This is a genomic window from Chryseobacterium carnipullorum, from assembly GCF_003815695.1.
Classification (GTDB): domain Bacteria; phylum Bacteroidota; class Bacteroidia; order Flavobacteriales; family Weeksellaceae; genus Chryseobacterium; species Chryseobacterium carnipullorum.
The window spans coordinates 3485568-3599797 of sequence record NZ_CP033920.1 but is presented as its reverse complement, the minus strand read 5'-3'; the positions used below and the strand labels follow the sequence as shown (position 1 = coordinate 3599797).

The window sequence follows — 114230 nt, the reverse complement described above, 5'->3', positions numbered from 1 at the left end:
TCCTATTTCTTCCATGTCGTCATCATCTTCAGTGCCGGGAATATCCAGGCCCTTATCTATTTTGTCATCGTCTTCTTCATTGAGGATGGGATTTCCGTCACCGTCGAGCGGAATATGTTTTTCCTTGTTGAATATATCTTCATTAGGATTATAATCCATCTCTTCAAGCTTTCTGTTTTGTTCGTTGGTATTGTTTTCTGGTGTCATAATATTAAGTGTTTAAGGTTTATCAATAAGAACAAAAATAATTCCAAGATGCTAAGAACTCACCGAATATACCTCAGGATTGGCACAATAAGGTATTTTATCCCCTTTAGAGAAAGCGATAATATTTTCAGCAGCGATTCTGGCCATTCCTGTTCTTGCTTCCATGGTCGCAGAACCAATGTGGGGCAATACACATACATTTGAAAGCTCTAACAAAGTACTTTCTTTAGACATTGGTTCAGGGTTGGTAACATCCAAACCGGCTCCCCAAATCTGTTTTGAAACCAATGCTTCATAGAGGTCTTTTTCATTTTGGAAACCCCCTCTTGCCGTATTGATGAAAATAGCATTCTCCTTCATTTTTTCGAAAACAGGACCATTGAAAAGATCTTTCTGATCAGGAGTAAAACTGGCATGAATACTTAATACATCAGATTGCGCAATTAATTCGTCAAAAGAAACATAGGTAGCATTCAATTCTTTTTCTGCTTCGTCATTTGGATGACGGTTATGGTAAATGATGTTCATATCAAAAGCTTTTTGGGACTTTTTAGCCATTTCAAAACCTATTCTTCCCAATCCCAATACTCCCAATGTTTTGCCATATAATTCCTGTCCTAAAGCGTGCAAAGGATCAAAGTCTCCCCAGTTCCCGTCTTTTACTTTCTGAAAGTTATAACTAGCTCTTCTGGCCACCGACTGCATTAAAAGAAAAGCGACATCAGAAGTGGCTTTACTGAGTACATCAGGTGTATTTCCTACGGGAATATTTCTACGGTTGGCTTCGTGAATATCTACATGATCAAAACCAACGGAATATAAGGCAATGGTCTTTATATTGGGACACTGAACAAAAAAATCTTTGTCATATTTAAATTCTCCGCCCACGCTTAAAATAGCATCGTGATTCTGACAATAGATCAGCCATTCTTCGTGAGAAAGGTTTTCATGTTCGGGAATAAAAACTTCCAGCCCCGCATCTTTCAGCATATTGATTCCAGTTTCAAGAATTCTTCTGTTTACAAATACTTTCATGTTTTATTTTGATTTAATTTCGTGTTTTTAAAATTTCAAATAAAAAACCCCACCAGGTTAAAAGTGAGGTTCTTTAACTTTAGTATTAAAATTACTGAGGTTTATCTTTGTTTTTGTCTCAGGCATCTGAAGCCATCTCCGAGTTACTTCCCAAACATCTTTTTCTGATTTTTCCGCATGCGACATCAATCGGTTTTAGATTGCATTCAATTACTATTCCGAACCCGTCTTAACGTTTATTAAAATAGAGAAAATTCAATTTTTAACCATAAAAGTGATAAGCTTTTTCGACACTTAAGTTACTTTTAAGTTGAATATATTGCATATAAAAGAAGTACACCTAAGTTTCGACGAAAATATTTGATTTTCTTCTTAGGTGTTCTTGCTATTTTCAGAATGGTAAAACTTTTAAAACTAAAATGCTCTAAAGTGTTAAATACGCAAAGGCTTTTGTCTTTTTTGCGGTGAGATAAGCATCCACAAGCAAAAGCAAAAGCAAAAACAACAACAAAATCTCTTAAACCAATTTCAATTCCCAAGGAAATCTTAAAATTCCCCTCCTCCGGAGGGGTGGCGAAAATTCAAAGAATTTTTGACGGGGTGGTTTAAAAAAGTTAAACATCAACCATAAAAGCTTTTCAACACATTTTCTGGTCAAAACCTTATCACCTCTAATGGTTCGTATCCCCCAACATCGGAACAAATTTATAAGCCCCGAATTCCTCTTTTTCGAATTGGGTAGGAGCCGTTTTGGTAAACCGGTATAAAATCTGCTCATCGGTTGGTCCTAATGGAATAACCATTTTTCCTCCAATATTCAGTTGTTTCAATAATTCTGTTGGCAAAACGGAAGCGCCACAGGTGACAATAATCTTATCAAAAGGCGCAAACGTGGGAAGCCCGGCAAAACCGTCTCCAAAGCTCTGAAATTTTGGACTTAAATGCAATTCACGGAATTTCTTCTTTGAAAAATCAAACAGATCTTTTTGTCTTTCCACCGTATATACCAAAGCCTTCATCGCAATCAATACAGCCGTCTGATAGCCGCATCCGGTTCCTATTTCAAGTACTTTTTCACCAGGTCTTATCTGAAGCAGCTCAGACTGTTCGGCCACCGTTGACGGATGGGAAATGGTCTGGTGTGATAAAATAGGAAATGCCCGGTCTTCGTAGGCTAAATCCTCAAAAATGCTTTCGATGAAAAGGTGTCTCGGAACTTCACTCATTGCTGAAAGTACATTTTCATCTGAGATCCCGATCTTATGTCTTAAATATTCAACCAGGATTTTTCTTTTTCCTTTATGTACAAACGAATCATGCATCATTAGTAAGATAGTAGTTATTAGGTTACGGGTAGTAGTTTCTACAAAAGTAAAAAAACTATCAATACTTATCAACCAAAAAGCAACAACGTCTTTCCTAATACCTAAAATTCTTATCTTTACCAAAATTAAAAAATCTATGTTAAAAGCAGGTTTGGTAGGTGCCGGACATCTGGGAAAGATCCACTTAAGACTTCTTAACCAGTCAGATAAGTACGAGCTGGTAGGTTTCCACGATAAAGATATTGAAAACGGAAAAAAAATAGAAGCTGAATTCGGATATCAATATTTTGAAAATTTTGATGAACTTCTTGAGCAGATCGATATGCTGGATATTGTGACGCCTACAGTATATCACTATGATTATGCTTTAAAAGCGATTGAAAAAAAGCTTCATTTTTTCATAGAAAAGCCAGTGACCCAAACCCTTGAACAGGCAGAAGAGATTCTTCAAAAATGTCAGGAAAACGGTATCAAAGCGCAGGTAGGACATGTGGAAAGATATAATCCAGCTTTTATTGCGACGAAGGAATACATTCAAAATCCAATGTTCATAGAGATTCACAGACTGGCAGAATTCAACCCAAGAGGGACTGATGTTTCTGTAGTTCTTGATCTTATGATCCATGATCTGGATATTTTATTGAGCATGGCTAAATCTAAGGTTAAAAATATTCATGCAAGCGGTGTTTGTGTGGTGAGTAAAACTCCGGATATCGCGAATGCAAGAATAGAGTTTGAAAACGGTTGTGTAGCCAATCTTACGACTTCCAGAATTTCTATGAAAGCCATGAGAAAAAGTCGTTTTTTCCAGAAAGATGCGTATATCTCAGTAGATTTTCTAGAGAAAAAAGCAGAAGTAATCCGAATGAAGGATGCTCCTGAAAACCCTACTCCATTCGACATGATCATTGAAAATGCTGACGGAGAAAAAAACCAGATTTTATTTGAATATCCGGACATTCAGCCTAATAATGCCATCCTTGACGAATTGAATTCTTTTGCAGACGCCATCACTGACGGCAAAAATGTAGAAGTTTCTCTTGCAGACGGGACTGAAGCTTTAAAGGTAGCTCTGGAAATTGTAAAACTCATTTCTTAATTATTCTCAACCTCAGTTTTCTTTTTAATGGATAAAAGGGATCTGTTTTAATGGCCATCTTATGAAAAAAATAGGACTTTTCTTTTTTCTGGTTTCATCATTCACATTCGCTCAGAAATCAGCTTTGGAGCAAAAAATAAACGCTATTACTGAGGGTAAAAAAGCGACCGTTGGCGTTTCCGTTCTGGGCTTTGAAAATAATTTTAAATACCATAAAAACGGCGATAAGCCACTTCCTACGTTAAGTGTATTCAAGTTTCATATTGCCTGTGCAGTTTTGGATCTTGTGGATAAAGGGAAACTTTCGCTGGACCAGAATATTTTCTTTAAAAAGGAGGATATGCTGCCAAATACGTGGTCACCCATCGGCAAAAAGTATCCGGAAGGAAATGTTTCAATTCCTCTGGGGGAAGTGCTGGATTATACTGTTGCCCAAAGCGATAACAATGGTTGTGATATGCTGCTGAAACTTATCGGAGGAACGAAGACAGTTCAGAATTTCATGGATTCTAAAGGGGTAAAAGGCTTCCAGATCAAACGCAATGAAGATGATATGCACAAAAACTGGAAAACTCAATATGACAATTACAGTACACCCAACTCTGCAGTTCTGGTCCTGAAAAAATTCTATGACGGGAAATTACTTTCCAAAAAATCTACGGATTATCTGATGAAGATCATGATCGGAACCACTACGGGTACCAATAAAATTGTTGAACAACTTCCTAAAAACACACCAGTAGCTCATAAAACCGGGTCTTCAGGAAAGTATAACAACGGTCTTACGGTAGCTGAAAATGATATGGGAATCATTACTCTTCCCAATGGAAAACATTACGCAATTGCCGTATTTGTAAGCAATTCCACCGAGACAGATGCCGTGAACTGCAAAGTGGTTTCTGATATTTCAAAGGCCGTATGGGACGATTTTAATAAGTAAAATATTAAGCTTATTTTTAAAGCAGAGAAATTGATACAATATCATTTCTCAGACCCATAAATCATTGATATGAAAAAGGCATTAGTAACGATAAGTCTGTTCTGCTCTGTATTCTTTTTTTCCCAGAAGAATATGAGCTACCTACAAATCAGCTATGGAAGCATCTGTTGTGGAACCCCCTCAACAAAACCTGTAACGGATTATCTGAAAAAGTTTGAGAAAAGGAATCGGATTAAATCTTTTGAAGTTTTAAGACAGGGCGGACTTGGAAGAGAGGGCGAATTTAATTTATACATCGGAACAGACAGACTGGGCAAAAAACAGAAGATGGCTTTTGTAAAAGGTCTTGAATCTGCTGTAGCTTTACAAAATAAAAACAGAAAGAAAGACAGCGACGGCACTGTAAGTTTTGATTCTGCAGTGATTGTCGGTCAATCTGATCTTACGAACATCAAAAATTTAACTATCTATAAATAAAAGAAAAAAATGATCAAAAACATTGTAGTGATTGGAGCTGGGACCATGGGGAACGGTATTGCACATACTTTTGCACAAAGCGGATTCAAAGTAAATCTGGTAGACGTATCTCAAGACGCACTGGACCGAGGCCTGAAAACGATTACAACTAACCTTGACAGAATCATTGCAAAGGGAAACCTTACTGAAGAGCAGAAAGCTGAAACATTAGGAAATATCAGCACTTTTACAGAGCTTAAGGAGGCCGCAGGATCTGCAGACCTTATTGTAGAAGCCGCTACTGAAAATCAGGATCTGAAGCTGAAAATCTTCGGACAGATGGATGAACTGGCACCTGCCAACTGTATTCTGGCAACCAATACTTCTTCTATCTCTATTACAAAGATCGCAGCGGCTACAAAACGTGCTGACAAAGTGATCGGAATGCATTTTATGAACCCGGTTCCTATCATGAAACTGGTAGAGATCATCAAAGGCTATTCTACTTCTAAGGAAACTTTCGATGCCATTTATGACATGAGTAAGACTTTAGGTAAAGTTCCTGTGGAAGTGAATGACTATCCTGGTTTTGTGGCCAACAGAATTCTTATGCCGATGATCAATGAGTCTATCGAAACACTTTATAACGGAGTGGCTGGTGTAGAAGAAATTGATACGGTGATGAAGCTTGGTATGGCACATCCGATGGGGCCGCTTCAACTGGCAGATTTTATCGGTCTGGATATCTGTCTCGCCATTCTTAATGTAATGTATGACGGCTTCAAAAATCCTAAATATGCTCCCAACCCACTTCTTGTGAACATGGTAATGGCTGGAAAACTGGGTGTAAAGTCAGGGGAAGGTTTTTATGATTATTCAGAAAGTAAAAAAGCTGAAAAAGTTTCAAAAATGTTTTTGAAATAATTTTAAGTCAATAATTTTATTTATCTTTGATCAAAGTTAAAATATTTAAAAAAATGAAATTACCAAAGTTTTTATTAGCAGACAATTCGGAATTTCCTGAAGATTTATTCGTAGTTCACACAGAATATCCAAGATTCATCTTAAACGTTGAAGAAGAAGAAGTTGAGTGGTTAGATGATTTAGAAGGTGACGATGAAGAAACTATGGCAGACGAAGCTACAAAAGTGGTAGAGGCTGCGTTCAAATGGTGTGATGAAGAGTTGGCTAAGTACGACGAAGAAGAGGAAGAATAATAACGACCTAAACATAAAAAAAGGAACTCAAATTGAGTTCCTTTTTTATTTTATTCCGCTTTGTTGAATTTCAACAGCAGAAGATTGTCTTTATACAATTCTAAGGTAGTTCCGGAAATTACATATTTATTGGCTTTCCCTACCATATCCATAAAGTTTTGCTCAACACTCATATTGTTGCACATCATTTTGGTAGATCCCATCTGTCCTGCAGAGAAATCACCTGTAGAAGGATCTATTTTAGCAGTTCCGAAATAGTTGTTGCACCCTCCGTTTCCATTGATCTTTTCGCCCTCAATATTCAGGGTTGGAACTTTGCCTTTCACATTGTCTGCCAACGTCCATTTTGTATTCGCCAGTGATGGCTGTGCTTTTCCTACTTTAGAGGCAGAAGCGCTGGACATTGTACCGCACGACGCCAGAATAGCCGCCGCACCTATACTTAAAAAAAGATTTTTCATTTTTTTCTTTTTGAATTACTCAAATTTAAGGAAATTATATTATTTAAACGGGCTGCAGAGGATTTTATTACTTTTTAAGAATTCTATTTTCCAATTATTTTTAATCATAAATCTTTTATATTCTGTAAATCATATTCTTTATTTTAAGAATAAAACTAAATTGATTTCAGATCATAAAATCATGGAGTGAACACCGGATCATTGAATATTTTGGATAAAATAAACTCTTCTGATGACTGATGACTGAACATTTTTACCCGAATCATTGAAAATCATTATCTGAGAAACCTCTCCATAATCTGTGGTGAAAAAACAAAAAAAACGGGCTTTATAGCCCGTTTCAATATTATATCTGTTCTCTATTAAGATCTTAACTCTGCGTTGTATTCTTTTTGGAATGCTTTGATCAGAGAATCCATTACTTCAGAAATTTCTTTCTCTTCCAATGTTTTTTCTTCATTCAGAAGTTCAAAACTCATAGCATAAGACTTCTTCCCTTCCGGAAGGTTTTTGCCTTCGTACACATCGAATAAATTGATGTCTTTGATGAAAGGAGATTTATTCTTCTTAGCGGTCTGATAAAGATCCTGATAGTTAATATTTTTATCGATCAATAAAGCAAGGTCTCTCCGGATCTTGTTGAATTTTGGAATATCCTTAAATTTCAGTGCATTTCCAGAACGTAACTGCTGCGCCAATTCAAGTTCGATCTCTGCATAGAAACATTCCTGATCGATATCAAAATCTTTCAGTAATACCGGAGATACTTTACCAATTCTCACTAAAGTTTTCCCATCTGCTTCATACGCTAAAGAATCAGAGAATCTATCGTCTGCTAAAGCCACTTCTTTATAATCTACCCCAAGTCTTTCCAATAAAAACTTTACGTAGGCCTTAAGATTGTAGAAACTTACCGCAGATTTAGGCTGTAACCAGTTTTCAGCAACATCTCTACCTGTTACCAGAATCGCCAATTGCTTTCTTTCTTCGTATTTATCTTTTTTATGGTAGATTTTTCCAAATTCAAAGAACTTGATATCCTGGTTCTTTCTGTTGATGTTGTAGACCGCATTTTGAAGAAGTCCTTCCAATAAAGACTTTCTCATGAATGCAAGATCTCCACTTAAAGGGTTCAGTAATTTCACTGCATCGGTTTCGTCTTTTACAGAAGTCAGTGAGTTGTTCATCACTTCATTGAATCCAATACTCTGTAAGGTTCTTGCCCAGTTGTTTTCCAGTTCATCCTGATCGTTAGCGCTCAGTTTTACAGGGGTAAATGAAATTTTCTGCGGAGCATCGATCTTGTTGTATCCGTAGATTCTTAAGATTTCTTCAATAACATCAATTTCTCTTGTTACATCAGCTCTGTAAGCCGGAACAGAGATTTCAAGCCCGTTCTGGATCTCGTTTAAAACCTGGATTTCAAGAGCTTTCAAGATCTCTTTTACTTTTTCTCTGTGGATCTTTGTTCCTAAAATCTGCTCAATTTTTGAGAATCTGATGATCACATAATTGTCTTCGATTTTCTTAGGATATTCTTCCAAAAGATCTCCCACCAATTTTCCTCCTGCAATTTCCTGGATCAGTTTAATCGCACGCGTGATGGCTGTTCTGGTAATATTAGGATCCACTCCTCTTTCGAATCTGAAAGAAGCGTCTGTATTTAAATTATGAAGTTTAGCCCCTTTTCTTACCGCTACCGGATTAAAATAAGCACTTTCTAAAAAGATGGTTTTTGTTTCATTGGACACTCCTGACTGCGCCCCTCCGAAAACACCGGCAATACATAGCGGATGATCCTTTCCGTCTTTGATCATGACTTCAGAACCGTTTAAAGTTCTTTCAACACCATCCAACGTTGTGAATTTTGTTCCTTTTTTTACAGTTCCCACTTTCACTTTACTGTCAGCAATCTTATCTGCATCAAATGCATGAAGCGGCTGCCCGTAACCGTGAAGAATATAATTTGTAATATCGACAATATTATTGATAGGACTTAAGCCTATCGCCTTTAATCTGTCTTTTAACCAAGAAGGAGATTCTGCTACCTTCACCTCTTCAATTACCGCTCCGATATATCTTGGACATAACTCAGCATTTTCAACTTCCAAAGTGAAATTGTGTGAACCTTCACTATTTAAAGCTTCTGAAGACACTTTTTCAAATGTTGATTTCTGTTGATTGGTTGAAAGGAATGCATGAAGATCTCTTGCCACTCCATAATGAGACATTGCGTCTGTTCTGTTGGGCGTAAGACCGATTTCCAACACTTCATCGTTGGTGAGCTCAAAATAATCAGCAAAGTTTTTTCCTACTTCATATTTGGTTTCATCCAAAACCATGATTCCGCCGTGATCGTCACTAAGGCCAAGTTCATCTTCTGCACAGATCATTCCCTGCGAAACCTCACTTCTGATTTTAGCTTCTTTGATTTCAAAAAAGTTTCCGGTTTTGTCATAGATTTTAGTTCCGACTACAGCTACAGGAACAGTTTGCCCTGCTTCTACGTTGGGAGCTCCGCAAACAATATTCAATATTTTTCCGTTACCTACGTCAACTGTTGTTTTCTTTAATTTGTCTGCATTCGGATGTTTTTCGCAGGTCAGTACTTTTCCTACTACAATACCTTCCAGGCTGCCTTTTACACTTTCAAATTTTTCTATCCCTTCAACTTCAAGACCTATATCTGTAAGGAATTCCCCGATTCTCTCCGTTTTCAGTTCCGTTTTGATAAAGTCTTTCAGCCAGTTGTTTGATATTTTCATTTGCTATATTTTGAAAAATTTATTGAATTTCCGTACCCAATTTCCTGTACGGTTTTTCCCGTACAAATGTCGTGTTTTTTTGAGAAACAGCGAAATTTAGGAATGACTTTAAAACAAATAGTTTTATTATTTTACGACAGTTCTCAGAATCTATCGTATTACAGAAAACAGATAAAATGAAACATTAGATTTTAAATCTGCTATGAATAGACCTGTAAGAAGCTCATTTGATTATTTAAAATAAAAAAGAGGTCTTGAAAAATCAAAACCTCTTTTATGTATTTGTCAAATATTACAATCCGATAACCGGCATTGATAACATCAGTATATTTTCGCTGTCTTCAAGACCGTCAAGAGGTTCAATGATCCCCGGTCTGTTGGGTTGTGACATTTTCATAGTGATATCGTCAGACCCTAAAATCGTAAGCATTTCGGTTAAAAATTTAGAGCTGAAACCGATATTGATATCTTCGCCGTTATAGTCGCAAGGAATCTGCATATCTGCTTTATTTGCATATTCTGTATCTTCTGCATGAAGGTGAAGAATATTGGCAGACAATTTAAATCTTACCTGGTTGGTCGATTTATTAGACATGATCGACGCTCTTTTGATGGCTCCTAACAGAAGGTTTCTGTTGATCGTCAGTACATTTGGATTTTCTTTCGGGATTACTGCCGTGTAGTTAGGATATTTTCCGTCAATCAGTCTGCAGATCCAGATATGTTTTCCAAAAGTAAATTTAGCCATGTTCTCGTTGAAGTCGATTCTAACGTCTTCATTGGAACTTGCCAGTATATTTTTGAAAATGTTCAAAGGTTTTTTAGGCATGATGAACTCCATGGGCTCGGCATTCATCAGGTCTGTTCTTTTGTAAACCACCAGTCTGTGGGAGTCTGTAGAAACAAAATTCGTTTCATTTTCTCCAAACTGGAAGAGCACTCCTGTCATTACGGGACGAAGAGAGTCATTGCTGGTTGCAAAAAGAGTGTTGGTCAATGCTTCAGATAAAACTCCGGCAGGCATTGTTACGCTTTGGGAAGCATCGAATTCCGGAAGTTCAGGATAGTCATCAGCATTATCCAGCGCTACAGCGAAATTATCTTTTTCATCTAAAATCTCCAGCTGGCTTCCGGTTCCTTCCGCATTATCCTTCACAACGAACGTAAGAGGCTGTTCACCATAAGTCTTGATAAAATCTTGAAAAATTTTAGCAGGAACGGCAAATTTACCAGAATCGTCAGACTTTACCTCCAGAGAAGTAACGAGCGTAGTCTCGCCATCAGAAGCTGTAATGGTAACGTTATTTCCGTCTAATTCAAAAAGATAGTTTTCTAAAATCGGTCTCGACTGAGAGCTTGATATTACGCCACTTACAGTTTGCAATGCTTTCTGCAGTTCACCACTTGAAATAATAAATTTCATAGATTTAAAAATAAGTTTCTACAAATATAATAAATAGAAACTATAATGAAAAAAATAATCCTAAGGAGTTTTGAACAAATATCATTAACCTGTTTTCGGACTTGACATTATGTTCAGATTTTATCATGATTAATTTTCACATCAAAGATCCGGAATTTGGGTACCATCAAAATACAAATCCTATATTTGCGAAAAAGACTCATGAAAAAACCACTTATCCATAAAAGTTTTCTGCATGCTTTCCGGGGTATTTTCCTGATGGTACTCACGGAAAGAAATTTTCAGATTGAACTTGCGGCTTTTTTCATTAACCTTTTCTTCATTTTCTATTTTAACCTTTCCGGAACAGATACCGCACTCGTTCTCATGGCTTCTGTTGCTGTTTTAAGTGCTGAAATTTTCAATACTGCTATAGAAAGGATATGTGACATCATCCAACCTGATTTTGACAAGAGAATCGGCTTTATTAAAGATATTTCCGCGGGGGCTGTTTTACTCATGGCTGCCGGAGCTGTTGTTGTGGGAATTATTGTGTACTGGAAATATCTCTTTTAGCATCTACAGAATATTTTTGTACCGACATTTATATGCTTTATAAAAGGAATTATTTTCCAATATAAATACATCCTTTCTTTCCGGATTTGAAAACAGTTTCTACTCTTTTATAATCATCCACTTCATATTCATCTGCCTGAAGAATTTCCTCTTCTGTCACTTCAAAAAGCATTCCCTCAACCTCATCTTCGCTGTTTCCGGAAAATACTAATATCGGATGGTATTTCTGGCCGCTTTTGCGCAAAACTTCAGGATCTGTAATTTCGACCTTACTCAGTTTATAGCCGGTAAGAATATCTTTTTCACCTTCTAAAAGTCGTCCGAATGTTTCAAGTTGTACCTGCTCTTTCTGCAGGGTTCCGTATGAAAATAAATGCGTCATTATAAATATTTTTCTATGATGGGTATTACCGTTTCAGCCATTATTCCGTAGCCTTTTTCATTAGGATGAACTCCGTCTGCGGAAAGCAGAATCTCTTTATCCGGGACAATTGCAGCGTAGAAATCAATGTAATGCAAAGAATGTTCAGCTGCTATATTGGTAAGGATTTGGTTATACATCAAAACGTCTCCGTTTACTCGTAATTTCCCTGTGGCCGATTCTACTCCATCCACGTTTCTGGAAAATGGGAGGATGCTTACAAGATAAATATCATTGGAATATTGCTTTGCATACTGAACCGCTGTTTTTATATTTTCTTCAAACTGTTCAGGTGCTACGAGGTAACTTCCGTTCTTCTTTGCCAGATCATTGGCTCCGTAACCGATAAAAATAATATTTCCTTCCTCCGAATTCCTGGCCGCCATTTCATAAGGCATCCTTTTCAGTAGTCCTTCTGTGGTTTCACCTCCTATTCCCAGATTAAAAAGGATGACTTCATTACTTCCTTCATGAAACTTTTGCAGTGTATATCTTTTGAGGATGTCTACCCATCCTCCGAAAACTCCGTCATATTCTCCATAGGTAATGCTGTCGCCAAAGAACAGCCCGTAAATCATTTTTTTCATTTTTAAATAAGATGTTAGATATTAGATGTCAGATGCTAGATGCTAGATGTTAGATGTTAGAAATTAGTAATGTTGGGATATAAGTAATACTGTTGACCATCGCTCGTAATTTATAACTCATCATCCGTCTAATATCAATCCAAAATTAGGGTAATATTTTTATGCGATTCTATAATTTCTATTAAAATTTCGAATAAGGTCTGACCATTTCCGGAAATCAATTCATTCATTTTTTGCTGAATCAGTTCTACGTTAAAAGGTTTTCCCTGTCTGATCTTGTTTTCATAAAAATGACGGGTATCTTCCAGTCCAAGATCTTCTTTTGATTTTTGGGAATCTTTCCAGGTGATTTGAATTTCATCGCCGCTATCAAATACTCCAAACCCTCCGTAAAGGATATCATCAAAGCCATCCAGTGTTCCCACTTTCCAGTCTGTATTTTTCATCAATACCAAAGAAACTTCGTCGTAGAAACCTGACAGATCCGAAAAATGACTGCCATTGATTGTAATTAATTTATTTTTATCTGAATTCAACATTATTCTGAATATATTGCCGAAAGCCCGTTGGGTTATCCTTAAAATTTAATCCCTGTAAATATAAAAAAATGACCGCCATTCAGTGGCGGTCATTGGTCTGTTTATTTGAAGTATTCTACTCCGTTTTTGAATATATTGTGGTAATTCGCGGTCGGTATGTTTTTCATGAGGCCTTCTGCAAAACGCTCAGGATGTCCCATTCTTCCATAAATCTTTCCGCAAGGGCTGGTAACTCCTTCAATTCCGAATAATGAATTATTTGGATTGAATGGCATTCCATGGGCAATGTTTCCATCAAGATCAATGTATTGAGTCGCGATCTGTCCGTTTTCGTAAAGCTTTTTGATTTCCTCTTCGGAAGCCATAAAACGACCTTCACCGTGAGAAATCGGAATGGTGAATACCTGATCTTTCATTCCTTTTAACCAAGGACTTTCGTCATTGATTACTTTCACGTTGACCATCTGGGAAATATGTCTTCTGATGGCATTATGAGCCAATGTCGGAGAGTTTTCATCCAGATCTTTGATTCTTCCGTAAGGTAACAGACCTGATTTAACCAAAGCCTGAAAACCGTTACAGATTCCGATGATCATGCCGTCTCTGTCCAGTAATTCGTGAACAGCGTTTCTCATCTTTTCGTTTTTCAACACATTAACGATGAATTTTGCAGAACCATCCGGCTCATCACCTGCTGAGAAACCTCCTGAGAAGGCCAGAATCTGAGATGTTCTGATCTCTTCTACCCATGCATCAATGCTTTCGTCCAGCAACTGGTGGCTGATATTTTTCAATGGAAGACTGCTGGTGACAGCGCCTTCTTTCTGGAATGCATTCAAGGTGTCGTACTCACAGTTGGTTCCCGGGAATACAGGAGCAAATACTTTCGGACTGGCAATTCCATGCTTTTTGATGATGATATTTCGTGGGTTGATCGAGTTTGATTTTTCATCGATTTCAACCGTAATTTTTTCTTTTTCCTGCGTTGGGAAAAGGTTTTCAAATGTTCCGGTATTAGCAGCTACAAGATCTAAGATTGAAGATTCAAGACCGTTTATCGCCAAGATACCCGAATCTTTTACTTCACCGATCTGCTGTAAAGAAGTATGACTCAACTCTTCTTTTGATTCGATGATTAAGCTTCCGATCTTTTTAGCTAACAAAACATGTTCGTCAACCGTGATCTCTGCTCCCAACCTGTTTCCAAAGCTCATTTTGGCTAAAGCTACTGCTACCCCACCTTCTTTAATGGTTTTTACAGAAACGATTTTTCCGGCTTTGATGTTTTCAAAAATAAATTCGAAAATTCCTTTTAAGCTTGCGTAGTCCGGAAGACCATTTTCCTGCGGAGTATGGTTGAAGAAGTATACTTTATTTCCAGCCTGTTTGAATTCAGGGGAAATTACATTTTTCTTTTCTCCGTTGGCACATGCAAATGAGATCAAGGTAGGCGGAACATTCAGATCCTGATAAGTGCCACTCATGGAGTCTTTTCCTCCAATAGCTGCAAGACCAAGATTGATCTGAGCATCATAAGCTCCTAAAAGAGAAGCTAAAGGTTTGCCCCACTTTTCAGCATTCTGACCCAGTTTTTCAAAATATTCCTGGAAGGTTAATCTGATATTTCTGTAATCGCCACCCATCGCAACGATCTTAGCGACACTTTCTACAACTGCATAAGAAGCTCCCAACAGTGAATTCTGCTTTGAAATTCCGGTATTAAATCCCCAGCTCGCAAAGGAAACCGTTTCAATATCTTTTGCTCCTAAAATGGGTAATGTCTGAGCACTTCCTTCCATTAGTGTCTGCTGGTATTTTCCTCCAAGAGGCATCGCAACCGTAGTGGCACCTACAGAAGAGTCAAACATTTCCAACAGTCCTTTTTGTGAAGCTACATTTTTGTCGCTTAATATTTTAATGAAGTTCTCTTTTGTAAAAGATAATGTTTCTTCTTTCACTTCTTCAAGGTGGGTAATTTTCACCTCCTGAGTTTTGGAGCATCCGTTGGTATCTAAGAATTCTCTTGAAAGGTCAACGATTTTATCGCCTTTCCAGAACATCTGCATTCTTCCTGAATCCGTTACTTTTGCCACTTCTACAGCGACAATATTTTCATCCTGACAGAATTTAATAAACTGTTCTTTATCTTTCGGATCAACTACTACAGCCATTCTTTCCTGAGATTCAGAAATAGCCAGCTCGGTTCCGTTTAATCCTTCATATTTTAAAGGTAAAACATCCAGGTTTACTTCTAAAGAATCTGCAATTTCACCAATCGCTACAGAAACACCTCCCGCTCCGAAGTCATTTGATTTCTTGATCAGTTTTGTTACTTCAGGATTTCTGAAGAGTCTCTGGATTTTACGTTCTTCAACGGCATTTCCTTTCTGAACTTCAGTAGACATGGTATGGATACTGTTTTCATCCTGTACCTTTGAACTTCCACTTGCTCCACCAACACCGTCACGACCTGTTGCACCCCCTAAAATAATGATAGAGTCACCGTTCTCAGGTTTGTCACGTCTCACCCACTCTACAGGAACGGCTCCTGTAACGAATCCTACTTCCATTCTCTTGGCTTTGTAGCCTTCGTCATAGATTTCAGAAACCATGGTAGTTGCTAAACCGATCTGGTTTCCGTAAGATGAATATCCGTTGGCAGCCTGTTTTGTAATGGTTTTCTGAGGTAATTTTCCCGGTAAAGTTTTGTCAACCGGTTCTAAAACATCAGCAGCCCCTGTTAATCTCATCGCCTGGAATACAAAGGATCTTCCGGACAAAGGATCTCTGATCGCTCCTCCCAAACAGGTGGAGGCCCCTCCGAAAGGTTCAATTTCCGTTGGGTGATTATGGGTTTCATTTTTAAATAATAAATACCACGGTTCTTTTTTACCATCGTATTCAGCTTCGATCTGGATGGTACATGCATTGATCTCGTCTGAAATCACAAGGTTCTCCAGATTCCCTGTTTTATGGAAATATTTACCACAAACTGTCGCAAGATCCATTAGTGAGATTGGCTTCAATTCACGGCCTAAGAATTTTCTTTTTTCGATATAGTCACTGAAAATAGTTTCCAATGTCTGTTTGAATGCTCCTTCAAACCGGATATCTGACAATTCTGTTTCAAAAGTGGTGTGACGGCAGTGGTCACTCCAATAGGTGTCTAAAACTTTCAGTTCCGTTTCGGTAGGATTTCTCTTTTCAGTTTTAAAGTATTCCTGAATGAATTTAAGGTCATCCAATCCCAGCGCAAAACCGTGATCATTATAGAAATTTTCAAGTTCGGCATCACCGAAACTGATGAAATTTTCGTGGATCAAAACTTTTGTAGGAATTTCATCGGCAGGAATGTTTAAGATGGAAAGATCTTTTTCCTGAGATTCCACTTTATTGATCAGAAGGTCTTTGATTTTTACAAGGTCTCTTTCAGAAATGCCTTCAAACTGAATCAGTTTTCCGCTTCTTACTTTGGACTTTTCATTTTCCGTGAGTAAAGCAATGCACTGCTGTGCAGAATCTGCCCGCTGATCATACTGGCCGGGAAGAAATTCCATGGCAAACCAGATCTCCTCTCCAGGATTTTCTGTGTGTAAAATATCAGTCACAGGATCTACGAAAGTGCTGTTGACCACTTTTTCGAACTCTCCATCATTCAGTCCGAAAATATCATACACATTATACACTTTCACATTTTTGACCGCCGGAACGACTGCTTTTACTTCATCAAAAATTTTTGGACTTTCAACATCGAAAATACCTCTTTTTTCTACGAAAATTCTTTTGTTATTAGACATTAGATGTCAGATTTTAAATATTAGATTTATTACTTTCTTTTTACTTTTTCAGAACCTATAACGGTCCTTTATCTTTTAAAGCTTCAAGGTCAGATTATTATCATCTGTTCCGTCTGTATTGGAAGCATTTCCTGATGCATTGATCCAGTCTTCTCCGTTTAAAACCAATTTAAAGGAATAGGTTTTCCCTTTTTCAAAACGGGATTTCGGAATTTCCAACTCGAAGCGGTTATCTTCTTTCTTCGTTAACTGATAATTCTTATTGTCGGTCTTCCAGTCATTGAAAGATCCTGCAACAGAAGCGCTATTGATCAGTTTTGAGTTTAAATTTTTTGGATGGGTATAGGTAAACACTACATTCTCTCCTTTCAGATAATATCCTTCTGTATGCTTTTTGCCTGGTGTTATAGTCAGATCATTCGCTAATCTTGCAGCTGAATTATAAAGAGCTGGAAACGTATCTGGTCCGCTGATATTGACGATTAAGCAAATCCCCATATTCAGTTCTGGCTAGATCGTAAACCAGGTCTGATCTCCAAATGCTCCACCATGCTTATATCCCATTTTACCATGCTCGCTAAGACCAAAGCCGTCCCAGAAATAGCCGTACCAATCTCCTTTGCTATTATTGATATTTCTTTGAGATTCCTGAACAACTGAATTTTTTGAATCCAGTTCGTACTTTAAAAACTTCACCATATCTCCCATGGTCGATTTGGTTTTTGACCCGCCTGCACCCCATAAATAGCTTATGGATTTTGGCATCAGACGTCCGCTTGAATAATACCCATTCGCTAAGACTTCACCCTTACCCAACTCCAGTTTGGTGTGATCCATTCCTGCTTTTGACAGGATGTTTTCATTAAGCAGCGTTTCATAGCTTTTCCCATATATATTTTCCAGCATAAGACCTGTCAACTCAAGACTTAAGTTGCTGTAAGCATATTTGGTTCCGGGTATCGTATCCAGTTTTACTTTCTGAAGATCCTGCTTAAAATGATCTTTTGTATAATTTTCTCCTAATGTATTGTATTGAAAAGGAGTTTCGTCTGACATTGTTTTCCTAATTTCGGTGTCATCAGGCAGATTGCGCGGCAATGCGGTTTTGTAGGAAATCAAATCTTTAATTTTAATAGAAGTTCCATTGTATTCTAAGTTAGGATAGGATTCTTTCAGATACTTACGGATATCATCTTCAAGATTAATTTTATTTTCCAAAACAGCCTGAGCCAACAATTGTCCGGTAAAAAGCTTGGTCACCGATGCTATTTCAAAATAGGTATTGTCATCTGCTTTATTTCCCTTTCCTTTATCTATTTCTCCGTAATGTTTTGTATACACTTTACCATCTTTCACTATTCCGACCGATACGGAATAAGCGCCCGATTTTTCTTTTAATTTTTGTGCAGTTTTTTCCATGATGGAATACATCTCTTTCTGACTTTGCGAGAAGCTTTTTGCAGACACAAGCATCAATAAAAAAATCGAAAGGTTCTTCATGGGCTATTGTTATTTTACAAATTTATTAGGATTGTCAGGACGTTCTTTCTGAAACTGTTCCGCTTCTTTTATTTCATTCTTCAGCCATTCTTCGTAAGGAACTTTTTCACCATAATCCATGGTATACTTTTCTTTACCCTCTTCTGAAACCAGAAATTTAAACCGATCACACATCGTAAGATCCATCCCTACAGCATAGGTGTTAATCTGATAATAAGGAAAATTCTCTTTAGGCCTTTCTACAATTTCAAAAATTAATTTCTTCTCAGCCTCAGACATTTCAGGATAAACATTGATATAATACAATCCTGAAAGTGTTTTATTCTGCTTTTCAAAAAACTGAAGAATGTTCTTCTCTTTTTCATTGTAGTGAAAAGGATTCGGATAGTATTTCCCCTGAATTTCTTTGTCTTTATCAGATGATTTTACAATGGGCTTCACCGTCTCGCCTTTGGTATTCATTACTCCCCATGTTCCACCAACAATTCCTTTATGTTCATCTTCTGTTTTCTCCCAGTCACAGCCATCACAAAACAATGCATAACCGTATTCGAAATATGAAACAAAATCATGTTTTGGTTCTATGGCGATTTTCCCATTCCGGTCAGCAAAACCTACTTTCCCATTCTTAACGAATCTTCTGAGTCCTTCTTTGAAATAATCTGCTCCATTGTCATAAAAAAACGGTCTGTAAAGAAAGTTTCCTTTTCTATCATACACATAGCCCCATGCATTTTTCTCTTTGGTTTCTCCTTTTTTAGAACCGTCGAAATAGATGGTTTCTTCTTTCACCAAATCGCCGTCCTGAAGATCCGAATAGATCTTAAACTGGGCGGGAACAATAATTTTTCCGTCCTGATCTTTTACGCCTGCCAAGGTATCTTTTGAGATAAAATACTTTAAAACCTCTTTCTTCTGGGAAAAAGAAAGGATGGGGATCATGGCAATGAGTAAAAGAGTTTTTTTCATACTGGCTAAAATAAAAAATGCAGCCCAAAAAGGCTGCATAAGCTTTATACTTTAAGATCAGCCTCCAATCCTATCAGGTCTTTATTCTGATCCAGAATCGGCTGGACTTCATTCGCAATGAACTCCTCTGTCTGAATAGGGGCAAAACCGATAAAGTTTTTAGGATCTAAAACTTCTTTTAATTTTGATTTATCTAGTTTTAAAGAATCATCATTTAAGATTCTTTCAATCAGGTCATTTTCTTTTCCTTCTTCTTTCACTTTCTTGGAAGCTTCCATAGAGTGAACTCTGATCACTTCATGAATTTCCTGGCGGTCACCACCAGCTTTCACTTCTTCCATGATGATGTATTCTGTTGCCATGAAAGGAAGCTCTTCTTCGATATGTTTGTTGATTCTGTTCGGATATACAACGATTCCGTTCATGATGTTGTTCCAGATTAAAAGAATCGCATCAACGGCAAGGAATGCCTGAGGAATCGTCAGTCTCTTGTTCGCAGAGTCATCCAGTGTTCTTTCAAACCACTGGGTAGACGCTACCATAGCAGAACTTGTGGTCAGAGACATTACATATTTTGCCAAAGCTCCGATTCTTTCACTTCTCATTGGATTACGCTTGTACGCCATAGCAGATGAACCGATCTGGTTTTTCTCGAATGGCTCTTCAATTTCCTTAAGATTTTGAAGAAGACGTAAATCGTTGGTGAATTTATGAGCAGACTGAGCAATATTTCCTAATAAAGCAACGACTTTAGCGTCGATTTTTCTATCATACGTCTGACCTGAAACGCCAAATACTTTCTCGAAACCGAATCTTTTTGAAAGTTCTTTATCCAAGTGTTTTACTTTTGAATAATCACCGTTGAAAAGCTCAAGGAAACTTGCCGCAGTACCAGTAGTTCCTTTTACACCTCTGAAACGAAGGGTTTCTAAGAAGAAATCCAGTTCTTCGATATCAAGAACCAAACTCTGTAGCCAAAGGGTCGCTCTTTTTCCTACAGTTGTCAGCTGAGCCGGCTGGAAATGAGTAAATCCTAAGGTTGGAAGATCTTTATACTGAATGGAGAAATCTGCTAAACTTTTCATGACGTTCACCAGCTTTTTCTTCAAGATTAAAAGCCCGTCACGGATCTGAATAAGGTCGGTATTGTCTCCTACAAAAGCCGAAGTAGCTCCCAAGTGGATAATTCCTTTTGCTGAAGGCGCCACATCACCGTATGTGTGAACGTGGGCCATTACATCATGACGGAATTTTTTTTCATACTCAGCCGCTTTATCGTAATCGATGTTTTCGGCATTGGCTTTCAGCTCGGCAATTTGCTCTTCTGTAATATCAAGACCAAGATCTTTTTCAATTTCAGCTAAAGCTATCCAAAGCTTTCTCCAGGTACGGAATTTGTTATTATGTGAGAAATTAAACAACATTTCTTCACTGGAATAGCGCTCTTCCAATGGATTTTTGTAGGAATTCATTCTTTCTTTTACTTTTAGATGTACAAAAATAAGGATTTTCGGTGAGAGATGAAAATTGTAACGGGTGTTTTAAGCATAGGTTTAAGGCAATTTTATTTTCTGCATCGGTAAACGTGTAAAAGCCTTTTTCCAATGATTGTATTTCTCTCGTCAATTGTGTTGATAAACACGGATCTTCTTTGGTGTCATTGAGATTTCCTGAAAAGGACTAATTTTGCTGATTCATTTTTAAACTCTACTAATTCATCAATCCCATGGGCTTACAGAAACTGGAAATAAAGAAAAACATCCAAAAAGAAGAGGATAAGAATTTGTCTTTCCGCATTTTTGATCTGGACAGAGAAAGGCTTGGGGAATACCTGCAGCCCCACAAAAAAGATCACTTCTGTATTATTGTCATGGAAACCGGCCATCTTGAGGTTCATATTGAAGAAAAGACACATCATCTTAAGCCGGGAAAGATCTCTGTGATTTTCCCTGAACAGGTTCAGTTTATCTCAAATCCGGGTGAGGATTTAAAAGGGAAAATTATTTTGTTTGAAGAAATACTTTTCTGCTCTGATATTCTGAAAAATGAACTGAGTACTTATAATGTGAATCTTTCGACGCAGCTTAACTGCACGATCCTTTCTCCGAAAGATTTTGAGAGAAGTAAGAATCTTTTGGAAATCATCCAGGATATTTACATGAACCCGAGTCTTATCAAAAAGGAACAGGCCCGTTTTTATATTAAAATTTTCCTTTTGGGTCTCATTGAGTCTATTCACGGGCTGCATCCGGTACTGTACAAAGAAACTACGGATAAGCCTTTGTATGTACGCTTTAAAAAATATCTTAATCAACATTATAAAGAGCAGCGAACGGTTCAGTATTATGCTGAAAAATTAGCCATTACACCTAAAAAACTCAATTCCATCACCAAGAAACATTGCGGAGAAACGGCCATTCATGCGATTCATAACCGTATTCTGATGGAGATCAAAAGACAGCTTTTATTCTCAGACCTTACGCATAAAGAGATTGCATTTGATCTTGGTTTCAATTCTCCTTCTGCCCTCAATAAGTTTGTAAAATCAAAATTAAAAGAGACTCCGACGGAACTTCAGCAGGAGTTGGCGCAAATGTATAACGGATAGTCTCATTTGTATAGCATCATGCGTTCCGGCTTCTCTAATTTTGCATCATTATAAGAAAAAGAAAAATGAGTAAATTATTTATTGCAGGAGAAGTTTTCCATGGTCCTGGAAGTCTTGAAGAATTAAAAAATATTAAAGGTAAAAAAGCGGTTATCGTAACCGGAGGGGGTTCTATGAGAAAAAGCGGAACGCTTGACAGGGCGATTGCTTTTTTAACTGAGGCAGGAATAGAAACTAAAGTTTTTGACGGTGTGGAAGAGGACCCTTCATCTGCAACAAGCCTTAAAGGCGCTGAAGTCATGAGTACTTTTGAACCGGACTGGATCATCGGGCTGGGAGGATGTTCTGCGATCGATGCCGCAAAAATCATGTGGGTATTCTATGAATTCCCTGATACGGATTTTGATTCATTAATCAAGCCTTTCTCTGTCCCTGTATTGAGAAATAAAGCTAAATTTATCGCAATCCCTTCTACCAGCGGAACGGGAACTGAAACTACAGGATTAGCCGTGATTACAGACCGTGAAAAGGGAGTAAAATATCCTATCGTTTCTTATGAACTGACTCCGGATATTGCTATTGTAGATGGTGAAATATGTGCTTCAATGCCAGCTCATATTACTTCTAATACAGGTTTAGATGCATTGACCCATTGTGTGGAAGCTTATGTTTCGAATATCGAAAATAACTATGCAGATGCATTGGCTAAAGGGGGTCTAGAAATTGTGTTTGACAATCTGAAAGAAGCTGTGAATAATCCAACTAATATTAAAGCGCGTCAGAATATGCATGATGCCTCTTTTATGGCAGGTTTAGCGTTTAATAATGCATGGTTGGGAATTGTTCATTCCCTATCTCATCAGGTAGGTGCATTGTATGGTGTTCCTCATGGAGCTTCCAATGCTATTTTCTTGCCTAATGTGATCCGTTTCAACGCACAGGCTACCGACCGTTTCCCTGATCTGGCCAAAATAATTGGCAAGGAAACCGCAGAAGATCTGGCTCAGGCTATTGAAGCATTGCGATCTGAAGTGAATAACCTTTCATCGCTGAAGGAGTTTGGAATTTCAAGAGAAGATTGGGATAAAAACCTGGATTACATTGCGAACAATGCATTAATTGATCCTTGTACAGGTTTCAATCCGCGTGTACCGACACTTGAGGATCTGAAAATTATTTACAATGCCTGTTATGAAGGCCTTGTATATGCTGAAGAAACCATTCTTGGCTAATATTCTGTTTTTAACAGCAACTATTTGTCATTGGATAGAGATAAAAGACCATTCACAAGAGTGGTCTTTTGTATATCGTTATTAATTTTTCAACGAAAGGTGATTTTATTTGAATTTATTTTTTAATTTAGTAAAAACATGAAGCCTGAAAAGCTTACGAATTAAAACAACAAATCAAAACCAAACGTACTATGAAAAATTTAAAAAAATTAACTCCATCTGATTTAAAAATAATTTCAGGAGGCTGGGTTCCGCCACAGGGAGGGAGATGTCCGGATGGAACTTGCCAGTACACTGAAAACGGACCGTGCAGAATTTATAATGCTGATAAGTGTTATTAATGCTGATTTGAATCTTATTCAGATTATCGAAAATCACAAAGATAAAGCCGCTCTTCCGAACGGCTTTATTTTTTTTCAGTGAATAACTTAAAGCATCAGAAAATGATCTTTACGTTATCCGGATCAAAAGCTACCGGCTACAACTCAAGTCCGCAGCTAGATCCTACAGGAATACATTTTTTTACAAATGAACACCAGAAATATCCGGCTAAACACATAGGAATATCACCCTGAACTGTTTTCAATTCTTGTTTTGAAAGTTTTTTTAGATTTTTCATATCGTCTTTTTTTGATCTTTCCTACTCTATAAGCTTTTCGGATTCTGCTATGATTTGGTGATACTAATATACATTTTTTAATTTAATCCTAATTTTATTTATGATTAAGAAAAATCAACACAGGATCATTAAATTGCTATTAAAGCCCAAAAAAGCCGCTCTTACGAAACAACTTTTTATACCAGGAACCGGGATTTACTGATAAATCACAACATCATCTTTTTTAATCTGATACCCTGTTTTTTTGTACGGAACTAAAACATACGTTTCTCTAATATGGCTACCACTTTTCCAGATTTTGCTTTTTCCTTCTCTGTCAAGGATAATGCTTTTTGCATTGTCATAAGGAATGAAAATTTCAGCCTTTTTCATGTTTTTACTAAAAATAACAGCGGTCATAGATGTGGAACTTTTATCTGAACCTACTTCTTTTAATTTGATTTTTTGTGCGAAGACCTTCACGCAAACATTCCTGATCTGTGAATAGGTATAACCTGCCGAGCCTATACAGCCGTGAACATCTCTATCACCTCCCAGAACAGGAGTTTTCTGTTGGGTAAAGGCTAAACAACTGAAGAACATTGCGCCTAATAAAATAGTTTTTCTCATAGTAAAATAGTAATGGTTTGAGTTGTATAAAAATATAACAGCAACAAGGGTATTAGCTGACCTAAGATACAAAAAAACAAGCTTATTTTAATCGGCTTATCTGCATATTATTTTAACCCTTTCTGATTTTTGAGGTGGCCTTTTCAAGACGTAATTCTAAAAACAAAGAGACCACCTTAACAGGCAGTCTCTATGGTATGTATAAAATTTGTAATTATTGATAAATGACAATATTGTCTTTTTTAAGCTGATATCCGTCTTTCTTAAAAGGAACTAATAGATAGCCATCCTTTTTCCATGCTTTACCTTTTCCCAATCTTGTAAGAATCAAGCTTTCCCCATCTGTATCCGGCACGAAAACTTCAGCTTTTTTCTTGTCTTTGCTGAAAATTACGGCAGCCATTGAAGTGGAACTTCCTTTTGGAGCAACTTCTGTTAATTTAATCTTCTGTTCAAAAACCCTTACACAATCTTTTTTGATCTGGGAATAGGTATACCCCGCTGAACCGATACATCCATGGGCATCTCTGTCTCCTCCTACCGTCTGTGCGAAAGCAAAAGATCCCAGAAACATTGCGCTAAGTACAATTGTTTTTTTCATAATTATTATCTTAAAGTTACAAATGTGCTATTAAAAATCATGCCAAAAGAGGAAAAAAGCCACTCAAAAGAATGGCTTTGCTTATTATTATTTAGTCCAGTTGATTTTTGAATGTTGTACATCATCAGAACTGGTTCCGATCATGATATCAAATTCTCCCGGTTCCCAGTCAAATTTCAATTCTCCGTTGTAGAATTTCAAGCTTTCCGGAGTAATATCGAAGGTTATTTTCTTTGATTCTCCTTTTTTAAGGAATACTTTCTGGAAGCCTTTCAGTTCTTTTACAGGTCTGGTGATACTTCCCACCATATCTCTGATGTAAAGCTGTACTACTTCTGCACCGTCATAGTTTCCGCTATTCGTTACCGTCACTGTAGCCTGAACGGTTTGATTTCCTTTTGGATTCGGATTGGAAACAGACATTCCTGAATAGGCAAATTTAGAATAACTCAAACCATATCCAAATGGATATAACGGTGTGTTACATTCATCCATATAATTGGAACGGAATCTTTCATATACGCATTTATCTACTTTATCCTGGCTCAGCGGACGGCCTGTATTTTTTGCATTATAATAGATCGGTACCTGCCCAAGGCTTCTTGGGAATGTCATCGGAAGCTTTCCTGAAGGGTTTACTTTTCCAAATAAAACATCTGAAATCGCATTTCCAGCTTCTGAGCCTGCAAACCATGCATTAACAATAGCATCAGGGGTATCTTTTACGTTGGTTAAAGCTAGTGGTCGACCTGTAAAAAGAACCATAGCAATAGGTTTTCCTGTCTTTTTCAACTCATTTAACAAGTCTACCTGAGACTGAGGAATGGTGATCTCTGTTCTTGAAGAAGATTCTCCACTCATTTCTGCAGATTCTCCGATAGCAAGAACGATAACATCTGCTTTGTTAGCAATATCAACAGCTTCTTTCAACAGTTGCTCTTTGGAGCGGCTGTCTCTGTCTGTTTTTTTACCGTGAGCGGCATAAATCTCTTCTAATTTTGCATCGTAATCAATGTTTGCCCCTTTTGCTGAAAGGAATTTCACTTCTTTTCCGTAATTGGCCTGAAGACCCTGCATCAGAGATATTGAGGAGGCATGTTTGGTGGCAACACTCCATGTTCCAGCCATGTTCATTGAGTTATTTACCAACGGTCCGATCACCGCTACTGTTCCGGATTTTTTCAACGGAAGCACCTGATTTTCATTTTTCAGTAAAACCATTGACTGGGCTGCTGCGCTTCTTGCAATGTTTCGGTTTTCCATATTGTAAACCTCTTTTGCTGCCAGTTTTGCATCTCCGTAGCGATAAGGATCGTCGAATAATCCAAGATCGTACTTCGCTTCCAGAATTCTTCTGGCTGCGCTATCGATTTCTGCCTGGGTTACTTTTCCTTCGTCCAGAGATTTTTTAAGGGTAGTAAGAAATCCTTCTCCTACCATATCCATATCTACTCCGGCTTTCAGTGCTAGAGCAGATACCTGCTGAAGATCTCCCATTCCGTGTTCAATCATTTCATTGATTCCTGTATAATCGGTAACAACGAAACCTTTGAAGTTCCACATTTTTCTGAGAACATCTGTCTGAAGCCATTTACTTCCGGTTGCCGGAACTCCGTCCACTTCATTAAAAGAAGCCATCACAGAAGCTACTCCTGCATCTACTGCAGCTTTATAAGGTGGAAAATATTCGTTGAACATTCTTACGTGGCTCATATCTACCGTATTGTAATCACGGCCTGCCTCTCCTGCTCCATATAAGGCAAAATGCTTTACACACGCTAAAATGGTATTGCCTACGGAAAGGTCTTTCCCCTGATATCCGTACACCATATTTTTAGAAATTTCACTTCCTAAGTACGGGTCTTCTCCGGAACCTTCAGATACTCTTCCCCATCTTGGCTCGCGAGAAATATCCACCATTGGCGAAAATGTCCAGTTGATCCCGTCTGAAGAAGCTTCCTTCGCAGCCACTCTTGCAGACTGCTGTACCAGATTCATATCCCATGAAGCAGCCAGTCCCAATGGAATCGGGAAGGTGGTTTCGTAACCGTGGATGACATCCATCCCGAAGATCAAAGGAATTTTCAGACGGCTTTTTTCTACGGCCACTTTCTGAACTGCTTTAATCTTCTCAGCGCCTTTTATATTGAATAATCCTCCTACTAATCCTTGCTCTACTTTCTTTCCGATATCCGAACTTTGAGCCAGTCCAGTTGTAAAATCTCCGGAGGTTGGCAGATTGAGCTGACCGATCTTTTCATCTAAAGTCATTTTAGACAAAAGGTTTTCTACAAAAGCTTTTCTTTTCGCCTGATATTGTGCTGTCTGGAAAGACTGCACCGGCTTGGTTACCATTTCCTGTGCGGAAAAGACCGGCGAAAGCGCTAAAGCTGCGAGTACAATTAACTTTTTCATAAATCTATCTTCTTAAATTATAGTTCTAATTTTATTTTTGTTTTAACGGGAGGCGTTAATCCTTTTCAAACATTCTATTTTTGGATACAAAGTCTATAACAAAATGATTGCTAAATTTTTTTATTATTAATTTAACGCAAAGACGCGAAGTTTTCTGTAAATCAAAATTCTTTAGAACGCAAGGGCGTTAACACTCAGCAAAGGCTGATTTTTTTTAACTTTAAACTTTACTATTGAATCCTGAACGTTATTTTTTTAGCTGAATATCATTTTTAATTCTAAAGATTATCATTCTTTATTCTTTATTCTTTATTCTTTATTCTTTATTCTTTATTCTTTATTCTTTATTCTTTATTCTTTTATTAAAATTTATTGTCCTTTTTTCTGTGACAGCATCCATTCATATAGTTTTGGATCAGAGTAGGTGGAATCCCACGAATTATGGTTATCATCTGGAAAAATAGTTAATGTAGCCGTTGGGTTTACTTTTTTTAAAGCCTGATACATTTCTATTGAATTCATTGGAGAAACAACATCATCATTTCCCCCGTGAAAAATTTTTACAGGCAACTGTTTAAATCGCTCAATATTGGCTCCCATTACTTTGTCTGCCGGAGCGCATACGGGAACTACTGCTGCAAACATTTCCGGATGTTCCATCGCTAGCTTCCAGGTTCCCCAGCCTCCCATCGAAAGTCCGGTAAGGTAAATTCTTGAGGCATCAATTTTATATTTTTTCTGAATTTCTTTGATCAAATTATAAAGCGTCACTGTATCCCACCATGTATCCGCAGGGCATTGTGGTGCTAAAATCGCTACCGGTTCCTTGATCAGATTTTTATAGGTGAACGGGCTATGGGCTTTTACCATTTCAAGATTGTTTCCTCTCTCTCCTGAACCGTGGAGGAATACAATCAAAGGAACATTTCCTTTTACTTTTTGAGGGTAATCAAGGATGTAGGATATTTTTTCCTGTCTCTTGACTTCTTTGTTGAGTTCTCCTTTAATTTCCTGTGCATTCATAGGCAGTGAAAGCGGCAAGAGTAAAAGGGGAAGGTGTTTTAGTCTTAATTTCATATCGTTATTTAGAGGTGTGATGTATTGTTATTTTTTTAACAAGAAACTTTATATTTTAATCTTTTGGTATGAAGATCATCTTAAAAACAGGATTATTTGATTCCATATTTTTCAGACTGAAAGCTTAATTTCTTCAGTCCCTGCTGAATCTCAGGGGCATTCATGAACAGTTTCCACAGAAATCCTGTTCTATAGTTTTCGATCATAGGAGCAATGGTTCCCTGATCTATTGCTAAATATCTTGGGGTAAACCAGTTGTTGTAATTTACTGAAGTCGCATCGTAAGGTCCTGCTGATCCAATAAATTCTGGTTTTTGAGTGTAGAGGAATCTTAAAAAGTCCATAGACTCTTTCGGCGTATAGGGAAAACTACTCAATGCGGCAGTTGGTGTGATCACGCCATTGTCGTTGGTTGGCATATGGGCGGTGTAGCCTGTGCTTCCGTCTTCATTTCTTGTGTAACCTGCGGTGAGTCCCCAATAGTTCGGGCCGTAGCCTTTCCATTGTTTTGGATTTTCCACGCAGTATTTATAGTCGATTAGGACTTGATTTTTGTTTAGGTCAAAATAATTTTTCACCAGTTTATCGGAAAGTCCCGTAGGATCCAGGCCGATATAGGAGTATTGTGACCAGAAAAGTGGTCCGCCGTATTCTTCGGCATAGTTGTGTTTTACGTACAGAGGAAGTCCGTATTTTGTCTTGTCAGTAAGATAAGTTCCGTTTCTCGTCCAGCCTTTGTAGTAAGTTTCTGCATCGATAGGATGCGTGGGTGATGAAGCTGCGAGAATATAGGTGATCAGACATTCGTTGTATCCTTCCAGAGGAAAGTTCATTTCCCACTGATATTCGGGTGACCAGTGCCAATACAATACTTTTTCGCCTCCTTTTGTATACCCGTTCCATTGAATTCCTTTCCAAAGCTCATCACATTTTGCGGCCAGGACTTTTTCTTCGGCATTACCATTCTTAAAGTATTCACGTACCATCAGAATCCCTGAAGTAAGAAATGCGGTTTCTACAAGATCTCCACCGTTATCTTTTTTTCCAAAAGGAACTGTTTTTCCTGTTTCTCCATTGATCCAGTGGGACCAGGCTCCTTTATGACGGTCTGCTTTGGCAAGAAAATCCATTATGTGAGTCAGTCTCTTTACAGCTTCTTGTCTTGGAATAAATCCTCTTTCCACGCCTACCAATAATGTGGCCAGTCCAAATCCTGAACCTCCGGTAGTCACTACATGCTTATCATGATCCGGATAGATATTGTCTTCATGATAGCGCTCTCTTCCCAACATGGATTTGGGTTCTGCATAGTCCCAGAAATATTTCAGTGCATCTTTCTGAACTTTATCCATCAGCTGCTCATCGGTAATGTTGCTTTTTACGGCTTTATTTTGAGCGGTTTGCGGCTTGGAAGCTTGGGTGTTTTTGCACGAATATGCAAAAAATAAAGAAGTTACGGCAATTGATAATACGGTCCTTTTCATGAAATCTTTTTTTACCTGTTTCTACTAAAAGAAGAGGAGAACTTTCATTCTCCTCTAAAGCTTATGGTTATATTTTAATATCCCGGGTTCTGGGTAAACAATCCTGTACTTTCATTGATCGCGTCCAATGGAATAGGGAAAAGTTCATTCTTTCCAGCCTTAAATCCGTAGGGAGCCAATACAGTAGCCGCCTGTCCTGTTCTTACAAGATCTACAAAACGGTCGCCTTCCAGAGCCAGCTCTACTCTACGCTCATGCCAGATCGCATTTCTAAGAGCCAACTGAGTAGATGCTGTAGTAGCGCCTAACTGAGCTCTGTTTCTCACTTTATTAAGATTAGTAATAGCAGTTCCTGTGTTTCCAAGTTCATTGGCAGCCTCTGCATTGATCAGCAGTACTTCTGCAAATCTCAGGATTCTGATATTTTGTCTTGAACCGTAGGCACAAGCGCTGTTATTCTGAGATTTGGGAACATATATTTTCTGGTTGTAGGTCGTCACAGAAGCCGCATCTCCCATTGCGATAAGATCACCTTCAGGAGTGGTTTCCCCATTTCTAAGAATAGTCAGTTCTTTTCTGATATCTCCCGGTTCAAATGCGTTCTCCAACGCCTGAGAAGGAGTGAAGAATCCCCATCCGAACTGATCTCTTACGCCCTGAACTTCAGCATACTGACTTCCTCCATATTGAGAAGAACATTCGCAGTTTACTTCAAATACAGATTCAGAACCAAATTCTCCTGCAATTCTGAATAAATGATTGAAATCAGGATCAAGACCATAGCCCATTCCGATAACCTGATTAGAGGTATCATAGGCTTTCTGCCAATCTTTCTTATACAGGTACACTTTGGAAAGCATTCCTAAAGCAGCGCCTTTGGTTACTCTTCCAAGATCTGCTGCTCCATAAGACTGAGGAAGAACTGCCGCAGCGCTTGTAAGGTCAGAAATAATGAAATTATATACTTCTTCAGCAGAATTTCTAGGAATTTTATAGGTAGATGGAATACCGTCAAAAATAGGAACGCCACCGTAAATTCTTAATAAATTAAAGTAAAAATAAGCTCTTAACATTTTAGCTTCTGCCACCAACCGGTCTCTTAGGGTAGCGTCCATGCTGATGTTCGGAACATTGGAAATCACCTGATTACATCTGTTGACAGCCTGCCATTGTCCGATCCAGTATCCTCTTACTCCATCATCACTTACGGTATAGGTAAACTGATCATAAGCATTGATGAAAGATCCATCCCCAGGGTTGGAACCTTTAACCACGTCATCTGCCGGCACTCCAAATACAAATTGATAAGGAAAGGCTGAATTTTCCCAGCTTCTTAAGAATAAATAAATGGCATTGGTAGCCTGCATCGCATCGTCCTGTGTCTTGAAAAATGCTCCAGCTTCTGTTGCCCCTTCCTGTTTTATATCCAGATAATCATCTTTACAACTGATCACCAGTGAAAATAAAGCGACGGATAAAAATATTTTTTTCATGATTTTCTCTAATTAAAAGGTTAAATTCATACCAATGGTATAGATGGCTGAAATTGGATAGATACTGTTGTCAACACCCATTTGTACTCTGTCTGTATTTAAAATCTCCGGAGAGAATCCGTTATACTTAAAGCTTGTCCATGGATTTTGAGCACTTACGTATAGTCTAAGCTTGGTTACCATTAAAGATTTAGCAAAATCTTTAGGCAGGTTGTATCCTAAAGTAATATTTCTAAGTCTTATATAACTTCCACTTTCTACGAAAAAGCTGTTCGGCTTAATGATTTCCTGGTTATTGGTTGTCATAGAATAGGTATTTGAAGTTCCCTCTCCATGCCATCTGTTGTTATAGAAATCTAAATCCCAGTTTTCGTTTCCATAACGTTGTTCACGGTTATAGTTGTAAATCTTGTTTCCAAATACACCCTGGAAATCTAAAGCAAGATCAAAATCATAGATATTTAAATTAACACCAAAACCGTACGTTCCTTTTGGAATCGGACTTCCCAGGAATGTTTTGTCTCTGGAATCAATAACTCCATTGCCGTCTATATCCTGAAACTTGAAACCTCCTACTTTAGGGGTGTTTTGCTGTGCCCAACCATCGATATCCTGCTGATTCTGGAATACCCCAACTACCTGATATCCATAGTAAGAACCTACCGGCTGTCCGTTCTCTAATCTAACAATAGAGTTTCCGAATAAACTGGCTCCTGTATTTAAATAAGATCCTTCATATACAGAAGTGATCTTGTTTTTGATGGTCGTTAAGTTTCCGTAAACCCCCAGCTTTATCTTATCATTGATTCTGGTATCATAGTTTACTGATACTTCAAAACCTCTGTTGTTGAAAGAGTATGCGTTCGTAACGAAATTATTCCAGTTACTCGCTCCTGAAACGGTTCCCTGAACCACTCCGTATACCACATCTTTGGTATCTTTATCGAAGTAGGTTGCATCAATTTTAAGTTTATTATTGAATAACCCCATTTCTAAACCGATGTCTCTACCTGTGGTAGTTTCCCATCCGATGTTCGGGTCAATAACAGTATCAATAGTCTGTGCGGGAGCTCCTGTATTTCCATAATAAGCACCGTCTTTAAATTTTGTTGTCAAGAGAATATATTTTCTAGCTACGTCCGGATTCCCAAGTTTCCCCCAGCTTGCTCTTAATTTTAATAAGCTAAATACATTCTGATTGCTCATGAAATCTTCTTTAGAGATTACCCATCCTGCGCTTACTGCAGGAAATATTCTATGTCTATCACCTGAAGAATATTTGGAAGTCCCATCTCTACGAACAGATCCGTTAACAAGATATTTCCCTTTATAATCATAATTAATTCTCCCAAACATAGATTCAATCCTGTCCTGATAAGGGGCTACATCATAGCCATCTACTGCATCTGATATTTTAAAGATGTCTGTTCCACTAAAGATATTCAGGGACTCATTTGATCCGTTAAAGTTGACATTCAGGGCTTCTAAATAGGTTTGTGAATAGGAGTTTCTTGTTCTGGAATATCCTGCAAGAATCTCAAGATTATGGTTACCCAATGATTTTTTCCAGCTTAATGTATTATCCCAAATATAATTTCTGTTTTTTGAATCCCTTGTGATGAGCTTAGTAGGTTTCTGGTCCGACGTGGGAGCAGAAGTAATTGTAGGGGTAAATTCGTACTGGCTTGTATTATAGTTATCTGTTGTATAGCTAACTCTTAAAGTAAAATCACTTAAAAATTTATACTCAGCCCAGATATTGTTCAGCATTCTTTCCTGTCTGATCTGCGACCGGTAAAGATCCAGTACAGCTCTTGGGTTAGGAATAGAATATCCATTAAAATACTGATAGTCTCCTGAAACAGGATTCATTACAGGAAAAGTCGGAGGGGCGTTATATGCATTCAGCAAAGGATTTTTTGCAAGATCGGTACGCATTTTTGAAAATGAAAAGTTATCTCCGATCGTTAAATTATCCGTGATCTTATAGCTCAGGTTGACCTTCGTATTGAATCTGTTAAATCCTGTTCCTGAATTATAACCTCTTCCTGCAGCAAAATTTCCTTCATCCTGCAGGTATCCTACACTACCGTAGTAATTCAGTTTTCCTAAACTTCCGGATGCTGAAAAATCATTTGAATTGATGATACTTGTGGTAAAGATCTCTTTGAACCAATCAGTATCAGAAGGAAACTGGGCTCTGGAAATAGATCCGTTGCTGCTTCCGTTATCATTAATCAGTTTTTCATTATAGAGTTCAATATACTGATCAGCATTAAGCATTTTAGGAACGTTGGTGATTTTCTTCACCCCTAAATAAGAACTGAAGTTATAAACTGGCTTTCCTTTCCCTGTTTTTGTTTTAATAATTACCGCTCCGTTGGCTGCTCTGGCTCCAAAGATCGCCAAACTGGACGGATCTTTCAGCACACTCATAGATTCTATATCCTGGGGATTAAGGAAAGATATATCATCGGTAATCATTCCGTCTACGATGAATACAGTCTTCCCTGTCAGTGAACCGACCCCTCTGATATCTACTCTTGGAGAAGTTCCCGGCGTTCCTGAGTTTAACACCTGTACACCGGATAATTTACCCTGTATTGAGCTTATTGGATTGGCATTGGGCTTATCTGCAAGGTCTTTTGCAGAAACCATCCCGATGCTTCCGGTAACATTCTCTTTTTTCTGAGATCCATATCCGATCAGAACTACTTCCTCGATCTTCTGCTCCTTGGCAGCAGTATCTTTAGGAGTAGTCTGTCCATTGACATTCATACCGAAGTACAAAACTGCAATGAGACATGAATACTTTAAATCACGTTGTTTCATATAGTTCAATTTTATTCGTACAATCTAATTTTAACTGATGTCCTTATTGGTGGAGTTATTTAAATTCTCAAAAAAAGACATTAGTCAAAAATAGAAAAAAAAATGAACATTGTTAACATATCTTAAAAATTTAAAAAAAATATATAAATGTTAAACAAAAAACTGAATAAATCAGACTTAATTAAGCAAATGACATTATAACTATCAATTTACAATAAAATAACCAATCAAAAAACCAGTGTTTTTAACAAAATATTCACCAAATTGGTACCAGAAATTTAATATTTTGTTAATACAGGAATAGTGTTTACCTTTGGCGCAATATTTGAAAAAATAAGATAAAAGATCAATGAAAAAATATATCATCTCGGCAGCACTGTTAATAGGAACCGGAGTCGCGGTTTTAACCAGTGTCCAATCATGCCAGACAATGGCCACGACTGACCTAGGTTTATCCATCATAAAAAGGGTTTTGCTGAACGGTATTGATAAAGGAATGGGGATCTACAGTAATAAAGAAGCCTTTCTTCAGAATAATATGGTAGACAAAGCCCTTCCCAAAGAACTTAGAGACATCAATTCCACTTTGGAAAAGATTGCTCCATCGCTGGTAGCCAAGGAAAGGGATTTTATTGCGCAGGCAGCAGCTTATACTGTGAACCTTTCAAAGCCTATTCTACAGGATGCAGTGAACAGCTTAAATGCACAGGATGTTACAAGAATCATCCAAGGTACTACAGCGACGCAAATTTTAAAGGAAAAAACTTCTCAACAGCTTGTAGCAGCTATTGCTCCGAAAGTAGATGAGAAATTAAATGAATATGGAATTGCAAAAACCATTAATACCGCTCTTTCTGGAAACAATCTTCTTGGAAGTCTTTTAGGCGGAGGCAACAGCAATGTAAATACAGGCGGATTGAGTAAACTGGCTTCTGAACAGTTAGTCAATGGATTGTTCAATATTATCGAAGATTATGAGCATCAGAACTCCAAAGCGCTGCTCGGACCTCTTGGAAAATAGATTTTTTTTCGCTATATTTATATATAATTTAACAACGGCAGATGGACATATTACAAGGAAACCAACATGCAAATCCAGAGGAATTTTATAATTCTCTTAAGGAAAAACTGGAAGGTCATCATGACTTTCCAGAAGATTATTTATTCAAGTTTATCATTCCTACAGACGAGGCAAAACTTACTGAAATTTATAAAGTTTTTGATGGCATTAAATTTACCCTGGGAAACAGAGAAAGTAAAAACGGCAAATATACTGCATGCAATATCAACGCATTCGTTCTGGATGCAGATCAGGTAGTAACTATTTATAAAGAAGTAGCAAAAATAGAAGGCGTTATTCTACTATAGAAAATAAAAAAGTCAGCGTAAGCTGACTTTTTTTATGTTCGTTATTTTTCAATAAAAAATTTCACATTTTCAATAGGTCTTCCCAGCATGGCAACAGATCCTTTTATCAGAATAGGCCTTTGTATCAGGGAAGGATTTTCAGAAAGGATTTTGATCCATTCTTCTTCAGAATAATTTTTATCCGCATATTGCTCCATATACAGTTTATCTGTTTTCCGGATCATATGAAATACACTCTGATTCAGCTTTTTCAGTACTGTTTTAATCTCTAATATGCTCAAAGGATCTTCCAGGATGTTGATGATCTCAAAAGGCACACCATTTTCATCCAGATACTCCAGGACAGCATTTGATTTTGAGCAGTTTCCGTTATGTAAAACCTTAACCATCATAATATAATTATTTTTAAAGATGAAACTCTTTCTTTCAAATTTAGGAAGAAATGAATTGAAAGCGGTCTTAAATTCTGATAAAAATTTGTTAAAAAAGACCGTTCAGTTCTGCTTCGATCTTTTCCAGGATAAATCCGAAATCTTCAGGTTTTTCCACAAAATCCAGATCGTCTACTTCGATGATAAGAAGCTTTCCTTCTGTATAATCGGAGATCCATTTTTCATATTTCTGGTTCAGTTTTGAAAGGTATTCAATACTGATCGATGCTTCATATTCTCTGCCTCTCTTGTAGATCTTTTTCACAAGGTTCGGAACGTCAGATTTTAAATAAATCAGCAGATCCGGCGCAGAAACAAATGATTTCATCAAACCAAAAACAGAGATATAATTATTGAAATCCCTGTCTGAAAGAAGTTTCATATCATTCAGGTTTTCGGCAAAAATGTGGGCATCTTCATAGATGGTACGGTCCTGGATAATATTTTTCCCACTTTCTCTGATCTCTTTTACCTGACGGAATCTGCTTCCTAAAAAATAGATCTGAAGGGCAAAACTCCATTTGCTCATATCGGCATAAAAATCCTCAAGGTAAGGATTGTGGTCTACATCTTCAAATTGTGCATCCCATCCGTAATGCTTGGCAAGCATCGTGGTTAAAGTTGTTTTTCCTGCTCCAATGTTTCCTGTAACTGCAATATGCATTCTCCTAAGTATTTTTTTTATTAATTGGTCTAAACACCTGCAGCCTGAACTTCGGAAGTATCTTCCATCAGCTTCTGTAAGGTATGATCAGGAGCTTTCTCAATGGATTCCTTTTTCTCTTCCTCTGTTTTCTTCCCTTCTTCTCCCGCCGTTTTTTCAGATGAAGGCTCTGTTACCGGTGGTGCAGTTTCCTGCTTGTTTTCGGGTTCTGTCTGCAGTTTAGTTTCCTTTATTTTTTCCAGGTTGTAAATATAGAGTTTGTTGGCTTTGATTTCAAAATAAGAAAGGATGTTTTTATCCACAATTTGTGCATCCTTATCTTCAAAAACTTTCACCATTCCTTTTTCAGGATCGTATTTCAGAATCGCGTTGTCTGCGACTACCAAAACAGTTTCATTTTCTCTTCTGAAACGTTTGCCGTTTTCCAGCGGGGCTTCAAAAAGTTTTTCAAATTTCAGCGAATATATCCTGATATGTTTTCTGGTTAAAATATAGACCTTGGTTTCGTAGACCAAAAGATCCATCAGATCATCAAAGCTGATATCAAAAGGATAAGCGTTGATCATGGTATCATTTCTGAAATTGTACTGAATGAGGCGTTTCGTACTGTCATCCAGAAGCCATAGCTGCTGAAGATCTTCTGCGTAAGCCATTTTGATAAACCCAAATTTTTGTTTGAAGTCAACCTTTTGGATCTCGTTCATATTCTGATCTACAAATTTCATTTCCTGAGCATTTTCTGAAAATAATGCGAGGCTCAGAGGATTTTGTACCGACTGTACTTTATAGGGAACCGTGAGCATCATTTTGCCAATTTGTCTGCCCAAAGAATCATATTTGGTGAAACTGAAATCTTTATTTTTATAGATATACAGGTAACCGTAATCGTCGGCGAGCATATCTTTGGCTTCCTTTAGTTTCAAGGTGTCCAAAGGAAGTGATTTCTGTGCAGAAACTGTACAGAAAAAGAAGGTCAATATGATATAAAGTAGTTTCAAAATCTATTTTGGCAAAGATAACTTTCCTCCGAGGAACGTCAGCAATTTACATCCTTTTATTTGAATTTTAAATAATGAATTACTGAACATCAATTTCATAAATTTTCGCCCAGTTTTTGCCCGTCACCAGCATATTATCATCCTTAAAAGCAATTCCGTTTAGAACATGTTCGCTGTTCCCCTGATCATTTTCACGCGTTAATTTGGTAAAATCAAACTTTCCTACAACTTCACCTGTAGCAGGATTGATTTTTAGAATAATCGGCTGATGCCAAACATTGGAATAAATGAACCCCTTATGATATTCCAGTTCATTAATATTATCATAGATCTCTGCATTTCCTGCCACGGCGACTGTTCTGACTACCTTGGAAGGATCATTAACATCCAGAAAATAAAGGTTTTTTGAACCGTCAGTTGCGACAAGATTTTTCCCGTCATAGGTCAGACCCCACCCTTCTCCGATGACATTCGGTAACGGAAATTGGGAAAGTTTTTTTAACGTATTTTTATCGTATACAAAACCAATTTTACTTTTATACGTCAGCTGGTAAATTTTATCTCCTACCATGGCACAGCCTTCAGAAAAAATATCAGCGGGCTGTTTTTCCACAATACCAGGAGTAGATGAACCTAAAGTATATTTTATCAGTTTAGAAGCACCGTCCAAGCCAGCACTTTCGTAAACCGTATTGCCTTCCATAAGAAAACCTTCAACAAAATTAGTCGGATCATGAGGATAATCTGCAACGATGCTGTATGAAATATTCTTTTCAGGATTTTTTGCGAAAACATTGATGGTCGCATCCTGGTTTAAGGTCTCTCCGTTTTTGGTTTTAATGGTAAAGGTTACGTCATTATCTCCCAGGGTGAAAAACTTAGGATCAATCGTCAAATTTGAAGTTTCATTTTCACCAAAGCTTATTGTAATACTTTCTGCATGATCTGTAACTTCTTTTGGAAGAGTAAGCCGGTCTCCAAAATGATATCCTGTTGTTTCCTTTGAATTATTGTAATCAGCCAGTGAATCGAGCATTTTTTCCTTGTTATTACATGATGACAACAGGGAAATGACTGCTAAACCGGCTATGATATTTCTTTTCATTGAATTTTTAATCATTCGTCAAAAATAGTAAATTTTTAGTCCTTACATGACAATAGCGCTCCTGAGGAACGCTATTTTTTATGGATAGATCTTTATTCAGTTTATTTGATCTGAACTTCATAGATTTTTGGCCAGTTTTTACCGGTTACAAGCATATTGTCGCCTTTGAAAGTAATTCCGTTCAATACGTCATCACTTCCTTTGGTATTCTGTTTCGCAATATCTGTAAAGTCAAATGTTCCTACGACTTCTCCCGTTGCAGGATTGATCTTTAATACCACAGGTTTTTGCCATACATTGGCATAAATGAATCCGTTGTGGTATTCAAGTTCGTTCAGTTGGTCATAAATTTGTGAACTTCCTGCTACTGCTACGTATTTGATCAGTTTTGAAGGGTTGTTGGCGTCCAGGAAATACAAAAGCTTGCTCCCGTCTGATGCAATCAGGTTTTTCCCATCGTAAGTAAGTCCCCAACCTTCGCCTAAAACGTTTGGATAAGCGAATTCAGAAAGGAGTTTAAGAGTGCTTTTATCATAAATATACCCTTTTTTACTGTGCCATGTCAGCTGGTACACTTTATCTCCCACGATCGTACTTCCTTCAGAGAAATCTTCCTGTGCCTGTTTTGTAGAGGCCAACGGAGTTGTGGTCCCTAAAGTATATTTCAGAATCTGGGAAGAGCCGTTCTGTCCGTCACTTTCGTAAATGGTATTTCCTTCGATCTGGAACCCCTGTACAAAATTCTTCGGATCGTGCGGGTATTCTGCGATGATCTGATAGGCTATATTTTTCTCAGGATTTTTTGCAAATACATTAATGGTCGCATCCTGATTCAGAGTTTTTCCTCCTTTTGTTTTAATGTTAAAAGTAACGGCATTGTCGCCTAACGTAAAGAATTTAGGATCAACTGTTAAATTTGAAGTTTCTTTGTCTCCAAAGCTGATGCTGATACTTTCTGCATTTTCCGTTACCTCTTTTGGAAGTTCAAGTTGATCACCGAAATGATATCCTTTTTCTACCATTGTATTATTATATTCATTCAGCGTGTTCAGGATCTTTTCATCTTTATTACAAGACGCCAGCATCAAAACCACCGCTAAACCTACTATGATATTCTTTTTCATTTAATTTCTAAATATTTCCCCAAAAATAGCAAAATTTATTCCGTATTGCCAACATTATCCACGGGCTGACCAAATTGTAACAGATAACCGTTGTTATCATAGACCGCAAACTCTCTCATTTCCCATTCAAAAGTTTCAATTTCGTAACAGACTTTTGCTTTTGTTTTAAGATCTTCCCAAAGTTCATCAACATTGTCTACATTGAAATACAATGAGCCTGTAAAGCCTATTCCATTGGGTTTTTCATAGTCGTTTTGCGAAAGCATGATCATTACCTCATCCTTCTTAAGCGATGCCCATTGCCATTCATCATTTCTTCCGATTAAATTAAAGCCGAGAATCCGGGTGTAAAACCCTATTGTTTCATCTATATTTTCTGTCCAGAGTATGGGGCGGAGTGCTGTAAATGTCATACTTTTCCGGATTTGAAATTATTTTTACTGATCTTCATATTAATGGAAAGCCAAAGCTCGTCATCGATGCTGACTTGGTTCATCACATCGGGATCAATTTCAAAACCTACTTTTTTGTAGCATTCGATGGCTCCGGTATTCCAGTCGTACACATTAAGTTCTGCCGTTTCTCTATCAAAGGTATTGAAGCCATATTGCAGCAATTCCAGCACCGTTTTCTTTCCGTAGCCTTTTCCTCTGTTGTTTTCGTCCCAGATCAGGATTCTCCCGAGCAGAAAAGTATTTTCTTTTAAAAAAATCTGAGCGTGGCCAATAGCACTTTGTCCCGTTTTATCAAAAATCCTGAAAATGAATCTGTTTTCGTTGTCAAGATCATTTTCCAGCTGTTCTCTGGTCAGTGGAAAATGGTAAGCAGGGCCGGCAAACTGAAGAAGTGCTCTTTTGTCTTTTATTTTGGATATCAGCTCTGGAGCATCTTCGGTTTTAAAAATCTGAAGTTCAATCATTCGTTCTATTTTTCTACATATTCCTTCATACTCTGTCCTATAATTGAATTCCATCCTTCTGTAAAACTTGCCCTGGAAAATATTTCTCCCAGATCATCGAATCCTTCAATATTTTCATGCGTCACCGTTACTAATGTTCCGTCGTTTTCCGGCTGAAGCTCCCATGTCACAGTTGTTACGGCATCAGAAAGTTCCGGATAAGACCAGCTATGCTTTAGTTTGCTGTTGGGAATTATTTCCAAAATACGGCCACGATGGAGGTATTTCCCACCGTCACAGGATTCATAGAAGTCAAACTCTTTCCCAATTTCCAGCTCGAAATCCCGGATCGTAAAGTACCAGGATTTCATTTCATTCTTATCCGTCAGCGCCTTCCATATTTTTTCTGCGGAAGCATTTATTTTGTACAGAATAGTGATTGGGTTGTTCATATTTTTATTTTTTAATTAAAAAAGATCTAAATACTTGAATTCAGCTTTTCCAACACCTCCTTTTTTCCCATTTTCCATCGTTCTGATAATTCTAAAACCAATTCGTTTGAAAACCTTATATAAACATTACCTTCACCCAAACTTTCCTGATGTATTTTAAAGCTTTTAATAGATTCTTCCAAAGATTCTTCATGCACAACTTCAACTATACAGTTTTCTATTCCTAAAAAATCTTTGGCAAATGAACTTACTGCTGTTTCAATTGTTTTAAGATCAATCCCTTCATCAGGATGCCAAATATCCATAAATCGAGGCTTAATCCCTTTTTCATTTTTGGGAGCATCATAATCGACTTCTTGAAAGTCTTCATCATCAGGCTCGTCATAATAGAACCAATAATGACAGACCTCATCAGATAGATAATGCTGAACTGCCTCAGAAAAATCTTTTTCATCTTCTTGGTGTAGCAAATCATCTAAAGCATTTCTTAAATATCCTTTTGTATTTAAGCAAACTACGCAAATCCTTTCATCAGATTCATAAAACAATTGCAAATCTTCCCATCCTGCCTTATCGCAAAGGCCGTAAATTCCCCACCATACATTGGAAGATTCTGTTTTTACAATAATCTTTTTCGTGTTCATTTGTTTACATTACCATTTATCCATGAGAAAACCCAGTAATTTTAGCTTCATCAAAATCCAGCTGCATTTCTATAGATCTCATCACATGATCATCAAATATTTTCTCCTTTTTCATCCTGTGAAGTTCATTTCTCTGAGCCTGGATGATCTGCCGAAGCACATCTTTATTTTCGTTGATCGCATTCACATAATCTCCGGTAGAAGCCATACACTGGGCCTTATCTGCCATCAACATCATTTCGGTTTCCAGCTTGTGTTTCTGATGGCGTACCAATGTGTTCGTTACAGCCAGCTCGGAAAAATCATTTTCCAGTTTATGCAATGCTGTTTCTTTAAGCTTTCGCATCAGGATCACTTCCTGTTTTTCTTCCGGTAATTCGCTTCCGGCATCATCTATTTTCAACCATTTTAAGATCGGAGTCAGAAGGAGTCCCTGTCCTACCAATGTGATCAATATAATAACGAAAGTTACAAATAAAATGATATTACGGTGAGGAAAAGCATCTCCATTGGGCAAAAATGCAGGAATGGAAAGTGCGGCAGCCAGTGAAACCACTCCTCTCATGGCAGCAAAACTGATGATGAAAGGTTCGCGCCAGTCCGGTTTTGGAATTTTGAGTCTTAATTCTTTAGAGCAGAGTCTTGGGAAATACATGACGGCATAGCTGTACAGTAACCGGGTCAAAATAATTGCTCCGCCAATCACTACACTATAAAATATGCCTTCTGAAATGGTATAGTCTTTCATGGCAGCAACGACTACGGGAAGCTCCAAACCAATCAGGATGAAAATAATTGTATTCATGAGGAATATCAGTACGCTCCAGACATTTCCGGACTGTATCCTGGAGGTATGGCTTAAATAGCAATGTGAATTATAAGACATCAAAAGTCCTCCTGCAACCACGGCTAATACCCCTGAAAAATGGAAATGTTCTGCACCTACATACATGATGTACGGAACGATCAGTGTAATGACGGTATCAATATTAGAATTGGAAGGAATAATCCTCAATAAAGCTCCGAAAAGCATTCCTGTAGCAACACCAACTACGACTCCACCCACCGCCATCATGAAGAAGTCCTGAATAGCATCTCTCCAGATAAACTGACCTGAAATTACGGCTGCCAAAGCGAATTTAAATACAATTAAACTTGAAGCATCGTTGATAAGACTTTCGCCTTCAAGGATACTCGTGATCTTTTTAGGGATCTTCATATGTTTTAAGACTGAAGTAGCAGCCACCGCATCCGGCGGAGAATTAACTCCTCCAAGCAGGAATCCCATGGCAACGGTAAGTCCGGGAATAATGGAAGATGAAAGATACGCCACAACAATTGAAGTCAGAAATACCAGCCCGAAAGCCATCGAAAAGATCTGCTTTCTCCATTTGTGAAAATCCTGCCATGACGTAAACCATGCGGCCTCAAACAGAATGGGAGGAAGGAAGATTAGAAATACCAGATCCGGTTCTATTTCAATATGCGGCATTCCCGGGATCAGGCTAATCAGAAGACCGGCAATCACGAGGAAGATGGGATAAGCTACTTTCAGCTTTTGCCCTATCATCACCAATATCATCACAGACAGCAAGACTGCAATGGATATTATAACATAACTGTGAATCATTTTGAGATGTTTTTTAAGTTGCTTTTTAATTTTTGTTAAACTGAAGGTGTTAACTTTCAGATCAACTGAACCTTTTCTGTTGGTTATCTTTATTGACGATATTTACAACTTTTGTTGGTTGATCGCAAAGGCGCAAGTTTGTATCCAGTGGCTGCTTGTAAGGCGCGATAAAATCGAAGATCTTCATCTGTTTTTTATCTTTTTGCCTTTTTAAACCGCATAGGTTTTTGGAATCTAAAGTACAGGATCATTACCTTTTACAACACAATATTGTTCTTTGGAGCAATGGCTGGAGGAAGATCGGACTCATCCAGCATATCTCTCATATCAATCTCTATGGTACGGCTGATCTGGGTAATCGGCACGTCATTCGGGCTGCCTTCAAAAGGGTTTACGGAAGCTTCTCCTACGCTGTCGAGGGTATGAAAACACCAGGTTACCATTAATGAAAACGGAATATTAAACCATAAGGTCCAGCCCTCCAAAGCTGTCCCTTCACCTAATTTATCGAGTTCTTTCAGTAATCCAAAAGGGACAAATAGGATAAACAGCAACAAAAGATAGGTTGTAATTGATGAAAAGTTTCTCGGATACGGAAAGTTTTTAATTCTTTCTGCTTTTCCCTGATCGTCTGTAAATTTCACGAGTTGCTGGTTGATCTGTGTCCACTGAAAATCATTGAGATCTCCTCTGGCATAGGCTTCGGACAATTCTTTGCTCTGACTTGCCATTAACTGTGTTGCCCTGTTTTTTTTGCTTACAATATATTGAAGCTCCGCATCAGAAAGATACTTTTTCAGTTCATCATTAAGGTTGGTCAGTCTCTCCGGAATTTCATATTTCTTAGCATATTCATCGTATTGTGCTGTCCCCATATTCTCCCAGGTTCTGGGTTCGCGAAGCTGAAAACGGAGGGCCGTAAGCCACGCATAATGGCGGTGAAACATTTCTTTTACTTTTTGAGGATCTTTTCCGTATAGAGCATCTCTCAGAATATATCCAAAACTACGGCTGTCATTGATAATGGCGCCATAAATCTGTCTGGCTTCCCAAAGTCTGCTGTAACTTGCATTGTTTTTAAAACCTACGATAAAAGCTACCGCAGTTCCCAAAATAGCGATGGGCTGCCAAGGGACGGAAAGAAACTTCCATCCTGAAAAGTATAAAACTGTTGGTATGGCCGATAGTATTGTTAATATATAAATACTTCGTCTCGTCCAAATCGCGAATTCCAGCGCTCCGAATCTTTTCCCTGAATGCATATTGTGTTTATTTGTTTTTTGTTCTGTTGATTATAAATTCTAAACTAACAGTTTTTTTTCTTCATCATGGCATCCGGCAGAGACTGTCTGTATTAATTTTTATTAAAAGGAATATTATTATAGAAACCGATCTGGATTTGCCCGCGATTCCTGTTTTCCTGAATCTGGTTCATATATCCTGCTTCTATCCTCATGTTTTTATTAATGACATATCCTAAAGCTCCATATACTCTGTTCCTGTCGAAAACGGGACTATCAAAACTCAGAAATATCTCATTATACACTGATGCATAGAGAGATTTCGGCAGCATTTCTTTCTGGGTAATCGGAATATTCAACCCTATCATATATCGGAATCTCATTCTGAAGTCATCCTGTAGAAAACGTTCTTCCAAACGGTATCGGTGCTGAAGATTAAAACGTCCGAACTTCTGCTTTGTAATAAACTGCTGGAAGATCCGGTGTTCTATATTTTCTTTTTTTTCGCCGTTTACATACGGACGACTTAAAATAAACCCATAACCCAGTAAAACATTATTATTGTTTTCAGTCAGGTCATATCCTATGCCTGTACGAATTAATAACTGTTCGAGATCTCCTACGGCATCAAAATTCCGGTACTGGATTTCGTTATGCAAATTCAGCTTTTTGCTGATCTTGTTATTTCCAAAATACATATACCATGCTCCTAAATCACTTTTCTGCGCAGAGGCTGCTATGGACCCCAGACTCAATACTGTAAATGCCAGCTTCGTCAATACCTTTCTCATAAATTCAATTACTATTATCTATCGTACAAGACAAAATTAATAATTTAAATCAATAATTGCAAACAAAAAGTGTTTTAGGGTTTAGGCTATAAGCAACAGGCATAACGATATAGGTTAGCCTGGAATCTGTTCTACAAGGATTTCGTTTCCATCTATATCAAAATAAGTACAAGTCATCTCATTAAGATCCATCTTCCAGCCTTCTACTCCATTGTCCGCACAGTCATTGCAAAATGTGAGGTAATCTGTACGGCCTTGCTGATGAAGCTTTAATCTTGTTTTAAATTGTTCAAGATTTAATTTTCCGGAAACGAGAATAGGATCGTACTTTTTTCCAGTCTCTGCCTTTTTATTTTCTGTGTCAAAATACCGGGTATTTCCATCTGCTACAGAAACCGTATAATCCGATACGCCAAGATTTTTTATAGCCTGGATATATGCCGGAAAATCTGCTCCGCTTTTTACTTTCCGATGTTCCGCTTTAATTTGTTCGATTGTAAATTTCATATTTGTTTGTTTTTTTTACGCCAGAGGCTTTAGGCATTAAGCTATAAGCTTTATCAACACGCCCTAATCCCTATGACCTGCTACCTGTCATCTGCTCCTTCACCTCTTCCCAAATTTAATTTTTTTTGGAATGCAAATGTACTATTAAAATAAAAACCGGCAGATATCTAAGCCGGTAAGTTTTTCCTATATCCCTTATACAAAGAATGAATTTTAAGGATGCTGCTGTGCTTTGGCAGGATCGTCATAGTTCACCATCCAGTGGATCCCGAATTGATCGGTAAACATTCCGAAATAGGCCCCCCAGAAAGTATCTGCCAACGGCATGGTTACCTCTCCTCCTGCAGAAAGTCCATTGAATAACTGATCTGCTTCTTCTTTAGATTCCGCGTTGATGGAAATAGCAAAATTATTTCCTTCTTTCAGCTTAGATGACCATTCTCCGGCAGTATCGCTGCCCATTAAGATGGTTTCTTTTGAAATAGGAAGAGAGACGTGCATGATTCTGTTTTTGTCTTCTTCGGAAGTTTCTTTGCCTTCCATTGGAGGCATTTCCCCGAATGTTCCGATGTAAGGATACTCTCCTCCGAAAACCGACTTATAGAAATCGAATGCTTCTTTGCAGTTTCCATTAAATGTTAAATAAACGTTTACTGATGCCATGATTGATTTTTTTTATGAGTTAAGTTTTAATAAGTCTCTGTTGAAGGTTTTTCAGATAATTCTTTCAATCTGGAAAGTCCTTTCTGATAATCTTTTCCAATCGCATTTTCCATATTCATAAACATTTTCATTACGGTGAACGGATAAGGTATTTTGGATGTAAATCCCCATGTTGCCTTAGTTCCTTTGCCTTCCGGAACGATTTTCACGTAAGCATTGGCTTCACTTTCATAAGGAGTTAAAAATTTGATTTCCGTATCAATTCTTTTCGCTGCTGCATCTACTTTTTTCACTTCCTGACATCCTTTTCCTGCAGTCCCTTTCTGACTGTCTCAGCATACTTTTTCGCCCGGCTGACCGGTAGTTCCGGTCCAGTCTTTTTTCATCTGAGGATCTAATTCATTCCATGGGCTCCATTGGTCCATTGCTTTTAATGTATTGGTCTGCTGCCATACTTTTTCGGATGGTGCATTGATGGTTATTGATTTCTCATACACACAGTCTCCTGAGATAAAAGCGGCTACGATCATCCATAAAATAAGGATGGAACCGAGAACGAGTATAATTCTTTTTAATATTTTCATCATGAGGTTATCTGTGTTGGTCTATTAAGATCATGTTTCCGTCCGGATCTTTCAGGAAGATATGTTCCGGTCCTGAGGTGGTTTCATCGGCAGCTTTCTCAAGTTCCACTCCATTTTCTTTTAAATGTTTCTGAATATCGCGAACATCGTCAAAAGATTCCAGATTCCGGGCATTTTCGTCCCATCCGGGATTGAAGGTCAGCATATTGCCGTCGAACATCGCCTGAAACAAGCCAACCAAAGTACTTCCGTTTTTCATGATCAGATAATTCTGTTCCATTGCTCCGGCCATTACAGAGAAGCCTAATTTTTCGTAAAAATCTTTGGATTTCTGAAGATCTTTTACACTTAAGCTGATTGAAAATGCTCCTAATTTCATATCTATTTTACATTTTAAATGACCATCTGTATTGAGTGTACCCCATGACCATTTCATATTTTTTTTGTTTTTAAAGCCAGTTTACTTCCTGCGAATACCAATCCCCATACAGCAATCCCCAAAATCCAAAACCAGATCGGTGTGGGCAAAGAAACCATCATATAGATCGTTATGCATAGAAAAATAACTCCACAGACTACCGCAGAGGTATGTTTTCCGTTATTTGCTACTTTTGAAGCTGTAAATCCTGAAATGAAAGCCGCTATAGCATACGCAATAATCACAAAGAACAGCGCCATAAAAGGAGCTTGTGCCACATAGTTTTTCATCGCTACCATATCATCACTTCCGGCTCCGGCGGGCGGAGGATACAATTGATGACCTATTTTTTCAACGATGGTAATGCAAATGATTCCCGCAATCAGCCCGGCAGGAACAGCCAGTATTCTTCTTATCACCGTTATTGGTTTTTTAAACGGGTTTTGAAGTCCAGTTTCCCGTCATAACTTTTCCAATCTCCAATGAATTCTATATACTGTCCATCTACTTTTTCAGTTTTTTTATTCCATCTAAAGCTATACACAAATTTACCTTTGAAAATACCTGAATGCTTTCCTTTGGGTTCTTCTGCAAGTTCATATTCCCCGAATACCAAGCCTTTACTTTTGGCATCTCTATATTTTGTGATGGTAACTTTTCCTTCATATTTGGAATAATTATTATCCACAAGAGAATACCCTGAAATAAAATATTCCTGATCATTCTTTTTGTTCTGTTCAGAAATATTGACTTTCAATTTCAGTTCCTGTCCGCGGTCGCCAATGGTTCCGATATAAGGTTTACTGTTGTTGAGCCAGACATTAGAAATATCCGGCATTTGCCCCCATGCAAAATTGCAGGCAAGAATGAGGATCCATAAAATTTTTTTCATATTGTGTTATTTAAACTCCAAATTGGGATAAGTGGTGGTTCAAATGTTTTGCAAACATATTATTCCACTCTGTAGATTTCAATTTTCCGAAAGAAAATGATTCTTTATCATCAAATGCTTCCGGACCCAGCTGTTGTGTTTTCTGGATAAAGCCGATGAGTCTTTTCTTCTCGTCATCAAAGTTTTTTCTTCCGGTAATTAAAAACTGAGGTGCTGTAGGGGAATCTCTGGGATACGCCTTTTCTCCCACCACTTTAGATTTTACAAATGTTTTTAAAATAAATTTGGCAATAGATCCCGGTTTTTTATGTTTTTCCGGTTCGTACACCATTTCATAAGATACACAGCAGTGCGCAAGCATCTGGTCAACTGTCATCTTCCCCCATAGTCCGTGGGTATCCTCCACCAAATTATTTATCCTATCAATATAGTTCTGAGCATCTTTTGCATCAAATACATTTTCCATATTATGTCTAATTATCTGAAAGCAAATATATCAGTTTTTTCTTTTGATTTTTACAAGGGGATAAAAAAAACGGTGACGCATTTGAGGGAACGAGTTTAAGGAGTACCTATTATTGGCTGCCCGTTCTGAGTTGCTATTTGAGCGATGCAGGTTTTCATAATGCTGGGTCAATTATTGGTGAAATTGGTTATATTTTAAATACTCACAACACACACACCGAGACTATTAATTACCCTAACGTTCGCATCACCCGCAATTCTATTCCTCATGCAATTCCTTACTCTCCACCGGAACGGCCTTTTTAAAAATAAACCATAGTTTTATTTTTAAAGCAATCCAGCCAATAACAGCATACACTACCAGCAGGATGCTTAGATGTTTTAAATAAGGGAAGGTAAGTTCGACAGAGCCTTTCTGTATCAACAGAATTTTAAAGGCCTGAAGAAAAGGAGTTAAAGGGATAATGTTAGCTATAAATTGTACAAAAGCAGGCATTGCACTCAACGGCCATGTAAATCCACTAATGATGAATGCAGGAGATGCAATAACCATCAGGATCTGAGTCGCTTTTAAAGCATCAGGAATCAATATACTGATGAATACGCCCAAAAATGATGCGGAGCCTACAAATACCGCTGTAAGAAGGATGAAATTAAATATTCCTTCCGGCATCGGAACCCGGAAAATCATGTGCATAAAGTAATAGACTCCGACAATAAGGATGGAAAATACCCAGATCGGAAACACTTTGATCAGCATGGTCGGGAAAGCCCATCTTTTCATCTTCGCGTATTCTTTCACGAAAGATCCTCTTTCAAACTCTGCGGCAAAACTTACTGCCATCGCAAGAAGAATAACCTGCTGAAGGACTACAGCCAGCATGGCCGGCCACATGAAGATCAGATAGTTTCCTGTAGTATTGAAAAGGGTGATATAATTGGCTTTGAATGGTTCATATTGGGTCGCCGCTTTGGTTGCGGGCATTCCTGCTTTCTGCAGTGCTTTGATGGATGCTCCGGCAGAAAAAGTACCTATCGTAAGCTGAAGTGCCTTGGAGGCAAAATTGGCGGTAAGAACGTTTCCGGTGTTGATATAAACATTCAGTTCGGGATATTTTTTTTGGAGCATATCAGCCTCAAACCTTGATGGAATAATAACAACAGCCGCTGCTTCATGCCTGATCACCTCATCTTTTATGCTTAAGGGTTCCTGGGCATATTTGATGATGCTGATGCTTTTATTGTCATCAAGCATATCGGTCAGCTGACTTGACAAAGGAGTATTGTCCCGGTCAATCACCAGTACCGGTGTATTTTCTACTTTTCCGCTTTTGTACACGAAACCCAACAGCGTGGCATAGAATACCGGGGCCAGAAAAAATACGGTCCTCAGGGTAGAATTGCCGATAAAAAGCCTGAACTCGCGTTTTAAAAGTCGGAAAAATTCTTTCATAATTATTTCAGGATAACGTTAGCATTCACCAATATACTTTTAGCCTTATTCATGTCAGAAGGCTTCACTTTGATTTCGTAAACCGCATCCTGCAGCTGATAATCGGGATAAGCGGTAGTGATGTCTGCGTATCTTGTCAGCTGTTTGATATAGACAATGGTTCCGGTAAGCATTTCTTTGTTATAAACCACCTGCATGTTGACGGTCTGCCCTTTTTTATATTTTGAGATTGCGCTTTCAGGCACTGTGAATCTGAAGTATGTACTCTCGGGAATATATCCGTTGAATAATGCAAAACCAGCCGTAGCCAATTCTCCCGTATTGAGGCTGATGGTTTCAATTTCCATATCATTGGTTGCAATAATGTATCTTTCAGAATAGGCTACATTGGCTTCCTGAAGGGCTCCTTTGGCTTGCGAAGCCTGTCCTGCCGCCATTTCTACTTTTTCTACACGGGTTCCTCTCTGCACATCATCCAGCTCTGCTACAACGGCGTCATACTGGGCTTTTGCTCCCTGCATTTTTGCATAAATTTCATCGTATGCCTGTGGAGACATGAGACTGTCGCGGTACATATTACTGGCTCTTTTAAAAGACTTCTGAGCAAATTCATATTGTTCTTTTAAACCTTTGTATTTAGCCTGAAGCTGTCTCAGCTGATCTGCGGTAGCTCCGTTTTTTGCCATTTGCTCCTGAGCTGTTGCCGCACTGACAGCACCCTGAGCCTGGGCAATTTTTGCAGACACTTCCGGAACATCAAGCAGAGCCAGAGTATCTCCTTTTTTTACAGACTGACCTTCAGTTACATATATTTTTAAAATTCTTCCGGTAACCTTGGGAGCAAAGGAAATGACATCCTTTTTGGTTTTGCCTTCAGAATCGTTAAGGTTTTCTTTTTTTTCACTGCAGCTCCCTACTAGAAAAAGAACGGCAAAGGCTATGAATATATTTTTATGCATTATTTTAATGGTAAGGGGTTAATATAATTTGGTAATATCAAGTTCCTGAGTCGATCTCATGAGTTCTATTCCGGCTCTTCTCTGGTTAAAAAGAGCATTCTGATATTCGAGTTCTACCAGTTCAAGATCATTTTCCGCATCAATGAGCTGAGATGATTTGCTCATTCCGTACCTGAATTCTTTTTCTGCCTGAACCAGTGCATTTTCAGCGAGTTCTTTTTCTTTGGCTTTTAAAGTGATCTGAGCGGTTGCAATATCATAGTTGGTCTGATTATTAGCCAGATTAAGGGTTAATTTTTTTAAGGCATCTTCTTTTTTGTTCTGAAGAACTTCTTTTCCCACTTTTGCGGTCTCTTCTGCATGTTTTCCTTCTTTCCCGTCAAAAATTTCCCATTTAAAACCTACACCAGCCGTTAACAAAGGAAGTACATTGATATTGGTAGGTCGCCAGTCCAGTTTAGCCCCTTCATATCCCAAAGCAGGAACTGCAGGAATTACATTCCCTGAAGTTTTAATACGGCTTCCGTAAAGACCGATATAATAAGCGGATGCCATCAGTTGTACTTTAGGGATCATCCATGTTCTTTCAGCTTTTATTTTGTAGTCTGCCGCGGTTATGCCATGTTCCAGTGCACGCACTTCAGCTCTTTCCTCGATTCCTCTTTCCGGAGATAAAAGTTCTACGGGAGAAAGTACCGGATCGATCATTTTAAGACGTTCTTTACTGATCCCGGTCAGAATATACAGCTGGGTAAGAAGGAGTTCTTTTTTCCCCTCATACTCTACCATTTTGGCATTCAGTGTGGCTTGTGCCAATTCTATTTTTTTGTGATCGTATGGAGTGATCAGGCCATAGCCTAAAGCTTTATCCGCTGTTTTACGGTTGATGTCAAGTCTTTTTTTACTTTCATCCAGAACTTTTTTAGACTGATGGATCAGCGCCAGCTGGTCGTATGCTTTTGAAATATTGGCTATGACATCATCTTTTGTTTTTTCAAGGAGAATATCTTCGGAGATCTTCTTTTCTTCGATTGCTTTTTTCAGATACTTTACTTTTCCCCCTGAGTAGAGAAGCATTTTGGCATCTGCTTTCGCAATTCCTGAAAACCCGGAAACATTCAGGTTATTGTTAAAACTTCCTTCGGGAATATTGATAAAAGGAGCCAGATTTATTTCCGGCGACGTCAGTCTCGCTGTGGCATTTAGATATCCGACCTGTCCGCTTACTTTCAGGGTAGGAAGAAAGATGTCTTTCAGTTTGTGTTCGTCAAGATCTGTGAGTTTGTTTTGGGTAATCTGCATTTTGAGATCGGAATCCCGAACCATGGCACTGTCTAAAAGTTCCTTAAAGTCCGGCGCAGACTGTGCCCAACAAAAAGCAGGGAAAGTCAAAAAACTAAACGTAAAAATCAATAAATTGTTTTTCATGGTTTATGTTTATAACAAATATAATGCAAAAATTTGTTAAATCAATGAAGATAACTCGCCAATAGGGTGAATTTAAATTAAGTTTAAAAATTGTTTAGTTTTAATGCTCTCATGATGATTGGCATAGAAGATTCGTTTAACTATGATTTAAAATTCATTTTAATTGAAAAAATATTGAATTATCTTTTATTCATCGAAAAATTAAAATTTTTATTCGTTACAATGAAAAATTTGCCATATCTGTTTAATCCGCGAGAAAATATATACACAAAGATCTGTGTCCATCCGTGAAATCCATGGTTGATGTTTTTCCCGCAGATCAAACGGCTTTCTCAGATAAATTTTGAAGTACTACAGATAGCATAATTATAAAATTCCAATATTTTGAATCATAAATTTTACACACTTTTTGATCTGAAACATCTACGGGAACTAAATATTAAACCATTAAGACGGCATTAAGTTTTTAAGAATATTAAGAGTAGCTCTGCTTTAAGAACAACGCTTAAAAAAAACTTTAGATTTTCTCTTAACTATTCTTATCTCCTTCACTCATCTTAATGTTTCAAAAAAAGATTACATAAAATTAGAAAGATAAATATCCCGTAAAACTCAAGTTCCCTTTTTTCAGGATGAATTTTTACTTCAGATAAACTAAAGTGTTAGAAAGGCTTTCCTTGCTTTTGTGGTTAATAATTCACGGCATGATAAAGATTAAATCTGCCTAATCAAAACGATCTGCGGGACAAATATTTGATGATGCCACAGAATAGACCCTCTGAAAAACAAAAAACTCCCCACAAAATGTGAGGAGTTGATTATTTAAGGTGATCAGATTATCTCTGAACCGCTGATTTCATTTTAGTATCAGGACGCAAAATACGGTAACGAACTTCAAGATCTTTCGGTACATAGAATACCAAAGGCAGCTTGCTGTTGTACCTTACGATCTCCGGCTGAAGGGTCACAAATTTCTTTGTTTTCTTCTGATCCGGACAAGCCATTAAAGTTCCTCCTGTTTCACCAGTAGATTCTACTTCATAATAGTTGTATCCCCAACCCTGAAGATCCTGTGTTTTTACATTCCCCATTAAAAAATGTTTGTTGCAATCCAGCCATTTTTCCGCCCCTACAAAAAACTCTACTTTTAAGTCGCTTTCATTTTTGGCAACAGGCAACTGAATGTATACCTGCTTAAATCCTTCTTTAGCTTTTGGGAACATTTCAATCTCCAGCTTCTCAAACTTTTCTGCTTTCTTTTGTGCGAAAGCATTTACACCTGCCAACATAATCAGTCCCGTCATTAAAGTTTTTGAAAATCTCATTTTATTTTATTTTAAAAATTTTACTACTTCCCTATAGCCAAAAATCATTCCAAAATCTGAACATTGGTTCCTTTTGTATGGGCATTCATCTGCGGTGCATAGTAATTCTGCATCGTGGTGATTCCATTAGAGAACTTCCCTGCCGCATTGGAGATCACGTCATATTCAAAGACGTATTTTCCTTTTGGCATGTATTGGATGTAGAAATTCGTGGAAGCATCTTTGGTAGACTGATAGTAGCCTAAACTGTTTTTCCACTGGTAACCGGACAATACATCTGTAGGTTCAAATCCAGCCGCACGCATATCTTTAATGTGAATGAATTCCATTGCTCTGTCTGTATTCAGAATCATTCTTACGGTTACTTTATCGCCTATTTTTAAAGGCTTATCCGCTGAAATTTTCTGAAGTTCTTCTCCGTTTACCGTTTTTACTTTTTTGTAAAGTTCTTTGGTAACGGAAATGTAGTTTTCAGAAGATTTGATTTTATCCAGATCTTCATAATACTGCCAGAACAATCCTCCCTGTACAATTCCGGGACCAGGTTTGGTAACGGTAACGGTTCCTAAGTTTTTGTCTACCACATCAGTTTTCACTGTTGATTTTACATAGCCTGTCGCCTGTGTTTGCGGAGCCAATTCTTTTCCACCCCAAACGATGGTTGCTTTATCACTTTCCGCAGATGTCCAGGATTTACCTGAGTTCAAGATGGTAAAGATGACTTCTGAAGTCCCTCTTGAGCTTCCCCATGAATTCACTTCCTTCTGGGTGATCAGCCATATTTTCATGTCTTCGATGAATTTCTGATCGTTGGATTTTAATTTATTAAATGCCTCTAAAGCTCCTGCATGATTCACTACTTTAGATCCAAACCATCCCCAGTCGTTCAGGTTTTGTTTCCAGTAAACACCCTGAGTTTTTGTATCAGTGGATGTTTCTTTCAGGTAGTTCATTAATTTATCTGAAACGTCTTTTAAGCCATAGTCATTCATTAATAAAGCGGCACGATGGAGTCCGAAGAAAGTGAAATCTGTGATCTTCGCTGTTTTCGCTTTCTGTTTCACCAGTGTTTTCAATGAGGCTCCTTTTCCTTTTAAAGGGTATTGTTTTTCCCAATAGTTTCGGGTATCAAGATAGTCTATCGCCCAGTTGTTCCAGATATTATCTTTCTTCGCATCCCAGTATTTATCGATTTCATTATCTGCATACTGAACCAGTTTAGTAATCAATTCCTGCTGATCCGCGCTCTGATAATCTTTCGCATTATCTTTTAACCAGGTATTGATCTTACCCAGGTTTTTAAGAATATAGAGAGACGTTCCGTAAGAACTTGGATAGCCGGGATACCATGAGAATCCACCGTCCGGATTCTGCAGTTTTTTAAGATCACTCCAATCCTGATTGATCGAGTTCCTCATTGTATTGGCATCAAATAAGAGAGCCAGTTTCTGCATTTGCTCGCCTTCATTTTTACTTTCGAGCACCCAGGGAGTTTCTTCCAGTAAAAGTTGTTTCAGTTCCTGATTCTTTTCAAGATTTGAATTGAGCAGTCCTTTATTCTGATATTCTTCAAAAACGGTTTTCATTTTTGGGTTGGCCTTAAAGATCTCAGAAGCGAGTACATCGGCAAACCACTTGTTGAAGATCACATCGGCAGAGCTGTTCTGATCGTTTTTCAGACTTGGCAATGCAAACATGATTTCCCAGATTGGATTCGTGGTTAATTCCAGTGTATTCGACACATTGGTCATTGTTGTAGAGTTTGAGTTTTTAAGGTTATCCAAAACAAAGGTTTTCGTTTCACCTTCTTTCACAAAAACCGGTACAGCATCCGTCACCAGCATTCTGTTCGGAAGTATGGCAATCGCCTGCTGTTCACCATCTGAATACGCTCCTGCTTTGGCTACTACTTTTAATATAATGGAAGATACATTATTCGGAACTTTTAATTTCCATGTTAACGCACTGTTTCCTTTTTCATTTAAACTAAAATTCTGCGTTCCGGCATTGATTCCGAATTGAGAAGAAATATTTTCATTCGTAAAGGCATCCAGAATCTGAAGTTCTGCTGAACCGCTTAGTTTTTTATCGGTAAGATTGGACAGTTTCGACTGAAGATTAAGTTCGTCTCCTTCTCTAAGGAATCTTGGATAATTTGGAGTCACTGAGAATTCTTTCTGTGTCACCACCTGTTTTTCCAGTACTGCCGCTCTGGCATCTTTCGTGTGAGCCAGGAACATCAGCTTCCATTTTGTTAAGGCTTCAGGAGAAGTGAATTCAAAGCTTACATTTCCTTCTGCATCGGTTTTCAGATCAGGATAGAAGAATGCGGTTTCGTTTAAGTTCTGACGTACGGGAACTTTTTCTAAGTTTTCCTTTACTTCTGCAATTTCATTTAAAGATCCTGCTGCATCAGCCTGCGCTTCTTCTACTCCTACCGCTACTTCCATTTTTCTCACCATTTTAGCCTGTGCTGCAACTGGTGCCGGAGGCGCTGGTGCATAAGCCGGTGCTTTGACTCCCTCCTGATTAAACTGGCCACTTACTGTATAAATCTGATTACTCATTTGATAGATATCGCCATCCAACCAGTTAAAATTGGGTATATCTACATATTTTCCATTGTAATACTTCAATCTTTTCTGATAGTATTGTTGTAGCAGATACTGTCTGATGTCGTAAGAGGTAACAATAGAATAGGGTTCATATAAATTCTGCCAGCTGAATGTATTCACTGCAAACTGATCCAGTGACATGTCGTACATATTGGCCAAGACTTCTGCATTGACTTTTTCTTTATCGCTTCCTGAAACTTTTACCGTCCATTTTTCTTTGGAGTTCGGTTCCAGTTTATCTCTGAATGTTACTGTTTCAATTTTTACAGGTTGTTCAGTATCTTTTATTTTTAAAGTCACCGCCTGCGTCTGTACATCATTGAATGCTGCAATCTGGAACTGAAGATTTAATGTGGATACGCCTTTGTCTTTAGGAATATCTGTCGTGTATTCCAAAACACCTTTTTTCAGCTGATGTACTTCAGACACTGTTTTTCCTGAACCGTCCTGAACAAACACATTCACAAGAGCATCAGGAATTGCTGAATACACGTATACTTTAGCCTTCTCCCCTCTTGAAAATTCATTTTTAGGCTCGATAACGGTCAGGAAGGTTTTTTGCGAAGGTTTTAAAGATCCTTTATCCCAGATGCTGAAATTCTGAGATGATTTTATCGTGTCTTTCCCTTCGATATTGTAGAGCTCCAACTGATAATCACCTGCTTCCAGTTTTCCTAAATCCAATTCTGTAACGGGCTGCTGTTGCTTTTCAGAAATCACCTTTTCTGCTTTCCAGTTTTTGGTTTCTTCGTTTTTATCAAACAGATCGTGCGGGAATTTGCTGATGAACTCTTCCTCGGTATATTTCGGAAGATCCTGCACTTCCTGGGCGAAGTTATCCCTGAAGATTCTGTTTGGAGTCTGAAGTTTTGAGAGTTTAACGTTGTAAGATTTTTTAAGATCCTGTTCGTTGTAATTCAAGGTTTCTACCTTTAATTTTACATTTTCATCACTGAATGTATTTTTGATTGCGTCTGCTTTAATGTAGTGTGACACTGAAGCTACTTTCAGCTGGGTATTGGCAGACTGCGTTTCTCCGTTAATATCCGTTACCGAAGCATTAATCTCATAGTTATCAATCTGGATTCCTTCCAGCTTTTCATCTTTTTTAAGATCAAGACGGATAACGAATTCTCCTTTCTCGTTGGTTTTAGCTTCGCCAAGAATCGAGTTTTCATTATCGTTTCCACGAGGGTACCACCAGAAATATCTCCATCTGATGTTTTGTTTTTTGATCTCATAATTAACGGTCGTATTGCTCAGAGCGACTCCTGAAAACATCATTGCTTTTCCTTTCAGTTCAATGGTCTGTCCGTATTTGTATTCTTCTTTTACAGGATCGAACGTCACTTCGAACTTCGGTCTCTTATATTCCTCAACCCTGATGTCTTTATTACCCTGAGATCCTTCATCGGTTCTTAAGTAGAAAACACCGTTCAACTGGCCTTTAGGAAGAATAAAACTTCCGTGATAAGATCCGAACTCATTGGTGGTGAAGTTCTGGGAAGAAACTTCCTGGCTGTTGGCATCCAGAAGGGTGATTTTTTGTTTTAAACCTGAGGTTACAGATTCTGCTTCTTTATTAATTTTTGTATTAATGACTTTGAAATAAACGGTCTGTCCCGGTCTGTAGATCGCCCGGTCCGTAAAGATCTGAGCGAGGGTACGGGTTTGTTTATTGGGATTGTAATTTTCTGCATTTCCGTTGTTTCCATAGACCTGCATGATCTGGAAATCATTGGTTTTAGGCTGGCTGATCAAAAATGTTCTGTAATATTCACTGCTGGCTGTGGAAGGGAATTTAAAAACACCGTTCGCATCAGTTTTTCCGTCGATTTTATTTAAGGTTTTATTGGCAACAAATTCATAGAATGTAAGACTTTCATTAGCAGCAGGCTTTCCATTTTCACTGTTGACTAATTTCAACGCATTGGAGAGCTGGTTTCTGTCTGTTTTTGTTTGGTAGATCACTCTGTTTCCAGAAACAAGGAAGTAGAAATTTTGTCTTGCATTGCTGTCCTTTGCATCAGATCCTGCTACGGAATATTCCGCAACATAGATTCCGGAGGGAAGAGACTTGATCTCCAGTGAGGTTTTATGCATCTGATAATCTTTCGCGTCACCAAGCTGGAAAGTTTCTTTTCTGACAAGATTTTTTTTCACATTCCTAAAAGTATTGTTGTAAGAATTCTGTACATATTGCATCAATGTTGTCAGGTCTTCTTTTACTTCATAAATGTTTAATGAAAATTCTTTCACGTTCTTATGGTCCGCTACAAAATGAACAGGCAGATTATTCTGGGTCTGCTGCTCGTATTTAATCGTGAGCAAAGGATTCGTGATCTGATTCTCTTTATTTTTTATGTTTTCAATAAATGGCGACTTCGGATATTGTTTTTTCGCCTGATCAGCAATAGCCAAAGCCTCTTTATCTTTCTTTTTAGCAATCAGTTCGTTCATGATGTCTTCCATGACGATCACCTTGTAATCTCCTTCTGCATCAGATTTCAAAAGGCTCTGAAGCTGTTCCAGTTTGTCTTTGCACTGATTGTAATTACAGTTTTCCGTGAGCTTTTCCTTCATGAAATACAGCTTAGGATTTCCGCTGTTCTGAGCAATCAGTTCATCAAAAGTGGAATTGATCTGTGTTCTGTTTTCCGCCAGTTCATTTTTTGTAAAAAGACTGTTTTCGGAAAGAAAACTGATCTTTTTCATAGAATACCAATCCATTAAAGTCGGGAAATAGGCTATATCCTTGCTATCGGTAAAAATAGCTTTGTACTTCGTCAGAATCACCTTCTTCATGTCCTGCTTCTGCTGGTCAAGTTCCTGATAACTTTTTTTCAGGTAGTTTTTAAAATCAAGTTTGCTCCAGGTTTCAATCTGTGACAATTCCTGTGTATTAACATTCGTTCTTGATTCTATTTCCCACGAATGCTGATTATAATAATCCATGAAAAATCCGTTCAGAAGAATGGTATATAAGAGTTTTTCTTCACCTTTCAATTGCGCATCAGCACCTTGAAGTTTTGTGAAAAATTTGGAAGCAGCATCATTCTTTTCGTCGTCTACTGTCAGATTCACAATACTGAATTCCGCTTTCAGGGAACGGATGAGCTGAATAGCATTATTTTCTTTCATGGCATGGTTTTGTAGTTCTAAAATGATGGGAAGATTAGATTTATAGTTACCTTTTGCACTGTTGTCAGTCACTTTTTTCCATTGGTCGTCATAATATTTTTGCGCCGAAACAATGGAAAAGCTCAGCATTAGAAGCAAAAGCATAAAAATCTTGGAAAATCTTTTCATATATGTTATTTTTGATAAATGAATGTCTTAAAAATACTGAAAAAAACTGTCATTGACAGCCAGCTATATGTCTCCCTGATGGGAACTTTTTTTGCAGTATTTTTTATGAAAGAGCAAAACACATTCCGTTTCCCTACAATTCTATTAATTTTCATCACTTATTTCAGCGGATATATTTACACTAAATATCAGTATACCAAGCACTTTTTCAAAATACTGCTTCTGAATGCAGCAGCCGGCGTTATCTGTGCTTTTCTCATCATCCATAATCACAATGAGGTAAGACTTCTGAAATGGTTTATTATTGTCGTTCTGGGACTTTTGTATAATAGTTTTTTCCTTGATGTTTATATCAGGAAAATTCCACTGCTGAAAGTATTTTATGTGGGGCTGGTGTGGGCGCTGGTCAACTGCTGGCTCACGCTTCCTGAATTCAGTATTCCCTTATTTATGATAAGTTTCTTTTACATTACAGCGCTGGTGCTTCCTTTTGATATCCGTGATATGAAAAGTGATACGGTTCAAACTTTTCCAAAGCTCATCGGTGTTCAGAATACGAAATATATAGCCTACATTCTGGTCTTCATCAGTATCATGATCGCCATTTTTTATCTTAAAATGATCTATGGCGCTGCATTTTTCTTTTCCGGAATTATTACGTTTATTCTTATCTATTTCTCTGAAAATAAAAGAGATGACACTTATTTTTCTTTCTGGATAGAAACATGCTCTGCACTTCCTTTTTTATTTCTGCTAATATTGGAGTATTTTTGACGAATGATTATCAAAAAGCTTTCCCTTTATAATTTCAAAAACCATTCGGAGAAGAAGTTCGAATTTTCTCCGCAGATTAACTGTTTTGTGGGAAACAATGGTGCCGGAAAGACCAATATCCTGGATGCACTTCATTATTTATCGGTAGGAAAAAGTTTTTTAGGAAATACAGATGCCAACAACATCAAAAGGGAGGAAGATTTCTTCACGATTGATGCTGAGATTCAGAATGAAGACAGTGAAGATGTGATTAAAATCTCTCAGCCGAAAGAAGCTAAAAAGATCATTAAAAAGAATGATAAAAGCTATGACAGGCTTGCAGATCACATCGGATATCTGCCGAGCGTCATGATTTCACCCTATGATTCCAATCTGATTTCGGATTCTGGAGAAAGCAGGCGAAAATTTCTGGATTCCATGATTTCCCAGACAGATTCGGAATATCTTTTTGATCTGATACAATATCAAAAAACAGTACAGCAAAGAAACGCACTGCTGAAATATTTTGCCAAAAACAGGACCTGGGACAAGGATTCACTGGAAATCTATGATGCTCCGATCAGTAAGTACGGAACCCGTATTTTTATCAAAAGAAGAAACTTTGTTGAGAAGCTCGGCCCCATCGTTCAGAATTTTTACAGGATTATTTCAGGAGGAAAGGAAACCGTTTCGGTACAGTACCAGTCTGACCTCAGTGAAAGTTTTAGCGCTGCAGATCCTGAAAGGGCTTTTCAGATGCTTTTAACAGAAAGCCTTGATAAAGACCGGATGCTTACCTACACTTCAAAAGGAATTCACAAAGATGACCTTCTATTTGAAATGGATCAGGTTTTGATCAAGAAAATAGGTTCGCAGGGACAGCAGAAATCTTTTCTGATTTCGTTAAAGCTCGCACAGATGAGCCTTGTCAAAGAATTAACGAAGAAGACTCCCATCCTTCTGCTGGATGATATCTTTGATAAGCTTGATGATACGCGGGTTTCACAGCTAATCGAGCTGGTTAATCAGGAAAGTTTCGGACAGATCTTTATAACGGATACTCACAGGGAACGTACGGAAAGTGTCGTGAAGAAGATTAATGAAGAGAGTATAATTTTTGAATTATGATTAAAAATATCACTTTCCTGATCATTTTGCTGTTATTTTCTTTATCATTTGCACAGAAAAGAAAAGCACCGCCCGCTCCTAATGAAGCAGGTAGCAGTTTCATTAAAAAAAATTTTAAACCCAAACCGTTTTCCAATAGTATTAAAAGCTTTCCTTTTAAAAAAACCTCCAAAATAAAACTGATATCCTACAATCTGGATTTTAAGAGAGAACCTTTTGATACCCCTCCACCTCCTGATGATTCTTTGGCCATAAAGAAATACGAAAACAGAAAGAAACCTGTTCGTTTAGAAACTATTCTTGGGACTGAAAATCTGAATGGCATTCAGCAGCAAAAGAATTTGAATCTTTTGGAAATCCGGCAGCTGACTGATATCATGCATAATACCTGTAGCAGATATACCACAGGACTGTTATCCGAATCAGGATGTTATTTTCCCAGAAATGCGGTATTGTTTTATGATGAAAATGATCAGGTTTTCGCATATCTCGAACTATGTTTTGAGTGCGATGGAAATAAGCAAGAACCAAAGAATCTATTTGAAGAAGATTTTTATTGTGAGAATATTTACGGACTGCTGGAAAAGTTCTTTAATACAGCAGGAATCAAAACCCAATACTTAGAGGTAAAATGAAAAGGAATAAAAAACGTGAATTTCAATCCTCAGAACTCGTAAAATCTTTTGCGAGGATTCATGGCTTTGAGCATAAGCTGATTGCTTTTGAAATTAAAGATTTCCTTGGAGAATATCTTGATGAAAGTCTTTTTAATGAAATCAGAAGCGTTGGCATTGAAGATAAATGCATCATCATCAAAATAGATTCTCCTCTTCTCAAACACGATTTCCAAATGCGTAAAAGTTTTTATCTTAAAAAGTTTCAGGACAAGTTTGGAGAGGATCAATTCAATGATATCCGTATTTTATAGGTTTATTTTTCATTGAATTAATCCATGATATTGGATTTAATATTATATTTGAAAACAATATTAAATCACCTAAACATGAAAAAATCAATTAAAAAACTAAGCAGAGAAAATTTAAGCCAGATTATGGGCTCCGGAGTAAAAATATGCTGTGAGGCTAATTGTGACACTGGGGAATGTTTATCTTATGCTACCCTCCCGAACAGATGTCCATCACCGGATATTTGCTGGTAATTTATATTTGACAGATATATACAAAACAAAAAATGCTCCCTGAAAGGAGCATTTTCACTTATATGCATATTAGATGGCTGTAAAATAATTTAATGTTCTTCAGACTTATTGGTAAGAGTGCTGCTCATCAGGTCATCCGCTTTTTTATCCAATCCTGAACTCAGGGGAATGAAAAATTTGAATGGATGCTTTACAAAATACCTGAAAATTTCTTTGTAGATCTCACTTACCTGCCCAAAGTTCATTTTTCTTGATCTGAATGCCAGAAACATGGATAAACTGAAACTTACCAGAAAGTTGAAGAATCCTATGAGGAAAACGGTAACGAAAGATATCCAGAACGTATAAGAGTCTACTGAAAAATCCTTCCCGTAAAGGCCTAAAGCAAAGTTTCCTGCAGCAAACGTAATGTGTCTGATATCAAGGTCCAGTCCGAAGAAAAGACCGACTGGTGCTGTTGCTCCCAAAAATACCCCAAACCAGAAATTGGACACGATTCCCGGCCAGTTTTTAGCATAATATTTAGACAAACTTTTGGCGAATTTTTTACCCAGAAAATTTCTGATCGAAAGGTTTTTTGCAATCCTCTCCGGAATCTGATAAAATACAGAGTTGTTCCCTATATTTCCTGAAATAATTCCTGAAATAAAAAGATAGAAACCCGCGATACTGGCATGTAATATAGCTTTCGATTTAAACGGATCGAGATCTTTTAATAATTTATCTGATCTTTCAACGGCCAAATTCTGTGAGAAAAAGACATCGAGACCATAGATGATCGCCAGAGCAATTGGAAAGGACAGCAGTACATTTCCTACGAAGGCGATGAACTGGCTTCTGAAAAGCTTGGATACAAGATGGGCAAATTCAGTGTTATTCCGTTTGTTGTTCCCTTCTTCTGACAGTACTTTGGTCATGGTCGCGGCAGTCATTGCGGGCTGCTTGGTGGCCAGGGTAAAGCCCATCAGATAGATCATCACAAACCCCATCGCATAGTTCATGGAATATAAAAACGCATGGGAAAAATCACTTCCGGGAATATACCCGTAAAGCATTTTCAAAACGCAGAGTGCACCAACAATAATTCCACCACCACTGGCTTTGTAAAACATCGTCATATACTCTTTACGGGTAGAAGTGATGTAGTGGGTTCCTGTTTCGGCGGTGTGATTGGTAATAAGGTGAGAGATCAGACGCGTACTGTCGTTGATCAGGTCTGCAATATTATTTTTATGGGATTTATAATTCAGAATATTAAAAATCAACTGCTTTGATTTGATGGTAACATCCTGTTCATTATCAATCACAAGAAGCTGTACAATCTCGTAGATCCTTTCCGTTTGCTGGCGGATCTTAAGAAGAGACTGGTTGATTTTGCCCGAAATTCCATATTTAGCAGAATTTTTAAAAGCAATATTGACAAATTCGTGACAGTGTTCTGTATAGATCTTGATCTGTTTGTAGCGGCTGTCTTTGGAGTTCAGCTGCAGTTCCGGATCTTTTTTAAGGTCCTCTGTAAGTGCTTCCAACTCGTTCTGAAGAGCAAGAAACGGATTGTCGAGATTTCTGTATTGCGGAGCCATTCTTACGACCTCCACTTCCATCGCCATTCCTGTTACACGCCAGGAAAGAATGCTCATCGAGAAGATCAGCTCTTTTTTGACATTGGGTTTGATGATGAAATCTGAAGCTCCCAGAAGGCCTAAAAACTCATCCATTTCATTTTCAGGAAGATTATTGAGGAACGCCAGATCTTTTTTGGGTCTCAGGCTGACGTTATCAATCATGTACCACACCGTTTTTTCGTTTTCTACGGGCGGCAGTACTTTATTCAGGATTCTTTTCTTAAGTTCCGGAAAGAAGGCGTTTTCTGAAAGAATATTAGCTTCGGTCAGGGAAAGATTGAAAGGTCTTTCTTTAAAAACATTGTGGATGTAATGTTTAAAATTTTCAGCAAAATTCGGGTTGTTTCTCAGAAAATTCAGAACATCCGTAAAATCTGACCTTTTAACGCTCTCTAAAAATTCGGCAAAAGGTTCTAACGAATGGGTCTCGTTCTTAAAAGAGAAATATTTTTTAAGAACTGATTCAAAATTTGTGCTGGAATTAAAAAATTTCATTAGTACAAAGATACTATTTCAAACTCACATTCCTCATCTGTCTCATGATCCAATTGTGTTTCTTTCTTAAATAAGGGGATGGATTTTTAGGATCATATTTCTTTGGATTGGGCAATACAGCGGCGATCCAGGCTGCATCTGAAGCACTTAGATCTTTGGATGATTTTCCAAAATAATACTGAGCCGCGGCTTCTACTCCAAACACGCCCTGCCCCATTTCAATGGAATTCAGGTATCTTTCCAAAATAATATCCTTATTCCACACCTTCTCAATAATGAAAGTATACATGGCTTCCAGTCCTTTTCTGAACCAGCTTCTGCCCTGCCAGAGAAATACATTTTTTGCAGTCTGCTGTGAAATGGTGCTTCCTCCACGGATTTTTTTTCCTTTCTCATTATTCTTCATTGCCTTTTCAATAGCGGTATAATCAAACCCGTTATGGTCAAAGAATTTCTGATCTTCAGAAGCGATCACTGCTTTTTTGACATTATTTCCCATTTCGTCATAGGAAATATAGTCTCTGTGCAGTTTTCCGAATTCAAAAATGCCTCCTATCTGCGTGATGGTAATGGGAGGATTAAAAAACCTGCCCCAGATAATGAAGACCACATTCAGAACAAGAACGATGAAAATAAGCTGTTTAATTTTTTTCCACATAATTTTTTGTAAAAAGGAACTGCAAAAATAAACAATTCTTCGAGTTATTGAAGCTCTTTCATGTAGGTAAGCTGATATTCCGGAAGAAGTTCAGGATGGAAGATCTTGATGTAATCTTTCAGGATCAGGTCTGCTCTCACTGCCCCGCTTTCGAAAAAGTCGTTGGCTTTATTTTTTTCTTTTCCTGCGATCGTGTAGATTTTTCCTTTATTGAATACTTCCAGTTTTCCGTAGAAAGGATTGGTACCCAGCATTTCTTTTTTAGAGGTATGACTTCCTGCATTCACCCAATACTGTACGCCGGGTGACTTGGCATAGACTTCTTCAAAGCTCATGGTCAGAGACTTTTCTTCTTTATTGTCTTTCATGATGTAAGCAGCATTGGCATCACTGATATAATTTGCTACCGATGTTTTTCCACCCGGCAGATACCAGATATCGCCATACATTTCATTGGCAAGCACTACAGGTTTATCTTTTGCTTTTAAGGCCAGCTGCTTCAGGTCGCTGTAATTCTTTTCAATTTCTTTATATTTTGCTTCAGCTTCTTTCTCTTTTCCGAAAAATTCTCCGAAAAGTTTAATGTAAGCCGTTTTCTGCAACGGAAGCTGCTCCATGTACTCATCCAGAAAAACAACCTGAATTCCATTATTTTTCAGCAATTGATACGCGTTATCAAAGCTTGCAATATAGTTGGTGAAAATAGCATCCGGCTTCATGGAAATGATCTTTTCTACATCATACTTCTGCTCGCTTCCTACATTCTGGATTTTCCCCTGCTTCAAAAGATTCTGAATTTTCTCCGAATAAATGTATTCCGGACTTGAAACACCTATGATCAGATCTTCGGCTCCCAATTCGGAAATATACCCGGCCATGCTCGCATTTAAAAGGATGATTTTCTTAAATGGAGTCTGATTTTGCTTAAAATTATAGGTAAAATTCCCCGACTTCAACTCCAAAAGACCGTCATGTTCCTTAAATTGGGTACGGTTTGAGATTTGAGTCCAGTCTGAGGACGAAATTTTTTGTTCTCTTTTACAGGAGATTAGCGCTATAACTGTAAATAAAAGTAAAATTCTCTGTTTCATCTTTCAAAGAACGGAAAAAAGTGCTATATTTGCAAACCTTAAAACATCAAGGAAACGACGGCCTCGTGGCGCAACTGAATAGCGCATCTGATTACGGCTCAGAAGGTTACAGGTTTGAATCCTGTCGAGGTCACAAAAACAACAGGTTAACAATTAGATCAAGCTCATTTCAACGTATGAAGTGTCGTGATTTAGGGGTTAACCTGTTTTCTTTTATCCCTTTGTCATAAAGCCGTCACAACGATTCTGGTCATTTCTTTAATCTTAAAACAATTATAATTATGACTCAAAACCGACCTTCATTCCTTGTCACAAAGCTTGTCACAAATACTAAATTTATGACAATTACCGCACATTTTTATCTGAACAATTACAAAAGAAAAGATGGCAAGTGCCAGATTTTTTATGATGTTTCCATCAATGGAGAACGAGATCGTATTCCAACCGGTCTTTATATAGATCCTGAACGATGGGATAATAACATTCGTAGAGTAAAAAAGAAGTTTGATACTGAAGATATCAATCTTTCCCTTGATAATATGGAATCAAAAACAACAGAAATCAAAACGCATTATCGTCTATCACGTTCCGCTTATTTAGATATAAAAACTTTCAGGAATGAATTCTTTAATAAAACTCCAAAATATGATTTCATATCATTTGCAAAACACCATATAGAAAAGGTTCCAACAAAAGATTCTACAAAACGGATGGCAAGGAGCGTTATCACTAAGCTTGAAAATTATAAGTATCCAATCCCCTTCAGTAGTTTGACTTTGGGCTTCTTTGAAGATTATAAAGGGTATTTGTACTCTAAAGGAAACAAACAGACAACAATTGCCGGCAACATCAAGACAATTAAAAAGTATATCAATCTCGCAAAGAAACACGGGTTATTTATAAATTTTGACATTGACGACCTAAAGGTCGGTTCAATGAAAGGATCAAAAACTAATTTAACAATTCATGAAGTTGAAATTTTAAAACAATATTATTTTAGTGAAACCATTGATAGAGGGCATTTATTGACTTTAGGGTATTTTCTTTTCGCATGTTATACAAGCTTAAGAATTTCGGAAATACAAAAGCTACGCCGAATTGATTTTAGAGGTGATGCTGTTACGTTTCATTCTGAAAAAACAGATAAGCCACATACGATTGTGCTCAATAATACAGCCAAAGCTATTATTGAAAGACATCCAGCATTATTTGTAAACCAAATCACACCTGAATCTATCAATCGAACATTGAAAACCATAATGAAGTTGAATACCATAAATATTAAGAAAAATGTATCAATGCATACCGGCCGTCATACATTTGCCACTAACTTTCTTCGTAAGGGTGGCAATGTACGAGACCTTCAACAAATCTTAAATCACTCAAGTATATTAACAACTATGATTTATGTTCACATTGTAGAAAAAGAATCCAATATGGCTTCTTTTATAATGGATTAGCTAATAGTTTCGGTGACAATATCTATTTGATAGGTATTGTCACCAACTTTATCTTTGTTTAAACTTACAATCAGATGAACGTTATTATTGCAAAAAATATGATTTTTAATTTTCACCTGGCTAAAACTCTCGGCATTAACTTCTTTTTGCCATTGATACTGAACACCTCTAGTTCTTTGACGCAGCCATTGTAAGAAGTTTTTATTGAAAAGTTCAGGATGTGAACATCCTGGAACATTCTTCGAATTATTTTGTCCGTCGATTAACCCATCATAAAAAACCAATCCTATGACATCAGAAGATTCCAACGCATCAATAGCCGTCGGCGCACTAATTTCTTTAGGTTTTGCGACGGGAAGCGGATATCCATTTATTTCAACCTCTGTAGTATTTTCATTTTTAAGACCATTCAATTTTACACCTTTATAATCATAATATATACTGTCCAACTTATAAGGCGACGGAAGGTCCGGAAACTTAATTAAAAATGATCTCTTTTGAAGAAATGTTTTTTTTGGGCTTTTTATTGAGAACTCATTAAAATCCTGAACATTGGAGGGCTCATTTTTACCCAATCTATTCATGTAAATTTTAGTTCCAACAACATCCATATCATAATTAAACCAGTTCTTTATCCCATTTACATAATCGCCAAATGTCATTTCAGGAACAGCTCTGCTTAAATCTATCTCATTGAGATTGTTAACCACTTTAGTATCTTCTTCACTCGCGTTATCATCCGTTAAAACGTCTGAAGTCAGCCTGAAACTTATCACATCATAATCAGATGCATCATAGTTTAATGGAATATACTCGACAAAAAAATTGATACCATTAGAGGTTAAGTTTAATGGAACAGAAATATCGATAGGAAAAACCTTATCAAGAAACCCTTGAGTATAATACACATCATGTTCCCACACTACAGTATTATTAGCAGTAATTCTACAAATGATTTTGCCATAAAAAGATTGAATTCGAAATGAGCCTTTTATCTTATAATTACCAGGTAAAAGATTGGAAAATGATCTGCTATATTTTCGCTTTCTCATTTTATAAGTATGCCCATTTATCAATAAATTAGCAGGCTCATCTTCGTAATAATCCATCTGGGTGGCCTTCGCTTCCAATCTTGTCTGAGATTTCATAGTAAAATAATCTGTTCCTGAAAAAACCCACCTTTGCTGGAGATCAGGATCTGATAAAACATCTCCTAATAAATCAAAGCCAGCATCTCTAAAACCTACCTTTAATAGATATATTGGATGAGGACAAGGATGTATAATATTTACATTGAAAATATTTCCAGACCCATCAATATAGTTCCTTTTCATTTTCGGAAGACTATTCTCAACTGTACTATCATTATAATATCCATCAAAACTATCCCATATATCATCAGAAACAAATTTCTTAGTAAAAATCCTTGGAAAATTATAATTAGTTTGGGGCCATTTTTTCAAAACAATTCCTTCAGCAAATGAATAGATATCATCAACTTTGAATTTTTCGTAAGGAAGTTCACTTAACTTTTTATCAAAGTTCGGAATCTCCTCAAAGCCATAATCAATCTGACCCGTTAATACATAACCTTCAACATTTTCAATCGTTAATGCAGCCTTATATGTTTTGTTTTCGTGAAAAAGATGACCTTCAATGATAACTTCCACATCCTTACTTTCATCACTCAGATAATCGCCAAAGGTTTGAAAAAAAAGATCATCAACATTTATTACGAAAGGAAAAAAGAACTTAGTAAAAACCCTGTCACTCATCATTGAATTTTGCTCCTGTGTACTAAATTTCACATTAGATAAATCAAGAATTCCCTTATTTGTATAAAACTTTATTTCCATTATTGTAGTAGTATAAAATCTAAATCAAACTGAATTAATTCTAAGCTAGTGTCAGCCGCAACGATTTTTTGAGAAACAACAAAACCTCTATGAATTACGTTATCAATCTCAACATAACACAATTTACTCATGATGATCTCATCAATTATTTGAGTGCATTTTTCAAGAATAAATCCTGTATTTATAGTCCAGGTAGTGATTTTAGTCACGTCGTACTTTTCTTTAATAGAAGACAGAACGTTTTGATCGTAAACGTGACTGTATTCCGGAGTTTTCTTCAGATGTCCGGTGAAACTGAATGATTCGGGGCAAAGATTTTGATTTTCATATTGCAGATTAATTACCTGAGGTCCATTATTAGGAATGGTATAATAGACAACCTGCTTATCATCTGTGATTTGAAAAATCTTTTTTCGTGGAAAAATTATTTTTTCTTCATCATCTTCGATTTTAACACGTGTAACCAATCCATCCGGTAAAACGTTCGGGGTTCCGATTCCTATTTTATTCGGCAGAATCAAGCCTTGGATGTAAGTGAAAATATATTTAGATCCTGCAACTCTCTGTTTTATCAAATTATTAGAAAGCAACGGAAATGCTGCAGGCTTTTTACCAGGATAAAAAAATATTGCTGCAACATTTTCTGCATGAACAACATTATAATCAACATCCAATTCCTCAACTAGAATTTTAACTTCCGCAGGATACATCCATAATTTATTGTCAAATTTCCCCGGCTTCTTTTCTTCTTTAAGTATGCTTTTTTTCAATCTTAAAAAATATTGGTGAATTTTGCCGCCTAAATCAAAAGAAGCCCTTTCATTATAATAAGGAACCGTGAGCGGCACCACCATACTTACTGTTTCATCTTCACTTTGAAATTTGATAGATAATGTAGACTTCACATATCTTGCGGTTAATTCCCGTTTAATAAAGTTTATTATTTTATTATCTAAGCAAAAATTATAGGTCTCCATTCCTGATAGAAAAATAAAACTTATCACAGATAAACTTACAGGGATGCTTATTGTTTTATCTTCATATTTTATCAAAATATTATCACTAATATCGCCTATAGGTAAGTTAGAAGAATTTAAAGTTGATATAGTTACTTCTTCAGATTGAGATCCCGAATCTATCGAAAATTCAAGCCAGTATGGTCCTTCTATTGTAAAATCTTTGTTATACGGATTTATTATTTTTAATACTTCCTCTTTTACTTCTCCTGCTGTTTGAATCAAAGAAAAATTGAGATTCTTAGGAGTTATCATCATATCTCCATTAACCACAATTAGATTAATAAGAAACGATTTCACATTTACATAAGGTCCTCCAACAATTTTTTTAAAGATTGCAGAACTTATTTCATATTCACCCTCAAGAGGAAGATTTGAATTAGATATGAGAGGAGTTTTTTCTTCTAAAACAACTGAATTATTTAGAATAGGATCGACATTTTTAAAGATTTCTAAATAATTGAAAAACCGTAACGGGCTATCATTAACATTCCCATTGATATTTATATTTAAATCTCCTGTCAGACTATTGTTTTGCCTATTAAAGATTAAAGTATATTCATCCTTATCGGTAGTTATGCTGTCAGGAACTCCCTGCACATTTAACGTGAAAAAAACAGCCGCCTCAGTCAAATAGACCGCCATTCCATTATTAATACCGTAATAGGTGAAAAAAATCTCTACTGGATATGATCCAGCATCTAAAAGCCCTAAGTCTTTAAATTTTATAAATGCATTTTTGTTGAAATATCCACCTGCACTTACAAATTCGGAAATTATATTGTTTCCGTCAGTAATATCTATTGGATAAATCGCTGTATTATTAACATTACCAAATAAATCGATTTTAAATGAATCATAAGATCCCAAACTTTGATGAGACGCTACTACATTAATTTTTACATCAGCAGGCAATGCGTTACCATGTTGCCAATTTACGGAGGTGGTAAGTGTTGATGCTTCTATATAATCAGGAGAATACGGATTTTCTGGAAATTGTTCTGGCATATTAATGTCTGTTTTTAGTTAATAAATTATCATATTCGTTTGTCATATCTTTAATATCTTTCCCAGTACGAGCAGATTTTTCAAAAACGCCTCTTACACCGTTATTTTTTAAATAAATCATTACTTCTGTATTATCTCTGATAATTTCCAACGCCTTAATTAACATTTCATCACTTCCGGATGAAACAGTTTGTTTTGGATAAAGTCCATTTTCAAAACCCTCAACTCTTCGAATTTCTTCCATATACATTTTTTGGATGTTAGGATCAATCTTCTTCATAGTTTTTCCACTAACAACTAATTCCGGCATTGTGGGACCAGCCTCACCAACCAATAGCGTTGGCTCATCATAAACGCCTGTTCTCGATGACCTTCGCCTGGCATTGAATAATTTATTGTCTTGCGACCTCAGGACCGGATATAGACCATCCTCTGCGCCCGGAGCGCTTGGCAAAGGCGTGCTCATAATTGTTGCCAACTGAACCGCACCCATTGTACCTGCTAAAACTGTCATAGCTAAACCCAATGGAAAAAATGGCTGTGTTTGTGCGGCATTTATTACCGCCATTGCAACACCAGAAATAGCTTGAGCAATTTGCAAATCTCTCTGACGTTTAGCAGCTTTATATTCAAGCTCAGCCTTTTTTCTATCTAACTCAGCATCAAGCAGCTCTGTTTCCTTCTTATAAGCCTCCTGAGTAATTAAGCCTGAATCAAGCTGGTGTTTTAATTTTTTCTTTTTTCGATCGCTGGAAACCTCCATTTTCTGAAGCATTCTTTGCTCATTGGCCTGAACAAATCCAGAATAAGCACTAAACATATTCTGAGCAATCTGAGTTGCAGCACCAATTTTTTGAATTTTTTCAGAAAGGTTGTCGGTATTGGTAAACATAGCTTTCCATTGATCCTGAGTAAGACCAAATAAATCTGCGTTACCGGCTCCAAATGATGCAAGCTTCCCCCCAAGTTTTTGCTCGTCGCCTTTTTTAAGCTTAGCAATATCACCAATGATAGCTGCTAATTTATCTTTGTATTGCTGGATCTGCTCAAGCTGATCTTCAGTAAGAAATTCAGGAGCCAGATCAGCAACCATTTCAAACATGGCAATTTGTTCCTGGAAGAATGTAACTTGCTCCTGCAGACTTTGTTTCTGATAATACTTTTCAATCGCGGCCTTCCCTTCTTCCCAATTACTAATTAATTGTAAAGATTCTTCTGTATAACCTTTCGACGCAAGAAATTCCTTCTGCTGATTTACTGAGATATTAGCTGATAATGTTTGATTTTGTTCTCTACTTATTAAATTTAATCGCTTTTGAAGATCCTCTTCATCTTTTTTGAGACCTATTTCAGTATACTTATCATCTAATGCACGAAGCTTAAAATTAGTTTTATCTTTTTCTGCAATTTTAGTATCTTCAACAAGCTTGTTTTCCTTTAACCATTGAGTTTTGATTGCAATAAACTGTTTTTGAAGATCTCCTTTTTCTCTTTTAATAATTTTGTCTATATCGTCAAAATCCGACTGCTTATATTTCTGTTTTTCAAGTTCTGCAAGCCTTTTATCACGTTCTGCAATTAACAGTGCTTTTTCTTTTGCATAACCCTCCTTCTGAAGTTCTGCGTTAGCTTCTTGTTTTTGAGCCTCTAACTCTAATTCTTTCTGGTCATAGTCTTCGGCATGGTCAAGAATCTTCTTGCGCATAGCCTGATATGCATTCTCAGCTTTACGAGCCGCCTTTTCTTCATCAGTAAGTTTTTTCTTCTTTTCTTTATCAGGAAGAGGAGTATAATTTGATGTGGGATCTGTTTTTTCAACTTTAGCATCCGCTATTTTCTTAACAATATCATCAATATTTCCATCCAGTTCTTCCAAATCTTTATTTGTTTTTTTTACAAGACCATCAACTAATGTAATTCCTGCTTTAGCACTACCATCAGGATTGAGCATCGTTTTATCAGTCTTATTTTTCTCTTGAGTAGTTTTGAAAATTTCCTGTTTACCAGCCAATTTTTCCCTTTTTTGATATTGCTCATCTAAGATTGCCTGTAGCGCCCTAACTTTTGCCGCAGCTTTTATTTTGTCAATTAAAGACGAATAAACCCGATCAAGTTTAGAAGTTGCAATAAATTCAGCATCCAAAGTTCCTTTAAACTCCGGAGCAATTTTGATAAGTTCATCATACGCTTTCTTACGCTCACTCAATTGCGTATTTTTATCTTTCAAGACTTTAATTAGCGGTTCAACTTTAGTTTTGAGTTCGGCAGCAGATTTAGACTCTTCATCATTGATTCTTTTAGAAATATCACCTTGCAATTCCAACGCTCTGCTTTGTTTAGTGCTAGCGGCGGCCGCTTCTTCAGCGCTTGATTTAAATAGCATATAAGCAGTTACGACCGCCATCACTACCGTGACAACCGCCGCCCAAGGATTAGCTGCCGTAACAAGGTTTAACCTTTCCTGCGCAATAGTTTGAAGATTGGTAGATCCGGTTAATCGAGCTAATGCAAGCGTACTGTAACCAAGAGTAACATTCCAAATATTTTGCAGGACTGTACTTGCTTGGTTTAATAAATTACTGGCCTTTTGAACTATCGTATAAGCAAGTAATCTTTCCTTAACTTTAGCAAGAGTCAATTCAGATAAAGCCAAAGCAGTATTATATGAAAATATAGAAACTACGGCAATCGTAAGTATTTTAGTGAGAAATAGAATCGATTCCCTAAAAAGAGTCACTTTTCCGGTACTATCTTCGACAACACCCAATAATTTACCTATTGTCTGGATTAATGCAGCCAAAACTTTTGCTACTTTCTCGCTGGTGTAAATTTCTTTCCACTTTTTTTGTAGTTTTTCATAAATAGCAGCTGCATTATTATTTACTTTATTAAATTCATTTTGTAGGGATGTGGCTTCATCCATAGCCTGACCAGAAAGCTCTATTGACTTTCTAAACTTGTCTGTGTTTTCAGATGCAGCTCCAATTACAGAAATGACTTCTCCGCTATTCAATTTAAGGCCATCTAATATCTGGGCTAATTTTACAGGGTCTAAACCTTTAGCTCCTTCGGAGAATTTTAGGAAAAACTGTAGAGGATCTTCATTTAAAAGCTTTTCAACCTCTTGCTGGGAAATGTGCATTACTTTGGCAAACTCGGCAGTTTCCTTTCCTGCAGTACGTATAAAAGTCATGTAACCCGACGAGGCTCTTTCGGCGTCAATACCACTTTCTTCGAACGAAGCTCCCAAGGCTAAGGTTTCAGCTATTGTTGGCTTTAATGCCTCAGGTAACTGTCCCATTCTTAAAGCAAAATCTGCAATATTTTCTTCTGATGCCGCTCCCTCAGCTCCGAGTTCATTTAATCCTGATCCAATTTCATTAATTGATTGCGCAATACCTAATTCCTTTGTTTCTTTGAATAGCCCTTTGATTTTACCGATTTTTTCCGCTACTTTTTCAACACCTCCGGCAAAAGAATCGCCCAAAGCAACATAAGCTTTATCTACTTCTTTGGTAAAATCTTGGATCTCAGCTTTTGGTACCCCCAGACGGCCTCCAATTTCAGCAATTTTAAGAAGATCAATTTGATTAGTCCTTGTGTCGAAATCATTATATGCGGCTGTGAGGTCCTTTACCTCTTCAGTGGTCATCCCTGTCGTCTTAGCAACTGCTGTCTGAGCATCTACCAATTCATTGTTTAGATCAACGACTTCCTGCATTTTCATTAAGAATCCTGCAACTGAAGCAACGGCCGCTACTATTACGCCCGTATACTCATTGAAACTGTCTAAGAAGGAAGCGCCTTCCTCTGGTCCGGAACCTAATTCAGCTATCCTGTCATTAATTTCCTGAAGCTCATCTCTTGTCTTAGTAAGGGTTTCCCCCTCAGTCATATGCCTCATTGCATCCTTGAGGTCTCGCGCTCTTCTGGTCAACTGATCAGTTGTCATGTCCATAATCTTCATGGAACCGATTTCATCATCAATTTTTGATCGATTGTCTGCTAATGCTTCATTGGTAGCTTCGATCTCTTTACGCAGGTTTTTATAGGCAGTGTTAGCCTTATCAAAGTTTTCCTGAAATTTAGATTGTTGGGACGTGAGACCTTGTATCTCATCATTAATCGCTTTTGCAGCTTCATTTGCTTTCTGCTTAACCTTGTCAATCTGTGCCTGTAGCTTCTCATACTCTTTAGAACCCTGTTCATAAGCAGATTGTTTTTGTCGTAAGGCTTTTACTTCATTGATGACGAAAAGCTCACTTTCTTTAAGCTTAGTGTTATACTTACCGATCTTATCAGTATTGGACTTTAATATCTTCTCTTCGGCTTTACGTTGTTTATCCAACTCCTTCTCCTGCTGAATAAGATCTTTAAGTCTTACAGATAATACTTTGTTGGCCTGCTCAAGATCAAGCACCCTTTTCTGAGCCTCATTGCCATCGACAATTATCTTAAGCTTAAGTATCTCATCCGAAATCACATTTGCCATCTCTTTTTTTATTGGCAATGTTAGGCAGATGATCGTACAACCTACGTTACATCAAAATAGGCACGAGCATAACTACCTGTGCATCATACTGATAATAGGGCAACCTCTCATAAATCACTAAATGTTGCAAAATCGGCCCTACAGGGCATTCTACAGGGGTATTTTCGGCTAAATTGACCATATTTCCAGCAATCTGCGCGATTGCAACCGCAAAATCGATTCTTGGCGGCGTCGGCCAGCAGCTGTTTCAACTTTTTTTATTTTTTATTCATGAAGGTTAGAATGTTGATTTTCAACATATTGATAAAATCTATCAGTTTTGAATTTCTGATTTTAGCTTTTTTTTGACTCAAAAAGCACTTTTTTATAAATATTTTAAATCCCTTGAAAAACAGAAAATTGATTTAAAAATTAAACAAAGCAACTGCAATGTAGCATTGCTAAAACACTATAAATGATGCATTTTAAATAAAATATTTCAAGATATTTTTCCAAGTATTTTCATGCAACAACGCTCAATGTTGCACATTTTTTTTTTTACAATTTGCTTAAAAAATCAAGTTGCAAGTGCTGAACTTAAAAAAATTGTGATTTACAATTTGAACAAAAAAAACACTCCTACTGTGACGAGTAGAAGTGTCTATAAATAATCATTATTGCTTTGCAATGATGACTTCAACTTTTGCAAAAATACAAAATTATTTATGGCCTATTCATAAATCAATCCAGTCTATAGGAGCTGCAATTGGAAGATTTCTGCAATAATCAATTATTTTCATATTTCTATCTATAATACGAATGCAATTATCATAAGATTCAGTGAAAGAAAATCCTTTTTTCATTGAACCAGAAAACATATCGTAAAAAATATAATCACCTGGATAAGATTCCGGTCTACATCTATATTCATTTCTAAAATATTCTAACCCTTTTTTTACCAGTCCTGCAGTATCCGTCATAGACAAAACATCTGAAATAGATTCAAGACTTTCTTTCGATTTAAAATTCAAATCATAAAGTGATGAAAGCTTTTTAAACCCTAATATTCTTTTCACATCTTCGGCATTCAATTTTATCATTTTTCTTTCTTCTTGTGGATTCATAATCACGAATTTACGAAATTATCAATCATCAGGACCAGAGAAAGTTGATTTTTTATTTTGGTAAATTCTCAACCAAGGACGTCTGCATAAAAGATATTTGAGAGCATCGGATAAATTCGTAGAATACATTGGCAGTTTTTCTTTCGGAAGCTTTTCTGAAGTTTTATCCTTGTAAATTCTGGATATCCCTTTTGCATTTTTCTTCACGATCTGTTTAGCAACGTTCATTGACGAGATAAGCTGACGGCATTGATATTTATCAATCAATAAATTTGGAAGCTCTCTGTAATTTTCATTCATTAAAGCTTTCACAAAATTAAACTCCAGCTGCTGCTCAATATTTCCCTGATTTCTTGACATTAAGTTTACTGTCCAACCAGTGGGAGTTCCGTCCGGCCACGCTTCAAGAAATTTTTTCATTTCGTTCGCCCAGTCACGTCCTACATCCTGGTAGGCATTTGCGGATCTGTCAAAATAAAAATCAATTACTTTCTTTTTATGATGCGCAAAGAACTTCAGGAAACGTTCGCATATCTTTTCAGTTTTCTGACTTAAAGAAAAAATATTCTTCAGAACCCTGATTGATTTTCCCTGAAGTTGAGCTACTACCATCGAAATCATATTTCCGAAATCGGCTCCTATTTCTAAAGGCTTATCTGGAATGCAATATTTCAGATCTGTTGAAAAGGTTTCAGCGTCATCACCAGTCCGATAACGGTAGTAATTCTCCCGGATGATCCCGTCCTCGTAAATATGACGGTTATCAAATGCCAGATAAAACCTTTGGCCTGCTTCTACCATCGGAGCCTGGGAAAGTACGGCGGTATTAAACTCTATTTCGCCCAGAGCAGCCAATGCCGTTTTGAAATAATCAAGCCTTAAAATATTGACATTGACAAAAGATGAAGCTTTATAGAAAAACGTAGAATTTACACGAAGTCTTGTTTTCAGAACAGATAATTTTTTCATCTTATTCTGAAGCGTAGCTAATAATTTTTTGTTTCTTTTTTTCGCTGCCCGGATCGTACCCGCCAAAGTTTTATTAAGTTCAAGAGAAATTTGCAATAGATATTTAATCTGCTGTAGCTTCATTTCTTTTTCTTTATCCAATATCCAGTCGTATTCGCCCGGCATAATAATGTTCGGATAATCGGTAGTGAAAGTTACTCCCAAATAATAAGGAGATTTCGCAAACATTGTAGCATCTCCACGGAGTGCTGGGAACAATCTGTCAATTCTATTTTTCTCCAGATATTTTGTTTCATCACCTGCCAGATGCTGGTAAGAATTACCGGCTCCGGAACTAGGTGTATCCATGGAAATATAATTGAAGAAATTACCGGTAAAAGTAGAAATGGTATGTTTATACTCGTATGGAGTTTTATATGGTTTTTTAAAGTGATCCGGTGGCGGTTGATCTACTACGTAATGAATGCCTTCAATCCAGCCTTTTCTATTCCAGCCTTCAATAATGGCAGGAACAACATTTTTTAAAAGATTGGTGTAAGTATTTCCTACCAAAGCAATATAACTATGAGGCATCTCATAGCATATATTCATTAATCTTTCAGAAAGATAATCAGTCGTTTTTCCAGTTCCCCTCCCAAGGACAAGGAAAAGGTTTTGCGGCTCCATAAGATCGGTGATCATTTTGAGCCAAGTGGAATACCTAACTTCTACATCATCATAGACCGAAAGCGAATCAATTCGAACCGTCTGGTTTTTCATCATCAAATATTTTAATCGGCAGAATCATTGCTTCCTGTTTTATTCTATCAATAGCTTTGGGGGAAAGTTCTTTTGTATTTTCGTCTATCCAGTTTTCAATATCGGTAAGATCCTCATTTACTATATCAAACTGTTTCATGTCCATGGTGTAAACCTTTAGAGGTTTTTCAAACATTGACTTGGGAAGCTCAGGCGGATCTTCCTGATCAAGTTGTCTAAACTTATAAGCCTTGTCGGCAATTCTTGAAGCTTTTTCAAAATCAGAAGCATCTTTAGATACTGCTCTTGCCATTTCATAATCCTGATCCAATTTTGCAGCATAAAACTTTCTCCATGCTTTTTTGGATATCTTATCATCGGCATTAAAATATTCGAAAGACTCATTATATAGATCAATAGCTTTAATTCTATTTCCCTTGAGAGATTCTTCAAAAGTAACCAAGTGTTTTACAATTGCTTCTTTGGAACCGTAGATATCTACCCGGTTCATCATCTGGTAAATTTTCTCCAAAAGATTTACATATTGAATAAACTCTTCCGGAGCAGATGTACTCTGTCCGGCTTCAATCCATTTATATAAATCGCCTAAATTATAATCAGTCAATCTCTTCGCCATACATTATTCTTTTCCTTAATTCTTCAAGCTTCTGAGAGTCTCTAAGTTTTGCCAATTGCTGTATTGCTGTAATACTTCCCGTAGCTGCACCTTTTGAAAGTTCTATTCCCGCTTTTGCGTCAACCAATAAAATACCACGATCATAATGATAACGTACCCAGGAATCTTCCTGCATGTATTCAGATTTCATTGTTTTTTTGGGAATATCAAAATACAGAGCGATTTTATCAATGCAATATCCTGCACCGGACAGATCTTCCAGTTCCTCCAGCTGTTCCTGCGAAAGTCTTACCTCATAATCTCTCATCAGTTCATATTTAATCCTTTATAAGAGAAGAAAGCCGGCCCCTTTTTAGGAACCGGTTTCTTTGAAGCAATTATACTTTTAAGCATTTCCAGAGTAATATCAACTATAGGATCATTTTCACAATCTGAATTGTATTCCAGAGATTTTTTTAACTCTTTTATACTGAAAAATTTGTGCTTCATAATTATTTTTTTGCTTTCAAGGTTTTATCAACCAAAGCTTTTTCTTTTTTAAGATTAGCAAGACGAACCTTTGCAGCTTCTACTTCTTCCGGATTCTTACTTGTATTAATCAATTTATTTGCTTTGGATATGTAAGATTTCAGGTTACTTGATCTGCCGGCAAGTTCAGCTGCCGTTAATTTTGAAATTTCCCTTGCAAGATTGTAATCTGCGAAAATCTCATGCTTACCAAGTATTTCGCCAGTGTCGGCATAATGCTGAAGTTCTGCATGAATCTCTCTGTTTAATTCAAAATCCTCCAAAACCTGATTGGCAATTTCAAAGATTTCATTTTCGTCCAGTAACGGATCAGCCAAGGATGCAACTTTAGTAAATAGCTCTTCATGACCGGCTTTGTAATTTTCAAATGCAGTGATCGCATCGCCTACCAAAATTTTAAATTCATTCGGGCAATCTGGAGATCTTAAAAAAGTGTATTTCCCATAAAGCTTCATTCCCTTTAGAGCATCTTCCGGAATCTCAGAAAGCAGTTCCTGAACTCTGTCCTTGTTTTCTTCTAAGAAACCTTCAAGGGTTCTTTCTTCAATCACAGGAGTGATATCTTCCTTGTATTTTCGGATATCCTGATCTTTTATGCCAAAGGATTTTTTCAGATCATATTTCAGGTTTTCTAAGCCCTGTTTGGAATACCCTTTATTATTGTAGGACCTTACCGCATTTCGGCTGGCAGGGTTCTGCATTAACAAAGCTAAGCCCTGATTGTATTCTTCTTGTGGCGATAAACCTTCAGAAGTTAAGTATTTCAATACATCTTTACTCATAATTATTTTTGTGCAAATTTTGACAATTGCAAGCAATTGCTGTGTTACATTAAAAAAGCCTGTTAAAATAACAGGCTTCATTTTTATGCATCTTTCAGTTTCCTGAGCAGATCAGGATGTTTGCACAATAATCTTAAAATCTTTCTGCTTGCAATGTGAAATTCTGATCGCAGTGATCTTTCTTCCTGCGACAGGTCCCCCGATTGCAAATTAGCATCTTCGAAAACATGGAAGATCATATCTTCCAATTCTTCCGGAGAATTTCCGACAATTAAATTCTGAAGTATTGAATAAACTTCATTTTCAGCTTTAGCATGTTGCATTAGTTCTTTTCTCATGATTTAAATCAAATTTTTTTGAGTAATAAGAACGCACAAGTTTTATATATGCTAATGCGAAATTGCGCTGTATAGCGTAATGTTCAGAACCAGAAGGTGAAATAACAGACAATCTTACATCGCCTTGCTCTAAAATCTTATACCGGAAAGAACTAAGTTTATTTTTGCGAAAAAACTCGCATGGTGTATCTAATTTTTTAGGTTTATCTATAAAACTATTGAAAGCCTCGACGCTGGCCAGACGGAAAACATCCATATTCAATGGAGTATCTTCTAAATTGATTGTGTGAGTCATACGACAATTATTTAAAAGTTTACATAAAAAATACCCCCGTGGGAGGTGACTCACCGTTACGAGAACGCGTTAGGGTATTACTACACCTATACTCCTGGGGGATTATTATATCGATAAAAATTTGCTTGGGTTGTGCCCGTAGCGATGAGTCAATACAAATATACAAGTATTTTCTATTCCACCAAAAATAATTTAAAAATATAACTTTAACAAATAATTAACATTAACTAAAGTTAAATAGTACAAATATGTACTATATTTGTAAAAGAAAATGAGAGATAAACCAACTCATTGATTTTAGAATCTGGCGGCAACAGTTTAATACGGCAAAAATTATTATGGCAACAGAAAAATTAGAAAACGGACAATTTGATCTTCAAGAAAACTTCGAATACAGAGGTGTTTCATTTAGTGTGAAAAGCTTTGGTAAAGGCAGTAGCTCTCATTCTTTTCACATTGTGAATGGTGAAATTAATGGTATTATGAGAAGTTTTAGCAGCACAACTCGAAAACAAGCTAAAGACATGTTTAAAAAAGCAGTTAGAAAATCAGAAGAATAAATATGAAAAACGAAAATAAAGAAAACGGGCAGTGGCAATTGCTCGTTTTGCTTTTAAAAGAAATTGCTGATCAAAAAAAAATAACTCAAAATGATATTGCTGAGTTAACAGGTATGCAGCAAAGTGCTATTAGCAGACTGTTTCTTTTAAAATATAAGCCGACATTAGAAACGTTTATGAAAGTTGCTCAGGCAATCAAAGTTAATTTCTTTTTTGAAGATAAAGAAAATAAATCAGATCTAAACTTAGCTTTTGAAAATGCGATGGCGGCTTTAGGGAGAAGGCCGGATAGTTTACCTCAAAATTAATTTAATTATGAAAAGAACAAATCAATTCACTAACCCATGGCAAGAAAAAGAATTAAAAATTCTCAATAATGTTGATTTGACAAATAATGAAGTAGCAGAGCAATTAAATAGAAGTTATCAGGCTGTAAAAATCAAGAGGCTTGAGTTAGGTATAAAAGCAAAGTCTGAAATCGATTATTGGACAGACCAAGAGATCGTCTTTTTATCAAAAAACAGGCTTTTGTCAAATAAAGAAATTTCAGAAAAAATAGGCAGAACAGAACAATCTGTATCTTTAAAAAGAAATAGGCTCGGTTTATCACAACTATCCAAAAACTATGATGAATTTGAAATCGAATATTTAATAGTCAACTATCACGAAAAAACAACTAAAGAAATAGCTGAATTTCTTGGCAGATCAATATCTTCAATTCAAAGCAAGGCATATGAGCTAGGTATAACAAAAAAATCTGAATACTGGTCAAAACAAGAGATTAAGTTACTGAAAACAAACATAAAAAAGTCAAACGAATCTTTAAGTAAATTATTAAATAAAAGTTTAAATCAAATTGTCTATAAAAAAGCTCATTTAAAATCTATTGAAAACAGAACAAAAATAATAGATGAAAAAATAGATAAAAATGTACCATTCTCTACAAAAGGTAAACTGAATAGATATATCGATGTTTTATCAGTATTGGAAGTAGGCCACTCGTTTGAATTTTTAAATACTGAATATCACTTAGTAATTCAAGCAAAAAATTATCTTTCAGAAAAAATATTCAGAACTAAACCAGAAACCAAAACAACAAGACGTATTTGGCGACTTAATTAAAACTATTTCAAATAAAAAAAATCAGCCACTCTATTTTAGGGTGGCTTTTTTAGCTAATTAAAAATACCGTAGGAAGTTTTTTAATTTTTGGAGGACGTTTTGCTCAAAAGATTATTTTCCTGAGCCATCTTTTCAAAAATCCCCCTGATCTCATCTGTAAAGCCAAATGATATTCTTTTCTGAATATATCTTTTATGCCTAAAAATTGGTTTATTATGAATCGGTAATGATTTCTTTTTTACTTTCCCAGCTTTTCTTCTGGTCGTTGAAGGATTATAGCCAGATCTCGATACCCGTGCCTTCATATCCAAGAATCTAAAATTGATATTGTGAGTGTAGGTTAATGTATCTCCGCTAACACTCATACTTCTTTTATTCCATCGGGCAGACCTAAAGCCTTTCATTTCACGCTGAGTTTCTGCAAGAATAGAGATGGCCTGTTCTTGTAATGTTTTCGTTACAAATAAGCCTTCGATAATTCCGATATCAGCGGTTCTTCTTTCTGATAGTGACATATATTATTCTGTTAGGACATCCATACTCCAGCCGTTACACTGCGCTTTCTTCTTTATAGGATCAATCGTCATTGATGTAACATCAATATTACTCAACATGGGATAGCATCCGTCCTCAATCTTTACCAAAACAAAATCACGCACTTTAAACATTACCTTCAAAGTTCTTTCATATAATGCCACAAACTCGTCGTTATTAATCGCTGAATAATCTGTTTTTTCAACAATATCTAACTGAAATATGGGTAGAGTTTTGAACGCTCCGATTTTTCCCACATGCTCATAAGATGGAATGACTCCTACCAAAGCCATTTCAGAAGTTATCATATCAGAAGCGAATTCTGAAAGGTCAGAATCATCGATAAGACTAATAGTCTTTTTAATTTCCGGAATTTCAGATTTTATTTCTGAAAGCATTTCTTTAAGCTCTAGTGGAGTCATTGGTTTTATTTTTTTCTTTGTCGTCTAATTCTTTTTTCTTCAATTCGTAAAGTCTTATCAGGACTACCCACAAATTAGTTTTCTCAACTCCTTTATAAGGACCGAAAACCTGACTTTCTGCCATGTCCGTAATTATATTCCTGAAGCCTGTTCCGGGAATGGTACTTTCAAAAGTATCTTTTTCATCTTTCGTAAAAATTATTGATAGATCAATAGGATTTCCCATAACCATAATCTCACCTTGAAGTACAAAAGACTGCATTGATGAAAAAAACAAAAAGAAACCGTATAAATGCCTGATATCAACATATCTGAAAATACCTTCAGCTCTCTTTTTTGATATGCGATAATTATAAACTTCATTTTTTTTCAAATAAAAAATTGAAAAAAGCATTCGTAGAGATTTAATATCTCCCGTTTTTGAATAATAAATATACTCATCAAGCCCATCAATGTATTGACCAAAAGTAACATCACTAAAGCCATCATCAGGACCATAATATGAATAAAACAACCTATATTTTGGCAGATAATTCTTTGTGAATTCTAATTTTATTCCGGTAAAATTTCCTTCTTCATCTTTATCGAAGAAATTGTCTATATATTCAGACAGCCTGATTATATTTTCATATTTCTCAGGACTCTTCTTTTTAGATTTCCTTAAATTTAACAGTGGATAAACTGCCATATAACACAGCTGATCATAGCTGATCTGTTTTTCTTGCGCCATCCAAAGCAATTTGGAAAAATCTGCATATTGTTTAGCATCACACTCAGCCAGGTTCTCCGGCATATAGAGAAATTTATTTTTCTCAGGTATTTCAATTGCTATCATGTTGATACAAAATTATCGTCATCATCAAAGTCCAAATCAGGCAGTCTAAAATCTTCAGAAGGAACCGTCACCCTGAAAGACGTCATTTCATTTTCTACTTTCTTAAGATATCGGTTACAATCTTTTTCGAAAATAAGCGCAAGATCTGTCGGTAATAATGCAGACTTAGATTTTGAGCCCTCGGAAGATTCTGTACTTCTCAAAATTGATTTTGGAAACATCTGGATATCTAAGTGCCTTAATCCCCATTCAATTGAGTAATAAACCGCAGATTTTTGTAAATAGTTGTGCAGAACTTTTTTATCCTTCAATGCATTTCTGTCATTATAAAGATCTTCTCCAATTCTTGAAAGCATTTCAAGATCTTCAAATTCTCTTAACCCAGGTAAAAGATTTAAGTATAAAAAATAAGACTCGTTTAATCCATAATGCGCTTCAAATTCAGCCAATGTCGGCACTATAAGGGCATCATGCTTATACTTTTCAAGATTAATAATCAAGTTATTTTTAACCATGAATTTGAAAAGGAGATTCATGTGCTTATAAAAAAACCTCTCTAAAGATTCATTGTGATTGGAGATCTGCCATTCAAAAGCTCCGACCTCATATTCATCACGCCTCATTGTTCTTCCTTTATTGGTCATTGCAAGATCTCCGGTAGGAGCATAATGCATATAGGCTTTAAAGGCAATGGCAAATTTTACCAATTCAAAAAATCTCTGACTTCCTTCCGGCACAGTCTCTACGTTAATTGTGGAATAATTATTTTCACCAATGATATCAACTATTTCATCTGTGGCAATCTCAAGTGATGGACGCAATCTGTCCCAGGATAAATCCGCATCGATTATACCAATCACCTTTTTAATATCTTGGGGAAATCCTTCCTGCTTAAATAGTAACTTCATTATCTTAGAACTTTTAAATTTCTTTCGTCCTTAGACATATCTTCCTGTCTTTTCGTTTCATCGTGGTATAATCCCATTTTAAGATTTTTACCCGGAAAATTAGCCTTTAAAGCAGCATTCATACACTCCATTATGACCATTTCAGGAAGATCAATACCTGTCTGCAGGTAATTATTTAGCGCGTAATACTGCTCGGAACCACTATTACTTCCGGAATCAGAAACATTTCCTATGGCATTATGTACACCGACACCTGAAGCAGTTGACGTATCCGCCTTATTAGCAATCGAAATCTGAGCGCTTACAGTATCACTCATTTTCTGATCAATGACCGTTATTTTCCACCCCATTTCAATCACATTCACCCCTTCAACTACAAGAACCTGCTCAGAATGCCAAAACTTCCCGGCATTCTCTAGCCCGGATAAAACAATCTCTATTGACTTCAACATTTTTTTCTTGAAGGACTTAAACATTGATTCTTTGTAGTCAATATTTTTCAGAGTACACTCATCTTTGATATCATCTCTTTTCTGATCCCAATATTCTTTTGGGGAGGTGATGTGATATTTTATATTGATTGAATTTTTACTCAGCGCCGCGAGAAACTTAGGAACATTTGTGGATTGTATAATCCATGGAATAGATCCCAAAATATGAGGAATGCTAAAAAATGCAGATGCGAACGTATAAAGGTTGGAATACTTCATACTCAGCGGATATTTAAAAGGGTCGTACTTATCAAAAAAAGGAAAAGCATCATATTTCTCCGGAAAATCTTCCTGAGCTAACAATATATGAGTAGGCGTATTTTTTTTTCCTGCAACGATCGGCTTTCTAACCGGCGAAATATGCTCTAAAGATTTAATCATTGGAGCCCTTCCAATTCTCCATCCCCTATTTTGAATCACCTTTGTGAAACAGCTTTCAATATGTGAAAAATCTGTTGTACATCTTGCTATATAATTTTCATAATCCCAAGTATCCAACCATCGCTGAATTTCGGGATCAGTTTTATACACTCTCTTAAGCTGGCCTTCTTCAAATATTTCTTCATATAATTTTGGGCCTTTCCCCCAGTTCATTCCGGTTTTCTTATTCAGAATACCTGGGGCAATTGAATTCGAGTATACTATATTTCTGATTTGCACCGGAAGGTCATTATTTTCACCATACGGGAAAACCCTCCAGTCTCCATGGACAGCCATAAAGGGTGAAGACGAAAACACATCCATTGCAAAATAAGGGTCATTTTGCTGTCTTTTTTTGTCTATTACTTCAAATGTAAAAGCACTCTGTCCCCCGACAATGGCGTCATCTCCTAAAAACTCTATCATGGCTGATTTTTAAATTATTATTAAGTGTCATTAAAAGCGGAATCCAAAATTGTCTATACTCCCCGGTTTTCAGGTTTTGATATGCAATAAGATTTTTAGCATATTTAGATTTACTGTTAGGCATCCCTTTAGTCAAAATAGCCTCTTCAACAATCACCAACCCTTCTGAAGATCTTTTTGAGCGATCACAGCTTATGAAACTAAAACTGAACGGAAAATTTTCAGAAGAAAGTTTTCGCATTAATTTTAAAGCATCGTAAACATTTATTTGTTCCATAGAGCAAAAATATCCCGTATATGAAGGCTTTATTGTTACATCAAAAAAGCCGCATTATAAATGCGGCTTTCCTATTAGATAATTATTAATTATTTCCGGGAGGCTTCAACTAAATAAGTTTTATCAGCTTTTACAACCCTCAGATTAATCACTGAATCCTTGAGAGCAATCCAATTCGTTGCTTCTTTTAAAAACACCGGCACAGCGCCAGCAGGTGTATTTTTCAATACAAAAGGAGCGGTACCACCGCCACCGATCAAGGTAACAATCTGATCATGATCAAAATCAGATGCAACAAATTCAATATCCGCGGTAACAACTGCTGTCGGCAATTGATAAACCGGCCCGTCAGTTTTTGAAAGTGTTACATTTTCATCGGCCACAGCTTTTGGCTCAGCAAATGATACGTCACCCTTGTAAAACTTGATGAAATCTCTGTTTATTTGTTCCTGCTCGAAAGTCAATGTGTTAATATTGCCATCCTTATCGTCTTTTCCTCCAACAGAAAGAACCATTGGATGACATTCAGATCCCATTACTTTCATTTCCTCTTCGCCACCACAACCACCATAAATGATCACAAAGCCCTCTCCCATGAATTTTTTGACGAAAGAAATAGCCTCTTTAGTCGTACCTGGATGCTCGCCAATGTATTTGTTCATCGCTCCTTTTCCATCAGGATTTCCAGAAGATTCATAAGTTGCCGCCTGCGTTGGGGCCGTCATGTAAATTCTGAAAAAATTGGTTCCTGGTTTGAATCCGAAATTACCAATTAAAGTAACGCCATCAGAATCAACAGTTGGCCATGAAATAATATCGTCAACTAATGCTGCAATAGCATTTGCTTTCTTAGGCGTGGGAGTACCAGCATTATTTTTTGATTTTTTTAAATCTGTTCTCATAAGTAAAATGCGATTAACCTATACTTCGCGAGGTTCTTGGTTATTATTATTTACCCTCTTTCAACTTCATTCCAGGTTCCATTGATGAAGATTAAGTCAATCCATTTAGCATGAGCATCCATGACATAATTAGAATTAACATTAATATTCCCTGAATCTTTCACAGTTAAGGCAGAACCTTCAGCTTCACCGCCAAAAATTCTAATTGTATTCCCTTCTGAACCTCCTTTGATTTCAGCCAGATCAACAGCAACATCACCCTTATAGATGAATTTATCTGAGTCTGCATAATCAATAGTAGCATCGGTAAACTCTATCTGATTAGATACAGTTTCCGGAGCTTCAGTTCTGGAGATTTCTTTCCAGGTAGCTCCCACTTTGATCAAAGTCAAGGTTCCACCGGACTTCAAATCGAAATCTGACGCAAGCACCAATTCAGCAGTTTTCTTCACCAAGGTATTTCCAGCCATAGAAATATTCCCTCTGATGAAAAGATACCTGCCAACATTTCCTTTGATGGATGTAATATTTGTAGTAAAGTCCGGCGTGGGAGCAATTCTGTTATGATTAGCATTAACTACTCCGTTTCCGAAATCAAAAACAGGAATGAAAAAGTTCTTATCAAAAAGTGGCTCCGTGTTAGACCATACCGCCTGAAGTTCATATTTTAGCGGATTATCATCAGCAGTTTCCAAACCAATGTGATTGATACCGATTCCTAGCTTATAATCAGCAAAAGCATAAACATCACGAAGAAACCTTTCAAATGTTAACTTCGATTTTTCTTCAGGTTTAAATTCTAACGGCTTCACATTATCTTTAAATGTAATAAAGAAGAATTTCGAACCTTCCATTTGTAACACCGGAACAAATTCTATATTTGGATAGTCACGAGGATGTTTAACCAATCCGGTATAATCATTATTACCTCCGTAAATTTCACGATCTCTTGTCTGGTATTTTCTAATCCAATATGGTGACCAGTCAAACTGCAGATCCATATTTCTAACATCCGGAGGCAGCGCTTGTATAGCTGCATCTACATAATCACAAACATTCTGTTCAGTCAATTCACCCAAGTAGTACGGTCTAAATTTATGGGTGATATCTCTAGCATCAAATAACTGCTTGAAAACCCCATTATTCCTAATTAAATAGGTAACTGGCTTATCATAATCTGCTGGTTTTTCAGAAAAAACACCTCTAACCAATACATCAGCATCTTCAGACCTTGCCTTCTCGAGATATTTAACGATCAGGAACTCAATAAAACTCATTTTGTAAGCCTGAGAACCTTCTCTGTTGAACTGATGCATCCAAGAAGTCTCCAGCGCCTGAAGCTTCCAGTAGTTAAACTGTAAATCAATTTGAGTAGGACGAACCTCCATAACTTCCGGATGAATTGTCACTCCTCCTTTTGCAACCCAAACAGCTTTTCTGGGCTGAGTAACTTCTTCAACTGAAATTATTGCTGAAACCAACCTATCAGCCACACCAAAAATTGTGTTTTGTTTCCACAGATCCGGCAGATTGTATTTTTTTTCAAAAAGGGTTTCAAACTTTGTTGGATATTCCGCCACAAAACCTTTGATATCTTCATTTAAAGTGTTAATTACCAAATCACTTTTGAAGTCAGTTTGAGGAGCTGACATTCCGGCAACAATCCTAGTATTCCAAGGACGATCCATCGCAAATACTGCACCCTGCATACCCATAAGGAAACCTGCAACAGCAATAATTTTACCCGCACCAAAGTTTGGAGTCACAGCATTCAAAGTTTCAACGATTGTTTCCGGAGAATCTGCCAGTTGAGCAATCACTTGCTGACTGTTTGCCAATTCCTGAGTAAGCGTTTGTACTTGAGCATTAGCAACAGTCGCTTGTTCTGTAGTTGTGGCCAACTGTCCCTGAACTTCTCGAAGTTGCGTCTGCGCATCGGCAACCCCTGCCAGTTCTAAGTTTGCCTGTTCCACAAGCGTTGAAGCTTCCGCGGTTCCTAAAAGGCCGTCAATCTTTGTTTTTAATTCGTCAGAAAGATCAACTTTGTTATCTTTCTGCGGTACTGATGCAAGGCCTAACAGCCCTGCCAACATGGTTAAAAATTTCATATTTATTTAGACTTTAATTTTTGTATTTCTGATTTTGCTAAAAGCCACTTGTAAGCATCATTAATTGTCCCGACCGAATCGGCAAGTTTAAATTTGATTGCTTCATCTGCGTAGTAAGTAGCCCCTTGCAAGTGTTCAATCTTTACTCCGGGTCTGGACTCCATTACAGAACTTTGAAATTTTTTAGCGAGAGGTGATAGCTTTTTTTCTAATGCTGAATAGTCACCGGCTAAAGCATCAATAAAATCTTGATTTTTCTCTTGAGATTCCGGAGGACGAACTATGATTATTTCGTTAGTAGATTTTTCCCACGAATATTGCGCACCAACTGAACCCACTTCTGCGGTAAGATCATTTGAAAGCATATTATACTGCCCCAAGAGTATAGCTACCCAATAATGAGCTGATAAAGCTTTGTCAATTAGATTGATGCGGGGTTTTGTTAATTTTGGGGCAATATCCTGGAATAAAGGAATAGCGTCACCATTGCCGCCATAGCCATCAATATGAAAAATAGTACCGATACAATCAGGATCATTTTGAGCCTTCATCGCTTCAGCGCAAATTCTATCTGCTCCATTGATGCACATTCCGGAATACTTGGTCATTGTTCCAACCATAGGAATGTAAGCAACTTTATTAATCAGCTTAGTTTCTCCAGTAGATTCGTCAAATTGCTTTTCACCTAAAAAGGTCGAAAGTTCTGGCGTTTCTTCGTTGATTCTGCCACCGGCCAAAACAGTATTGACCAAAGTCTTCAGCTGCTCAGGAGCGTCTATCTTAAATAGCCACGTACCTCCAGTTATTTCCGATAATATTTTCATATCGCAAAACTACCTTAGAGGACAAAATAAGTTTGTTACATTAAAAAGTCTAAATTGTAGAATTATTTTTTACGGGTTTCCGTAATTTTTTTTCCTATTTGATATACGGAGAATTAAATTCAACAGCTTTATTGCAGGTGAGATATGTGAAATAGGATTTATCTCCGGTTTTAGGATCTGTAAAAACTTCACTTTCCCATTTAATGACCATATCAATAGTGTCCCATTTCCGGAAACGATGATCATGGGGATTGAAAGAACATTTCACTTCAAAGTGCTGTCTATTTTCGTCATCCTTAAAACGAATTATCATAGAATTCGAATTTGGACTGGTTTCTTCTACTATGGTACCTCTCAATTTCATACATCAAAATTGATACAAATACGAACATTAACAAAATATAAATCGATACTTTTTATATCAAAATTAATTTTTCCAGAATTTATCAAGCCTCAACGGTATGTAAGTTAAAATCCCCGACCGTAGCCGAGGATAAAACTAATAACCCTGAAAACTCAATATTTGACTTCATTTTGATAATACTTAATTACACCGTGAGCGAAAATCAGTTCCCGTTTCGTAAATTTGAGTAACCACTCAAATGTGGGATTTCAAATATGAATGATAATTTATCTCTAGCGATTTCCGTAAATGCTTTAAATAGCAAAATTGAAGCAGTAATCAGCTCTTTAAATAGTGGTCAAAAAATTATTTTTGATAACAAAATGAAAGAGCACAAAGAGAAGTTTATTAAAAATAACCCTGAGGCAACAGAAGAACATCTCGAAGAAATTGAAAAACAGTTTAAGTAAAAATAAAAGCCTCTTAATTGAGGCTTTTATTTTGAATACTTATTGTAAGCTGCTTGCATTTTCACATCATAATTATTCGCTTTATATCCGGGCCCGTTGTACCCTTTCGCAAATGCTGCCCAACTTTTATTCCGGAGGTGCCCTTGAAGTCCAAAAGCTTTAATGTATCTGACAAATGCATCCAGATGGCCACCTTCTGAATCGTACATTTTGTTTATGAATTCTTGCAGAGTTTTGTAACCGAGTTTTTGCCAGTTATCTCCCATCACCTGGAATCGACCCCACGAGCAAGACATCAAAGCAGCATCCCGATTTAATGCTGACGCTGTTTTTAGTTTTAAATGTTGATCAGATTCTTTTCCGTAGCCTCCGGGAGTTTTATTGCAAATATCATTGTTTGAAGTGTTAACAATCTCCTTGCCGTCAATAACTTCTTTTTTATTATAGTATTTCCCGTTGGTGTATTTGTAAAACCGGTGACGCTCAAATAGTATCTTCGGTTCCCCAGAAGAAAGAAATCCGGATCCGCGGCTCTCAACTTCAGCAACGGCTTTTATTGCGGCAACCTCGCAGCCTAATTCTTTAGCTGCATTTATGTAGTCTTGTTCAGTTAGTGTTTTCATTTTTTCTGTTTTTACTATTTAGTGATTTTCTTATTTCCTTTAGTTCATAAACAATTGCCAAAAGTCCGGCATTAGTACCAACCAACATTATTACGATTCCAAGTGATTCCATTATTTTCGTTTTAAATATTTATAGATTCCGAATATGATGATCGACACAACCCCAAGGGCGCCAATGAGAATTAGCCAGCCGGCCTGAAAACCTGTAGACTTAATTTTCTTAGTTCCCTCTTCAACTTTGGACGCTACATCTTTTATTGTTTTTTTTGATACAAGATCCCGGGCTGTTTGTTGGATTACATTTAAATTCTCCTCTTTGATAGTTTCCTTCTTGTCTTCGGACGACTTCTTGTAGTGATTGGATATATAGTAGTCAGCCTTACCACGGATCAAAATGCTTTGAAGTGTATCTCCGGAAACTACGTTATGAAAGATCAGCGGATTTAATGTGTCGCTTTTGCCCCTTATGATAATATCTCCGGAAAAATCTTCCTTCTGCTGTTTTACAGAATTGTCTGTAACTTTTTTAGTGGATTCTTTGACAGCGGTTTCTTTCAGTGAATCGAATTTCGCTCGTTCAATATATGTTCTGCCCTCTTTGCTATAGAAAGAGGTTTTCTGCTTGCTCCTGCAGCTCAGAATAAAACTACTCAGCAGGAGTATTATCAGTATCTTTGTTTTCATCGTCTTTTTGCTTAAATACGTTTACATCTAAAGTCTTGTTGAATTTTTCAAACTTGGTTAAAAACCCCAATGGAGGAAATTTCCCGTTAGTAATGATACCTACATTTACAAGCGCATTTCCGGCAGGATAAATAAAGATCATTAACTTGGTTGCCACTTTGAAGTATACACTATCAAGATCTGCGTCTGAAATGATCTGAATGAATGCTTCAGTCAAAAAGTAAACAAGAATTACAAGCCCTATTTTTTGACAAAACCCCATGATCATCATTTTAGGTGAAAAAGATCCGGTTTTCATATGCTTCCAAATACCTATTATAAGATCTGCTATTAAAGCGAATCCCAGCATCCAGATGAATACGTATGATTCTATATACCAGCCGAACAATCTTTCAGATATGGTAAATCCGACAGCCGGAACTGCAGCGATCTGAAGTGAGGCCCAAATCTTTCCACCCACTCCGCCAGAGTGAATGGAAAGGAGATTTTTTATTATGAATTCTTTTATCATTGTTTTTTTTAATTATTATATTCGCACATATGAAAAACTATCTATTTTTACTTTCTCTATGTCTTTTTAGCTGTAGTAAACATGATCAACTTTCTGCAATGAATAATGTAGAAATGCCTAAATACGAAGAATTGCTATATACTGTTGATTCACTTGATACTTTAAAAATTTTCATTGTCGGAAATTCAATAACCTCTCACGGTGTAGCCTCTGATATAGGTTGGGATCATAAATCAGGAATGGCAGCAGCTACTTCTGATCAGGATTATGTACACCTATTATTTAATAACATAAAAAACTACTATCCTAAAAAAAACATTATCCTCAGGTGTTCCAATTGGTCTTTATTTGAGAGAAACCCAGAAAAATTTTCCAAGTTTAAAATGGTAGAAAATTTTAATCCCAATATTTTAATTTACCAATTGGGAGATAATACTTCTGTTGAAGGTTCTAATGCCTTTAAAGAAAGCTCAATAACTTTTTTAAAGAAATTTAAAACCAAATTTGTTATTTCTCCATTTTTCATGAGTGCGCTAAATTTTAATACATCAAAAGAGATTGCTTTAAAATCAAGCTCTTATTTCATTGATATTTCTAAAATTTCAAATAATCCCATCAACCAAGCACATTCTGATAAAAACCGAAATGACATATCAAAATGGAAGGTTGATGGGATATCGGCTCACCCGGGCAATACTGGAATGCAGAATATTTCCCATGCGATATTTGCGGCTATAATCCCAAAGAATTAAAACATGCATTCCCCATTGTCGCCATTCCGGAATCACCTGGATGAGCTGCTACTCCTCCGAGATTCACCGTGTGATTCTGTCCGTCATCGCCTTTCACAACAGCTCCAATAAATGACCTACTGCCTGGCACATCCAATTGACTTAACGGGATAAATTGTTTTCCTTTTTCGGCCGCAATAGCTGACATATCCGAATCTATGCTTGAATTAGCCCAAAATACCCCGCATACCTTGATTATTGCTGTTGGATTCTTTAGAATAATGTATTCCATCAAATCTCTGAATCTGTTTTTAAAATACTGGTTCCATGATACATTTTCGCCAATTTTTAAGAAAATGACTTCCGGAGCATTCGTAAAATGCACATCAAGTGTCGAATAATCAAATGTGTAACTAGATCCTGTGGCTGTAGAAACTACATATTCCCATAAAGAAATATTAACCGGATTAACCGTTGCTGCCGGATTTAAGTCTTTCATTTTTGCCAGATATATGTGACAATAGTCCTTGTTCTTTTCTGAGGCGGACATACCCCAAGTACCCCACCAACCCGGATTTGGACCAGTATCAGGAACACTAAGGGTTATTGAATTACCCATGAATAAAGTCCTTGAATACCCTAAAGAATATTCAAATTTCACCGTCCCATCATTTTGGAAAATCAATTTCACCTTTTTCCCATCCTTCATGAATTGGTTTTCAACTGCGCTCAAGTCATTTTTTACAGAAATAACTTCTGATTTTGTAGCAATGTTAGATTTTATATACTCACTTAAAAACAACTTAATAGGTAAAGTACTGCCAGGCACCGGAGCAAGAGAGCTTCCATAATCTGCTGAAACGAAAAGATTAGCAGATGAACCCACAGCATTGTTGACTGGAAATTTAGATGGTAACTTGAATCCGATAACATCATCTTTTTCAAAAATATCATTGATATTTAACGTATTAATACCTGCGTTAAGGTTAACAGATAATACTTTTTTTTCAATCAGCTTATTCCATTGATCAATAAAGCCTATAACTATATTGTAAGATCCAGCGGTTTGAGCCCGTACTTCTATTTTTTCAAGAAAATGGTTGACTGAGTTTCCCAACTTCACAACAGCATATCCCGCGCTTTGATTGGTCTCCGCGTTAGCTACTGTGGCTCCTTGATTTTTAAAAAAAGAACTCTTATAATTATTTGCTGCAAAATCGTTAACTATTTTTGATGCACTTTTTTTGAGATTGAATTCTCCGGTACTCGATTCCACATAATCAATATTGTAAAGATCGAAATAAAGGCTGTAATAAGATCCCGGATTAAATATATCCGTATTACCCACTACCGTGCTATACTGCACCAACTTATTAGCAGATGCCCCCCCATTTGAAGCAAATCGAATACTGGCTGTTGGCCCGGAAGGGGTTGTAATGCCAGTTACTCCAATAATTTGCCCTGGCAAAAGCTTTTTTTCTAACGTAAAGGCATTCCATCCAACAAGACCCTGTAAAGCCTCAGAGATCCATGATGTATGAAAAATAGTTCCGTCAAAAGTGCCAATACAAAACTTAAATAGACCAGAAGAGGCTAGGTTCACGTGTCCAGTTTTCACGATCCTTGCTGACTGAATAGAATCGGCAATATTGTCATTTGTTTTACACTTAACGAAATCAGGAGTAACCCCAGGAAAGACATAATTTAACGAGTCTGAATCATTCCCGACCGAATTAACCCCTATGATCTTGTCAAAGCTGCCAATTTCTTCGGTTGCTGTCGAAGATCCTCCTGCTTCACCCCCTTCCACTTTGTTAATTAGCCAATTATTGATTTGCTGAGCGCCCTGAGCATCTTCATTATTTTCTATTTTGAATTCATCGGCAACAGAAACTTCAGGCATTTCCACTTCAAGCCCCTGCCAATGAGATCCGTTATACGATAAAACACCAAACTTTTCAAAAACAAAGTTTCCAGCATTAGCATATGTTCCAGGACCAGCCCAATACCATTTCGCAAAACCCGGCTCTACAGAAATACTATCGGACGGGGATAATATTCCAGCGTGGTCTGATTTTTTATTGATCGTCATCCAGGTTCCATCTTTCTTATTGATATTTATCGAACCATCGGGGAGAATAAACATCCCTTGTTTTCCATCGAGTTCAGCAATTTGCGGCAGCTGATTTACAGTAATAGGAATTAAAAAATTTGTCATAAAAATAAAATTACCATTGGTTATTAATTGGGAAAAAATCTGCTTTTATAAATTTTGTTTCTAACAATTGCGCCCACTGATCAACTTCATCATCATTTAAATTACTGCCGTCTCGCCTCGCAAATAGACCATCAAAGTCCACATCTGGATCTTCAATTGCAGATTCATCAAGTACAATGGTTCCGTTGTAAAAAAGAAGTGGATTTTCGTCCGCAAAATTTTGCTCAAATGTTAACTCATACCCTTTTCCAGAATCATCATCATTAAAATCTCCGGTGAAATACAAAGGATTTTCAATGCTTCCGTAAATGCGATGGTACGTTTTGTCATAAGAATTCATAATTATGACAAAACCCTGGTTAATGTTATTTTTAACGAATTGGTGGATTTCCAGATCATCCCCCGGAAAGTTCCCGGAGACTTTCTTTTTGAATCCTCTGGAATCAACATCACCGTCAGATTTTATATTTCTTTTTTGAGTGCTGGGAGTGAGATAAAGTATGTGAAATCTTCGTCCATTTTTTAAATGAATATCTCCAGTACATAGAACTCCTTTTTCAGCTACCGGAGGCAGCGAAATAATATCCTGTATGTAAAGAAGATAAAGCTCTCCTTTTGGCGTCGGAAGCCCCGCACTGTTTTTCGGTTTTCGCGCGTTCAATCTGAAATTAGACATTCAATTTTTTTTACAAAAGTCCAATTCAGAGAGAGATTATTATGTTACACCAAAAAAGCCGTAATTCAATTTATTATTATTTTGGAATAGCGACAGAACTCCATTATTTGTATACCGATAATATAATATTCGCATTTGGTTCTGTGAATAACCATACTCATAAAGATCATACATATCACAAAACTCATCTATAGCCTTTTTAATCTTACTTTTGTAAACATTGCCCTTACAATAGCCTTTTATAAAGAAACAAAAATAAGTCCGGAAGTAAGAATCAATGAATTTATAAAAACATTCCAAATCGTCAAAAGACAAGTCAATTGAGAATTCGGCTGCATTGTAAAAATTTATTATTTCTGTAGAAAAAACTTTCTTTTTTCCTTCAGTATTTGCATAGATTGTCAGACAAAATTCCCGGATCGGTTTTTCATCTTTAAGCCTTGCGTATAGGAATTGTCCCAGAACACTCTTAGGCTCTATTAGAATTTGCTTATATTCTCCGCCATCTTTGAGAATTGAAATACCGTCACATTCCTTCAAAATAAAAGGAATTAAGTAACCAGGAATTTCTATCGGGCGAAGTCTTATCATTCTATAATACATCCAAACTGGAAAGTGAAAATTTTATACGTGTGCGGTCCGTTGTAGAATCAACCTCTGGAACCATTTTAAGATTATTAAAATAATCATTTCTATACATGACTATTTTTCTTCCATTCTGAGTGATTCCGACAAGAGCTTTTGCCTTATTTAATTCTGCAATTGAATTCTGATCACCAAGCCCCGGCTCCGAGTAGACTATTTCATTAATATAGTAATATCCGGAAGACGTGTTTTTGCGATCCCAAGTATAAGAGCATGTACCGGGAGTAAAGTAAATTGGTTCTAGATTTTGAGTTTTAAAAATAATTTCCTCATCCTGAATTCCATCGTACAGGTCAGCAGCAGAAATAAGATATAACTTACTGATATATAAACGTTCTGACTTCATCTATTAGTCTTTTCACAAAGATACTATAAATATCATTTGATACTATAAATAACACGATAAAATACTAAAAGATTGATTTTTTTTTGTAAGTCTGTAATTTTGTAATAACTAAATGATTATCAGTTATTTGAATTTTAACAAGACCTGTAATACCCCGAAATCGGATTTGTAAGAGTTTTGTAATACTCATTTTTATTACAATTTTTTTGTAATTACTAATTAAGTATTACAAAAAATAAAATATACTGTAAGCCCTTACAATTAGGGGTTTTTGGTTCTTTATTACAATATTACAAAAATAAATAAATTTTATGGTGGGGTGTGGGGAGGATTGAAAGGCGGCCCGTCCCCATTGTTTTAGCAGGGATTTCGGAAATGTAACTTAAACCCCTGAAAATCGCTTAAAAAAAATCCCGGTGATGTAAACATCACCGGGAGAATTCTAAGAAAAGAGAAACTTTACAGATTTTATATTTAGTTATTATAATCCCTACCTACGATATACCCTAACATAAAGAAGTCAACAGCATTAATATCTTTCCCGTCTTTTCTTACGAATTCAATTTGAGTATCGTAATTTCCACGGTTAATTTTTAGATCATACATGATCCGTATTCCCTGTCCAGTTGAGCAGGTCTTCAACGCCCCGATTATTCCCAATATTAAATGATTCTGTGTTTTTATCTTAAAGGTTTTCATGTTGCTAATTTAAATCGTATTTGGTTTTGGTTGGTAAGGCTTTCCGTAATTAAGCCTAAAAAATTACTTTTTTTCCGCCGTTGAAAATCCCGGTGATATAGATATCACCGGGAGAATTCTCAGACAATTTAAAATTAATACGGAAGATCGTCATCTTCATCACTGCCTACTGCATCCGAAACTGATTCCGGAGAAGCTTCTACAGCCTTTGGCTTTTTATATTTAAGATTACCAATGAATGCCTTGTTGTCACTTTGGAACTCTTCTTTATTCTGCACCTGGATTGAAGCGTTGTGCTGATACTGATCAGCCTCTTCTTTTACCCAGACATTGATATCAACCATCAGGCGTTTTCCTTTGTTCTTAAATTCAACCCAGGTGGCCTTCACTTTGCCTGTTTTTAAGGCTTCTCTTAATTCGGTATAATCTATTTGACCGTAAAATGATAATGGTTTATTGTCGCTCATATTGTAGTTATTATTAATTTAAAATATTTGGTTTATTTCTCGTTTAAATCAAATATTTCACCGCAATGAATGCAAGGTGTTGGCATTTCCATTTCTTCAAATTCTTCCATGATTTATTTTTTAAGTTATTTTAAATTTCATACTAAAAATGTAATTTTTGATTTTCTGGCAATTTGGCTTTACATTTTTGAAGATCCTCCTCATAAAAAACCAAAGAATATTCTTTTTGGTCATCCCCAATCATTTTTATTCTTACAGCTTCTTTACTACCTTCACTAACAGGTTGAATGAATTTTTCAATAATTTTAATTTCTAATAATATTGAGTTGATGGTAGTTTTGTTTATTTTGGTAAATAGTGCCATTGATTATAATTTTAATTTAATGTTGATTTGACCGATTGTACTAAAATCATTTCAGTTGTTTTCCCGGAAATGTTCCGGATAATTCTTTCTTTAGGCTCAAAATGATATCCTTTTAATTCACAAAACCATTTTAGTTTAGTTTTGAAATTAATTGAACTTAAATAGTTCATTAATGGGTTATAGCTCCACAAATTTTCCATCATCGAAATTTTAGAAACTTCTGCATTGAGAGTCTTTTCATTAAAATATTGCTGTGCCCAATCAAGGAAAATAGAACCTTGAATATTGTTAAATTCTTTATTTAGCTTTTCATCAAGATATGTAAGAAACCATAGCAATGTTCTTTCGGCTTCAAAAAAGCTATTAATCGGAACGCCGATAAATTCTTTAGCTTCATGATCATAAATACCATAATCAGTAACCCAAGATTCAACAGAATATTTTGGATATTTCTTTTGTAGGTCATCTAGTTTTGTCATAATTAAGATTACATTTTTGATTTAAAAAGATTATAATATGGCCCCGAAGGGCCGGGATTAATTACGGATACCATCCTGAAAATGTCGAACAAGAATATCCAGGATTAGGATATGTGCTTATTGAGCCGTCTGAATGGACGTAAGATATCCAATAAGTCGACCCTTGTCCGTCTCCGGAAACCTGAGTCAAAACAACGATGGTTCCATTTTCTTGATCATTAAAAGAACACTGCACGCTAGCCCTCCTGGATGTTTCAGGATGCAAAATAGTATTCGCTACTATCTCTGCATATCCGCCTTTTTCTTCTACCAATCTAACCCCTTTGTCATATACTTCGGACTGTGAAACATATTTTAAAGGTTTTTTTGATGTAGTTTCAACATTTCCTATAGGAGTGTTTACAAAATCATCATTTGAACTTTCATTTTGGCAAGACGTTGCCAGTGCCAGTGCAAAAGCACTGATCATTAATAATTTTTTCATAAAAAAAAGTTTTTATTTTTCGCCTACTTGAGAAACGGCATCGGCATTCCGTTATTAAGGTTTTTGTCCTTTTATCTTCTGGGAATTATTTATAGAGTTTCGCAATTTCTCTTTTAAATTTTAGCCTAATGCTTTCCTGATTGGCAGCATCTGGTCTGTAAATACCGGCAAGCCATTTGTCTACGGTATATTTATTCACTCCAATTTCATTGGCAAATTGTGTCTTCGTTTTACCCGAAGATTCGATTATCCGGGTGATAAATTCTTTTCCCATATTATACAGTAAAAAGCTGTTGACTATTATAATTTGTTATTAATATTTCGGTCCTTCTATTTTTAATATTTGCCCTACTTTTCAAAGGAATTATATTTAGATTTCTGGCTTGAGCTTCTTCAATTATAAAGTCACTATCGAATTCCGACATCGCTGATCTTATACCACAATCAACCATCAAATCCAGACAATCAATCGAATCTTTTTCACTCCATTTTGGCACACTGTAATAATGTTCAGTATCGTGGTAAATAGGGTCTAAATAAACAAAACATTTCTCTCTGTCATTTAAGCCTTTACTAAAACTAATAGCAGGTAAAACTTCTCTAAAATCTCGATTCATTATTTTAACATCTTGGAGAAGAAGAAATGTTTTATCGAGATTTTTTAATACAGATTGTTTTGCATTATCTAACCCTAATCGTAAAGTATCACCTTTCCCCATGTATGAAAAATTCGAAAGAAAGATAAACCTCAAAGCTTTTTTTATAGGATCTATTTCTTTGTTTATCCTCCAGTGCTTCATTAAGCTTTCAGTCAATGGAACTATTCTTATTTGCTCTCTGAATTCATTTAGATGATTTTGAACAACCATGTAAAGGTTTGTCACATCATCATCTAAATCGTTTACAATAGTATATTTGGCTTTTGGCAGATAAAAAAAACTACCTCCAGCACCAAAGAATAATTCTATTCGCATTCTGTGCTCCGGAAAATGACTGATTAATTCTTTACTCATCCTTCTTTTATTACCTAATCTTGTTAATATCATTTATGCAGCTTTTTGATGTTCATATTTATTAAAAATTGCAGATGCATTTAAAATCATCATCTTGATATTCTTCAAAGTTTATTTGTCCCACAAATGGTCTTTGTGCCATTTTAACCAGATCATCAATTGTGAGTTCATCTCGGAAGAATGTATTCCCAAATTTGGCTTCTTCATTTCTATGCCAGTCAACAAAGTACTGATCACCTTCAAATTGCATCCTGATAATATCCGCGGTTAATTTATTATCCCTCTTCCAACAAAACCTGCAATTACCAATCTTTGAATGTAATTTCAATTTGAAAGGCTCATTGTCAAAAAATAAGTTCAAATCAAATTGAGTGATCGGGTTTTCAAAATCTGTTAGATTTGGAAATATTCTGAATTCCTCTTCTGCTATTTCTGGCCAGCTGATCCTTTTAGGCATATCTTCAGCCCTGAAACCAATTGCTTTTATAAATTTTTCTTTTCCGAAAATTGCCTTTGCAAAATGGTGAGAGGGTTCAGTTTTTAAATATTTACTACAGTAGGGGATTGCGGAATTGGGAACACCATGCCAATTTATTTTATTCATGTAGGCTATTGATTGAGAAAAAACTTTCCCGTGCATATCCATCGTTTCAAAATCTACAACTTTGTGAGATATACCGACACCAGGAACCATCCCAAACACTGCCTCAATTATATTCAAGGGAATATTCCAGTGATGAACAATGTCTTTTAGAAATTGAATTGTTTCTGGACGCTCCATTCCCGTATTACAAAACACATATACCTTTTCAAAATCCTTGTATTTTTCGAAAGTCTGGATATGCCTTGCCATAAATGCTGAACTTCTTCCGCCTGAAACAGTAACTAATAATTTTTTCATTATGCTGCTTTTCGATGTTCAAACAAACGTTTTGCGGTGGCTTCACAAATCTTCCTTGCCATTGTTACTTCCACGGCATTTCCGATGAATTTTTTCTGGTCTGCCTGAGTTCCAATCAATACATAATCTTTCGGGAATCCCATGATTTCTTTAAGCTCCTGTATCTTCAGCATACGCATTTTAATATCCTTCAATCCATACAAAGCCATAAACTCTTTAATTTTTTTCATCATTGGAGAATCGTCTTCATAGATTTCATAAACAACCGTGTCACCAATGATTCTAATAAAAGAAGGAAGATCATTATTATTCTGATTAATTTCAATCAAATATGGTGGAGTTTTGTCCATTCTCGCAATAAGAGTAAAACACGGCTTTTCAATACTGTTTCCTATACGAGAATATTGTGCATCTACCAGATAATGCCATTTCCTATTTGCGGTAATTGTTGGAGAGGGATCGTTTATACTGCTGCCAATATTTTTAAAATTAGTATTCATTACCCACTCCACGTTAACCTTTGAATACTTCGGATTTGTGGTCACCGCTCCCAGAACTGTATTGATGGAAGCTGGTTTACTTTTACCAAATTGCTGATCTATAAAACTTGTCCTTACAATATTAAACCTATCTCCGGTTGTAACCGTCGGGCAAGGTTTTTCTATAGATGAAACAAAGCCATTTCCGTAATATGCTGTAAGAAATTTTGGCTGAACGAGTGAAAATCTGTTATTTGTGGTTATAGTATTACATATTTCATCAATACTACTCACTCTATGCTTAGCATTTCCAGAATTATATTGAGCTAAAAATTTATTTTTCCCGCCAGCAACAAACTTTATTAATCCTTCGTAGAATCTTTCTAATGTTGCTTCAACTAAATCCTTTTTTCTGTCAAAAATAGTTTTCCCTTCATCTTCAAAATCCAATAAGTCTTTTACGGCTTTCCATTTTTCAAGCTTTTTGCCAAACAAATCTGCTGAAGGATTTTTAGCATGAGTCTGGTTAGGCCATAATGTAGGAAATCCTGGCTTATTAAATTGAGCAAAGTATCTTTTTCGGGAAGTGTACGATCCGAAGTCAGCCGCATTTAAAAGTTTATAATCATAATTATAGCCACAATCTTTTACTTTTTTAATCCAAGCATTATAAAATTCAGCCTTTCTTTCTTTAATAGGCACCCACGTAGGAAGAAGACTAACATCTTCTATTTTAACCTTTTTAAGAGGGCAATATGACGTCTTTTTTTTGGTTATAACCTTAGGTTCAGTAGGATAGTCTGGATTGAAAAAATCAGTAAAAACGGGCATAAGCCTATACGAAACTTTTTTATTTATAGCTAAAGGACAGTAGGTAGTGTCTTTTTTATGAATTATTTTTTCCATCAACGGCCCCCAGATTAAAAACTCTTCAACATTTTCTATCTGTACAGAATCCGGATCTAAAGCATCAATATATCTAAACAGATGATCTGCAAGAGTTCTGCTATCCGCATCACGAGACATTCCTCCTTTAGCTTTAGAATGATTCGTACACTCTAATGAAGCCCAAAGTACAAGCTTTCCAAAAGGGTATTGCCTTTTCATTTCTCCCACGTACTCAACCAGCGGGCCTAATTCCAATGTTCTGATATCTTCTGTGAAGTGAAGTGATTCTGGATGATTTTCAGCGTGTGAGGCTATTGCATTCGCATCGTGATTAACACATGCAATAACCTTTGCACATTTTTCTCCGTGGATCTTTGCGGTTTCAACCCCGGTAGAAGTTCCGCCAGCTCCACAGAATAGATCTACATATAGAAGGCTTATTGCGAGAGATCCAAGATTTATAAATTTGTTTTTCATTACAGTATTACATTTTTACATTAATAAATTCTATTTTTTCATTATTTCCTGCTCATTCACAAAGACATAATTATCTTTTGGAGGAGCCAGTATTTCAATCCTTCCAAGGTATTCCTTCTCATATTTTTCAAGTTCATTATAATCCAAAGGGACATCGGTAAAAGCTCTGAAAACTTGTTGATCCGTCAACTTGCCGCCTTCGTAAATAAAACCTGTTTTTCGGGCTCCCCTGTAGGTTATTGCCACTACCTCGCCGGACTTAAGGAGTTTTATTCCAATAATGTCTAAATTGATCAGCGTACAATTAAAACTCAGATATCCGAACTGCTTCCGTAAATCGGATCTGAAAGGCGGCCATTGTGCAAATTTTGTTTCCATTATTTTATTTTAATAAGGGTAATCATTATCACGATCACTATCTTTTGTGTCATGAGTTTCACCGACTCCGAAAGGTCCCTCAAGAAAAGCTAAGTAGATATATTCAGTAGATACTCCGTTAAAACTTCTCATGATTCTACCATCTGAGGTTGTTAATTTATCAGCAGGATTTAAAATGTATCCTTTCAGTTCACAGAATTGTTTAAGCTTATTCTTAAATAATGTTGCTGAAATATTTTTTACTGAAGGATTATAATCTATCAAGTTTTTAAATGCTTCTTTTTTATTAACCTCACTGTTGAGTTTTTCGTCAACAAAATACCCTTCTGCCCATTCCAGGAATACAGGACCCATTTCAGTAATGAGATTTCTCTTTTTGATATTTCCTTGTGGGGCCCCAACCTTATCTTTTGTAGACAGATAGAACTGCAGACACTGAACGGAAAAATTTAAAAAGAGATTCCATTGCTTATCATCCCACTCGGTGAAAAATCTATTTTGAAAATCATTCAAAGGAGACCTCGCTTCCATATCTTCTTTCGCCCCGTGATACCAATCTGAGTATGAAACAAACAGAATCCTTTCCATTGTAGATGAATCCAGACCAAATGGAGCATAATTTGTCGTAATGCAAAACTTTGGAGATTGATGGAATGGAATCAGGTACGCATTTTGGTTTTTCGGATTGACATTAAGATCTCCTGTGATGTCGGTAAACAATTGGTTAAACTGAAATTTCTTATCAGCATCATCAAAAAGAACGTAGTCGGTCTGTTCGGTTATTCCGTCATATAGGAAATCGCTTTCAAGTAAATTTTTCTTTCTAGCTCCCATATATTTTGAGTTCATAAAGAGCCGGATTCCATTATTAAAAAGTAAAGACTTACCAGTTCTACCGTGCGATTCATTATCATCAACAACTTCATTATCCATAACGTAAGTACACCAGGCTTTTGAAGGATCTTTGAAACGGTGGAGTAAATACCCAAATGCATAAACCTTATTGGCGAAATGTACCTCTTGCTCGTAAACCTGATCATCATCTAGACCAACATCAGAACCTTCGAGTTTGTACTTGTCCAGGACAAAATTGTTTTCTTTGAAATATTCTTCTCTTTTTGATGGCGGCAAGTTCTGAACTTCTTCCTTCCAATAAACGCGGCTAGCATTGATCAGATAATTCATAAAGTCGCAATCTTTCCGATAAATGTTTACATCCCAATTATTATTTTGATCTTTTTTAATGTCAAAAAAAGGATTGCCTCTATTTAGTTTCCCATCGCTATCAATGTAATGCGCTTCAATTTTAATCGCCCGGCTTTGAAGCGTATGCCTTGTCTGCTTTTTTATAATATTATTGAGTATATCGCCCTCCATGACATAACGGCTGTAGCCTTTATTAATCTCCTCTACTTTATCGGCGGTAACCTCCCAGATGAATTTATCAAAAAACAGATATTGACTTTTGGAAGTGTGATCAGTAAAATCAAAATCTTTTGTTTCAAGATTGACAAGCTTTTTATCGGAAACGGCTTCAGAACCAATTAACATATTTAACAAATCGTCTGGATACAGGGCTAAACCTTTTTCTTTCTGCTTTTCGTCAAGGAAACTATTGAAGAAATCTTTAATCTCCTGAGCGGATACTTCCTTTAAAATATGCTTGTCTTGCTTCACAAAATAAAATCCATCTTTCCGGTTTTCATCTTTTATCCTGGAGAAGCCATTGAGCTTTAAAAAATTGAAGGCATTTTTATAATTTATTTTATAGTCCATGGTATTTCGACTCTTGTTATAGCTGCCGCTCCAGAATTTTCCCGGTCTTGCAAGTTCTAAGAAACGCTCTACTTTCCTTTTTAATTCCAGCTGAAGATCATCATCAAAGCTGCTGTTTATTTTCATAAAGTCAGTAAAGTCCTTTAATGCATTTCCACGAAAATCTTTACGTTTTGTTATTTCTTCCGGAAGCCATGCAGTCTTTACGTCCATATGTTCCAAGGCTATTTTCTTTCCGGCTTCGATCCCCGTAGGATCAAGATCCGGAACGTTTATTACATCATGTGAGTGTTTAAATAATAATCCTATATCTGACTCTGTAATATCTGCAGTCTCTGAATTAAACCAAACAACAGCATCAGCCTTACCCGTTGAAGCCATATTGATTGAATCTCTATCTCCAGAGCAAATAATCAATTTCTTTAGCTTGGTGATTTTATCTTTAACTTCACCTGTGGCATGACCATCATCATCAAGTACATCTTCTTTTTCGACCGTCATACTTTTTAGGATATCTAAACCGAAAATATGTTGCTTCGGCTTCTTTCCTAAATATGAAAACCTATATTTTTTATCGGCAGATTTTGGCTGGTAAATCTTCAACCATTCCCGGGAAGGATCTGCGGGCTCAACCATTACATCTTTTTTTGGTCCTCTTAGCGATACTTTAGGTTTACCACCGCCCTCCGAAATAATAAAAGCTAAAATCGGATATGTTTCAGAACTGGTAACCGTGATTACCTCACAGAACTCTTTTTGTGTGTTTTCAACTTTTTTAATCCAACTGTAAGATTCCAAAGAGAAGAGTCTGTATTTTTTACAGATGTCAGCAGTTACAAGCGGGCCCAAAATTTCAAGCTCATATGGCGTAAATTCTTTAGTAACATATGCAAAACCATCGCTGTTAAGTTCAACACCATCATACTCAGTGAACTTACATTTGACGATATTTTTAACTCTTGTTTTGGTTTTATCAATAAGATTAAGCTCCTCTCCCAATGCAAGAAGACTTTCAAAATAAGTTTTTCCTGTATACTGAGAATAAATATGAATACCATGCTTTGATTGAGAAAAGAAGCCTCCGGGATCTCCCCAATCTTTCACAAAGTAGATCCCATTATTCTTAGAAACATTGGCACTTTCTGTACCTTCCTTTCTTATTCTAAAGTGTTTATTGATATTAGCTTCCGGAAGAAATCTTTCGATTAAATCCCAGCCTCCGTTTGTTGCTTCGAAAATCTGTTCCTGATTAATTGGAAATGATGACATACGTAACTCTTGTTATTAGTTTCTATAAATCTTTTTCTGGAACTATGGCATCCAGTGCATTGAGAAAAACTCCTACATAAAGGATTTCATTTAAAAATTGCATTCCTGCTTTCATTTCTTCGATTGATTCGCTTCTGAAATCTGAGAAATTCTTAAGAGGATTTCCGCCCTTCCATTTTTCATAATCCCGGACAATATCAGATTTTAGATTATTAATCTTTTCTTTAAATTGATCCTCTAAACCTTCTGATTTGTAGTGTTCTTCTGTTCCTGATTTGATAGCGTCTATATTCATGGTACATTTTATTAAATTGTTCAGTATTAAATCTAGCAGCTTCGATTGCCTTTGCTAATTCTTTAATCGCACGTACGAAACCCATTGCAGAGCCAAATCCCTTATTAAATGCAGACTTAAATTGATGGATTTTCTTAAGTCTTTTTCGATGTTTTTTACTTGACATAATTATATTTCTTCAAATTGTTTTTTTGCTTCTAATAAATTCTTCTCAATTTCAGACTTCAATAAAACGATAAGAGCTTCGCTTAAGATCATCGGTAAAGGAATATCTTCTCTACCACCATCCATATCATCAACATTTAAAATAATTTGAGGCGTTCGATCGAAAGCAAATTCATCATTATCTCCGTGTTTGTATTTAAATTGTTGGCTTTGATTAAAGTATTATTATCCATATTTTATTTTTTTAGGTTTAACTTTCTATTTCGTACGTTTTCTTGATTTCATATAAATTAAATGAAATGCATGCAATACCGGATAGACTAAAATCCTTGTGCTTAGTTCCTTTTTTACACCAGGAAACATTCTTTGGAGCACACCTTTTATTTTCTTGATTGAGAAAATTAATTTGAGCGATAATATTTTTTTTAAAAGTTTCAAGATCTTTTTGCTCTACCAACATCCGATTGTTTAGGGTTAGTAAATCCATAATACTTTTTTCAAGCTTATTTTTGGCACCAAAGTCTCTGATGGCGTACACTAAATATTTTTTCATTATTATTTTTGTTTTGGAGTAAAAAGGACGGCCCCACACGAGGAACAATGCCATGTCTGTCGAAGATCTTCTTCATTACCACAATTACATTTTTTCCACTTCTCATGGTTCTCTTCCATTTTAATAGAATACCAAGACATTCCCGTTCTATTATTTTTCATAAAATCTCCTACAGTAACAACCGGGTCTACCGTTGGGATAAATGATAGCACAAAGCTTTTTAGTTTTGAGTTCATAATCTATTGTGTAGTATTTTCTGAAGTGATTGAAGCACAGTCAAAACACAGATCCTTATTAAACCAAGCTGAGGACTTCCTTTGACTTCCACAATTCAGACAATGGCAATTATTCCACCCACAAACACTACACTTAAAGCCTGTATTTTTATTATGATTTAAGTATTGAATAAGTTCTTTATAAGGAATTGTATTAGTATTAATCACATCAAATCTTCTTACAAAAGAGCCATCTTCAGGAATATTTTTAAACTCTTCCGAATATTCTATTACTAATATTGGTGTATCCATTACAAAAAGTTCTCTAAATCTCCTGTTAACAACTATTTGACCCAAATAATTATAAAAAAAATCTAACGGAATATTTATATTAACATCAGTAAAATGTATAATTTCCGGAACAAATTCTCCTGGAAAATCAAATAAGAACTGATCTTCCATTACCGTTATACTCCGACAATTTACTCTCCAAATATTTTCATTTCCACTAAACAGTATATCTATAAATAGACTTTTACCTGATAAAGTATCTCCGTGAATTATTAAATGCTTTTTCATAAAGTAATTTTTTAATTGTTGATAAAAACCCAGCCAGCCAATGCCGGCCGGGTAAAAACTAATAACCATGAAACTCAATTAAATATGAGCTACTGAAAATTTCTATATATTTTATCTAATTTGTCATTCATTGCTTCTCGGACATCATGGGAAATAATGATAAATCCAGCTTCAAAATACATTCTCAATTTTCTTGAAAACGCATATAGTTCATCTTCGCTTTCTATCTCACGGATTTGTTGTATTGTTCCGCGCTCATCAAGCTTTATTGTAACTTTTTTCGTTATCATATTTTGTAAAAACCCCGCCGAAACGGGGGAGGTTAATAATTAGATCAAGCCCAAAATAAACGCTACGCTGGCCAGTTCTTGTTTCGTTGAAATTCTAAGTGAATTATATAATTTTGTTCTGTATACCTCGAAAGAACCTAATGGGATTTTTAGTTCTTCAGCTATTACAGTGTTTTTTTTAGCTGATATCAAAAGACTTATTGCTTTTTCATCGAACGGAGCTAAAGGAAAACCCTTGTATTCAATATTCTTACACACTTTCCCAAACCCCTTGCAATTATCTTTTAAAGGACAATCAAAAGAATCTGGAGCATGTGTTCCATTCATGTAATCGGGAGTGAAATTCAAGCCTCCAAAGCGGCACTCCGCTAACTTTCTTTTTTGCTCTATGCGTGAAGGAAACCACTCTTCAAGTATCTCTTTTGTTGCATGTTCAGAATCAATAATATGATCTAAAAATTTTGTGTCTTCCGGAGGAAGTTCTTCGTAGCCCAAGACCCGACCACCTTTGATCGCCATGAGCCTATTTTCTTCTTTGATATAGAAGATTTCTAAGGAGCCGTCACGCATCCCTGGATATAACCTTGTTGAAGTCATTTATAATTATTTTTTTAAAATTGATTTACTGTCTTCTGCAACTTTAAGAAGCGCTGCAATGATTTTCAAATCACCTGATTTACGTGACTTCACCTGTCTAATTATAGATTCCGTTGCATCGGGAACTAATTCTAAAACCTTCGAAACATAACGTTTCGGCAAGTAATCATCGATGATTTCAAAGGATTCAGCAATATTGGAATCAATTTTTTTTACCTTGTTACTTTTCATTACTTTTGTGACACTTCGTTACTTATTGTGACAAAGTTACTTATTATATCTTACGATGCAATAGGTAACGTATTTATTTTTGATAAAAAAACATAACTATATGACAATCAGTGAGAAAATTTACCACTATCTCAGAATAAATGATCTTCAAGTAAAAGATTTAGCGGAAAAATTAGATATAAACAGGGTAACATTGTCTGCAATGTTGAATGGTAGAAACAGATTTTCACAAGATTTCTTCGAAGCATTGAATGAAAACTGCCCCGAAATAGATCTTAATGCACTTGTCAATAAAAATGTTGATGTGGATTTTCTGAACGAAGAAGGTCCGAAGAATCCGGACTCAGAAAGGATAAAAGAATTGGAAAAAAGTCTTAAAGAGATTAAAAAAATATTAAATAAAACGAAGATTTGACACAAATTTGTCAAAATAAAAACCTAACTAACTGATAAACAGTCATGGAAATAATTCTGTCGAGGTCACAAAACCGACATTTGAAGTTTTTTCACTTCTTTGTCGGTTTTTTTGTTTTCCTATTTCCTTCTTAATCAAGAAGATAGTCTCTGCAAAACTATTGATTTTAGTGGTTTGAAAATATTCTCCGTTGAAGGTTAACTTTTCAGGATATATCAAACCAATTATAGCTCTTTTGTCTAATGAATCTGCATTTTTGTATCTTTCTGAAATATTGGTAACAGCTCGTAAAGCCTCTCCCAGCTTATGTTCAACGTTATTATTTTTCTTGGTTTCTTTAAGTGCATTGAGTTTGAATATAAGCTCGTCAAGTTCAACCTTGTTTTTCCTCTTAACTTCTCTGAAATCGTCTTCATCTAATCTATCTTCTAAATATAAATCTCTAGCTTTTGCAATTTTCTGTTCAATTTTTGAGACCTTTTCGGATATCGATTTTCTTTCATCTTCCAAACCATTAGTAACAATAGAAAAGTTTTTCACTAAAATAGTTTTAAGAAGTTTTTCAAAGGTGGGTACAAATTCGAATTTTGTGAGTTCGTCTTCAAAAAGATTGTTAACAATTTCAGAATTATGACGAAATCCACAATCTGTCGTACAGTGATAATAGTAATAATGTTTTGATCTGCCTTTTGCACTACTTCCTGTAAGATTTTTGCCACATTTTGGACATAGTAGCAGACCTCTGAGAGGATAACGGTCTTCATTAATAATTCTACCACCTGGTAAAAATATATCCTTATTACTCTTTCTTCGAAGTACTTTTTGAACTTTCATAAAAAGTTCTTCTGATATCAAAGCTTCGTGTTTGCCCTTAATGATTTTTTCTTCTTCATCATCATTAGCACGTAAGATTACATTTCCACAGTAAACAATATTTCGAAGTGCATCTAAAAATGAATTTCTTGTTAGTTTTCGACCTTCCCGTTTATTCATTTGTTCTCGAACTTTAGCACTCGGAAGATGACCTTTTGAAACCTGATTGAATGCCCAAACGATATTGGAGGCTTCAGGTTCTTTGATTGCTACATACTTTCGACCATCTTCTGTACATTTGTTTATATAACCATAAGGAGCAGTACCCATCATTCGCCCTTCTTTTATCGCTCTTCGCATACCATAAGTCACATTAAGAGCTCTTCGATCATTTTCCACTTCTGGAGTTGAAAGATAGATTGCTAATAAGAGTTTATTCTCAGGAACCCTCAAATCTAAAGGCTGTTCTATTGCCTGAGGTAAAATGTTTAATTTACTTAGTGTTGAGATCATTTGATAAGCTTCGCTGGTGTTACGGCTGAACCTATCCCACTTTGTAAATAAAATGAGTCTTTTATCTTTCCCAACCTTACCTCTCCGAAAACTCAACAGGTATTTTTGCCACTGTGGCCTATCAAAAGTTTTTGCTGAGTGATCCTCGTAGATTATTCTATCAATTGTAATATTCAGCGTGCTACAGTGCTTTCTTAGACGTTCTTCTTGATCACGCTGCGAATACCCTTTGTCAGCTTGTTCATCCGTAGAAACTCGGATATATAAATCGGCAATCTGCATAGTTTTTTTTATTTAGTAGAAAAAAGAAATTAAAATCAAGCAAGCTATTAAGATGCTTTCGATTCTAAATATTGGAATAACTAAAATACAAAATTAATTTGTTGGTGAAAGAAACTCCTTCACAGTAATTTTGACAATCGTGTGTAAGAAAATTAAAATTTCAGAAGCCTC

The 114230-nt window shown here is 36.6% G+C and carries 121 protein-coding genes and 1 tRNA gene (2 of these 122 cut by a window edge); 23 read left to right on the top strand and 99 right to left on the bottom strand.

What is annotated here, in order from left to right; translation table 11 throughout:
- The 3 genes from EG346_RS16175 to EG346_RS16165 all read right to left on the bottom strand — a co-directional run.
- On the bottom strand, positions 1 to 207 hold the 5' portion of the coding sequence (locus EG346_RS16175; RefSeq protein WP_073335263.1) for a hypothetical protein. It extends 84 nt beyond the left edge of the window; the window shows 207 of its 291 coding nt (coding positions 1–207); its start codon is at positions 205 to 207; its stop codon lies off the left edge, out of view.
- Between the two features lie 51 nt (positions 208 to 258).
- Positions 259 to 1242 (bottom strand): 2-hydroxyacid dehydrogenase, encoded by a 984-nt coding sequence (locus EG346_RS16170; protein ID WP_123880037.1) that lies wholly within the window; start codon positions 1240 to 1242, stop codon positions 259 to 261.
- 671 nt (positions 1243 to 1913) lie between these two features.
- Positions 1914 to 2564, bottom strand: coding sequence for a protein-L-isoaspartate(D-aspartate) O-methyltransferase (locus EG346_RS16165; RefSeq protein WP_123882713.1), 651 nt, complete (start codon positions 2562 to 2564; stop codon positions 1914 to 1916).
- A gap of 139 nt (positions 2565 to 2703) precedes the next feature.
- Between EG346_RS16165 and EG346_RS16160 the strand changes: the two genes are divergently transcribed.
- The 5 genes from EG346_RS16160 (at position 2704) to EG346_RS16140 (ending at position 6279) form a co-directional block, all read left to right on the top strand.
- Positions 2704 to 3666 (top strand): Gfo/Idh/MocA family protein, encoded by a 963-nt coding sequence (locus EG346_RS16160; RefSeq protein WP_123880035.1) that lies wholly within the window; start codon positions 2704 to 2706, stop codon positions 3664 to 3666.
- Between the two features lie 61 nt (positions 3667 to 3727).
- The gene (bla-A, locus tag EG346_RS16155) at positions 3728 to 4606 is read left to right on the top strand and encodes a CGA/CIA family class A beta-lactamase (protein ID WP_123880033.1); all 879 of its coding nucleotides are present in this window, start codon (positions 3728 to 3730) and stop codon (positions 4604 to 4606) included.
- 69 nt (positions 4607 to 4675) lie between these two features.
- Positions 4676 to 5083 carry a hypothetical protein gene (locus EG346_RS16150; protein ID WP_123880031.1) on the top strand — a complete coding sequence of 136 codons (408 nt, stop codon included), beginning with the start codon at positions 4676 to 4678 and terminating at the stop codon, positions 5081 to 5083.
- A gap of 12 nt (positions 5084 to 5095) precedes the next feature.
- Positions 5096 to 5986 (top strand): 3-hydroxybutyryl-CoA dehydrogenase, encoded by an 891-nt coding sequence (locus EG346_RS16145; RefSeq protein WP_181876129.1) that lies wholly within the window; start codon positions 5096 to 5098, stop codon positions 5984 to 5986.
- A 53-nt stretch (positions 5987 to 6039) separates the two neighbouring features.
- A complete protein-coding gene (locus EG346_RS16140) occupies positions 6040 to 6279 on the top strand; it encodes a DUF8828 family protein (protein WP_007845674.1) in 240 nt (79 codons plus the stop codon).
- Between the two features lie 50 nt (positions 6280 to 6329).
- Here EG346_RS16140 and EG346_RS16135 read toward each other — a convergent pair whose 3' ends face one another.
- From EG346_RS16135 to dnaN, 3 genes are all read right to left on the bottom strand, one after another.
- Positions 6330 to 6740, bottom strand: a complete 411-nt coding sequence (locus EG346_RS16135) for an META domain-containing protein (RefSeq protein ID WP_073335269.1) — start codon at positions 6738 to 6740, stop codon at positions 6330 to 6332.
- A 362-nt stretch (positions 6741 to 7102) separates the two neighbouring features.
- Positions 7103 to 9505, bottom strand: a complete 2403-nt coding sequence (gene pheT, locus EG346_RS16130) for a phenylalanine--tRNA ligase subunit beta (protein WP_123880029.1) — start codon at positions 9503 to 9505, stop codon at positions 7103 to 7105.
- A gap of 292 nt (positions 9506 to 9797) precedes the next feature.
- The gene (dnaN, locus tag EG346_RS16125) at positions 9798 to 10928 is read right to left on the bottom strand and encodes a DNA polymerase III subunit beta (RefSeq protein WP_123880027.1); all 1131 of its coding nucleotides are present in this window, start codon (positions 10926 to 10928) and stop codon (positions 9798 to 9800) included.
- Positions 10929 to 11129: 201 nt separating this feature from the next.
- On the opposite strand from dnaN, the gene EG346_RS16120 reads away from it, so the two are divergent.
- A complete protein-coding gene (locus EG346_RS16120; protein ID WP_123880025.1) occupies positions 11130 to 11483 on the top strand; it encodes a diacylglycerol kinase family protein in 354 nt (117 codons plus the stop codon).
- Positions 11484 to 11532: 49 nt separating this feature from the next.
- On the opposite strand, the gene EG346_RS16115 is transcribed toward EG346_RS16120, so the two are convergent.
- The 8 genes from EG346_RS16115 to purB all read right to left on the bottom strand — a co-directional run bounded on the left by EG346_RS16115 (position 11533) and on the right by purB (position 20768).
- Positions 11533 to 11865, bottom strand: coding sequence for a gamma-glutamylcyclotransferase family protein (locus EG346_RS16115; protein WP_073335273.1), 333 nt, complete (start codon positions 11863 to 11865; stop codon positions 11533 to 11535).
- Entirely contained in the window at positions 11865 to 12491 is a 627-nt protein-coding gene (locus EG346_RS16110; RefSeq protein WP_123880023.1) for an SGNH/GDSL hydrolase family protein, read from the bottom strand. The genes EG346_RS16115 and EG346_RS16110 overlap by 1 nt, the downstream gene beginning before the upstream one ends.
- Positions 12492 to 12625: 134 nt before the next feature.
- Entirely contained in the window at positions 12626 to 13030 is a 405-nt protein-coding gene (locus EG346_RS16105) for a barstar family protein (protein ID WP_123880021.1), read from the bottom strand.
- 101 nt (positions 13031 to 13131) lie between these two features.
- Positions 13132 to 16827 (bottom strand): phosphoribosylformylglycinamidine synthase, encoded by a 3696-nt coding sequence (locus EG346_RS16100; protein WP_123880019.1) that lies wholly within the window; start codon positions 16825 to 16827, stop codon positions 13132 to 13134.
- 75 nt (positions 16828 to 16902) lie between these two features.
- Positions 16903 to 17325: a glycogen-binding domain-containing protein gene (locus EG346_RS16095; protein WP_123880017.1), complete on the bottom strand. Its 423-nt coding sequence runs from the start codon at positions 17323 to 17325 to the stop codon at positions 16903 to 16905.
- A gap of 12 nt (positions 17326 to 17337) precedes the next feature.
- Positions 17338 to 18327 carry a serine hydrolase domain-containing protein gene (locus EG346_RS16090; RefSeq protein WP_123880015.1) on the bottom strand — a complete coding sequence of 330 codons (990 nt, stop codon included), beginning with the start codon at positions 18325 to 18327 and terminating at the stop codon, positions 17338 to 17340.
- Positions 18328 to 18336: 9 nt separating this feature from the next.
- On the bottom strand, positions 18337 to 19296 hold the full coding sequence (locus tag EG346_RS16085; protein ID WP_073335357.1) for a WG repeat-containing protein: 960 nt from the start codon (positions 19294 to 19296) through the stop codon (positions 18337 to 18339).
- A 44-nt stretch (positions 19297 to 19340) separates the two neighbouring features.
- Positions 19341 to 20768, bottom strand: coding sequence for an adenylosuccinate lyase (gene purB / locus EG346_RS16080; RefSeq protein WP_073335277.1), 1428 nt, complete (start codon positions 20766 to 20768; stop codon positions 19341 to 19343).
- A 254-nt stretch (positions 20769 to 21022) separates the two neighbouring features.
- Between purB and EG346_RS16075 the strand changes: the two genes are divergently transcribed.
- From EG346_RS16075 to EG346_RS24865, 3 genes are all read left to right on the top strand, one after another.
- Positions 21023 to 21904 carry an AraC family transcriptional regulator gene (locus EG346_RS16075; RefSeq protein ID WP_123880013.1) on the top strand — a complete coding sequence of 294 codons (882 nt, stop codon included), beginning with the start codon at positions 21023 to 21025 and terminating at the stop codon, positions 21902 to 21904.
- A gap of 65 nt (positions 21905 to 21969) precedes the next feature.
- On the top strand, positions 21970 to 23136 hold the full coding sequence (locus EG346_RS16070; protein ID WP_123880011.1) for an iron-containing alcohol dehydrogenase: 1167 nt from the start codon (positions 21970 to 21972) through the stop codon (positions 23134 to 23136).
- A gap of 191 nt (positions 23137 to 23327) precedes the next feature.
- The gene (locus EG346_RS24865; RefSeq protein WP_164466194.1) at positions 23328 to 23477 is read left to right on the top strand and encodes a hypothetical protein; all 150 of its coding nucleotides are present in this window, start codon (positions 23328 to 23330) and stop codon (positions 23475 to 23477) included.
- A 137-nt stretch (positions 23478 to 23614) separates the two neighbouring features.
- Here EG346_RS24865 and EG346_RS24860 read toward each other — a convergent pair whose 3' ends face one another.
- From EG346_RS24860 to EG346_RS16035, 8 genes are all read right to left on the bottom strand, one after another.
- Positions 23615 to 23755, bottom strand: a complete 141-nt coding sequence (locus EG346_RS24860; RefSeq protein WP_164466192.1) for a bacteriocin-like protein — start codon at positions 23753 to 23755, stop codon at positions 23615 to 23617.
- A gap of 195 nt (positions 23756 to 23950) precedes the next feature.
- Complete coding sequence (locus EG346_RS16065; RefSeq protein WP_123880009.1) at positions 23951 to 24364, bottom strand: hypothetical protein; 414 nt, start codon at positions 24362 to 24364, stop codon at positions 23951 to 23953.
- A gap of 214 nt (positions 24365 to 24578) precedes the next feature.
- Positions 24579 to 24965: a hypothetical protein gene (locus EG346_RS16060; protein WP_123880007.1), complete on the bottom strand. Its 387-nt coding sequence runs from the start codon at positions 24963 to 24965 to the stop codon at positions 24579 to 24581.
- Between the two features lie 87 nt (positions 24966 to 25052).
- Positions 25053 to 27380, bottom strand: a complete 2328-nt coding sequence (gene bglX, locus EG346_RS16055; protein ID WP_123880005.1) for a beta-glucosidase BglX — start codon at positions 27378 to 27380, stop codon at positions 25053 to 25055.
- Between the two features lie 369 nt (positions 27381 to 27749).
- A complete protein-coding gene (locus tag EG346_RS16050) occupies positions 27750 to 28457 on the bottom strand; it encodes a carboxylesterase family protein (RefSeq protein WP_123880003.1) in 708 nt (235 codons plus the stop codon).
- 92 nt (positions 28458 to 28549) lie between these two features.
- Positions 28550 to 29941: a glucoamylase family protein gene (locus EG346_RS16045; protein ID WP_123880001.1), complete on the bottom strand. Its 1392-nt coding sequence runs from the start codon at positions 29939 to 29941 to the stop codon at positions 28550 to 28552.
- A 74-nt stretch (positions 29942 to 30015) separates the two neighbouring features.
- Positions 30016 to 31434, bottom strand: coding sequence for a RagB/SusD family nutrient uptake outer membrane protein (locus EG346_RS16040; RefSeq protein ID WP_123879999.1), 1419 nt, complete (start codon positions 31432 to 31434; stop codon positions 30016 to 30018).
- Positions 31435 to 31446: 12 nt separating this feature from the next.
- The gene (locus EG346_RS16035; RefSeq protein WP_123879997.1) at positions 31447 to 34266 is read right to left on the bottom strand and encodes a SusC/RagA family TonB-linked outer membrane protein; all 2820 of its coding nucleotides are present in this window, start codon (positions 34264 to 34266) and stop codon (positions 31447 to 31449) included.
- Positions 34267 to 34615: 349 nt separating this feature from the next.
- On the opposite strand from EG346_RS16035, the gene EG346_RS16030 reads away from it, so the two are divergent.
- Both EG346_RS16030 and EG346_RS16025 read left to right on the top strand, forming a co-directional pair.
- Complete coding sequence (locus EG346_RS16030) at positions 34616 to 35287, top strand: DUF4197 family protein (protein ID WP_073335287.1); 672 nt, start codon at positions 34616 to 34618, stop codon at positions 35285 to 35287.
- A 41-nt stretch (positions 35288 to 35328) separates the two neighbouring features.
- On the top strand, positions 35329 to 35634 hold the full coding sequence (locus tag EG346_RS16025; protein WP_073335288.1) for a DUF493 family protein: 306 nt from the start codon (positions 35329 to 35331) through the stop codon (positions 35632 to 35634).
- A 41-nt stretch (positions 35635 to 35675) separates the two neighbouring features.
- Here EG346_RS16025 and EG346_RS16020 read toward each other — a convergent pair whose 3' ends face one another.
- The 25 genes from EG346_RS16020 to EG346_RS15905 form a co-directional block, all read right to left on the bottom strand.
- Positions 35676 to 36026, bottom strand: a complete 351-nt coding sequence (locus EG346_RS16020; RefSeq protein WP_083564115.1) for an ArsC/Spx/MgsR family protein — start codon at positions 36024 to 36026, stop codon at positions 35676 to 35678.
- An 88-nt stretch (positions 36027 to 36114) separates the two neighbouring features.
- A complete protein-coding gene (locus EG346_RS16015; protein WP_073335289.1) occupies positions 36115 to 36729 on the bottom strand; it encodes a deoxynucleoside kinase in 615 nt (204 codons plus the stop codon).
- A 29-nt stretch (positions 36730 to 36758) separates the two neighbouring features.
- A complete protein-coding gene (locus tag EG346_RS16010) occupies positions 36759 to 37727 on the bottom strand; it encodes a hypothetical protein (protein WP_073335290.1) in 969 nt (322 codons plus the stop codon).
- Positions 37728 to 37806: 79 nt separating this feature from the next.
- Positions 37807 to 38832, bottom strand: coding sequence for a glutaminyl-peptide cyclotransferase (locus tag EG346_RS16005; protein WP_123879995.1), 1026 nt, complete (start codon positions 38830 to 38832; stop codon positions 37807 to 37809).
- A gap of 101 nt (positions 38833 to 38933) precedes the next feature.
- Entirely contained in the window at positions 38934 to 39956 is a 1023-nt protein-coding gene (locus EG346_RS16000) for a glutaminyl-peptide cyclotransferase (RefSeq protein ID WP_073335291.1), read from the bottom strand.
- A 35-nt stretch (positions 39957 to 39991) separates the two neighbouring features.
- Entirely contained in the window at positions 39992 to 40369 is a 378-nt protein-coding gene (locus EG346_RS15995) for a VOC family protein (protein WP_073335292.1), read from the bottom strand.
- On the bottom strand, positions 40366 to 40875 hold the full coding sequence (locus tag EG346_RS15990) for a GNAT family N-acetyltransferase (protein ID WP_123879993.1): 510 nt from the start codon (positions 40873 to 40875) through the stop codon (positions 40366 to 40368). Before EG346_RS15990 ends, EG346_RS15995 begins: the two co-directional genes overlap by 4 nt.
- 5 nt (positions 40876 to 40880) lie before the next feature.
- Positions 40881 to 41306, bottom strand: a complete 426-nt coding sequence (locus tag EG346_RS15985; RefSeq protein WP_123879991.1) for an SRPBCC family protein — start codon at positions 41304 to 41306, stop codon at positions 40881 to 40883.
- Between the two features lie 26 nt (positions 41307 to 41332).
- Entirely contained in the window at positions 41333 to 41950 is a 618-nt protein-coding gene (locus tag EG346_RS15980; RefSeq protein WP_073335294.1) for a hypothetical protein, read from the bottom strand.
- Positions 41951 to 41966: 16 nt separating this feature from the next.
- On the bottom strand, positions 41967 to 43580 hold the full coding sequence (locus EG346_RS15975) for a Na+/H+ antiporter (RefSeq protein WP_123879989.1): 1614 nt from the start codon (positions 43578 to 43580) through the stop codon (positions 41967 to 41969).
- A 257-nt stretch (positions 43581 to 43837) separates the two neighbouring features.
- On the bottom strand, positions 43838 to 44842 hold the full coding sequence (locus EG346_RS15970) for a bestrophin family protein (RefSeq protein ID WP_073335296.1): 1005 nt from the start codon (positions 44840 to 44842) through the stop codon (positions 43838 to 43840).
- Positions 44843 to 44934: 92 nt separating this feature from the next.
- Complete coding sequence (locus EG346_RS15965; protein ID WP_073335297.1) at positions 44935 to 45612, bottom strand: DUF2490 domain-containing protein; 678 nt, start codon at positions 45610 to 45612, stop codon at positions 44935 to 44937.
- 114 nt (positions 45613 to 45726) lie between these two features.
- On the bottom strand, positions 45727 to 46119 hold the full coding sequence (locus EG346_RS15960) for a DUF1398 domain-containing protein (protein WP_123879987.1): 393 nt from the start codon (positions 46117 to 46119) through the stop codon (positions 45727 to 45729).
- A 213-nt stretch (positions 46120 to 46332) separates the two neighbouring features.
- Positions 46333 to 46782 (bottom strand): VOC family protein, encoded by a 450-nt coding sequence (locus EG346_RS15955; protein ID WP_073335298.1) that lies wholly within the window; start codon positions 46780 to 46782, stop codon positions 46333 to 46335.
- 26 nt (positions 46783 to 46808) lie between these two features.
- On the bottom strand, positions 46809 to 47075 hold the full coding sequence (locus EG346_RS25160) for an SRPBCC family protein (protein WP_228425986.1): 267 nt from the start codon (positions 47073 to 47075) through the stop codon (positions 46809 to 46811).
- 39 nt (positions 47076 to 47114) lie between these two features.
- A complete protein-coding gene (locus tag EG346_RS25155) occupies positions 47115 to 47369 on the bottom strand; it encodes an SRPBCC family protein (RefSeq protein WP_228429343.1) in 255 nt (84 codons plus the stop codon).
- A 4-nt stretch (positions 47370 to 47373) separates the two neighbouring features.
- Positions 47374 to 47745, bottom strand: coding sequence for a VOC family protein (locus tag EG346_RS15945; protein WP_073335363.1), 372 nt, complete (start codon positions 47743 to 47745; stop codon positions 47374 to 47376).
- Positions 47746 to 47798: 53 nt separating this feature from the next.
- On the bottom strand, positions 47799 to 48203 hold the full coding sequence (locus EG346_RS15940; protein ID WP_073335299.1) for a hypothetical protein: 405 nt from the start codon (positions 48201 to 48203) through the stop codon (positions 47799 to 47801).
- 2 nt (positions 48204 to 48205) lie between these two features.
- Positions 48206 to 48676 carry a hypothetical protein gene (locus tag EG346_RS15935; protein WP_123879985.1) on the bottom strand — a complete coding sequence of 157 codons (471 nt, stop codon included), beginning with the start codon at positions 48674 to 48676 and terminating at the stop codon, positions 48206 to 48208.
- 10 nt (positions 48677 to 48686) lie between these two features.
- Entirely contained in the window at positions 48687 to 49142 is a 456-nt protein-coding gene (locus EG346_RS15930; RefSeq protein ID WP_073335301.1) for a DUF1569 domain-containing protein, read from the bottom strand.
- 258 nt (positions 49143 to 49400) lie between these two features.
- Positions 49401 to 50594 (bottom strand): ABC transporter permease, encoded by a 1194-nt coding sequence (locus tag EG346_RS15925; protein WP_123879983.1) that lies wholly within the window; start codon positions 50592 to 50594, stop codon positions 49401 to 49403.
- A 2-nt stretch (positions 50595 to 50596) separates the two neighbouring features.
- Entirely contained in the window at positions 50597 to 51553 is a 957-nt protein-coding gene (locus EG346_RS15920) for an HlyD family secretion protein (RefSeq protein ID WP_123879981.1), read from the bottom strand.
- Positions 51554 to 51571: 18 nt separating this feature from the next.
- Positions 51572 to 52981, bottom strand: a complete 1410-nt coding sequence (locus EG346_RS15915) for a TolC family protein (RefSeq protein ID WP_123879979.1) — start codon at positions 52979 to 52981, stop codon at positions 51572 to 51574.
- 836 nt (positions 52982 to 53817) lie between these two features.
- Positions 53818 to 54306 (bottom strand): serine protease inhibitor ecotin, encoded by a 489-nt coding sequence (gene eco / locus EG346_RS15910; protein WP_123879977.1) that lies wholly within the window; start codon positions 54304 to 54306, stop codon positions 53818 to 53820.
- Between the two features lie 44 nt (positions 54307 to 54350).
- Positions 54351 to 60230 (bottom strand): alpha-2-macroglobulin family protein, encoded by a 5880-nt coding sequence (locus tag EG346_RS15905; protein ID WP_123879975.1) that lies wholly within the window; start codon positions 60228 to 60230, stop codon positions 54351 to 54353.
- 18 nt (positions 60231 to 60248) lie between these two features.
- On the opposite strand from EG346_RS15905, the gene EG346_RS15900 reads away from it, so the two are divergent.
- Genes EG346_RS15900 through EG346_RS15885 form a run of 4 tightly spaced genes read left to right on the top strand, consistent with a single transcriptional unit; the run spans position 60249 to position 63039 of the window.
- Positions 60249 to 61004: a UbiA prenyltransferase family protein gene (locus EG346_RS15900; protein WP_123879973.1), complete on the top strand. Its 756-nt coding sequence runs from the start codon at positions 60249 to 60251 to the stop codon at positions 61002 to 61004.
- 3 nt (positions 61005 to 61007) lie between these two features.
- Positions 61008 to 62111, top strand: coding sequence for a DNA replication/repair protein RecF (gene recF / locus EG346_RS15895; protein WP_073335308.1), 1104 nt, complete (start codon positions 61008 to 61010; stop codon positions 62109 to 62111).
- A complete protein-coding gene (locus EG346_RS15890; RefSeq protein ID WP_073335309.1) occupies positions 62108 to 62746 on the top strand; it encodes a hypothetical protein in 639 nt (212 codons plus the stop codon). Before recF ends, EG346_RS15890 begins: the two co-directional genes overlap by 4 nt.
- A complete protein-coding gene (locus EG346_RS15885) occupies positions 62743 to 63039 on the top strand; it encodes a DciA family protein (RefSeq protein WP_123879971.1) in 297 nt (98 codons plus the stop codon). The genes EG346_RS15890 and EG346_RS15885 overlap by 4 nt, the downstream gene beginning before the upstream one ends.
- A 320-nt stretch (positions 63040 to 63359) precedes the next feature.
- On the opposite strand, the gene EG346_RS15880 is transcribed toward EG346_RS15885, so the two are convergent.
- The 3 genes from EG346_RS15880 to EG346_RS15870 are packed head-to-tail and all read right to left on the bottom strand — an operon-like array spanning position 63360 to position 67139.
- Entirely contained in the window at positions 63360 to 65390 is a 2031-nt protein-coding gene (locus EG346_RS15880) for a transporter-like protein (RefSeq protein ID WP_073335311.1), read from the bottom strand.
- 13 nt (positions 65391 to 65403) lie between these two features.
- Positions 65404 to 66048 carry a monofunctional biosynthetic peptidoglycan transglycosylase gene (mtgA, locus tag EG346_RS15875; RefSeq protein ID WP_123879969.1) on the bottom strand — a complete coding sequence of 215 codons (645 nt, stop codon included), beginning with the start codon at positions 66046 to 66048 and terminating at the stop codon, positions 65404 to 65406.
- Between the two features lie 44 nt (positions 66049 to 66092).
- Positions 66093 to 67139: an ABC transporter substrate-binding protein gene (locus EG346_RS15870; RefSeq protein WP_123879967.1), complete on the bottom strand. Its 1047-nt coding sequence runs from the start codon at positions 67137 to 67139 to the stop codon at positions 66093 to 66095.
- Between the two features lie 59 nt (positions 67140 to 67198).
- On the opposite strand from EG346_RS15870, the gene EG346_RS15865 reads away from it, so the two are divergent.
- Positions 67199 to 67272, top strand: a tRNA-Arg gene (locus EG346_RS15865).
- 205 nt (positions 67273 to 67477) lie between these two features.
- Positions 67478 to 68599, top strand: coding sequence for a site-specific integrase (locus EG346_RS15860; protein ID WP_164466190.1), 1122 nt, complete (start codon positions 67478 to 67480; stop codon positions 68597 to 68599).
- Here the strand turns inward: EG346_RS15860 and EG346_RS15855 are convergent.
- The 11 genes from EG346_RS15855 to EG346_RS15805 form a co-directional block, all read right to left on the bottom strand.
- The gene (locus EG346_RS15855; RefSeq protein WP_123879963.1) at positions 68596 to 70455 is read right to left on the bottom strand and encodes a hypothetical protein; all 1860 of its coding nucleotides are present in this window, start codon (positions 70453 to 70455) and stop codon (positions 68596 to 68598) included. The two genes, EG346_RS15860 and EG346_RS15855, sit on opposite strands and share 4 nt — an antisense overlap.
- Entirely contained in the window at positions 70455 to 72479 is a 2025-nt protein-coding gene (locus tag EG346_RS15850; RefSeq protein ID WP_123879961.1) for a hypothetical protein, read from the bottom strand. Before EG346_RS15850 ends, EG346_RS15855 begins: the two co-directional genes overlap by 1 nt.
- Position 72480: 1 nt before the next feature.
- Complete coding sequence (locus tag EG346_RS15845) at positions 72481 to 76971, bottom strand: phage tail tape measure protein (RefSeq protein ID WP_123879959.1); 4491 nt, start codon at positions 76969 to 76971, stop codon at positions 72481 to 72483.
- Positions 76972 to 77684: 713 nt separating this feature from the next.
- On the bottom strand, positions 77685 to 78074 hold the full coding sequence (locus EG346_RS15840) for a hypothetical protein (protein ID WP_123879957.1): 390 nt from the start codon (positions 78072 to 78074) through the stop codon (positions 77685 to 77687).
- A 21-nt stretch (positions 78075 to 78095) separates the two neighbouring features.
- Entirely contained in the window at positions 78096 to 79805 is a 1710-nt protein-coding gene (locus tag EG346_RS15835) for a hypothetical protein (protein WP_228425982.1), read from the bottom strand.
- On the bottom strand, positions 79777 to 80418 hold the full coding sequence (locus tag EG346_RS15830) for a hypothetical protein (RefSeq protein WP_123879955.1): 642 nt from the start codon (positions 80416 to 80418) through the stop codon (positions 79777 to 79779). The genes EG346_RS15835 and EG346_RS15830 overlap by 29 nt, the downstream gene beginning before the upstream one ends.
- The gene (locus tag EG346_RS15825; RefSeq protein WP_123879953.1) at positions 80399 to 80725 is read right to left on the bottom strand and encodes a hypothetical protein; all 327 of its coding nucleotides are present in this window, start codon (positions 80723 to 80725) and stop codon (positions 80399 to 80401) included. Before EG346_RS15825 ends, EG346_RS15830 begins: the two co-directional genes overlap by 20 nt.
- Entirely contained in the window at positions 80725 to 80907 is a 183-nt protein-coding gene (locus tag EG346_RS15820) for a hypothetical protein (protein WP_123879951.1), read from the bottom strand. Before EG346_RS15820 ends, EG346_RS15825 begins: the two co-directional genes overlap by 1 nt.
- Before the next feature lie 2 nt (positions 80908 to 80909).
- Positions 80910 to 81728 carry a hypothetical protein gene (locus EG346_RS15815; RefSeq protein ID WP_123879949.1) on the bottom strand — a complete coding sequence of 273 codons (819 nt, stop codon included), beginning with the start codon at positions 81726 to 81728 and terminating at the stop codon, positions 80910 to 80912.
- A gap of 83 nt (positions 81729 to 81811) precedes the next feature.
- Positions 81812 to 82066, bottom strand: a complete 255-nt coding sequence (locus EG346_RS15810) for a hypothetical protein (protein WP_123879947.1) — start codon at positions 82064 to 82066, stop codon at positions 81812 to 81814.
- The gene (locus tag EG346_RS15805) at positions 82038 to 82361 is read right to left on the bottom strand and encodes a hypothetical protein (protein ID WP_123879945.1); all 324 of its coding nucleotides are present in this window, start codon (positions 82359 to 82361) and stop codon (positions 82038 to 82040) included. The genes EG346_RS15810 and EG346_RS15805 overlap by 29 nt, the downstream gene beginning before the upstream one ends.
- Positions 82362 to 82699: 338 nt before the next feature.
- Here EG346_RS15805 and EG346_RS15800 point away from each other — a divergent pair, with 338 nt between their 5' ends.
- Genes EG346_RS15800 through EG346_RS15790 form a run of 3 tightly spaced genes read left to right on the top strand, consistent with a single transcriptional unit; the run spans position 82700 to position 84043 of the window.
- A complete protein-coding gene (locus EG346_RS15800) occupies positions 82700 to 82921 on the top strand; it encodes a hypothetical protein (RefSeq protein WP_123879943.1) in 222 nt (73 codons plus the stop codon).
- Between the two features lie 2 nt (positions 82922 to 82923).
- The gene (locus EG346_RS15795; RefSeq protein WP_123879941.1) at positions 82924 to 83229 is read left to right on the top strand and encodes a helix-turn-helix domain-containing protein; all 306 of its coding nucleotides are present in this window, start codon (positions 82924 to 82926) and stop codon (positions 83227 to 83229) included.
- A gap of 7 nt (positions 83230 to 83236) precedes the next feature.
- Positions 83237 to 84043, top strand: coding sequence for a hypothetical protein (locus EG346_RS15790; protein WP_123879939.1), 807 nt, complete (start codon positions 83237 to 83239; stop codon positions 84041 to 84043).
- An 80-nt stretch (positions 84044 to 84123) separates the two neighbouring features.
- Here the strand turns inward: EG346_RS15790 and EG346_RS15785 are convergent, their stop codons facing one another.
- The 10 genes from EG346_RS15785 to EG346_RS15740 form a co-directional block, all read right to left on the bottom strand.
- The gene (locus tag EG346_RS15785; protein ID WP_123879937.1) at positions 84124 to 84558 is read right to left on the bottom strand and encodes a hypothetical protein; all 435 of its coding nucleotides are present in this window, start codon (positions 84556 to 84558) and stop codon (positions 84124 to 84126) included.
- A gap of 3 nt (positions 84559 to 84561) precedes the next feature.
- Positions 84562 to 84999 carry a hypothetical protein gene (locus EG346_RS15780; protein WP_123879935.1) on the bottom strand — a complete coding sequence of 146 codons (438 nt, stop codon included), beginning with the start codon at positions 84997 to 84999 and terminating at the stop codon, positions 84562 to 84564.
- Positions 84980 to 85687 carry a hypothetical protein gene (locus EG346_RS15775; protein WP_228425978.1) on the bottom strand — a complete coding sequence of 236 codons (708 nt, stop codon included), beginning with the start codon at positions 85685 to 85687 and terminating at the stop codon, positions 84980 to 84982. The genes EG346_RS15780 and EG346_RS15775 overlap by 20 nt, the downstream gene beginning before the upstream one ends.
- A gap of 143 nt (positions 85688 to 85830) precedes the next feature.
- Positions 85831 to 86742, bottom strand: a complete 912-nt coding sequence (locus tag EG346_RS15770) for a DUF6712 family protein (protein WP_123879931.1) — start codon at positions 86740 to 86742, stop codon at positions 85831 to 85833.
- Positions 86742 to 88079, bottom strand: coding sequence for a hypothetical protein (locus EG346_RS15765; protein ID WP_123879929.1), 1338 nt, complete (start codon positions 88077 to 88079; stop codon positions 86742 to 86744). The genes EG346_RS15770 and EG346_RS15765 overlap by 1 nt, the downstream gene beginning before the upstream one ends.
- A complete protein-coding gene (locus tag EG346_RS15760; RefSeq protein ID WP_123879927.1) occupies positions 88057 to 88356 on the bottom strand; it encodes a hypothetical protein in 300 nt (99 codons plus the stop codon). The genes EG346_RS15765 and EG346_RS15760 overlap by 23 nt, the downstream gene beginning before the upstream one ends.
- A gap of 89 nt (positions 88357 to 88445) precedes the next feature.
- Entirely contained in the window at positions 88446 to 89258 is an 813-nt protein-coding gene (locus tag EG346_RS15755) for a hypothetical protein (RefSeq protein ID WP_123879925.1), read from the bottom strand.
- A 50-nt stretch (positions 89259 to 89308) separates the two neighbouring features.
- Positions 89309 to 91366 (bottom strand): hypothetical protein, encoded by a 2058-nt coding sequence (locus EG346_RS15750; protein ID WP_123879923.1) that lies wholly within the window; start codon positions 91364 to 91366, stop codon positions 89309 to 89311.
- Positions 91367 to 91368: 2 nt separating this feature from the next.
- Entirely contained in the window at positions 91369 to 92190 is an 822-nt protein-coding gene (locus tag EG346_RS15745) for a Clp protease/crotonase-like domain-containing protein (protein ID WP_123879921.1), read from the bottom strand.
- Between the two features lie 94 nt (positions 92191 to 92284).
- The gene (locus tag EG346_RS15740; protein WP_123879919.1) at positions 92285 to 92554 is read right to left on the bottom strand and encodes a hypothetical protein; all 270 of its coding nucleotides are present in this window, start codon (positions 92552 to 92554) and stop codon (positions 92285 to 92287) included.
- Between the two features lie 254 nt (positions 92555 to 92808).
- On the opposite strand from EG346_RS15740, the gene EG346_RS15735 reads away from it, so the two are divergent.
- Positions 92809 to 93003, top strand: coding sequence for a hypothetical protein (locus EG346_RS15735; RefSeq protein WP_123879917.1), 195 nt, complete (start codon positions 92809 to 92811; stop codon positions 93001 to 93003).
- 26 nt (positions 93004 to 93029) lie between these two features.
- Here EG346_RS15735 and EG346_RS15730 read toward each other — a convergent pair whose 3' ends face one another.
- From EG346_RS15730 to EG346_RS15720, 3 genes are all read right to left on the bottom strand, one after another.
- Entirely contained in the window at positions 93030 to 93626 is a 597-nt protein-coding gene (locus EG346_RS15730; RefSeq protein WP_123879915.1) for an N-acetylmuramidase family protein, read from the bottom strand.
- 111 nt (positions 93627 to 93737) lie between these two features.
- Complete coding sequence (locus tag EG346_RS15725; RefSeq protein ID WP_123879913.1) at positions 93738 to 94310, bottom strand: hypothetical protein; 573 nt, start codon at positions 94308 to 94310, stop codon at positions 93738 to 93740.
- On the bottom strand, positions 94273 to 94821 hold the full coding sequence (locus EG346_RS15720; RefSeq protein ID WP_123879911.1) for a phage holin family protein: 549 nt from the start codon (positions 94819 to 94821) through the stop codon (positions 94273 to 94275). Before EG346_RS15720 ends, EG346_RS15725 begins: the two co-directional genes overlap by 38 nt.
- A 98-nt stretch (positions 94822 to 94919) precedes the next feature.
- On the opposite strand from EG346_RS15720, the gene EG346_RS15715 reads away from it, so the two are divergent.
- On the top strand, positions 94920 to 95573 hold the full coding sequence (locus EG346_RS15715; protein WP_123879909.1) for a hypothetical protein: 654 nt from the start codon (positions 94920 to 94922) through the stop codon (positions 95571 to 95573).
- On the opposite strand, the gene EG346_RS15710 is transcribed toward EG346_RS15715, so the two are convergent.
- The 23 genes from EG346_RS15710 to EG346_RS15605 all read right to left on the bottom strand — a co-directional run bounded on the left by EG346_RS15710 (position 95554) and on the right by EG346_RS15605 (position 112036).
- Positions 95554 to 97770, bottom strand: coding sequence for a hypothetical protein (locus EG346_RS15710; RefSeq protein WP_123879907.1), 2217 nt, complete (start codon positions 97768 to 97770; stop codon positions 95554 to 95556). The two genes, EG346_RS15715 and EG346_RS15710, sit on opposite strands and share 20 nt — an antisense overlap.
- 10 nt (positions 97771 to 97780) lie before the next feature.
- Entirely contained in the window at positions 97781 to 98446 is a 666-nt protein-coding gene (locus EG346_RS15705; protein WP_123879905.1) for a hypothetical protein, read from the bottom strand.
- A gap of 39 nt (positions 98447 to 98485) precedes the next feature.
- The gene (locus EG346_RS15700; protein ID WP_123879902.1) at positions 98486 to 99037 is read right to left on the bottom strand and encodes a hypothetical protein; all 552 of its coding nucleotides are present in this window, start codon (positions 99035 to 99037) and stop codon (positions 98486 to 98488) included.
- A 1-nt stretch (position 99038) separates the two neighbouring features.
- Positions 99039 to 99437, bottom strand: a complete 399-nt coding sequence (locus tag EG346_RS15695; protein WP_123879900.1) for a hypothetical protein — start codon at positions 99435 to 99437, stop codon at positions 99039 to 99041.
- Positions 99438 to 99911: 474 nt separating this feature from the next.
- The gene (locus tag EG346_RS15690) at positions 99912 to 100136 is read right to left on the bottom strand and encodes a hypothetical protein (protein ID WP_123879898.1); all 225 of its coding nucleotides are present in this window, start codon (positions 100134 to 100136) and stop codon (positions 99912 to 99914) included.
- A gap of 134 nt (positions 100137 to 100270) precedes the next feature.
- Complete coding sequence (locus tag EG346_RS15685; protein ID WP_123879896.1) at positions 100271 to 100603, bottom strand: hypothetical protein; 333 nt, start codon at positions 100601 to 100603, stop codon at positions 100271 to 100273.
- Positions 100604 to 100745: 142 nt separating this feature from the next.
- Positions 100746 to 100967, bottom strand: coding sequence for a hypothetical protein (locus EG346_RS15680; protein ID WP_123879894.1), 222 nt, complete (start codon positions 100965 to 100967; stop codon positions 100746 to 100748).
- A gap of 11 nt (positions 100968 to 100978) precedes the next feature.
- Positions 100979 to 101446 (bottom strand): hypothetical protein, encoded by a 468-nt coding sequence (locus EG346_RS15675; protein ID WP_123879892.1) that lies wholly within the window; start codon positions 101444 to 101446, stop codon positions 100979 to 100981.
- Positions 101447 to 101507: 61 nt separating this feature from the next.
- Entirely contained in the window at positions 101508 to 101930 is a 423-nt protein-coding gene (locus EG346_RS15670) for a hypothetical protein (protein ID WP_123879890.1), read from the bottom strand.
- An 85-nt stretch (positions 101931 to 102015) separates the two neighbouring features.
- The gene (locus tag EG346_RS15665) at positions 102016 to 102204 is read right to left on the bottom strand and encodes a helix-turn-helix domain-containing protein (RefSeq protein ID WP_123879888.1); all 189 of its coding nucleotides are present in this window, start codon (positions 102202 to 102204) and stop codon (positions 102016 to 102018) included.
- Between the two features lies 1 nt (position 102205).
- Entirely contained in the window at positions 102206 to 102976 is a 771-nt protein-coding gene (locus tag EG346_RS15660; protein ID WP_123879886.1) for a DNA adenine methylase, read from the bottom strand.
- A gap of 28 nt (positions 102977 to 103004) precedes the next feature.
- Positions 103005 to 103844 (bottom strand): phosphoadenosine phosphosulfate reductase, encoded by an 840-nt coding sequence (locus EG346_RS15655; protein WP_123879884.1) that lies wholly within the window; start codon positions 103842 to 103844, stop codon positions 103005 to 103007.
- Positions 103844 to 105688: a DNA cytosine methyltransferase gene (locus tag EG346_RS15650; protein ID WP_228429341.1), complete on the bottom strand. Its 1845-nt coding sequence runs from the start codon at positions 105686 to 105688 to the stop codon at positions 103844 to 103846. Before EG346_RS15650 ends, EG346_RS15655 begins: the two co-directional genes overlap by 1 nt.
- Before the next feature lie 30 nt (positions 105689 to 105718).
- Entirely contained in the window at positions 105719 to 106066 is a 348-nt protein-coding gene (locus tag EG346_RS15645; RefSeq protein ID WP_123879882.1) for a hypothetical protein, read from the bottom strand.
- 9 nt (positions 106067 to 106075) lie between these two features.
- Positions 106076 to 109111: a primase-helicase family protein gene (locus tag EG346_RS15640; RefSeq protein ID WP_123879880.1), complete on the bottom strand. Its 3036-nt coding sequence runs from the start codon at positions 109109 to 109111 to the stop codon at positions 106076 to 106078.
- 22 nt (positions 109112 to 109133) lie between these two features.
- On the bottom strand, positions 109134 to 109406 hold the full coding sequence (locus EG346_RS15635) for a hypothetical protein (protein ID WP_123879878.1): 273 nt from the start codon (positions 109404 to 109406) through the stop codon (positions 109134 to 109136).
- 168 nt (positions 109407 to 109574) lie between these two features.
- On the bottom strand, positions 109575 to 109697 hold the full coding sequence (locus EG346_RS25375) for a hypothetical protein (RefSeq protein WP_262511552.1): 123 nt from the start codon (positions 109695 to 109697) through the stop codon (positions 109575 to 109577).
- Between the two features lie 124 nt (positions 109698 to 109821).
- Positions 109822 to 110124 carry a hypothetical protein gene (locus EG346_RS15630; RefSeq protein ID WP_123879876.1) on the bottom strand — a complete coding sequence of 101 codons (303 nt, stop codon included), beginning with the start codon at positions 110122 to 110124 and terminating at the stop codon, positions 109822 to 109824.
- A gap of 2 nt (positions 110125 to 110126) precedes the next feature.
- The gene (locus EG346_RS15625; protein WP_123879874.1) at positions 110127 to 110360 is read right to left on the bottom strand and encodes a hypothetical protein; all 234 of its coding nucleotides are present in this window, start codon (positions 110358 to 110360) and stop codon (positions 110127 to 110129) included.
- Between the two features lie 3 nt (positions 110361 to 110363).
- On the bottom strand, positions 110364 to 110918 hold the full coding sequence (locus EG346_RS15620; RefSeq protein ID WP_123879872.1) for a hypothetical protein: 555 nt from the start codon (positions 110916 to 110918) through the stop codon (positions 110364 to 110366).
- An 89-nt stretch (positions 110919 to 111007) separates the two neighbouring features.
- Complete coding sequence (locus EG346_RS15615; RefSeq protein WP_123879870.1) at positions 111008 to 111208, bottom strand: hypothetical protein; 201 nt, start codon at positions 111206 to 111208, stop codon at positions 111008 to 111010.
- 39 nt (positions 111209 to 111247) lie between these two features.
- A complete protein-coding gene (locus EG346_RS15610) occupies positions 111248 to 111805 on the bottom strand; it encodes a response regulator transcription factor (protein WP_123879868.1) in 558 nt (185 codons plus the stop codon).
- Between the two features lie 6 nt (positions 111806 to 111811).
- Entirely contained in the window at positions 111812 to 112036 is a 225-nt protein-coding gene (locus tag EG346_RS15605; RefSeq protein WP_123879866.1) for a hypothetical protein, read from the bottom strand.
- Between the two features lie 100 nt (positions 112037 to 112136).
- On the opposite strand from EG346_RS15605, the gene EG346_RS15600 reads away from it, so the two are divergent.
- Positions 112137 to 112451 (top strand): helix-turn-helix domain-containing protein, encoded by a 315-nt coding sequence (locus tag EG346_RS15600; protein WP_123879864.1) that lies wholly within the window; start codon positions 112137 to 112139, stop codon positions 112449 to 112451.
- A 42-nt stretch (positions 112452 to 112493) separates the two neighbouring features.
- Here EG346_RS15600 and EG346_RS15595 read toward each other — a convergent pair whose 3' ends face one another.
- Positions 112494 to 114059, bottom strand: a complete 1566-nt coding sequence (locus EG346_RS15595; protein ID WP_123879862.1) for a recombinase family protein — start codon at positions 114057 to 114059, stop codon at positions 112494 to 112496.
- A gap of 93 nt (positions 114060 to 114152) precedes the next feature.
- Positions 114153 to 114230 carry the end of a hypothetical protein gene (locus tag EG346_RS24855; RefSeq protein WP_123897804.1) on the bottom strand. It continues 144 nt past the right edge of the window, so the window shows 78 of its 222 coding nt (coding positions 145–222); the start codon falls outside the window, past its right edge — the gene reads right to left on this strand; its stop codon occupies positions 114153 to 114155.

What these genes read in the sequence shown, in the direction of transcription:
- EG346_RS16170 (WP_123880037.1), bottom strand. Translation starts at nt 1,242, where the DNA reads ATGAAAGTATTTGTAAACAGAAGAATTCTTGAAACTGGAATCAATATG.
- EG346_RS16165 (WP_123882713.1), bottom strand. Translation starts at nt 2,564, where the DNA reads ATGCATGATTCGTTTGTACATAAAGGAAAAAGAAAAATCCTGGTTGAA.
- EG346_RS16160 (WP_123880035.1), top strand. Translation starts at nt 2,704, where the DNA reads ATGTTAAAAGCAGGTTTGGTAGGTGCCGGACATCTGGGAAAGATCCAC.
- bla-A (WP_123880033.1), top strand. Translation starts at nt 3,728, where the DNA reads ATGAAAAAAATAGGACTTTTCTTTTTTCTGGTTTCATCATTCACATTC.
- EG346_RS16150 (WP_123880031.1), top strand. Translation starts at nt 4,676, where the DNA reads ATGAAAAAGGCATTAGTAACGATAAGTCTGTTCTGCTCTGTATTCTTT.
- EG346_RS16140 (WP_007845674.1), top strand. Translation starts at nt 6,040, where the DNA reads ATGAAATTACCAAAGTTTTTATTAGCAGACAATTCGGAATTTCCTGAA.
- EG346_RS16135 (WP_073335269.1), bottom strand. Translation starts at nt 6,740, where the DNA reads ATGAAAAATCTTTTTTTAAGTATAGGTGCGGCGGCTATTCTGGCGTCG.
- pheT (WP_123880029.1), bottom strand. Translation starts at nt 9,505, where the DNA reads ATGAAAATATCAAACAACTGGCTGAAAGACTTTATCAAAACGGAACTG.
- dnaN (WP_123880027.1), bottom strand. Translation starts at nt 10,928, where the DNA reads ATGAAATTTATTATTTCAAGTGGTGAACTGCAGAAAGCATTGCAAACT.
- EG346_RS16120 (WP_123880025.1), top strand. Translation starts at nt 11,130, where the DNA reads ATGAAAAAACCACTTATCCATAAAAGTTTTCTGCATGCTTTCCGGGGT.
- EG346_RS16115 (WP_073335273.1), bottom strand. Translation starts at nt 11,865, where the DNA reads ATGACGCATTTATTTTCATACGGAACCCTGCAGAAAGAGCAGGTACAA.
- EG346_RS16110 (WP_123880023.1), bottom strand. Translation starts at nt 12,491, where the DNA reads ATGAAAAAAATGATTTACGGGCTGTTCTTTGGCGACAGCATTACCTAT.
- EG346_RS16105 (WP_123880021.1), bottom strand. Translation starts at nt 13,030, where the DNA reads ATGTTGAATTCAGATAAAAATAAATTAATTACAATCAATGGCAGTCAT.
- EG346_RS16100 (WP_123880019.1), bottom strand. Translation starts at nt 16,827, where the DNA reads ATGTCTAATAACAAAAGAATTTTCGTAGAAAAAAGAGGTATTTTCGAT.
- EG346_RS16095 (WP_123880017.1), bottom strand. Translation starts at nt 17,325, where the DNA reads ATGGGGATTTGCTTAATCGTCAATATCAGCGGACCAGATACGTTTCCA.
- EG346_RS16090 (WP_123880015.1), bottom strand. Translation starts at nt 18,327, where the DNA reads ATGAAGAACCTTTCGATTTTTTTATTGATGCTTGTGTCTGCAAAAAGC.
- EG346_RS16085 (WP_073335357.1), bottom strand. Translation starts at nt 19,296, where the DNA reads ATGAAAAAAACTCTTTTACTCATTGCCATGATCCCCATCCTTTCTTTT.
- purB (WP_073335277.1), bottom strand. Translation starts at nt 20,768, where the DNA reads ATGAATTCCTACAAAAATCCATTGGAAGAGCGCTATTCCAGTGAAGAA.
- EG346_RS16075 (WP_123880013.1), top strand. Translation starts at nt 21,023, where the DNA reads ATGGGCTTACAGAAACTGGAAATAAAGAAAAACATCCAAAAAGAAGAG.
- EG346_RS16070 (WP_123880011.1), top strand. Translation starts at nt 21,970, where the DNA reads ATGAGTAAATTATTTATTGCAGGAGAAGTTTTCCATGGTCCTGGAAGT.
- EG346_RS24865 (WP_164466194.1), top strand. Translation starts at nt 23,328, where the DNA reads ATGAAAAATTTAAAAAAATTAACTCCATCTGATTTAAAAATAATTTCA.
- EG346_RS24860 (WP_164466192.1), bottom strand. Translation starts at nt 23,755, where the DNA reads ATGAAAAATCTAAAAAAACTTTCAAAACAAGAATTGAAAACAGTTCAG.
- EG346_RS16065 (WP_123880009.1), bottom strand. Translation starts at nt 24,364, where the DNA reads ATGAGAAAAACTATTTTATTAGGCGCAATGTTCTTCAGTTGTTTAGCC.
- EG346_RS16060 (WP_123880007.1), bottom strand. Translation starts at nt 24,965, where the DNA reads ATGAAAAAAACAATTGTACTTAGCGCAATGTTTCTGGGATCTTTTGCT.
- bglX (WP_123880005.1), bottom strand. Translation starts at nt 27,380, where the DNA reads ATGAAAAAGTTAATTGTACTCGCAGCTTTAGCGCTTTCGCCGGTCTTT.
- EG346_RS16050 (WP_123880003.1), bottom strand. Translation starts at nt 28,457, where the DNA reads ATGAAATTAAGACTAAAACACCTTCCCCTTTTACTCTTGCCGCTTTCA.
- EG346_RS16045 (WP_123880001.1), bottom strand. Translation starts at nt 29,941, where the DNA reads ATGAAAAGGACCGTATTATCAATTGCCGTAACTTCTTTATTTTTTGCA.
- EG346_RS16040 (WP_123879999.1), bottom strand. Translation starts at nt 31,434, where the DNA reads ATGAAAAAAATATTTTTATCCGTCGCTTTATTTTCACTGGTGATCAGT.
- EG346_RS16035 (WP_123879997.1), bottom strand. Translation starts at nt 34,266, where the DNA reads ATGAAACAACGTGATTTAAAGTATTCATGTCTCATTGCAGTTTTGTAC.
- EG346_RS16030 (WP_073335287.1), top strand. Translation starts at nt 34,616, where the DNA reads ATGAAAAAATATATCATCTCGGCAGCACTGTTAATAGGAACCGGAGTC.
- EG346_RS16025 (WP_073335288.1), top strand. Translation starts at nt 35,329, where the DNA reads ATGGACATATTACAAGGAAACCAACATGCAAATCCAGAGGAATTTTAT.
- EG346_RS16020 (WP_083564115.1), bottom strand. Translation starts at nt 36,026, where the DNA reads ATGATGGTTAAGGTTTTACATAACGGAAACTGCTCAAAATCAAATGCT.
- EG346_RS16015 (WP_073335289.1), bottom strand. Translation starts at nt 36,729, where the DNA reads ATGCATATTGCAGTTACAGGAAACATTGGAGCAGGAAAAACAACTTTA.
- EG346_RS16005 (WP_123879995.1), bottom strand. Translation starts at nt 38,832, where the DNA reads ATGAAAAGAAATATCATAGCCGGTTTAGCAGTCATTTCCCTGTTGTCA.
- EG346_RS16000 (WP_073335291.1), bottom strand. Translation starts at nt 39,956, where the DNA reads ATGAAAAAGAATATCATAGTAGGTTTAGCGGTGGTTTTGATGCTGGCG.
- EG346_RS15995 (WP_073335292.1), bottom strand. Translation starts at nt 40,369, where the DNA reads ATGACATTTACAGCACTCCGCCCCATACTCTGGACAGAAAATATAGAT.
- EG346_RS15990 (WP_123879993.1), bottom strand. Translation starts at nt 40,875, where the DNA reads ATGATTGAACTTCAGATTTTTAAAACCGAAGATGCTCCAGAGCTGATA.
- EG346_RS15985 (WP_123879991.1), bottom strand. Translation starts at nt 41,306, where the DNA reads ATGAACAACCCAATCACTATTCTGTACAAAATAAATGCTTCCGCAGAA.
- EG346_RS15980 (WP_073335294.1), bottom strand. Translation starts at nt 41,950, where the DNA reads ATGAACACGAAAAAGATTATTGTAAAAACAGAATCTTCCAATGTATGG.
- EG346_RS15975 (WP_123879989.1), bottom strand. Translation starts at nt 43,580, where the DNA reads ATGATTCACAGTTATGTTATAATATCCATTGCAGTCTTGCTGTCTGTG.
- EG346_RS15970 (WP_073335296.1), bottom strand. Translation starts at nt 44,842, where the DNA reads ATGCATTCAGGGAAAAGATTCGGAGCGCTGGAATTCGCGATTTGGACG.
- EG346_RS15965 (WP_073335297.1), bottom strand. Translation starts at nt 45,612, where the DNA reads ATGAGAAAGGTATTGACGAAGCTGGCATTTACAGTATTGAGTCTGGGG.
- EG346_RS15960 (WP_123879987.1), bottom strand. Translation starts at nt 46,119, where the DNA reads ATGAAATTTACAATCGAACAAATTAAAGCGGAACATCGGAAAGTAAAA.
- EG346_RS15955 (WP_073335298.1), bottom strand. Translation starts at nt 46,782, where the DNA reads ATGGCATCAGTAAACGTTTATTTAACATTTAATGGAAACTGCAAAGAA.
- EG346_RS25155 (WP_228429343.1), bottom strand. Translation starts at nt 47,369, where the DNA reads ATGATGAAAATATTAAAAAGAATTATACTCGTTCTCGGTTCCATCCTT.
- EG346_RS15945 (WP_073335363.1), bottom strand. Translation starts at nt 47,745, where the DNA reads ATGAAATTAGGAGCATTTTCAATCAGCTTAAGTGTAAAAGATCTTCAG.
- EG346_RS15935 (WP_123879985.1), bottom strand. Translation starts at nt 48,676, where the DNA reads ATGAAAAAAATTTTATGGATCCTCATTCTTGCCTGCAATTTTGCATGG.
- EG346_RS15930 (WP_073335301.1), bottom strand. Translation starts at nt 49,142, where the DNA reads ATGGAAAATGTATTTGATGCAAAAGATGCTCAGAACTATATTGATAGG.
- EG346_RS15925 (WP_123879983.1), bottom strand. Translation starts at nt 50,594, where the DNA reads ATGAAAGAATTTTTCCGACTTTTAAAACGCGAGTTCAGGCTTTTTATC.
- EG346_RS15920 (WP_123879981.1), bottom strand. Translation starts at nt 51,553, where the DNA reads ATGCATAAAAATATATTCATAGCCTTTGCCGTTCTTTTTCTAGTAGGG.
- EG346_RS15915 (WP_123879979.1), bottom strand. Translation starts at nt 52,981, where the DNA reads ATGAAAAACAATTTATTGATTTTTACGTTTAGTTTTTTGACTTTCCCT.
- eco (WP_123879977.1), bottom strand. Translation starts at nt 54,306, where the DNA reads ATGAGATTTTCAAAAACTTTAATGACGGGACTGATTATGTTGGCAGGT.
- EG346_RS15905 (WP_123879975.1), bottom strand. Translation starts at nt 60,230, where the DNA reads ATGAAAAGATTTTCCAAGATTTTTATGCTTTTGCTTCTAATGCTGAGC.
- EG346_RS15900 (WP_123879973.1), top strand. Translation starts at nt 60,249, where the DNA reads ATGAATGTCTTAAAAATACTGAAAAAAACTGTCATTGACAGCCAGCTA.
- recF (WP_073335308.1), top strand. Translation starts at nt 61,008, where the DNA reads ATGATTATCAAAAAGCTTTCCCTTTATAATTTCAAAAACCATTCGGAG.
- EG346_RS15890 (WP_073335309.1), top strand. Translation starts at nt 62,108, where the DNA reads ATGATTAAAAATATCACTTTCCTGATCATTTTGCTGTTATTTTCTTTA.
- EG346_RS15885 (WP_123879971.1), top strand. Translation starts at nt 62,743, where the DNA reads ATGAAAAGGAATAAAAAACGTGAATTTCAATCCTCAGAACTCGTAAAA.
- EG346_RS15880 (WP_073335311.1), bottom strand. Translation starts at nt 65,390, where the DNA reads ATGAAATTTTTTAATTCCAGCACAAATTTTGAATCAGTTCTTAAAAAA.
- mtgA (WP_123879969.1), bottom strand. Translation starts at nt 66,048, where the DNA reads ATGTGGAAAAAAATTAAACAGCTTATTTTCATCGTTCTTGTTCTGAAT.
- EG346_RS15870 (WP_123879967.1), bottom strand. Translation starts at nt 67,139, where the DNA reads ATGAAACAGAGAATTTTACTTTTATTTACAGTTATAGCGCTAATCTCC.
- EG346_RS15860 (WP_164466190.1), top strand. Translation starts at nt 67,478, where the DNA reads ATGACAATTACCGCACATTTTTATCTGAACAATTACAAAAGAAAAGAT.
- EG346_RS15855 (WP_123879963.1), bottom strand. Translation starts at nt 70,455, where the DNA reads ATGGAAATAAAGTTTTATACAAATAAGGGAATTCTTGATTTATCTAAT.
- EG346_RS15850 (WP_123879961.1), bottom strand. Translation starts at nt 72,479, where the DNA reads ATGCCAGAACAATTTCCAGAAAATCCGTATTCTCCTGATTATATAGAA.
- EG346_RS15845 (WP_123879959.1), bottom strand. Translation starts at nt 76,971, where the DNA reads ATGGCAAATGTGATTTCGGATGAGATACTTAAGCTTAAGATAATTGTC.
- EG346_RS15840 (WP_123879957.1), bottom strand. Translation starts at nt 78,074, where the DNA reads ATGAATCCACAAGAAGAAAGAAAAATGATAAAATTGAATGCCGAAGAT.
- EG346_RS15835 (WP_228425982.1), bottom strand. Translation starts at nt 79,805, where the DNA reads ATGATGAAAAACCAGACGGTTCGAATTGATTCGCTTTCGGTCTATGAT.
- EG346_RS15830 (WP_123879955.1), bottom strand. Translation starts at nt 80,418, where the DNA reads ATGGCGAAGAGATTGACTGATTATAATTTAGGCGATTTATATAAATGG.
- EG346_RS15825 (WP_123879953.1), bottom strand. Translation starts at nt 80,725, where the DNA reads ATGAGAGATTATGAGGTAAGACTTTCGCAGGAACAGCTGGAGGAACTG.
- EG346_RS15820 (WP_123879951.1), bottom strand. Translation starts at nt 80,907, where the DNA reads ATGAAGCACAAATTTTTCAGTATAAAAGAGTTAAAAAAATCTCTGGAA.
- EG346_RS15815 (WP_123879949.1), bottom strand. Translation starts at nt 81,728, where the DNA reads ATGAGTAAAGATGTATTGAAATACTTAACTTCTGAAGGTTTATCGCCA.
- EG346_RS15810 (WP_123879947.1), bottom strand. Translation starts at nt 82,066, where the DNA reads ATGAGAAAAGAACTAATGCAACATGCTAAAGCTGAAAATGAAGTTTAT.
- EG346_RS15805 (WP_123879945.1), bottom strand. Translation starts at nt 82,361, where the DNA reads ATGACTCACACAATCAATTTAGAAGATACTCCATTGAATATGGATGTT.
- EG346_RS15800 (WP_123879943.1), top strand. Translation starts at nt 82,700, where the DNA reads ATGGCAACAGAAAAATTAGAAAACGGACAATTTGATCTTCAAGAAAAC.
- EG346_RS15795 (WP_123879941.1), top strand. Translation starts at nt 82,924, where the DNA reads ATGAAAAACGAAAATAAAGAAAACGGGCAGTGGCAATTGCTCGTTTTG.
- EG346_RS15790 (WP_123879939.1), top strand. Translation starts at nt 83,237, where the DNA reads ATGAAAAGAACAAATCAATTCACTAACCCATGGCAAGAAAAAGAATTA.
- EG346_RS15785 (WP_123879937.1), bottom strand. Translation starts at nt 84,558, where the DNA reads ATGTCACTATCAGAAAGAAGAACCGCTGATATCGGAATTATCGAAGGC.
- EG346_RS15780 (WP_123879935.1), bottom strand. Translation starts at nt 84,999, where the DNA reads ATGACTCCACTAGAGCTTAAAGAAATGCTTTCAGAAATAAAATCTGAA.
- EG346_RS15775 (WP_228425978.1), bottom strand. Translation starts at nt 85,687, where the DNA reads ATGGCAGTTTATCCACTGTTAAATTTAAGGAAATCTAAAAAGAAGAGT.
- EG346_RS15770 (WP_123879931.1), bottom strand. Translation starts at nt 86,742, where the DNA reads ATGAAGTTACTATTTAAGCAGGAAGGATTTCCCCAAGATATTAAAAAG.
- EG346_RS15765 (WP_123879929.1), bottom strand. Translation starts at nt 88,079, where the DNA reads ATGATAGAGTTTTTAGGAGATGACGCCATTGTCGGGGGACAGAGTGCT.
- EG346_RS15760 (WP_123879927.1), bottom strand. Translation starts at nt 88,356, where the DNA reads ATGGAACAAATAAATGTTTACGATGCTTTAAAATTAATGCGAAAACTT.
- EG346_RS15755 (WP_123879925.1), bottom strand. Translation starts at nt 89,258, where the DNA reads ATGAGAACAGATTTAAAAAAATCAAAAAATAATGCTGGTACTCCCACG.
- EG346_RS15750 (WP_123879923.1), bottom strand. Translation starts at nt 91,366, where the DNA reads ATGAAATTTTTAACCATGTTGGCAGGGCTGTTAGGCCTTGCATCAGTA.
- EG346_RS15745 (WP_123879921.1), bottom strand. Translation starts at nt 92,190, where the DNA reads ATGAAAATATTATCGGAAATAACTGGAGGTACGTGGCTATTTAAGATA.
- EG346_RS15740 (WP_123879919.1), bottom strand. Translation starts at nt 92,554, where the DNA reads ATGAAATTGAGAGGTACCATAGTAGAAGAAACCAGTCCAAATTCGAAT.
- EG346_RS15735 (WP_123879917.1), top strand. Translation starts at nt 92,809, where the DNA reads ATGAATGATAATTTATCTCTAGCGATTTCCGTAAATGCTTTAAATAGC.
- EG346_RS15730 (WP_123879915.1), bottom strand. Translation starts at nt 93,626, where the DNA reads ATGAAAACACTAACTGAACAAGACTACATAAATGCAGCTAAAGAATTA.
- EG346_RS15725 (WP_123879913.1), bottom strand. Translation starts at nt 94,310, where the DNA reads ATGAAAACAAAGATACTGATAATACTCCTGCTGAGTAGTTTTATTCTG.
- EG346_RS15720 (WP_123879911.1), bottom strand. Translation starts at nt 94,821, where the DNA reads ATGATAAAAGAATTCATAATAAAAAATCTCCTTTCCATTCACTCTGGC.
- EG346_RS15715 (WP_123879909.1), top strand. Translation starts at nt 94,920, where the DNA reads ATGAATAATGTAGAAATGCCTAAATACGAAGAATTGCTATATACTGTT.
- EG346_RS15710 (WP_123879907.1), bottom strand. Translation starts at nt 97,770, where the DNA reads ATGACAAATTTTTTAATTCCTATTACTGTAAATCAGCTGCCGCAAATT.
- EG346_RS15705 (WP_123879905.1), bottom strand. Translation starts at nt 98,446, where the DNA reads ATGTCTAATTTCAGATTGAACGCGCGAAAACCGAAAAACAGTGCGGGG.
- EG346_RS15700 (WP_123879902.1), bottom strand. Translation starts at nt 99,037, where the DNA reads ATGATAAGACTTCGCCCGATAGAAATTCCTGGTTACTTAATTCCTTTT.
- EG346_RS15695 (WP_123879900.1), bottom strand. Translation starts at nt 99,437, where the DNA reads ATGAAGTCAGAACGTTTATATATCAGTAAGTTATATCTTATTTCTGCT.
- EG346_RS15690 (WP_123879898.1), bottom strand. Translation starts at nt 100,136, where the DNA reads ATGAAAACCTTTAAGATAAAAACACAGAATCATTTAATATTGGGAATA.
- EG346_RS15685 (WP_123879896.1), bottom strand. Translation starts at nt 100,603, where the DNA reads ATGAGCGACAATAAACCATTATCATTTTACGGTCAAATAGATTATACC.
- EG346_RS15680 (WP_123879894.1), bottom strand. Translation starts at nt 100,967, where the DNA reads ATGGCACTATTTACCAAAATAAACAAAACTACCATCAACTCAATATTA.
- EG346_RS15675 (WP_123879892.1), bottom strand. Translation starts at nt 101,446, where the DNA reads ATGACAAAACTAGATGACCTACAAAAGAAATATCCAAAATATTCTGTT.
- EG346_RS15670 (WP_123879890.1), bottom strand. Translation starts at nt 101,930, where the DNA reads ATGAAAAAATTATTAATGATCAGTGCTTTTGCACTGGCACTGGCAACG.
- EG346_RS15665 (WP_123879888.1), bottom strand. Translation starts at nt 102,204, where the DNA reads ATGGGAAAAGAATTTATCACCCGGATAATCGAATCTTCGGGTAAAACG.
- EG346_RS15660 (WP_123879886.1), bottom strand. Translation starts at nt 102,976, where the DNA reads ATGATATTAACAAGATTAGGTAATAAAAGAAGGATGAGTAAAGAATTA.
- EG346_RS15655 (WP_123879884.1), bottom strand. Translation starts at nt 103,844, where the DNA reads ATGAAAAAATTATTAGTTACTGTTTCAGGCGGAAGAAGTTCAGCATTT.
- EG346_RS15650 (WP_228429341.1), bottom strand. Translation starts at nt 105,688, where the DNA reads ATGAAAAACAAATTTATAAATCTTGGATCTCTCGCAATAAGCCTTCTA.
- EG346_RS15645 (WP_123879882.1), bottom strand. Translation starts at nt 106,066, where the DNA reads ATGGAAACAAAATTTGCACAATGGCCGCCTTTCAGATCCGATTTACGG.
- EG346_RS15640 (WP_123879880.1), bottom strand. Translation starts at nt 109,111, where the DNA reads ATGTCATCATTTCCAATTAATCAGGAACAGATTTTCGAAGCAACAAAC.
- EG346_RS15635 (WP_123879878.1), bottom strand. Translation starts at nt 109,406, where the DNA reads ATGAATATAGACGCTATCAAATCAGGAACAGAAGAACACTACAAATCA.
- EG346_RS25375 (WP_262511552.1), bottom strand. Translation starts at nt 109,697, where the DNA reads ATGGATGGTGGTAGAGAAGATATTCCTTTACCGATGATCTTAAGCGAA.
- EG346_RS15630 (WP_123879876.1), bottom strand. Translation starts at nt 110,124, where the DNA reads ATGAAAAAATATTTAGTGTACGCCATCAGAGACTTTGGTGCCAAAAAT.
- EG346_RS15625 (WP_123879874.1), bottom strand. Translation starts at nt 110,360, where the DNA reads ATGAACTCAAAACTAAAAAGCTTTGTGCTATCATTTATCCCAACGGTA.
- EG346_RS15620 (WP_123879872.1), bottom strand. Translation starts at nt 110,918, where the DNA reads ATGAAAAAGCATTTAATAATTCACGGAGATACTTTATCAGGTAAAAGT.
- EG346_RS15615 (WP_123879870.1), bottom strand. Translation starts at nt 111,208, where the DNA reads ATGATAACGAAAAAAGTTACAATAAAGCTTGATGAGCGCGGAACAATA.
- EG346_RS15610 (WP_123879868.1), bottom strand. Translation starts at nt 111,805, where the DNA reads ATGACTTCAACAAGGTTATATCCAGGGATGCGTGACGGCTCCTTAGAA.
- EG346_RS15605 (WP_123879866.1), bottom strand. Translation starts at nt 112,036, where the DNA reads ATGAAAAGTAACAAGGTAAAAAAAATTGATTCCAATATTGCTGAATCC.
- EG346_RS15600 (WP_123879864.1), top strand. Translation starts at nt 112,137, where the DNA reads ATGACAATCAGTGAGAAAATTTACCACTATCTCAGAATAAATGATCTT.
- EG346_RS15595 (WP_123879862.1), bottom strand. Translation starts at nt 114,059, where the DNA reads ATGCAGATTGCCGATTTATATATCCGAGTTTCTACGGATGAACAAGCT.